The organism is Marinobacter sp. SBS5 (genome assembly GCF_048285575.1).
Classification (GTDB): domain Bacteria; phylum Pseudomonadota; class Gammaproteobacteria; order Pseudomonadales; family Oleiphilaceae; genus Marinobacter.
This window is the reverse complement of the sequence record NZ_JBLWAZ010000009.1, coordinates 56,769-172,111: the sequence shown is the minus strand read 5'-3', so window position 1 is coordinate 172,111 and position 115,343 is coordinate 56,769. Positions and strand designations below refer to the sequence as shown.

Sequence of the window (115,343 nt, the reverse complement as noted above, 5' to 3'; positions counted from 1 at the left end):
TCGACGACAGCTGTCAGCCGGCGCAACGGTGTAAGCATTACAAATAGAAGTATCATTTCCGAAATAAACAGCGCCATCAGCCCAATGGCCACCGTTGACGACAATGTATTGAGCAGTCTTTGATGCTGATCGGTTTCATCACTGATGGTCAATAGTACGGGCGTTTCGCCATATGCCCAGTAATCTTCGAGATCGAGTTTATGGAACAGGAGCTTAGTGGCTGCATAATCTAATGCCTTGCCCTCAGCGACTAGGTCGAGCGGCCCCACCTTTTGAATGTTATGAAGCTGGCTAAGGGAGCTGTGGAAACTGCTCGCGGCCCAGAGACGAAGACTCCAGTTATTTAGTAAGCGCTCTTCTGCGCTCTCGTTAGTGGTCGGTGGCAAAAGAACGGCGAGGTCTTGTCCCGAAATCTGGTGAAACCGAAGAATAATATCGGCGATGTTCTGACCGGTGACCATGAGAGCTTCCTTACCATTGCCCAACACCAATGGTTCAACCACAAACTGAGAGCATCCGGTATGGCAGAACAAAAAGGAATCCGGATTGTTATCTCGGTTGGCTTTCATAGCCATGGCGACCGCGCCTTCTAGAGCCGCCAGATCTTGGAAGAGCGTCTTGTTATAGGTATGCGCAACAAGCGTACCATCAGTGCTGTATAGGCCAATAAAATCGATTCCAGTGTTGATGTTCAGTTGAATCCATTCTTTTTGAAGGAAGCTTCTTAGATGGGATGGATTGCCTCTAAATGTGGTTTGCTGAATTTCTGGCATTTCGGAGATCAATTGAGACAGTTGAGAAAGTCTCAGAAAATTGTCGTCTAAAAGCTGAGTCAACAATTGTTGTTGTTTCTGATAGCTTTCCTCAACCTTGCTATCGTAGGTTTTGAGAGTTTTGTATATGTGTTGGGAAATCCACGCCCCGGTAATCAATACGAAAACAAGGCTCAGGAAAATAACCGCTTTCCATTTGACACTTATAAACATTGGCGCGCATCCTGCGGGTCAGAATTGATAGCTCAACGACAACACATAATAGTTCCAGTATTTCTTCAGTTGTTTGTCCTCGATGCCTTTGAAATTAGGCAGCCAGGCTGTGCCTTCGTTAAAGCTAGCCTGACCAGTGATTGACCAGGCATCGGCAAACATCCAGCGACCGCCTATGGTCCAACCTTTTCCATAGTTCCGGTGTGGGTTGTACGAGATTTCTGTTTTGCTTGTACCCAAATCGAGTTCTTCATAGCGGACTAACCAGGTTGTGTTTGGAGTGGGTAGCCATTCCACCTGAAAATAGTACCCATGGCTCTTTCGCCGGTTGTTGGCAGGCATACCCGCAAATTCACCTTTGAATTCGGAGTCGAGATGCAGATACTCGGAGGTTAGAATCCAGTTTTTGTAGTTGTATTGGGCTGAAAATGTCGTGTAAAGGGCTTCAATTTTTGCGCTAGTCACGTAGAGGTGAGGGTTGATAAGCGCATCCCCTGGTGGGGCCGCCATCAATGCCATTTGCGCCTCGGCAACAGATTGGGTGTCTTCAAACTCGATTTCGGTATCAACCACACTGATGCCCAAGCGAAGGTCATTCAGTGCGGCCGGTACAAAATTTACATTGAGTAGGTAGAGAGGCGCGTCTTTTGCTTCTCCCTTCAGAACAGGGTAGCCGAAAGCGAAGTATTCAAAGTCATCACTATCTACGTCTTTACGACCGGCTGTTAGTTCCCAGCTGAGCTGATTATTGCTCAGCAACGCTGCCCCATATAGATTGATGCCGTCAGTGGATAAGAGGGTGTCCCGGAATGCGTCGAAATAAATGGATTCCGGAACGTTATATCCTGGTCGGGCAGAGGGGATATCTCGAATCGAATTGTAAAAGCCGATCGTATTTTTGACGCGACCCAGTCGTAGGCCGAAAGACGCGTAATGCTCGCTCCAAAAAAGATAGTCAGCGAGCAAAAAGTCCACGCGAACATCGCCATCATCAGACTCATCTCGTTGCCGGCTAAGGATTTGACCGGCTAGCCGAAAATCTGGTGTTAGTTCGGTGTAACCATTCAGTCCGATTTCACGAAATTTCACAGATCCATTATCGGCATCGGATCCAGCGTAGGGATTGTCCGGGCTGTATACCGCCGCTTGGCTAAGAAAGCCGTGGATGTGAGTGAAGTTGTTCAACTCGATGGCTTTCGCTTGTGGAATGAATAGCAGTGTGATCGCAAGCAGCTCTTTTATTTGTATTCTCATGGGTGTTTCTCTCCCAGCACTCTAACGTCTTTGACCGGGTATGCTGCCGACACGTAACCGATTGCACCTGGCGTGTTTAAAATCTTCACATACATATCGTTTTCTGATTCCACCACCGTTGGCGGCTTGCCCGTTCCGGTAAACAGCATTCGATTCCAGATTCGGTCTAGTTGATGGGCTTGGGTTTTCAGCTGATCGACCACGAAATCACGGTGCAGTTTGCTGGAACTAGGGAAAACGAAAACGTGAATGGGGGTGCCGTTCGGCCATTTGCGCACTTGCATGGCGAATATTTGATTGAGATAGGCCGTGTCGAGGTTTTGGGTGTTAATTTCTCTGTTGATCAGCAGTTTAGATTCTCCAAATGCACTCCCGCTTGTGAATAGGCCAAGACATGCAGCTAATACGCAAGCAGAGAGTAATCGGAGCCGTTTAAAGGGTGTTGGCATTATTAATGTGTCACGTTAATTAGCAGTTGTTATGTTTTTAAGGCTTGGCGCACAGCAGAAGGTGTAATCGGAATTTCCCGTATTCTCACACCGACAGCCGAGTGAATGGCGTTGGCGATTGCGGGTCCAGTTACAGTCGTCGCCGGTTCACCCAATCCGACGGGGGCTTCCGTGCTTTCGACAAATTCCAGTTCCAACTCTGGTACATCACCGATGCGCATTGGGGTATAGGCATCTAGGTTTCGGGCAACCGGTTCACCGTTTTCAAATCGCGTGCCTTCATGCAGAGCCATACTGGCACCCCAAAGTGCAGCCCCTTCGACCTGAGCGCGAGCGCCATCGGGATGAACCACGGTACCGGCGTCTGTGACCAGTGTCAGTTTCTCGAGCTTTACGTGGCCGGTTTCCCGGTCTACGTGCACCCTGGCTACACAGGCCGTCCAGGTAGGCATGTTGCGTTCTTGGCCGTAAGATGTAGCAACGCCGAGCCCCGTGTCTTCCGGTAGGTCTTGTTCCCAGTCAGCGAGTTCACGTACGCGCTTGAGTACGTTAGCTTGGCGAGAAGCTCCGCCGACCGAGTTGGGTGCTTCGCCCGCATTCTTGCCTTCCGCTTTTAGCAATTCCAAACGGAAATCAATAGGGTCTTTACCCGCATGACGGGCTGCCTCGTCCATAAAGGACTCCAGCGCAAAGTTGATCCAGCCGGAACCAACAGACCGCAGCCAGCCGGGGCGGAAGGTAGCATTCGCCAGATCATTGGAAATGGCCCGCACGCGGTGTGGACCGACCGAATACCAATGGGCTGCGCCCTGAATGGAAAAGGGATCGTAAGGCTCATCGTTAGCACCTTTGGGCATGAAGAACGGCGCCATAACCTGAGTTGGCCAACCTGCGGTGGCATGGTGCTCCATACCTGCAGGGTTGCCGTTTTCATCAAATGCCATGCGCACCCGCTGGTAAGATGCCGAACGAGGAGAATCAAACCGGATGTCGTCTTCACGGGTAAACACCAGCTTGACCGGTTTGCCCAGCTTCTGTGAGGCGAGGGCGGCAGGCACCGCGTAGTCACCGTTCAGTCGACGGCCAAAGCCACCGCCCAGCATGTACGTGCGCATCACCACTTTATCTTCCTGCACGCCCAACGCTCTGGCGAGTACCGGAATGATCAGCGATTGCCATTGGTTACCCGTGTGAATTTCCCACGCGCCGTCCTTTTCATAAGCCAAGGCATTCACCGGTTCCATTTGAAAATGCAGTACCGTGTGAGTGATGTAGTCCTGCTCAAACACGGCAGCAGCGTTACTAAAGGCATCATCGACCCCGTCGTCCGGAAACATGATGGAGCCCTTATCTGCGGACTCGATCAGCTTCACGCCATGATCCAGAATGGCTTGTTCGCTTACATCTGCGGTATCGCCAGCGGCCCAGTCTATTTGGATTTTAGCGGCCGCCTTGTTGGCAGCGTGGAAAGAGTCGGCAATAACCACTGCCCAGCCCGGCACGGTATCGGTGGGGTCGTCCAATATGATGGTCTGCTGATACCCTTTCACCGACTTCGCTTTGCTGTCATCAATGCTGTTGATCGTCGCGCCGTAACGGGTTGGAGGAATAAGCGGGCGGCCGTAAACCATGCCTTCCACTTTCGCGTCCAAACCATAGCGGCTGGCACCGTCGGTTTTGTCGGGAATATCCAAGGCCCGGGATTCACGGCCAATCAGGCGACGCTGGGTGGCCGGCTTGATAGGCATCTGTTTGAGTTCTTCTGGGGTATAGGTTCGGCTTAGGTCACCGCGGCTGACAATATCCCCGTAACTGATGGACTGATTGCCCGCTACAACTTGGCTATTGCGAGCCTCGCACTGATCAGGGCTGACACCAAGCAAGCGGGCACCTTCCTCGATGAGGGCTTTGCGTCCGGCTGCGCCGGCCTGACTCAACGGTGTGAAATTCTCCCAAACAGACCAGCTGCCACCGGTTACCATCAGGCCCCATTTTGGATCGCTGTCCACATGGTTAATCTCTACCATGGACCAATCGGCTTCCAGTTCGTCAGCGACAATACGGGCGAGAGCCGTGCCCACGTGCTGTCCCATTTCAGCTTCGGCGATGTTAACGACAATGCGACCATCTGGTTGGATGTGGTACCAGATGGTGGGCTCAAAGGTTTGGTCTCGAACTGCGTCTTCGGGTTGTGCAAAGCTAAGGCCGGAACGGAAAAAAGCGAGAGTGAAGCCCGCGCCGGCGGCACCGATCAGAAATCCGCGCCGGCTAAGTTGTAGGCCTTCATCAGCATGTTGGTTGGTGGTTGTCACTGCGCCTTCGGGCTGGTTGAGATAACGGTAGAACTTACTCATTGACTGCCGCTCCAGTTGCCTGTGCCTTGTCGTCGCTGGTGCTCTTCATTTCTTCTGCTGCTAACTTGATCGCCTTTCGGATACGCACGTAGGCCATGCACCGACATAGATTACCGCCCATGGCGTGGTTGATCTGTTCGTCGGTAGGGTCGGGGAAGTCCTTCAGCATGGCGGCCGCCTGCATAATCTGGCCACTTTGACAGTAACCGCATTGCGGGGTCTGGGTTTCGACCCATGCCTTTTGTAACGGATGCTTTCCTTCAGGGTCTAGGCCTTCGATGGTGGTGACGGCACCACCGGACACCGCTTCCACCGGTGTGATGCAGGAACGAATAGCACGGCCGTTGACCAACACCGTGCAGGCCCCACACATGCCAATGCCACACCCGTATTTAGTGCCTGTCAGACCAAGGTCATCACGCAGGGCCCAGAGCAGCGGGGTATCATTGTCAATTTCAACGGTAACGGCCTGACCGTTAAGTTCGAATTTTGTTGCCATCTTGCTTTCTCCGTCTCGTTGTCACTCTGCTGCGGTTCTTATTGGCGCTGGTCGCGGACCTGTTGTTCCAGATTGGCCCAGGCGGGCTGGTCGGTGTGGGTGGCTCGCATAAATGCTAGCAGACTCGCGATTTGCCGATCGCTCAGGGCCTCACTGAACCCCGGCATCATTGCATTAGGCATGCCGTCTTTCAGGGATACGCCATCCAGAGTCACGCGGATCAGGTTAACCGGAGAAGTTGCGCTGATTGCGCTGTTCAGTGCCATGTCTGGGCGCAGGGTGTTAGGGCTTTCCGGGTTGTTGTAATGACATGAGGCGCAGGCATAGGTGAATAGATGCTCGCCTTCATCCATCATCGCTGAGGGGTTTTGTTTGATCTGAGCGGCAAGGATAGCGCCTGCAGCTTTCTTACTGGCTTGGCCGGCATCGTTAGCCTCGGCCAGATCACTGAGCCATACAGCCAGAGCCCGGAGGTCTTGGTCCGGGGCTCGTTTTAGCCCGGCATGAACCACATCGGCCATGGAACCCACGGCCACACCATGAAGTGGGGAACCGCCGTTACGCAGGTACGAATAGGCCTCTTCTTCCGTCCAGGGTACGGGTGTTCGATTGCTGGAATTCAGAGCGGGCGCGTACCAGTTGTTAACGGTCGCTCCTTCCCAAGCCTCGCCGGCATCCTCTGCGCCGAGCTTATTACGCGGTGTATGGCACGCGCTGCAATGGCCGGCTCCTTCCGCTATATAGGCGCCCCGATTCCACTCTTCGCCTTTGCTTTTATCTGGTTGGAAACGCCCTTCATCAAAGAACAGGAGCTTCCACCCAGCTAACAACAGGCGAATGTTAAAGGGAAACTCAAGAGTGTTCTCGGGCGGTTCCGCCTGAATGGCCCGCTGAGACATTAGGTAGGCATAGAGGTCGGAGATGTCCTCATCCGACATTTTGGTGAAGTGGGTGTAAGGGAAGGCCGGGAAAAGTTGCGAGCCCGACCGTGAAATGCCTTCGCGCATGGCCCGAGTAAAGGCTTCCTCGGACCACTGACCAATCCCGGTTTTGGGATCTGGCGTGATATTGGTGGAGTAGAGGGTGCCAAAGGGTGTCGGCATTGCTCGCCCTCCCGCCAGAGGCTGATCGGGATCGGTGGTGTGGCAAGTCTGACAGTTACCCAAACCTGCCAGTACGTCGCCCCGAGCAATCTGTTCCTGACTGAAGGAATCCCGGGATGAAGGTTCAACCGGGTCGATTGAAGGTGCCCAAGCGATAAAAAGAAATATGGCTAAGGCCAGGACGCCAAACGAGATCAAGCCCCCAAGGATTTTTTTAAACACCGCTGTTCTCCTGTCTTGGCCTGAACGCATGCATCAGGCCGGTGGCTGGCGACGGGTTATGAACAACTAGTGTAGTTAAAAATTAGGAGCTTGCATGAGTTTACCGTTCTTAATCCGCTTTACAATTGACGATGCCGCAGCGCTCTTGATCGAACTGCATCTTTTTCAGGTGATCGACAAACCATTTCAAACCTTTTCCAGTGTTGCCTCGCGACCACGCCACGGATATTTCGGAAGGAGGGCGCGGCGCGTCTAGCTCCAAAGTTGCTAGCCGGCCATCAGCCAGTTCTTGGGCAATCCGGTGGCGGGGTAAATAGCCCACGCCTAGCCCTTTACACTGAGCTTCTATTTTATGATCGATGGTTGGAACGATGATTCGGCTGCGTCCATCCAGCAATCCAGATGAACGAACAGGTAAGTGTTGCGAGCTGTCGGCAACGATGACGGTGGGATAGTCCAGGATTGCGCTGGTAGGTATTGGTTGCGGAATCTCGGTTAGGGGATGGCCTCCGGCAACCACAAAATCAAAAGCCACATGCCCCAGCGAGTGGATGCCGTAACCGGTGGTTGGGGGCGCACCCGGTGCACCGATAACCAAATCACACCGGTCGTCGCTCAGTGCATCCCAGCTGCCACCTAGCACCTCTTCGGTTAGTCGTATCTCGGTTTTGGGTTGTATGCGTTGGAACGCTTCAATCAGTTCATAAATGGCGTCACAGGTTAGTACGCTGTCTATTGCAATTCTCAGTTCCACTTCCCAGCCATCTGCTGCCCGTCGGGCCATGGCTGTAAGTTCGTCTGTCGCTTTAAGAATTTGCCTTCCTTGTTCCAGCACCAGGCGGCCAACGGGGGTTAACTCGGCTTTACGCCGGCTGCGGTCAAATAATGCTACGCCGAGATCTTCTTCCAGCTTATTAACTGTGTACGAGATGGCCGACGGTACCCGGAAAAGTTCTTCGGCGGCTGCTGCAAAGCTGTGTCGCCGATCTATGGCATCCAGAGTCAGCAGAGCATCCAGTGTAATCGGGGAAATCATAGTTCAGTTTTCCTGATGATATGTTTCAAATCGTTCCGCTATTATCTTTTGGTGCCAGAAAATATAGTACTTCCATCGAACAACGCAATTGAACTTTAAATGGAGATCACGTCATGACCAACTCACTCATTCAACGCACACTCGAAACCAATGACAGCCTGACCGGTTTGGCACTTCGTATTCCTGCCGGCATTATATTTATTGCTCACGGTGCCCAAAAGTTGTTTGGCGCATTCGGAGGATACGGTTTGGAAGGCACCGGGCAGTGGATGGCTTCCATCGGCCTTGAACCTGGTTATCTGATGGCGCTGGGCGCCGGTAGTGCTGAGTTCTTCGGTGGTATCGCGCTTCTTCTTGGCCTGCTGACTCGTCCTGCGGCATTTGTGCTAGCCATTACGATGCTGGTAGCTATTTTGACGGTTCATGTGTCCAACGGGTTGTTCATGAGCAACAACGGTTATGAGTTTGGCCTTGCCTTGATCAGCATTTCTGTAGCCTTGTTGTTCAGTGGTGGCGGAAAGCTTTCATTGGATCGCAAGCTGCGTAGCATGCTGAGCTAATCGACTGAAGCCGTTCATTGGGCCAGGGGGATACGTTTCCCTGGCCCAGTTATTTAAGCGATAGAGGAGGCGAAAGGTGGGACTGCTTGTAGAGGGGAAGTGGGTTGATCAGTGGTATGACACCAAATCCACTAACGGACGATTTGCCCGCAGTGAATCGCAGTTTCGTAACTGGGTAACCGCCGATGGCAGTGCCGGGCCAACCGGTGAATCGGGGTTCAAAGCCGAAGCAGACCGCTATCATTTATATGTCTCTCTCGCTTGTCCTTGGGCTCACAGAACGTTGATATTTCGCAAGCTGAAAGGTTTGGAATCGATGATTTCTGTGTCAGTTGTTAATCCGTTGATGCGTGAGTATGGCTGGACCTTTGATCCAGACGAAGGGGTGGTTCAAGACCCGATTCATCAAGCTAAATTTATGCATCAGATTTACACTGCGGCCGATCCTGAATACACCGGGCGGGTAACGGTACCTGTTTTGTGGGATAAGAAAGAGAACCATCTGGTCAGCAACGAGTCAGCCGATATTATTCGAATGTTTAACTCTGCATTTGACGGTATCGGAGCAAAGCCAGGGGATTATTACCCAGAAACTCTGCGTGCTGAAATCGATAGCATTAACGCTGAAGTTTATGATCAGGTAAATAACGGCGTTTACAAGGCGGGGTTTGCGACAACCCAAGAAGCCTACGAACAAGCCGTTTATCCTTTATTTGAAGCGCTGGATGCGTTGGAGCAGCGTTTGTCGACTCAGCGTTATCTGGTGGGTGACAAAATCACCGAAGCCGATTGGCGCTTGTTTACCACGTTGATTCGTTTTGATGCGGTGTATCACGGTCACTTCAAGTGCAACTTGAAGCGGATTGAAGACTATCCGAATCTGTCAGATTATGTGCGTGAGCTATACCAGTGGCCAGGTGTGGCAGAGACGGTCGATATGCAGCACATCAAGGACCACTACTACCGGAGTCACGGAACGATCAACCCGGCTGGGGTTGTACCGGCCGGTCCGTTATTGAATTTCGATGGGCCTCATAAGCGAGCGGAGCTTGAATCAGCGTCCCCTCTAATGGATGTGACTGTGGCGCAGTAATAGCGCCCGGTCATTTAGAGGCGGATGTTAACGCCTAGAGTTACGGTTTCGCGGTCGTATTGGTAGCGATCGATATTGCTGTCGTTACTCATTCGGCCTAGCTTGGTCGTTACCGCGAAGGTTCGATCAAATTGGTATTCTGCATTGAGGCTGTACGATAGGCGTCTGTCTGTTCGCTTTTTCGTTTCGCCGTTCTTGAATGTGTGGGAATGCGTGTAATCACTGTGCCTAAAGCTAGCATTGGCCCCTATCTTCAGAGCTCTGGTTATCGCATAGGAAATCTTGCCTCCTAGCGTATGTCCCATCGGGGAAACGCTGTAAAACTCGTCCTCAATCTCCCGATTCTTTCGGTTGTTATAATCAAAGCGATACTGCAACTCACCCGACCAGTCGCCTTGGTGAGCCCGGTAACGGGTATCCAACCGATAATGCTGGCCTTCGTATGCCTGGTATTGGGCCTTGTCTGCAAAAATCTGTTCGGCCTCAAGTTTAATTTGGCAGTTTGCCTTCAACGCTTTTGTGGAGCAGGTGGGGGTAAGCCAATCTGCGGTTAGCCTTGCTCGTTGTTCCCGAGACGTATTTGCCATCCAAAGCTGATCCCCCTCTAGGCCGAGGCTGATTCGGTCCTGACCAAGGTGATAACGCCATGCTGTCCCGAGGCGAAGAAGGTGTGTGTTGAAGTTGTCTTCTTCAAAATAATCCCGAATATAGAACTGTGCTTTCCATTGAATCGCAGTTTTATCATGACGATACGCATAACCGGAAGCGGCACCTACCGATTCGATAAAGCCGTCGTCGAGCGTGCTGGCAGCGGTATCCGGAAACAAGCCGATATTATCCTCATAACCGACGGCTAGAGAGAAAAGTGCCTGCCATTGTTTTGGGGAGGGTGTTTGGCTGCCGAGTCGTTTGAGCTGCGCGAGGGCCAGTTTTGCGAGTTTTTGCTGACTGCCGTCGGCGACAACCGTTCGGAAATGGTGCAGGGCAGTTGAAGAATCGTTTTCAGACAGAGCGACCAATCCTAGATTGTAATGCGCTAAAGACGTCTGCTTGGTGCCGATAAGTTGCGAAAACGTTTGTCGAGACTGTTCATATTCGGCCAGCTTGTAGTACACCACACCAAGGTTGTAAATCAGGGCGAGCGACTGAACTCCTTTCGTTTGGGCGGACTCGAGTAGCTGTTTTGCTTGATTGAGATTGCCTTCTTGAAAGGCCGTCACGCCAGATAGGAAATCTTGCCTGCCGTCATCATGGGTGTCCGCCACAGCGGCAGAACACAGGCTCAAGCTGAGAACGAAAAGGACGGGTTTAGTAAGGCGACAGGACAAAAGTGGATCCCTTAATACTGGCAAGGTGCTAGCGCATTAAGGGATAGCTTATCTTATTAGCGATGAAAAAGAGAAGATGCTTGTGAATTGCGTTTCTGTTGAGTCGTTCGACACGGCAGGATGTTAGGGGGTTGTGTTTTCTGGCAGGTCGACAGGAGCTTCGAGGGGCAAGTCCAAGCCAGGATCCGGAAGGTTGTCCGTAGGCAACTCTGTGCTGGGCAACTCCGGCTCCGTTAGTTCAAGTTCGGGGAGATCCGACGGCTGCTCCTCGGGAAGTTCCAGTTCAAGCGCGTCTCGGGTTTCTCTTGCCTCGGATGCAAGAGTTTCCTGCATTTCACGGGCTTCGTTTGTGAGCTCGTCGATGTCTGGCGCTTCAAAAGATTCACCAAGCGTCAATTCATTAACGGAATCGGGAAGTTCCATTTCTTGCACAAATGAGCCATCTAAAGACTCATCGTCCATCACCATGCGCATGGTCACATCCAGATCAGGCTCAGCGAGAGCTGTTCCAGAGCAAAACGCTAAGCCTAGGGAAAAGGCTGCATAAACAAGCGGGTTTAGCTTAGTCATCATGTCGACGGCTCCTTTGTCTTACCGATGTCCGCACGGAAGGTTTTCCTTTTATTGCCATCATCGAGATGGGCGACCAATGTGCCTGCACCAGGGAAGAGTACATTCAGCGGGAGTGCTAACAAGTTGTCTCCAGGTTTGAGGTCAACCTTCCAGCTAACACGGTGCCGACCGGGGAAGGGGGTCAACTCCATGTTGGGAGGCAGCTCCAGCGTTAGCGTTACGTTTTCCACGGCTTCGTGGGAGTTAAAGGCCAGTTTTACGGTTTGTTGTTTAGGCGTTGCGCTGATTGCTTCTACCGTAGAAACAGACTCTTGCACAACGACCGGTTGGCTTTCCGAAGTGGGGGCGGACAGTTCTCCACCAATAAAGACACCAACCACCAGTGCTGCGGCAATGGCGCCGCTCCACGCGGGAATGTGCCAGTTCCGGTTACCTTTTTTCGGGTCGCCACCGGTGGCGGCCGCAAGGACGCGGCTCTCAAAGTCAACGCTTGGCTCTGGTATCGCCATGCCTCGTAGGCCTCGCTGCAGCTCTTGACATGCGTGTAATGCTTTTGAGCATTCAGGGCACGCGTCTGCATGCTGCTGCATCTCTACCGACAACTTGCAGCTGGCTTCAGAATCGATGTTGGTAATAAAAGTTTCGCAGTTCATTGTGTCCACCTTACTGAAGCTCACGTTGCTCACCTTCAAAAGGTTCCAGTTCTGCTTGTAAAAATTTTCGAAGGGTGGCACGAGTGCGGTGCAGCCGCGATTTAATCGTGCCCACAGCTACCTCCAGCACCTCTGCGATATCGTCTTGTCGCCAATCATCGACATCGTGCAGAAGTATAAGTGTGCGTTGGTCCGGTGTCAGTTGGTTCAGTGCTCGGGTTAACGCGACATGATTGGATGCTTGAGCGAGTCCAGTGATCGGATCAGCCGCGTCGCTCGGAAGCGTTTCCAGGTAAGGGGTGGCCGATTCGATGTCGTCCATCACGCTGGCATTAACTTCTCTTCCTGCGGGGCGTTTGCGAATTGAATCAACAAATTGACGATATAACACCCGGTTCAACCACGGGCGCAATTGTTCAATCGACTCAAGCTCGTCCAATTTCGAATAGAGCTTTACCACTACATCTTGTACGAGGTCTTCCGCATCATGTTGCCTGCCCGTCAAGCGATATGCGAAGGCATACAACGCTTTCAGATGCGGTTGGACAAGACGCTCGAAACGTTTTGATTTGGACTGGCGAAATGGAAGCAGGGCCAATCGGGTACCTCTGTGCTGCGCCGTTGTGAAAAACAACAGGGCGGTGGTTATTTTAGTTCTGGCTCTATGGTAACAGCCTAAGAGCTTTCAGGGTATCCGGATTCAAAAAATAATTTCATGTGGTTTTGTGCAAGTAATCAATGGGTTAATTGCGTTTTTAAGTGGGTTTGGTGCGAAAAACTTGAAAAATCGGGAACCTTTGGCATTAGACCAACGTGGGGGCTACTAAAGGCGCATAAGACGCCGAATTACAAGAAACCCTGAGGTATAAACTATGTTCATCCGCAATGCCTTAATTGCCGCTATCTCTACGGCTTCACTGGGACTTACTGGCTGTTTGGACAGCGGTGGTCAAACCAATAAAAACGCTAACCCGGTTTACAAAGTTAACGGCGGACCCAGCATAGAGCGAGGTACCCACCCTTTATTTGCCCCCCTGGAAACTGAATTTGTTATTCCTAGCGATGCGCTTTTCTATCTGAGCGACGTTGATGATGGGACCATGCTTAACGGGACTGATCCTGCCAACCCGGTAACCGATGGTATCGGCTACCTTGACGGTGCTTCGGTACTCGCGCCTATTGATGTCAAAATCAGCGCAAGCCTGGATGCAGAGCAAACTCTGGATGCTAACGAGTTTGTTTTGACCGAAGATGGTAAAACCATCCCGAATCCGAATCAGAATGTCTTCCTGATTCCAGTCGATTATGCCGGTGGCGATCCATTAAAGACACTTGATGGCGAAGCCCCGGGGCTGACAACGGCCGCACAGTACCGCAAAGCGCTGAGGTTGCAAGAAGAGGGCGATACTGCAGGTGCAGAAGCCATCTTTGCTGAGCTTCGCGATGAAAAGCTTCGTGTTGAGATGCTCGACATCGACGGCGGCGCGAATAACCTGATCCGTATCCTGCCGCTGACCCCGCTCAACGAGAAAACGCAGTATGTGCTGGCACTGAGCGACTCTATTGTAGACGCCGAGGGTAAGCCTCTGGTTGGCTCCGTGACTTATCAGAGTGTTGCTAACCCTGATCGCGAGCTGTCCAACGCGCTGTATCAGCCATTCCGGGATGCAATGTTGCCGGCTCGTAAGCTCGCGGCTGATTACTTCGATTTTAAGCGTGAGCACGAAGGCTCGGCCGGGTTTAAAGCGACCTTTTCGGACATTCCTTACGCCACTATGCTAACCACCACTGCAGTGGATGATGTGCTGTTGGCCAATGCGGCACCGGTCACTTATTACCGTGAAATGCTGACCATCGAGCAGCGTAAGAGTGATCTGCAAAAGCTGTTCGACGGATTTTATAACCTGAGCGGCCAAACATTGGCGGAAGGGAGTGCAGCCGAGCAAAACTTGAATGCACAGCTATATGCAGATCTAACTGACTCAAGCTCCGAAAATTATGATGCCGAGCTGGCCGCAATTCTGGAGGCCGCGAATGCGAACGGTGTTGCTGTCACTTACGGCGATGTCATCGTAAACGCAGATCGCGACCGCCGCTTGGCGCATGCCATTCAGGCAGCTACAGCGCAAGCCAGTGACGATACCATGGATGTCTCTGCCGACGCGCAGAGCATGGCGGATGCGGCTGAGGCAATTCTGGATACGCCTAAGCCGAGAACAGTGAAGGTTTTCAGTCAGCGGACCGGGGGTGATGTAAACCCTGCGCTTGAGCAAAACCCCACGGGTTTTACGCCCATTAACATACGTGTGTACGAAGGTGAGATTTCACTACCGTATTTCCAATCTTTGCCTGCCGACGGCGACGGTTCGGTTCTAAAGACCAAGAGCTGGGCGCCAGCGGACTTTAGCGACGACACGACGCTTGGCCAAGCGCCGTCTGACCGTATCAGTTATCGGTTCCCATTTGCGGCGAAAACAGCTGATACGACTGTTCCAATTGTGGTTGCCGCTCCGTCAACGACATCAACGGCTCCGGCGAATGGTTACCCGGTTATCATCTACCAGCACGCAGCCACCCAGGATCGGTCGGCTATTTTGCCAATGGCAACTGCCGCGGGGCTTACGTGTATCACCTCAGATGATGATTGCTTTGTGACGATCGGTATTGATCAGCCGCTGCACGGCATTTTCAAAGAAGATGGCGGTGCTGTAGGTCTAAGCCCAATTTCGACTCAGGCGGGCGCCTCTGCTGAGGCGACAGAGCGTCATTTTTGGTTTGCAGCTGATGCTGAATTGAACGCAGTGCCTGCCGCAGGGCTTGAAGACCCTGAGTCCGGCAGCCTGTTCCTGAACTTCGCGAACTACGCAAATACCCGCGACAACATGCGCCAGAGTGCGATCGATCTGCTCAATGTGAACGCATCACTGCAAAACATTGAAGATGCGATTGCTGCATGTTCTGAGTGTGATAATGGTCTGAACATTGATCCCAGCCGCGTCTACTTCATGACTCACTCACTGAGTGGCATGGGTGGGGCAGCTGTTCCGCACGTGACCAATCTCGCCATCGACGCAGGTAACCCTCACCTGAATCGCATTCAGGCGTCTACGTTCTTCAACACCGGCGGCAGCTTCACTCGTCTAGTCGAGAACTCGCAGTCAGTAGCACCCCGCGTGTTGCCAGGTCTGGATGACGCTTCTGACGGCCTGCTTGCGCAAGGTCGTACCGAGTTGAATATCTACTTCAACGTGTTCCAGGCGCAATTGGATTCGGTTGATCCAACGGCATTCGCTCCGTTTTATAAAGATCAGCCGGTGTTGCTGACAGAGATCGCTGGTGATCCCGAAGATCCCGAGAAGCCCACGGATAACACCATCCCGAACGCCGCTGATGAGGAAGCTGCTTTGCCACCGCTTGAAACCACAATTTCCGAAACCGGCTTTGTGATCAAAGGCGAAAACATGCCGCTGGCAGGCACTGACCCTCTGGCTGCTGCGATGGGTGCTTCAGCCATAAAGGCTAGCAGCAATACCTTACCGGTAATTACCCGCTACACCGAAGGTGCGCATGGCAACCCCATTTCTGCCGGTACTAAGAGCGCTGAACCGTACTCCTCGAGTGCAGTCTTTACCGAGATGACCGCACAGATGCTGGAGCTGTTTACTGACGGCACCGTCTCTGTTGACAACGGCTGTGTGGTTCAAGGGGTTGCCGGCAGCAACTGCGACGATCCCGAAAACAGTGATCCAGGTGAAGAGCCCGGTGACGGAAATGGAGGAGGAGACGGTGGTGACAATGGCCAGATCCCCATTCCGATTCCAGGGTTTTAATCAAAACACGTGAATAACAGCGCCGCACATATTCGGCGGCGCTCAAAACCTCTCACAACGACAACGATAACCAAGGCGTGTAACCCGCTTGGCGGGGACGCTTGCGCCAAAATAATGTGCGGAGTAACTGCAATGACAACAAAAAAGTCCATTTTAGCGAGGTCTATTCAGCTAGCGCTGACGACCCAGATCGCGTGCCTTGCACCAACCGCAGCCGCTTTCGACTTCAGCTTCTACGAGATTGACGCATCGTTTAGTACTACGCTGACGGCGGGCACCGCCTACCGGCTGGAAGATCAAGATCCCGACCTGATCACTCAGGGCAACTTGGGGCCAGAGTACGCCTACAGCGACACCGGCGCGTCTTCCAACAACTTTGACGACGGTAACCTCAACTTTAAAAAGGGTGACCCGTACTCGACCATCCTACGTGGCCGTAGTGAGTTGTTCCTGGATTATGTTCCGGATAGCGATGTACTGACTCGCGTCGGCTTTTTGGGCCGGGCCAGTTATTACTACGATTTCGAGCTCAAAGATAACGAGCGCGCCGTGGACCCCGTTGGTCAGCAGCGTGAGCTGAACCCCGAAGCGAAAGATAACGCGTCCGGTATCGATCTGCTGGATGCTTATATTTTCACAGACTGGCAGGTAGGGGACGTTCCAGTAGCGGTTCGCTACGGTCGTCAAGTCGTCAACTGGGGAGAAAGCACCTTCATCTTGGGGGGCATCAACGCGATCAACCCCATTGACGTACCTGCGTTTCGTGCGCCCGGTGCAGAGCTTAAAGACGTGCTTCTTCCGGTCGAGATGCTCTATACCTCGGTCGGGCTAACACCGGAAGTAACCGTAGAAGCGTTCGTACAGACTGATTGGGAACCGTTCCGCATCGATGACTGCGGCACCTTCTTCTCAACGGCCGACGTTGCCGCTGATGGATGTGGCCCGGTATTGCTGGCTGGGCAGGTTCCAGACTCACAAGCCTTTGACGAAGGCTTCATCGCCCCTCGTATCGGTGACAAAGAGCCCGGCGATAAGGATCAGTTTGGTGCAGCCGTGCGTTGGTATGTCACCGCACTAGAGGCTGATGTGGGCTTTTACTACACCCGTTACCACAGTCGTCTGCCATACATCAGTGGTGTGGTAAACAATCCGGCTTCGCCTGAAAGCAGCCAGATGCGCGATGACAGTAAGCCGGACTCCCGCTTCCCGAGTTACTTCATTGACTACCCCAAAGGCATCGACCTGTTTGGCGTGAGCTTTAACACCACGCTGCCAACCGGCACCTCTCTGGGTGCGGAGTACAGCTACCGTCCAAACATGCCGATTCAGTGGAACACCTTTGAGTTGATTTACGGCGGCTTGCAGCAGCGCGGCCCAGACGGCCAGGTGATCAGTAAGCTTGAGCAGCGTGAGCAGGCTAATGGAGGCAACTACGCGGGTAAGGCTGTAGATGGTTACGACCGTTATGGCGTGTCGCAAGCCCAAACAACGCTCATTCACTTCATTGATCAGGTGATGGGTGCAGACCGTTTCATCATCGTGGCTGAGATTGGTGCCACCTACGTGCACGACCTGCCTGACTTGTCGGAAGCTCGCTACGGCCGCTCCGGTATGTTCGGTGTAGGCCCGGTTCCTCTGGATGGCCCCAGCTTCTCGGGTGATTTCTGTAGCCAGGGCACTGATAGCGAGAAGCGTCTGAACATTAACGCTACCAACTGTACGAACGACGGCTTTACGACTGATTTCTCTTGGGGCTACCGAACCTTATTTGTGTGGGACTACCCAAGTGCAGTAGCGGGCGTGAACTTGCGTCCCAAGCTCTATTTCTCGCACGACGTGAAAGGCTACGCGCCGGACCCGGGTGGTAACTTCAAAGAAGGGAACAAGTCGGTAGGGCTAGGCTTGGATGCAACCTATCAAAATGCCTATAAGGCCTCGCTCAGCTACACGAACTATTTTGGTGGCGACTTCAACGAAACCAACGACCGCGATTTCGTGGCCGCTTCAATCTCATACGCATTTTAATACCCGGGAACTCAAGGAGACCTGACTTATGAAGATGATACGTACGTTCTTATACAGCGCAGTAGCCAGCGCGATGCTGGCTGGAGGCTCGGCATCTGCCGGGGTGTCTCAGGATGAAGCAGCCAAGCTCGGTGACACTTTGACCCCTATGGGCGCGATCAAGGCCGGCAATGGCAATGAAATCCCGGCTTGGGACGGTGGTTTGGTAACCCCGCCAGCTAACTATAAAGGCGACGGCCGTTATGTTGATCCGTTTCCGAATGACAAAGAGCTGTTCCGAATCGATCAAAGCAACGTTGACGAATATGCCGACCGCCTGACCCCAGGTCAGGTTGCGATGATCAAAACTTACGACAGCTATTTCATTCCGGTTTATGAAACCCGTCGTACTGGTGCCTATCCAGACGTCGTGCAGGCCAAGACCAAAGCCAACGCTACCGATGTCTCGCTTATCGAAAGTGGCAACGGTCTGAGCAATTACCAGACGGCTATTCCGTTCCCGATTCCGAAGAACGGTCTAGAAGCGATCTTTAACCACATCACCCGCTACCGTGGTGGTTCAGTGACCCGTAACGTCGCGCAGGTGACCCCTCAGCCTAACGGTGATTTCAGTGCGGTTAAGTTCACCGAGTCGTTCACTGAGCGAGTCCAGTTGAAGGATTATGATCCGTCTGAAGATGAAAACGTAATGTTCTACTTCAAGCAGACCATCACCGCGCCTTCTCGTTTGGCAGGTAACGTGCTGCTGGTTCACGAAACCATCAACCAGGTTAAAGAGCCACGTCGTGCATGGTTGTACAACTCTGGTCAGCGTCGTGTACGTCGTGCCCCGAGTGTTGCTTATGACGGCCCGGGTACTGCGGCTGATGGCCAGCGTACGTCAGATAACCTTGATCTGTATAACGGTGCGCCGGACAAGTACAACTGGGAGCTTAAGGGCCGTAAAGAGCTTTACATCCCCTACAACTCCTACCGTGTGGCGAGTCAAGACCTGAGCTACAAAGACATCATCAAGCCGGGTCACGTGAACCAGGAACTCGCACGTTACGAGCTGCATCGTGTATGGCACGTAACCGCCACCCTGAAAGACGGCGAACGCCACGTGTACAAGAAACGTGATTTCTATATCGATGAAGACACCTGGCAGATTGCCGTGGTTGATCACTACGACGGCCGCGACAACCTCTGGCGCGTAGCGGAAGCTCATGCGATGCAGGTTTATGATGCTCGCATTCCGGCATACGCCTTTGAAACTCTGTATGACCTCTTGTCTGGTCGCTACCTGGTGATGGGTATGACCAACGAAGAGAGCGATCCGTACTCGTATGGTGTTGAGCGCAGCTCACGGGAATATACCCCGGCAGCTCTGCGCCGCGCAGGTGTTCGCTAATCGGTTGACTGAGTGAAGTAGGCCCCGGCTGGTGTTCGCACCACTCGGGGCCCCTATCGAGGGTGGAGTTCACAAATGTACATACTCGATATACAAGCAAGTGGCACAGGTGACGAAAGTTACCCGGCTGAGATCGCTTGGACCCGTATGGACGGATCTGAGTCTTATTCCACTCTCATTAACCCTGATAGTGTGGATGGCTGGGAAAAATGGAGTCATCAAGCAGTTCATCACGGTCTGACAAGACAAGAATGTTGCGAGCGAGGTGAAACGGCAACCTACGTTGCCCGACGTGTTGCCCATCTAATAAAAGACTATCCGGTATTTTCTGAATCTCCAATCGAAGACCAACAGTGGCTCGATAAACTGTTCATGTCTGCAGGCAAACGCTGCCCTGCAAAGCTCATCCCTATAGAGCACGCAGTGCGTTCCCGAAGACGACTAGAGTTGCATCGCTACCTCTTGGCTCGCCGTGACGAACACAATGCGGCCGCGAATAGCCTGCTTTTAGCTCGCGCTATACGACAAATCAATGCTTCCGCCAAGTCTGACAGGCGTAACCAAAGCGCTCTAAGTTCATCCCTTAAGTGGTTGAAAGATTTCTCGTTTGTAACCTAAGTTTTTGCTTTTTAATCTCCCCATAACGCTCATTCTGCTATTCTTCTTTGCAATGCATATCTTCCTCCCGTCATAACGAGCACTTGTCAGTTCAGGCAGTTGCTTTCTTATCACCATGGCGGCGGACACAAGGACATTGCCATGAATAAGCTCAGCTTGCTTGCACTTGCAATATCACTATCTATCACACCGATGATGGCGTTGGCGAAGATCACCGCGGCGACTCTCTACCCATCACATGCCGAATTAACATGGCAGGAATCTGAACAGGTCAGTGCAGGTATGGGCACAATTGATATCGAAGGCCTACCATTGAGCCTTCAAGACCAGTCATTGCAGGTTCTGCTTGAGGGGATGCCGAGTGCGCAGGTTCATCAGATTCAGGTCAGTCGGGCAGAGCGTGAAGAGTTTGTCTCAGAGGAAACCCGCCGAATCCGAGATGAGTTGTCTGTCGTAACCTTGCGAATTCAAGAACAGGAAGATCGTATCAGTGCATGGAAACAGCAGGTCACGCTGATGAATCATGCTGCCCAATCGCCCCATGAACTAACCGCTTCAGAACTCAGCGAAATGGCAGCGGCCGTTAAAGACACCACCCAGAAAGCACTGGCTGAAATACGCGAAATTCGTGTCAACATGAAGAGCGATGCGGCCTTGAAAGATCGCCTTACGCGTGAGCTCTCGCAAGTGACCCAAAGAGCCAAAGCAACTAAAAACGTGCGGATCCATTATCGGGCTCCCGAAAGTGGCGCTTTGAAAGTGAAGCTTCGGTTTCAGACTTCCGAAGCCAGCTGGCGGAGCGAATACAATGCGCGGTTGAATACCGAGGTTGAGTCTGGCGGAGAACTAACCTTAGAGCATGTAGCAGTTGTGCAGCAGACCACGGGTTACGACTGGGACGATGTGCAATTGCACCTTGCTACCGCTAATGCGCGCAGGGGAACGTCTATGCCGACCGTGAGCTCTTGGGTTGTTAGTCCGGATCAGCCAGAGCGATACCAGTCCAAAATGCTGGCGCCGATGGCGGAGATGCGCGCAGAGTTGGTCATGGCCGATTCTGCTGTAGTAGATAGGGCCAGTACCTTCACGCAAAGCTATCGCCTGACCGGCAAAGTTCAGGTGCCGAGCAGTTCATCCAGCCAGCGTTTTATGGTCGCCGAGCACAGACTACCGGTTGAGGTGGCCACCTGGTCGGCTCCAGTCCTGGATCCTACTGGCTATGTGCATGCGACGGGCAAGTTTCAAGCTGAGGCTCCCATACCTGCAGGGCCTACCACCTTGTATCGGGACGGTCAAAGTGTGGGGCAAACTCATCTAAAAGACCTGACCAACGGGGAAGAACTGGCGTTAGGATTCGGAGTCGATGAAGGCGTTCGAATTTCGGTGATCAATGAGCTTGAGCGAACCGGGGAAGAGGGCATCTGGAAAAGCGAAAACGTCCAGCGCCGCCAGAACCGTTTTGATATTACCAATCATCACAATAAGCCCGTTCAGGTTCGACTATTCGATCGATTGCCTGTGTCCCAGAAGGATGTGTTAACGGTGAAACCATTGGAAATCAGCGAACCTGTCCAACGCAACTTTGAGGATAAGAAGGGCGTTTTGGTTTGGGATAGGGAGGTGGCTTCAGGAAAAGCCATTAGTGTGAAATCAGGGTTCGAGGTGAGGGTGCCAGAAGGCACTACATTGCCACACTTGTGAACGTGGATAGTTCTAAACGTAGGTAGGTAGTGCGCCTTCAAGTCGCCTCATCATCCGTGAACCATGTACATTTGAGCGCTATGCCTCATAATTGTTTAATCACTTCGAACGTTTAGGTTATACGGTCACGTATGCAAACTACTTTTTGGAAAGAACAGGGTTTCGTTAAATCTGCCCTTATAACCGGGTTAGTTTGTGTATTCGTATTTACTTTGGTTGTGTACGGGGCACTGCAATATCAGGCTTCACTTCAAAGCGACGATTTGAAGGTGACAGAGCAAGCCAAAACCAGAATGACGGCTGGGCTACTTGAGCAGGTCTTCGAGTACACAGCCAATGATCTTTTAGCGATTGCCAACTTGCCGGCGGCGGTTCGGTTTAACCGTTACAGGAATGACGCTTGGGAAGAAGCGCTTCAGTTGGTGTTCCGGGCTCAGCTCGGACAAAAATCCACGTATAGTCAACTGCGTTTTCTCGACCACGACGGTCTGGAACTGGTTAGGTTAGAACGGAATGATCAACGCGTTTTCAAAAAACACGAAAATGCACTGCAGTTTAAAGGCGAGCGGTATTACGCCATTGAAACCGCAGCCCTTGCTGAGGGCGATGTCTACGTTTCACCGTTGGATCTTAATGTTGAAAAGGGACAGGTTGAAGTACCGTATGAGCCCATGATTCGTTTTGGCGTGCGGGTTGTCGATGAGGAGACTGGCAATCAAGGGTTAGTGATTCTAAACATGAAGGGGCAGGCTCTTTTGGCCCCCTTTGATACCGGCATGGCCGGATCTTATCCGGCGTTTCTGCTGGACAGCGAGGGCCACGTTCTTGCGGGTCCAGACCCCAATGATGAGTGGGGGTTCATGTTTGGCCTCCCTTCAGCTTTCGCACGTGAGTATCCTGAAGCCCTTGATCAAATTCTAGGTGGCGACCATGGGTGGGTCGAGACCAGCAAAGGGCTTTTCGTCTACGAAACCGTCCACCCGTTAAAGCAATTCAATCGCAACTCACCTGCGGGGCAATACACCTGGAAAACCGTGTCGTTCGTTCCCAGCGAGTCGTTGCCGTCTTCTGCATTAATGAACCACACTTGGGTAATCGGCTTCTATGTCATTGGTGTTTTTCTAACCCTGGTTATTTCTTTCTATACCCACTTTTTGATTCATAAACGCCGTGAGCTTCGCCGTGAAAAGGAGCGGCAATCCAAACGCTTCTGGAAAATATCGAGTGTATTGGGTGATGGCTTGATCGTCATGGATAAGCATGGCCTTTTGACTTACATGAACCCGGAAGCGGAGCGGATTCTGGGCTGGAGCTCTGATGAACTTGTTGCTAAGCAAGGGCACGAGGTGTTTCATGTGCATGATCAAGAAGGTGCAGGGTGCTCGATACTGGATGTAATAAATACGCGCCAGTTGTATCGCAGCAAAGACGAGGAATTCCGCCGTAAAGACAATTCCACCATTCCGGTCACCCTGAATGCAGCCCCGCTTACGAGTGATACGGGTGACGAGGGCATCGTGATCTCATTCCAGGATTTTTCCGAGATTAAAGAGTATCAGGAGGCCATTCATAACCTCGCTTTTCAGGACACCTTGACCGGGCTGCCTAACCGGCGTGTTCTGGAAGACCGCATGCAATTGGCGATCGCATTGTCAGGGAGGCATGCCCGTTACTTGGGGGTGATGTTCTTGGACCTTGACCACTTTAAGCAGGTCAACGACACCTACGGTCATGACGCAGGCGATATCTTATTGAAGGAAATCGCAAGAAGACTTGAGCGCAGCGTTCGGGAAACGGATACGGTGGTGAGAGTAGGGGGTGACGAGTTTGTCGTTTTGTTACCTGAAGTTTCTTCGCCGGATAACGCGACAGTGGTCGCCCAAAAAATTATCAACACCGTTGCGCAACCGGTGGTGTTGCCCCTAGGTGTTGCCAGAGTGGGGGTGAGTATCGGAATTACCATAGCCCGGGGAGCAGGCATTACTATTGCTGGCTTGATGCAAAGCGCCGACCAAGCCATGTATGAGGCAAAGCGTAGAGGCAAAAACCAACTCGTCGTCAATGAATACCATTTGCCCGTCGATGAAAACAACGAATAAGGCTACTCAGGATTAGGAATCGTTCATGAGTGTTGAACCTTTTGAAACTTTGGCATGCCCACTAGACGGCATCCCCCTTTACCGTGAGGGTAAAAGCTGGCGGTGTGAGAACGGCCATAGCTTTGACATTGCTCGACAAGGGTACGTTCATTTGCTGCCAGTTCAGAAAAAGCGTTCAAAGGATCCGGGCGATAGCAAAGCGATGATTGCTGCACGGCAACGGTTTCTTGAGTCCGGATTTTATCAACCGATTGCCGATGCCGTAACCAAGGCAACCTTAGACGGTACAGTGGAACAAAGCCCTATTCGTTGCCTCGATGCTGGCTGCGGCGAGGGCTATTATCTGCGCCAACTGGGTTCGGTTGCCGGGGGCTCTGCCTTGTCCTTGTTGGGACTGGATATTTCCAAATGGGCGGTATTGTCAGGCGCTCGGCAAGACTGTCGGCCCAGCTGGGTGGTGGGCAGTAATGCCAATCTGCCAGTCGTTTCCGGCTCGCTCGACCGAGTGTTGTGCCTCTTCGGTTTTCCTGTTTATCCAGAGTTTGCCCGTGTACTTCGCCCGGGCGGTCGGTTGATTCAAGTGGATGCTGGTCAGGACCATTTACGTGAACTACGAGAGATTATTTATCCGGAAGTCAGAACCGAATCGAAGAAGGTCTCAGAAACACCTGAAGGCTTTCGCCGGGTAGCGACGGAGGACGTGCGGTTTTCCTTACATCTGGCGGGTGCAGAGCCGATTGCCGATCTGCTCGCCATGACACCCCACCTTTACCGGGCTAGCCAAGAGGGTAGGGATAGGGCAGCCGCTCTCGAGTCTTTGTCTCTGACGGTCGATGTTTGCCTGCATAGCTTTGAACGCGAAAGTGAGGCAAGTGATTAACGAAGGCAGGCTTTAGACGGAGGCGATTTCCTCAGCGGTGAGTGATCGGTACTGACCTACGGTTAATTCGTCGTTGAGTTGAATGCTACCCATACGTTCCCGGTGAAGGGAGGTGATGCGATTACCAACGGCATGAAACATTCGTTTCACTTGGTGGTAACGGCCTTCGTAAATCGTAACCCGAGCTTCGCACTCGTTTATCTCTTCGATCTGCGCCGGGGAGGTTGTTAGCTGCTCGTATTCGAACCAGATACCTGCTTCAAATCGTCGATGTGTTTCGGGCGTGATGGGATGCTCTGTGGTTACTCGATACACTTTAGGAATTTTGATTTCCGGCTCTGTTAGCCGACGGGACCAGTTGCCATCGTTGGTAAGAATCAGAAGGCCCGTGCTGGCACGATCCAAGCGGCCGCCGATATGCAGATCATCGTGTAGGGTGGAATCAATTAACTCCAACACTGTCGGATGAAGATCGTCGACGGTTGCGCTTAAGTAGCCTGCGGGTTTATTGAGCATAAGATAACGGGAAGGCCGGGCCTGCTGAATGACGTTCCCATCGACCGATACGGCGCAAAACTCACTGACATCCTGCTGCGCTTCCCGGCAAACTTCGTCATTAACCGAAACGCGACCGGTGGCAATCAAGGCGTTAGCGCGTTTACGACTAACGCCGTTCTGATTACTGACGATTCGCGATAACTTCATCAGAAAAAGCGGTTAAGCGCCTGTACCTTTAGCTTTAAGTCGATAAAACTCTTCAATAACCTGTTCCATCGCGTCGGGACAGTATTCCCGAAGACCGCCCAGCATAATGTGTTTGGATACTTCTCCCACTGGCTTTCCGTCTGACAACAGGTCGTAATCCAGCGTGACGTTGCCTCGTTTTCCGGCCGCTTCCAGCTTGGTGCCACTCAACTTTAGGTCCGGGTTAGATGTATTTAGCTGCTTGAGGGCAAGGCTCATGCTTTGATACATAACCATCGGGCGATCAGGGTTGAACATAACGCCATGGGACTCCATGAGCGGCTTGAGTGTGTGAGGGAAATTTTTACCGGACGTTGAAACGTAGCACCGGATAAACTCTTCAACCGCTGTCGCGTCGAGCGTTCGGTCACCGCTGCGGCTCACTTCGATGTAGACTTTACCAGCTTCGTCGCAAACCTCTATCGTGCCATCTTCGCTTTCACGAAACTCGAGCGGCACCTCGGCGCCCAGTAGGTTCTGGAACTTGAAAGTCATGGTGCTGGACAAGCCAAATCGGGATAACACAATGGCAAACAGGAGGTCGCCAGGCACGCAGAAACGGCGTGCGTCCACATCGTGGATCGGGTTGAAATCTCCGGCTACTTCCTTGGCAAAAAGGCTCGCCTGACGCGCTGTAATAATGATGCGCCCGTTTTCTATGGAGTAAAAGCGGTCTAAAAACATAGTTTTCCTTTAGTCATTACCGGCTTCCGCCTCTTGCAGGCGTTCTTGGCGATCCCGTTCTTCTTCCTTAGCGGCTTCGATGATTTCGATAAGTTCGTCCACATCCGCACTTTTGGTGTTGTGCTCAAAGCAACCGGTAAGTTCGGTATCCGGGTAGAGTTCACCAGCCTCATACAGCGCCCAGATTTCTTTACCATAGTCCGTATTCAATAATTCCGGGGCAAAGCGCCCGAAATAACGGCGCATGTTATCGATATCACGCTCTAGCATTCGTTCCGCGTTGTTGTTTCCCGAGGCGTTAACCGCTTGTGGCAGATCGATAATGACCGGGCCGTCCGGGTCTACAAGTACGTTAAACTCAGACAGATCACCATGGATCAAACCGGCGCACAACATACGGACCACATCGGAAATAACCTGGGTATGGTAAACCTTAGCTTGCTCCGGTGTTAGTACCACATCGTCTAATCTCGGGGCGGCTTTACCGTCTTCATCCGAGATCATTTCCATCAACAAAACACCGTCTACGAATCCGAATGGCTCGGGCACCCGCACGCCTGCTTGCGCTAGGCGATACAGGGCATCAACCTCCGCGTTCAGCCAGGCATCTTCCTGCTCTTTCTGCCCGTATCGAGTTTTCTTGCTCATAGCCCGGGCACGGCGAGTGTTTCGGACTTTGCGACCTTCCTGATACTGTACAGCTTGCTTAAAACTGCGTTTCTGCGCTTCTTTGTATACCTTGGCGCAACGCACGCTGTCGCCGCAACGCACCACGAACACTTGAGCTTCTTTTCCGCTCATCAACTGATACAACACTTCGTCTACCATGCCGTCATCGACAAGGGGCTGTAATCGCTTGGGTATTTTCATAAAACTCTGAGCTGCCTGGTTATGTCTGTTCGGAAAAGCACGTTTGCCAGCATGTCTAAACGTATACTACCTCATAATGAAGCTGGTACTCTGCTGGTTGAGATAATCAGTTCATTATTCGGGCGAGCCTTTGTCAATGGATTCAACGATTCCGCCAGAGAGTTTTATGGATTTGCTGCTGGACGCTCTCTGCATCGTCGACCGCGATGGCTATATCCGATACGTCAGTTCTTCTAGCCATCGAATTTTTGGATACCAACCGGAAGAAATGATTGGTCGAGCTGTTCTGGATTTCGTTCACCCAGATGATCAGCATAGAACAGCCTACGCGGTTGAAGAAATCTTGCAGGGTGAACCCAAGCCAAACTTCGAAAACCGTTACGTTCGAAAAGATGGCTCTACAGCCAATATCCTGTGGTCAGCGCGCTGGTCAGACAGCCAGCAGGTGCGCGTGGCTTTAGCTCGTGATATTACAGAGCGGAAAAAAGCTGAGGCTAGGCAGTCTGCTATCTACGCCATTTCAGAGGCTGTGCATAACGCGGATAACTTGTCTTCGTTGTTCGAGGCTATACACGGCATAGTTGATGGTTTGCTCGCAACACCGATTTTCACCGTGGTGCTAGTAGGCCCTGACAGTAACACCCTGGACGTTCACTATAACGCGAATAACTTAGAGGACGCTGCCTCGGATTCTAAGTCTGTCGCCTGCGAGCTGTGTTCACAGTTAATGCAATCCGAAGCTACCAAGCTTGTACGTCCGGATGCTTTAGGGGTCCAGTTGATCTCGCCCAAAGGTGTGTGTGGGGCGGTACTGTTGCAAAGGCTCTCGGGGAGCACGCTCTTTTCAGAGCATGACCGAGATTTGCTTGATTTCGTGGGTGTGCAAATTTCAGCGGCTGTTGAGCGTAAACGAATGCTCTCCCAACTGGAGTATATGGCTAGTTACGATCAATTAACCGGGTTGCCTAACAGGCACATCGTGTTGGACCGGATGCAGAATGCCCTGGCGCGTGTTACCAGAGATCAGGGCATTTTGGCCATTCTTTGTCTCGACTTGGATAAGTTCAAGAAAGTGAATGATACATACGGGCACGGCGCGGGGGATGAGATTTTGGTTTTGGTGGCTCGTCGTATGGTGGGGTGTGTTCGGGCTTCAGATACGGTTGGCCGCATGGGCGGGGACGAGTTTGTTGTGCTGCTTGATAACCTTAAGCAGCAGTCGGATGCCGTAGCCATTGCCGAAAAAATTCGCTCTACACTGAGCGAGCCTTATGAACTATCGGTGGCAACCCTTAACTTAATCCCAAGTATTGGTATCGCCTTTTACCCGGATCATGGTCGGGATATGGAGTCACTGATTTCGGCTGCCGACAGTGGAATGTACTTGGAGAAAAAGAGCAGGAGCTGAGTCCCATGGGAGTTTAGAAGTAGGGGCAATCAGAAACGCAAAAAGGCAGCCGAAGCTGCCTTTTCTATAACGCTAGTGGGCTGTAAATTACAGACCTACTACGTTTTCCGCCTGAGGACCTTTCTGGCCCTGAGTTACGGTGAACTCAACCTGCTGGCCTTCTGCCAGAGTCTTGAATCCGCCGCCTTGGATGGCGCTGTAGTGAACGAAAACGTCAGGGCCGCCTTCGCGAGTGATAAAACCAAAACCTTTGGATTCGTTGAAAAACTTAACAGTACCGGTAACAGTAGACATATATATAATCCTGAACTCAATCATTTTATTTGCCGTCTAATCGTCTATATGACGTTAGATCAGCGGGTTGTGCGGAAACAAAAAACTTGCGTGATCAAAAACAGGACGATGCACTACTGATGACAACAGGTATACGTCTTATTGATGAATGCTTTGCTAAATCTTTCCAACGACCGCCACTGTACTCCTACTGGATGAGTTTGCAAAGTTATTTTTCATAGGCAATAACCCATAGTGGGCCAAATGCGCATTGGCCCTTTATTTCGGGTACCCGGTGATCTTGCGAATCTTCCGGTACAGAGGCTGTAGGCGGTTATACATTTCCAGGTACACGTCCGAATACAGCTCGTCGTAGAGCGCTGACGCTTCTTTCGATGGCTCGAAAACATCTCCGACACGGGTCATTGCTTTAACCGCGGCTTTAAAATCCGGATGCAGGCCCAAGCCTACAGAGGCGTCAATCGCTGCGCCCAAGCCGGATGTTTCATAGGTGTGTGGCCGCTCAGCGGGAAGCCCGAAGATATCAGCCGTTAGCTGCATCGCGGCATCGCTTTGGGATCCGCCTCCCGCAACCCGCAGACGGCGAATGGTTTGTCCGTTTCGTTTTTCCAGCCGCTCTTTGCCTTCCCTCAGGGCATACGCCAAGCCTTCGAGAATGGCTCTATAAATGTGTGCCCGCGTGTGAACATCGCCAAAGCCGATGATCGATCCTTTGGCTTCCGGGCCGGGCTGCCTAACGCCGGGGCTCCAGTAGGGTTGCAGCATCAGGCCCATGGAGCCTGGTGGTACGGAGTTCACCAATTCGTCGAACAGTGCTTCGGCTTCGATGCCTTTTTGCTCGGCGATTCGCTGTTCTCGCAAACCAAACTCTTGCTTGAACCAGCTAACCATCCAGAAGCCGCGATAGATCATCACTTCTGAAGAGTAGTGCCCCGGCAGCGCCGAGGGGTAGGGCGGCATCAAACGCGTTGGTTCAACGTATTTGTGATTGGTGGTGTTGATTGTGGCGGTTGTGCCATAACTCATACACGCGGTGTCTGGGGACAATCCACCGGAGCCAAGAATCTCGCACGCTTTGTCCGAAGCCGCGGCAATCACGGGTAGCCCATTAGGCAGTCCCATATGTTCAGCCGCTTCGGGTAGCAGCTCTCCCAGTTTTTCGCCGGGTTTGACTAGATCCGGGAGCATACTGCGAGTGATGGGAGTTATTTGCCATTTGAAGTCGTGCCGACTGGCCCAGCGGTGTTTCTTGTAATCAAACGGCAGGTACCCCACCTGACTGCCGGTGGAATCGCGGTATTCACCTGTCAGCCGGTAATTCAAATAACCTGAAAGCAGCAGGTACTTATGGGTTTTTGCCCAGATATCCGGCTGGTTTTGAATGATCCAATTAGCCTGAGCTTTCTCTCGAAAGCGTTTGATGGGCTCTTCGGCCCGGATGAGCTTGAAAATAGCACCCCAAATACCTTTAACAGGACCTTCAACGTTCGCGTGCCGCTGATCCAGCCAGATGATGGCCGGTCGAAGCGGGTTGCCATCTTTATCCAGGTTAATCACCGTGCCGCGCTGAGTAGTGACGGTTACGCCGCGCACTTGTTCCGGCTTGGCACTGGTGCTTTGCCAGAGAGCCTGACAAGCGAGACCCAGGTTCTGCCAGAAGTATTCGGGATGCTGTTCGGCCCAGCCTGGCTGCTCGGAGAAGTAGGGTTCGATTTCCTGTTTGCCTTTGCCAACAAGGTTTCCGTGCTTGTCGAACAACAGTGCACGGATGCTTTGAGTGCCATTATCGATGGCTAATATCAGTGAATCGTCGGCCATCTTAGGCGGCTCCCGTTGTTGGCAAGCTGTAGGATTGGCGATAAAGAGCCCGGTAGCGATCCACTTCTTGCTGCCACTGAGTATCGCTCCAGCCCAGCAACGGCTGACACCGCTGACGAAGTGCTGGCAAGAATTTTTCCGCACCTTTTGGGCACACCAGCCCCAGCCGTGTTCGTCGAAGCAGCAAGTCATCCAGGTGGATAACCTGTTCATGTGTGCAGGCCCACTCGAGTTCGGCCCACAGGGTAGTGGTGCCTTCGACATAGTCATGGGTTGTGCCAGCCAGCATCGACGAGAGTTCGTGCCCGTAGAAGCCCTTGAGTCGGTTCCAGGTAAGCTTGCTGAAGGTCGTGTTCTTTGGAGCCTCGGGCGGGGCAGTGAATACAGGGGCGCGGTCATCTCTTAAAACCGAGCTATCACCCTCAAAGGCTGCGACCAGCGATTCGCGGGCTATTTGGCGGAAGGTGGTCAGCTTTCCGCCAGCGACGCTGACTAAGCCATTATGGCTTCGTAGTGTGTGTTCGCGGTTTTCTTCGGACGGCGATTTGCCTTCACCGCTCGTCACAACGGGGCGCACACCGGCCCAGCTCGACAAGACATCGTGAGCTTTAACTCCGGAACCGGGGAAAAGCTTTGATGAAACCTTCAGGAGATAGTCGACTTCGGCTTGGGTGATGCTCGGCTCAAGGTCCAAATCTTCTTTGTGGTCGAGATCCGTTGTGCCTAAAACGGTTGTGCCACGCCAAGGAAAGGCAAATACCGGGCGGCCATCATCCGGATGCAAAAGCGAGACCGCGCAGGTTACCGGAAGGCGCTGCCATGGGAGTACCAAGTGGCTTCCGCGCAAGGGCCGTATGTGCAGCGGGTTTTCGTGTGGCCCCTGTTTTTGCAGTCGGTCTGCCCACGCACCGGTGGCGTTAATAACGCGCTTGCTAGAAATGTGAATCGAATTCTCGGCAGGTTCGCCTTCCGGTGTTATGTCGATGCCCGTAACTTGGCCATCTGCGTCTCGAGTGATGCCGGATGCTGCAACGTAGTTGAGGCAGGTTGCGCCGTCACGTTTTGCTTCGGCGATCAATCGTTGTACCAATCGCGCATCGTCCGTGAGCGCATCGGTGAACCGGCTGGCTGAAATAAGATCGTTGTTTACTAGCCCTGGTACCCATTGCAGGGTTTCTGCCGGCGTTAACCTTTCTCTCGTTCGAACGCCCGCGAGTTTGTCATAAACCGCCAGTAGGGTTTGAAACACCCGAGGCCCCGGAAATTTACCGCGAAAATGGGGCATCAGAAACGGCATAGGGTCAACTAGGCCTGGAGCTTCTTTCATCAGTCGCTGGCGTTCACGTACAGCTTGCCGTGTTAGCCCAATGTGGCCGCTGCCCAAATAGCGCAGGCCGCCGTGTACCATTTTAGAGGAACGGCTGGAGGTGCCCCAGGCAAAGTCCTTTTGTTCCACCAAAAGGGTGCGTAACCCGCTGCCAGCGGCCTCACGGGCAACACCGGCGCCTGTGATGCCACCTCCAACAACCACGACATCAAATGGGTCGGTATGGTTTCTAAGCTCCGTCAGCGTTTCCTGTCGTGTCTTAGCCATCGGCCCATCAATCCAGTAGTGTGGTTGGGTTCAGGCGGCCTTCCGGGTCAAAACTGGTGGTTAGGGCCCGAATGGCTTGCATGCCCAGTTCGCCTTTCTCCACCGGCATGAACGGTGCGTGGTCTTTACCGACCCCGTGCTGATGGCTGATGGTGCCGCCGTTCTGGACGATGATCTCCGACGTGGTGTTTTTTAGGCGCTTCCACCGCTCAAGGGTTTCGGCGTAGCTGTCGGCAACCCGGAAAACGTAGGTGGTGTAGATTGAGCAACCCTGACCATAAAAATGGGATAGGTGCGTAAAGACATGGGATTTCTCCTGCTTGTCATCAATCCCGGTGCGAAGACTGGTTTCCATCTTCTCCATCAAGCTATCGACATTGTCCCAGTCTGTCGCTGTCTCCAGCGTGTCAACGGCGTAGCCCATCTGCCAGAGAGCTTCACGAAGGTAGGGCATGGTGAAGCGCTTTTCAGCCCACTTGGAGCCCAGCTTGGTGCCGGTGTAAACGCCATCGTAGGCTTTGCAGACCTTTCGGGCTTGTTTTAGGCTCGCTGAGGCCTGGGGTTTTGTGCCGGTCACGCCGAAGGTCATCATGCATTTGCCTTCGGAGGCGCCCCGCACAGTCAAAAACTTCTCTAACAAACTAATCAACCCCGGGTGCCCGGCTAACGCAAGTTGAGTCTCCGTTTCGATGGGGTTGCTGAGCCGAAGCATCGACAGCTGGATTCGGTTCTGTACCAATTCACGGGCGGCTGTTCGTGCTTTGTCCCAGCTCGGGAAAAACACCACATGGAACCGTTCGTGTTCAGGCAGACGGGTAATTCGGGCTTTCACTTCAGTGATCAGACCCAAGCGACCTTCTGAGCCGAGGATCATTTCACGGATGTCGGGCCCGGCACTCGAAGCAGGGATGGTCGGGATTTCTAGCGGGCCCTGAAGGGTTTCGATGCGCCCGCCGGCGAAAAGCTGTTCAATGCGGCCATAACGCAGCGACTGCTGGCCGCTGGAGCGTGATGCGACCCAGCCGCCAATCGTGGACAGCTCGAACGACTGAGGGAAGTGCCCCAGCGTATAGCCATGGGCACGCAACTGAGATTCCACCAGTGGGCCGGGTGTGCCCGCGCCAAAGGTGGCCAGCTGGCTTTCCCGGTCGAGATCGATAAGGCGATTCATGTTGGCAAGGCTGACCGTAAGAACCGGTTTTCCCTGATCAACGGGATTGATGTGTCCAGCGACGCTGGTGCCGCCCCCGTAAGGAATCAGGTGGATGTCATTTTCCTGAACGTACTTGAGGAGTTTTTGAACATCAGAATTGCTGTTAGGCAGGGCGACACCGTCAGGGAAAATGCCAATCTCTCCACTGCGCATTGCCAACCAATCTGGAAGGCTTTGGCCGCGGGCGTGGCGAACCCGGATTTCCGGAGTGATATCGATCAGCTCACTCAAGCCTTCATTGGAAGGTAGACGGGATTCCGGGACCTTGGCGCACACTTCCTCGAGTGTGCTGTCGCTCAATGCGCTGGCTTGCCCGATACGTTCCGCAAGAAAGTCTTGTCCGCCCTTTGGGATATCCAAATTGAATTGATCATCACCCCAACCATTCCAGCGTCGCATGTATGCCTACTCCATTATTTGTAAGTTAGCGACATTCTATAGGTCGGTGGGCAAATGCGGGTGTCGGTGTGCGACAAGAGCGCTGTCATTTTACGACAGGTGTCGTAATAAGCGTGTTCAGGGGACGATGGCGCTGTTTAGCCTCTGGTTTAGATCTTGCCAGCGCTCAAGCTTCTGAGCATCACCGATGCGTGACCGGCTGCCAGCACCTTTGTTGAGCCAAAGGCCGTCACCATTAAAGCTGTAAACAGGTTCTAAATCAGTGCGTTGAGATGCTGGTTTAATCTCATTTATTAAGTTATCGAGTACCAAGGGATCGGAGTTTGGCGTTTCGTACCACGCGAGGACCATATGGGCCTGATTCAACTCTAACGCTTTAACGTAAACGATTTTGAGCTGTTCATCGGGGACGCCCATGGCTCGTAATGTGAGATATTTTGCGATCGAGAAATCTTCGCAGTCGCCTCCGTTTGTGGTGAGAAGCTCGATGGGCGTTGCCCAGTAGTCTTCTTCACCCCAATGGCGAATGTCGCTGACAAAGCGAACGCGATTGAAAAAGGAATTCACGAGCTTGAGTTGACGGTCGATCGGCGCGTTTGAAGCGAGTGCGTGCAAACGCTGCCAGTTTTCAAGACGTTGATGGGCCTCTTGGCCGAAGTCTTTGAGAACATAGTTCATCAGTTTGTCGCTGAGTTCCAGCGCGCTAACCAGCGAGACTGCAAGCAGTAAAGGCAGAAAGAAGGAACGGCGTGGGAGTAGTCTGGCGGCCGTTTCCATGGTGGGCCTCAGTTATTATTCCGTAGCCGCTGGCGCAATTGCTCCAAGCGCTGCCGGATTTCTTCTCGTCGTTGCTGCTGGCCGGTTGATGCCGGATCAGGCGTGCTTATTTGCGTTCGTGCTTGCGGAGCGGGAGTGGTTGTTTGCTGGTTATCGTTGGCCTCAGCCATGAAAACACCGGTACTTTTTTCGGCTTCCGGGAAATACAGGTTTTCCAGTTTACCTTGGCGCTCGATGATCACCCGGTTCGGAAACACCGTTCGAAGGGTGGCGTTCCCCGGGAGTGCTTTCCCCACAAGGTAGGCCTCAGTGTTGCCTTTGTCGTCTTCGATCAATGCACTGCCTGGGAAATCGCCGTCAGCGGCCAAAACACCGCGTAACGCCAGCCTGAGATTCGTTTCTGGCAGATTTTCAGTGTTAATGCTTGGTGATTCCGCTGATGCAGATGACCTGCCAAAGATGGGTAAGCTGGCCAGTTCGACCTGAGGGACGTTGTCGGTCGTGTTGGTGGTAGAGTCGATCGATACATTCGGTTCGGGCAATGATGCCCTTTGCTCGGATTGCCAGAATTGATAACCCTGCCAAGCGGTAATGCCAACCATGGCCAACGCAACAGCGAAAGTAAGGGTGAGTGATATCTGTTTTGGGGTGGCTAACATCTGTAATCCTGAACACGAATGGCGTGAACATGAAAAGTTCACAGGTTATCAGACTCAACGTAATTAGTGGCAGTATAGTGTACAGAGTTGTTTAGTGGTTCCCATTCCTGTGGTAGCCTTTTTGAATGCTTGCAGTATGACAGGTTGGGATAACACTGGCCCTATAACAAAAACCAGTGACTAGACGGATTTAACGAGGGAAAGTTGATCACCGAGACCGATATTCAGCCGCAAGATTCGCCGCTGGGCAGACTTCCGTTCACATTTGCCAAACGTAACGGCGTAATCCTTACCCGAAGCGAACAAGGCGAAGCGGTGATCCTCGTTCGGCCTGGCGCTTCGCATACCGCGCTTGCCGAAGCTAACCGGGTAAGTGGTGGGCGTGCCCGTTTTTCTACCATCGAACCCAGCCAGTTTGATGCAGCTCTTAATGCCGCCTATCAAAACGACTCTGCTGAAGCCATGCAGATGGTGGAAGGTATCGGCGACGATATGGATCTGGCATCGCTGGCAGATTCGGTGCCTGAAACTGAAGATCTTCTGGAGCAAGAAGACGACGCACCAATCATTCGTCTGATTAACGCCATCTTGACTGAAGCCGTTAAAACCAGTGCGTCGGACGTACACATCGAAACTTACGAAAAACAGCTGATCGTCCGCTTTCGAATTGATGGTGTGTTGCGTGAAGTGGTTCAGCCTAAGCGCGCACTGGCGCCTTTACTGGTGTCCCGCATCAAGGTAATGGCAAAACTCGATATTGCTGAAAAGCGAATCCCGCAAGATGGTCGGATTGCCCTTCGGGTTGCCGGCAGAGAAGTGGATATTCGAGTTTCCACGATGCCCTCTTCGAGCGGCGAGCGCGTGGTGCTGCGATTGCTGGACAAGCAGGCCGGCGCTATTCGACTTGAATCTTTGGGCATGGGCGATGCTGATCTGAAAACCCTGCGTAAATTGATTCATCGCCCCTACGGAATTCTGCTTGTTACCGGGCCTACCGGGTCAGGTAAGTCCACGTCGTTGTACGCGGGCCTTCAAGAAATTAACGACCGCAGCCGAAACATTCTCACCGTTGAAGACCCTATCGAGTACAACCTGCCGGGTATAGGCCAGACCCAGGTTAACCAGAAAGTTGATATGACGTTTGCCCGAGGTTTGCGGGCTATTCTTCGTCAAGACCCCGATGTCGTCATGATTGGTGAGATCCGTGACTTGGAAACCGCGGAGATTGCCGTTCAGGCAAGTTTGACGGGTCACCTGGTGCTGTCGACGTTGCACACTAACACCGCGGTCGGCGCGATTACCCGCTTGATGGATATGGGCATCGAGCCGTTCCTGATTTCATCGAGTCTGGTGGGGATTGTCGCTCAGCGATTGGTGCGAGTGTTGTGTGATCAATGCCGCGAACCCTACATTCCGACCGAAGAACACTGCGAGTTCTTGCAGCAGGATTCCGCTAACCCGCCCACCATTTTCCGAGCAAAAGGGTGCGAACACTGTAACCATTTGGGCTACCGGGGCAGGGTTGGTATTTACGAGGTTGTGGAGGTCACAGAGGCAATAGGTGCCCAGATTCATAAACGAGCAGGGGAGCTAGAACTCGAGCACGAAGCGCGGAAGCTCAGCCCCAGCATTCACGCTGACGGTGTCCAGAAAATTCTTGATGGCGTTACCACCGTGGAAGAAGTACTGCGCGTTACCCACCGGAGCAAATAACCCATGCCAGCATATGAGTATAAAGCGCTGGACCCGAGGGGTAAGCAAAAGCACGGTGTTGTAGAAGCGGATGCGCCGCGGGCCGTCAGACAGCAGCTCCGCGAGAAAGGCCTTACACCCTTGTCTGTGGAGGCGGCGGCTGAAAAGCAGGCGCGGAGCAACCCTTTAAGTAGCCGTGGTTCGTTGACGGCTGCCGATTTGGCGTTAATTACCCGTCAACTAGCCACCTTGATTCAATCGGGCATTCCTATCGAGCAAGCTTTGAGTGCCACGGCTCAGCAAACGGCCAAGCCGCGCATACGAGGTATGTTAATCGCCATCCGTTCCAAGGTGATGGAAGGTTACACACTGGCGGACAGCTTTGGTGAATTCCCCAAGGCCTTCCCGCGGCTCTACCGTTCGACCGTTGCGGCCGGTGAGCACGCGGGGCATTTGGATCTGGTGCTGAACCGGCTGGCGGATTACACGGAAAGCCGGCAGGAAGCCCGCCAGAAAATTCAGCTTGCCGCCATTTACCCCATCATTCTGAGTGTCGTTGCTATTTCTATTGTGGTGTTCCTGTTGACCTACGTGGTGCCGGACATCATCGAAGTATTCTTGAAGCAGGGTCAAGAGTTGCCTGGGTTGACGATGGCGATGTTGGCCGTGTCGGATTTTTTGGGCGCTTTCGGTGTCTACCTATTAATACTGCTGGTACTTGGGGTCATCGGGTTCCGAATAGCGCTCACTAAACCGGGCTTCAGGCTGAAGTTCCATAAACAGCTTCTCCATTTACCGTTGTTCTCCGGTATGGTGCGCGGCGTGAATACCGCTCGTTACGCCAGCACGCTCAGTATTCTCACAACGAGTGGTGTGCCCTTGGTTGAAGCCATGCGCATTGCCGGTGAGGTGTTATCTAATGATTTTCTTCGACAAGAATTGCGTGAAGCTGCGCGAAAGGTGAGTGAAGGTGGTTCCCTCCACCGTGCTCTGGACCAGACGGGCTACTTTCCGCCGATGATGCTGCATATGATTGCCAGCGGTGAATCCAGTGGCGAACTGGATAGCATGCTGGAGCGCACCGCGCGCATGCAGGAAAATACCCTGCAATCCAAAATCGCGGCGATCGTGGGGCTGTTTGAACCTATGATGTTATTGATCATGGGAGTGGTCGTATTGATCATTGTTCTGGCGATCATGCTGCCGATTCTGAACATGAGTAACTTGGTGGGCTAACCGCGGCTCGCGCGCCATCCGAAATTTCGAACGTTTTATAATTAAGAACCACGAGTAAATGACGAGTGACATTATGAGCAATAATCTGAATCGAAAATCAGTCAACGCCAAGGGGTTCACCCTGATCGAAATCATGGTCGTGATGGTCATACTGGGGCTACTGGTAGCCATTGTCGCGCCCAACATCATGGGGCGAAGCGATCAAGCCAAAGTGACGGTTGCCGAAACCCAGTTGAGCAATATTGCCAATGCGCTGGACCTTTATCGTCTTGATAACAGCCATTACCCATCCACCCAGCAGGGTTTGGAAGCACTGGTTCGTAAGCCCAGCGGCAGCCCGGAGCCCAAGAACTGGAACCCTGACGGTTACCTCAAATCCGTTCCCGAAGACCCCTGGAATAATGAATACCAGTACGTTAGCCCGGGTACAGAAGGCCCTTACGATCTATATTCCTTCGGCTCTGACGGCCAGGACGGCGGTGAAGGCGATGCCGCAGACATCAGCGTTTGGAATACCGAGCAGTAATTGATTGTGAACCACAGGACAGCCCATTCCGGTTTTACGCTGATCGAAATTCTGGTTGTCCTGATCATTGTCGGGCTGCTGGCGTCGCTTGCTGTCTTCAGTATGGGAGGCAACTCCCAGCAGCGTGAGCTTGAAAGTCATGTCCGGGAGCTTTACCTGCTTATGCAGACCGCGTCTGAACAGGCCGTCCTCAATAACCTGGAACTCGGTTTATTGTTGGAAGAGGATGGCTACCGTTTCGTCGCGTTTCAGGATGAATCCGGTGAATGGAAGCCCTCCGGTGAGCGGCTTTTCAACCAGCGAACGCTGCCTGAATGGATGACCGTCAGTCAGTTCGTTGAGAGTGATGCCCCTCGCTTAGCCTCTGCGGAAGATAAGCTCCGCCCAACAATCGTCTTTTTCTCCAGCGGCGAAAACACGCCCTTCGAAATTGAATTTACCATCGGAAATGACAGTGATCTGATACATACCCTTGCTTCCGACGGGGTGTCTCAGTTGGAGTGGCGGCAGCCCGGTTCCGGAGATGAAGAATGGTAAGGCGGCAGAAGGGCTTCACGCTACTCGAAGTGCTAATTGCACTGCTCGTTTTCAGTCTCATCGCGACTGCGGCTGCCGAGGTGGGTAGCCAGTACATTTCCAGTTTTGAGCGGGTCAGAGACAAAACGCTTGCAGGGTGGATTGCTGAAAACCGTATAAATGAGCTGCGGCTACAGGAAACGCTACCGGGCACGTCGGAAAACTCCCAAGATTCGGAATTTGGCACATACCGTTGGCAAGTGACCACGGTGGTGCAAGGCACTGCAGAACCGTCGATGAGGCGGGTAGAAGTGACGGTCGCAAAATACCCCAGTGAGAAGAACGAGCCTTACCCGGTGCACTCGCTGTCCGCTTTTCTGGGGGCGAAATGAAGCGTTCGAGCGGTTTCGTCAGAGCACAATCGGGCTTCACCCTGATGGAAATGCTCATCGCAGTGACCATCACCGCCGTCATTGGTTTGGGTGTCTGGCAAGTCGTCAGCAGTGTAGTGAACTCAAGAGATCGAGTGAATGCATTGGCTGAGCAGTTTGACGGATTGCAAAAGGCCATGTTGTTACTGGAACGGGACATCACCCAAGTCGTTAATCGGTCGGCGAGAGATGTTTATGGTGACTTCAAACCCTCACTCACGTCCCGAGACGATGCTTTCGAACTTCTACTCACGCGCCAAGGCTGGCGGAATCCTTTGGGATTGCGGAGAAGTGGTTTGCAGCGGGCAGGGTGGGAGTATACCGGCACTGAGCTTCGGCGCCGATACTGGCCGGTTGTGGACCAAGGTCAGGAAGAGGACGGTCGCGACATTGTGTTGCTGGATAACGTCAATAACTTCCAAATCCGCTTCTTAGACGATGAAGGCAAATGGCACGACACTTGGCCAACAGATCAAGCCATGGCCACAATGACCCCAGGCGCAAGGCCGGTCATTGAGTTGCCTATAGGGTTGGAAATCACGCTTGAGCACGAGCGTTTTGGAGAGATTGTACGGCTGTTTACGCTTCCGGATTTCTCCCAAGAACACGCGCAGTCGGTGGTCAACCAGCAGCAAAAAGCCGCATCCGAAGATTCAACAGAAGATACGGGTGAAAATGCTGCCGAGGGTGGATCATGAGTTCGTTGCAGCGCATAACCCGAAAAGGTCAGTCGGGTGTGGCGCTCATCATGGTGCTACTGGCTATGGCCTTGGTGGTGCTGTTGGCTACCGGTATGACCAAACAACAAAGCTTACGGATTTATAAGGCCGGGCACTATTTGGCGCAACAACAAGGGCTCAGCATTGCCCTTGGGGCCGAAGAGTTTGCGAAGCGGATATTGATTCGCGATTACGAAGAAGATAAAGAAGACGGCAACATGGTGGATAGCCTTGATGAGTTTTGGGCCATGCACGCGGCTGTACTGCCCCTTGATGAAAATGGTGTTGTTGAAGTTCAGATTGATGATCTCGGCGGGCGTATCAATCTGAACGACTTGATCGCACCCAATGGTGAAGTAGACCCACTGACCAAAGACCGTCTCTCTCGGTTACTGATTGCTCTAGGAATCAATGGACTGAACGTCGACACCCTGATTGATTGGGTTGATGCCGACGACCAGACCGCCAGCGCCTATGGTGCCGAAGACGGCCAGTATTTGATGGCAGATCCGGGATTCCGGGCTGCAAACCAACCCTTTGTATCGATCAGTGAGCTAAGATTAATTGAGGGCATGAAGGAAGAAATCTATGTAGCTCTTCGGCCACATGTTTCTGCGTTGCCGGTAAGTGGCATCGGTATCAACGTCAACAGTGCCACAGCGCCAGTTCTGATGTCTCTCCATGGTGAGCTGAACGAAGCCCAAGCCGAGGCCATCATTGAGAAAAGGGAAGAAGAGCGGTTCGAGAATCTTCAAGATTTTCTGGCTCTACCTGAATTCTCCGGGCTGGGCTTGAAACGGAATGGCCTAACGCTGCAAACCCGTTTTTTTGAAGTCGTATCACGGATTACCTACGATAATCGTGTCGTAAATATGGTCAGCACGGTGTTTCGTAATCCAGAAGGTGAGGTCCGAACGGTTCACAGGGATACCGGACAAAAGAACAGGATCTCCAAGGAACCTTATACTTTCTCAGAAGGATAACCATGTCTTATCGTCTATATGTGCGACCACTGCCGCCATTTGCCGACCCGGAGCAAAGCCCGGACGCCCAGCTTTATAGTTGGGTGTTGCACGATGCCAGTGGCGACGCTCAAGCGCGGGGCAGTGCGGACCCTAGAGCCGTGATCGAGCAGACTTTGGCGCAAAATGCGTTAGATAAGGTTCTGTTGATTGGCCTGATCCCTGGGGATGAAGCTGCCTTTTGTATGGCGGATATTCCGGCAAAACAAAACCGCTTCGTCCAGCAAGCACTGCCGTACGCGGTAGAAGAGCAAATCGCACAGGATATTGAGACAGTACATCTGGCACTTGGACAGCATTCCGACGAAGGGTATCTGGTTGCAGCGATTGATTTTGCGCAAATGGAGCGGTGGCAGCGTCTGTTTTCGGGCTGGGATCAAGTGCGGCTCGAGGCGATTTATCCTGATGCGTCACTGTTGCCAGCGCCCGACTCCGGTTGGATGATGTGCCTTGATGACGACTTCGTATTGATGCAAAGCCAACGAGGCGAATGGTTAAGAATGCAGGCCGACAATCTGCCATTGTTTGCCATGACCATGGCCGCACCGCCATCGGAAGAGGTTGTTGCAGAAATGCCCGTTCAGCTATGCGGAGGAGAGGCAGAATTAGAACGCCAGCAACCCTTGGTGAATGAGCTATCCGGTTCAACGGGCCGAGTGAACGTTCAGCAGAAACCGCTAGAATTATCAGTGCTTGAATTCCTGGCGTGGTCCCACCATCAGCATTTATGCCAACCCGTCAATTTGTGTCAGGGCCCGTTCTCCATCAAGGTGTCGGGCTCCAGCCCGCTAAAAGCATGGAAACCTCTGATTGCCGTTGCCTCGCTTTGGTTTGTTATACAGCTTGGCCTGGATATCGGGATGGGCATGTACCACAAGCAGCAAGCTGATGAGCTGAAATCGCAAGCGATGGCGATCTACCGGCAAGCTTTTCCCTCGGACCGCCGTACCCATGCCGGAAATGTTCGTCGAGTTATTGAAGGGCAGTTGCGTGTAGCCGGGTCACAGGGAACCGATGTGGATTTCATTACGCTGATGAAGTTCACCGGGGACCAGTACGGTCGCCTGGCAGGCGGTGGGGCGGTGACATTTAATTCCATCAACTATAGCCGGAATCGGGGCGAGTTAGTCGTTGATGTTAGAGCAGACAGTTACGATCGGCTGAGCCGATTGCGCAACGGGTTGGCCAATGAAGGGTTACAAGCTCAGATTGGCTCGGTCGTTAACGAATCTAACGGCGCTCGTGGCCGCTTGACGGTTTCAGGAGGGTAAACGATGTTTCAACGCCTAAAAGACCAGCCCGCCATTGAAAAACTGATTGCGCGATACGATCAACTACCGCAAAGAGACCGGCAGGCTTTGACTGTTCTGCTTGTAGCATTGGTTATTGCGGTGCTGTATTTTGCTATTTGGCGTCCGGTTTCTGATTATCGTAACAACGCCGAGGCCAGCCGTGAGAATGCCGGTGAATTGTTAGCCTGGATGCAGGCTAACCAGACCACCATTCAACGACTTGGGACTGCGGGTGCTGGTGGCTCGTCATCCAGCGCTGCGGATCGGCCCGCAGATGGCCGGGCGCTGATGGCTTTGGTGACTCGGTCTGCCGGAGAAGCAGGCCTTTCTCTCCAACGCTTTGAACCCTCTGGCAACGACGCTATTCGAGTGTGGATGGAAGGCGTCCCGTACGCGGATGTCGCCGCTTGGTTGGAGCGGTTGGACGCCCAGCATGGAATTCTGATTGATCAAGCCGCAATGGATAAAGGTAACGAGCCCGGGAAAATATCCGTCCGGCTCACTCTTGCCATTTAATTTGTTGGCGGGTTACACGAAATACAGGAGACATAGTGTCTAGTTCCCACGATTTTGACCTGATTATTATTGGTGCTGGTTCTGGCGGTGTTCGTTTAGCCAGAATGTCTGCTCAAACGGGTGCCAAGGTAGCCGTTGTAGAGTCCCGGTACCTTGGTGGAACCTGCGTAAACGTAGGCTGTGTACCCAAAAAGCTGTTCGTGTACGGGGCCCATGTCAGGGATGAATTGGAGGATGCACAGGGGTATGGGTGGAACATTCCATCTGAAGATGTGAGCTTCGACTGGCCCACACTGGTTGCCAATAAGAACGCTGAAATAGAACGGCTTAATGGCATCTATGGCCGAATGCTGGAAAATGCCGGTGTCACCATCATTGAAGGCACTGCAAGCATTGTTGATCCGGAAACGATAGCGGTAGGGGACAAGCAATACACCACCAAGCACATCACCGTTGCTACCGGAAGCTGGCCTGTTATACCGGACATTCCAGGTAAGGAATGCTTGCTCACCTCAAACGAAATGTTTTACCTACCGCAACTCCCGCGCCATGCGGTGGTTTGGGGGGGCGGTTACATTGCTGTTGAGTTTGCGGGCATTCTGGCTGGGTTAGGTGTTGAGACCACCTTGCTGTATCGCGGGGATCTGTTCTTGCGTGGATTTGATGAAGATATTCGTCGATTCACCGAGCAAGAAATGCGTAAAAAAGGCGTAGATCTGCGCTTTAACGTGACCATCGATTCGGTAGAACCTGACAACGCGCTCTACAAGGTGAATTTGAGTGATGGCAGCAGCCTTCAGACAGGCTTAGTGATGGCGGCAACAGGCCGCCGTGCGCTCGTCGATGGCTTAGGGCTTGAGCAGGTTGGGGTAGAGCTTAACGATTCCGGGCATATCGTTGTTGATGAGCACTTCCGCACAGGGGTTCCATCTATTTCGGCGCTTGGAGACGTGATTGGTACACCCCAACTTACACCCGTTGCGTTGGCGCAAGCGATGGTATTGACCCGGCGTTTATTCGGCGATGGTCAAGGGGATATGGATTACAGCGCCATTCCGACTGCAGTGTTCTGTCAGCCAAACATCGGAACTGTAGGACTGACCGAAGAGGAAGCGATCAAAGCCGGTCACAGCCTGCGTATTTATCGTTCAGACTTCCGCCCAATGAAGTACACGCTGAGCGGTCGCGATGAACGATGCCTGATGAAACTGGTGGTAGACGACCAAACCGACAAAGTGTTGGGAGCCCATATGGTTGGCCCAGATGCGGGGGAGATTACCCAAGGTCTGGCCGTTGCGATTAAAGCGGGTGCTACCAAAGCCCAGTTTGATTCAACTCTGGGCATCCATCCCACCTCAGCAGAAGAGTTCGTGACAATGCGGACGCCTATTCAGTAACAGGCAGATCAAAGGGTATCTCAAAACGGAATGAGGTACCCTGGCCCATATCCAATTCTATGTGAACATGCCCTCCCATCAGTTCAACCAGTCGTTGAACCATCGATAGATTAAAACCTGCTCCCCCATATCTCGAGTGGGTGTGTGGATTGTGAAGATTGTTGGCATTTTGCGTACTAGAGCTAGAGTCACGTACGGTGCAGGAAATCAGAACATGCTGCGCATCGACTTTCACCCAATTGGTCCTCACCGTAATGAAGCCATTGCTGGTTAGTTCAAGGGAGTTATCTAGCAGCCCGCTTAACACCTGCCTCACTCTTGGCGCGTCGCCTATGACCATCGCTTTGTCCGGCCAATCGCCGAGACAATGAGACTCTAAAGAGAGCTCCTGTTGCTCTGCGGCATGCCGGTACGATGCTATGCAATTGGAAATCAGTTCTCGCAGGTCAAAGGGCTTAGCATCTAACGCCTTAGCGCCGCTGTCCAGGTGGGCATAATCCAACATGTCGGAAATAACCGTTAACAAATCCTGAAGCGATTTCTTGGCGGTATTGAGGTAATCCTCTTGGCGCGCGGTTAGCGGTTCCTGCTCGATGTGCTTGATCATACCGATCACACCGTTCAGGGGAATGTTGAGTTCTTGTCTCATACTCGACAAAAATTCTGATTTAACTCTGCTCGCGTGTTCAGCTTTTTTGCGCTCAGCTTCCGAAACCGCGAGGGTTTCGTCACGAGTGGTTTTAAGATCTTGAAGGCGTTGCGCCAGCTCATTGAGCTGCTGTTGAAAATCGACGATTTCGGCCGCAACGCCTTTTGAATGAATGGGTTCGGCGCGATAGTCGCCGCGTATGAGGTTGCCGACACGACTACCCAAGTTTTGCATTGGGCGAAGTATATTGCCCAGAAATATTTGCACGAAAATGATGGCGAACAACAGCGTTCCGCCGCCCACCAACAGGGACGACCACCAAATACTCCGAAGTTTAAGGTCTAACGTTTCTGTACTCACGCCTACCTGAACGGTGCCAATCCGAAGAATGCCTGCACCTGTGTTCCAGCCTGTTAGAAACCATTCCGCCTCATTTTTTTCGCCAAGCATCAAAGGTTCCTGAAAAATCTCAGACTCGTAAACTTGGTAACGGCGGGCGTTGATATCCACGCTCGGATTATCTTCACTGGAAAATCCGATTTCCTCACCAACTACGTCCATAACTCTGACCCAATCCGCATCGCTATGCTCAAGGGCATTTTCAAGTACCTGTTCTAGCGCAAAGCTGTTGCCTGATACGATGGCGTATTCAAGAACAGGGGCAAGGTTATCGGCCAGTAACTGGCTACTCTGGGCCATAGAGTCACGGGCATCATCCAGCCGGACCCAGGTGAAAAATGCAACAAGAACGCTAAACATCAGGAGCGCAGGTAAAACGCCAAGAAGCAACAAGCGCCGTGAAAGTGAAAGCGATATCGATGACGCTTTCTGTTGGTGATCAGTCATCGGACACCTCCTGAGATGATTTCAGGAGTAGCTTATCTACAATATTTGATAGCTGTTCGGGCTCACTCAAAGGTATGTTGAGTGACCGTGCTACCTGCCTGTTAACATCAACGTTGTAGTCTTCTGGATAGCTTGCCGGGGGAAACCTACCGTTTGCCGAATAGTAGATTAGGTATTCCGCTGTTCTATCGGCCATTGATGAATAAGTTGGATAGCTTGAAGCGAGAGACCCGGCTTTCACGTACGCCTGGCTAGGCCCTATCAGTATTTTGCTCCGCCTGTAAGCGGTAAGAAGAATGTGTTTGATGTTTCTTGGGTGATAAATGTCACCGTCGGGCGTCCCCAAGAGTAGGTCGCCGTAGTTCAGCGCGCGTATGAGCGTAGGGATCAGCTGTTCTTGTTTCGTTACAATGAACACCTGACCTTTAAGGCCAAAGTCTGGCAGACGCTCCAGTAAAGGGTCATACAGTGAGCGGTTATGCGGACTCACCAAAATGGCCACTTTCGTTACGTGGGGCAGTATGGCTTTGCCTGTGAGCGCTTGCCGAATCAGCGGCACGTCGTAAAGAACAGCGCTTATTTTATCGGATACTTCATGAGGGTATTTGTCTAGAAACTGGCGCTCAATCAAGGTACCTAAAACGGCTACATTAGGCTTTTCCCGGCGTAAACGGTCAAATGCTTTCGGACCAATGGTAACCACCGGTTCATTGCCGACCGTCGCAAGCTGGGAGTCGGCTACCAATTTAAGCTCGATATTAGGCCCGGCCCGATCTGCAATAAGACCCACAAAATAGCTATCCAGAGCTCGGTTGCCGGAACCCACGACAGACACCTGTTGGGGGATAATGGTTTCGGATTGAGAATAGGCGCTAAGAGGCCAACTGGCCATGAGACAGCAGACGGCAAGTAAGCTTAGGAGGCCTCTCAAGATCAAAATCTAACGCCCGCTTCCAGAAAAAACTGATTATGATCTTCGATGTTGTTGTCTGAACTCAGCTCTGGCTCCCGGTTCAAGTAATGTTGCATGGTGAGAGCGAGTTCTGCGGTGTAGTCCGTACGAACGAATTGCTTGGCTACCCGGAAATCAATCCGTTCAAACTGATTCCCGGTACGAAGAAATTCGTCGGCCCAATAAAATGCAGATGACGTTTTGACATCAAAAGGAAGGTCCTGAATGATGGCTAAGCTTCCCGAGTGCCGGGTAGACATTCTGGTAAGAAGTCCCGCTTGGTACTCATGCTGTTTGGTATGTACCTCACCCGATTCATCGAGAATAGGGGGGCCGATGTAGCGTGAATCTTGGTCAAGATATGCGTATGTGGCCCGCACGGCGGTGTTTGGATAATCGAGCGTTGCTTCCACTTCAAATCCTTTTTGGTCGACATCCACGTTGTTGCCAAGCGTCCATTTGGCCAACTGAATGACACCACTGATCATATCCCGCATTTCATCTTTGAACCCACGAACCTCTAAAGATAATAGCGCAGATTGTAGGGGAAACTGCCCAAAATAGCTTATCTCCCGAGACGTAATTCGTTCTTCTTCAAGGTCTCTGCCGAGCGTTAGAGCGCTGGGTGTTTGAGCCGCATCGGTTACCGTTATCCGACGCCCTTCGAGGTCAGAATAGTTGGCTGGGGTGACATTGGTCAGGGTAAAGCCCGTGTTCGGGCTTTGTTCGAAAGTGTCCGGGGGGCGCACTGCTTGCGAAAACACGAACCGGATAGCGTGATGACTATTGATAATAAAGTTTGTTGCTACTCGCGGCGAAAAATAGCCCTCGTCTGTGGTACTGGAATGCTCCCAGTTGCCACCAGCGTTCAGGGTCATCCACGGCCAAGGCGTATACTCCAGGTTGCCAAAGTAGCGCGACTGATAGCTGTGTTCGCGACCATCGAAATAAGTTTCCGAACGCAAGGTGTTTTTTCGGAACCCAGCGCCGGACACCAGCTTGAGATCGTTGTTAAAAATCAGCGTATCTTGGATTTCCACTTCGAGCCTTGTGTCTTCATAATCCGCATTGACGCTGGCACGCAAGGGCACCTCACCCTCAACGGGGACTTGGCACGGCTCGTAACGTTTACCCGGATTATTGGGATCTTCTGTTCGGAAATAGAGTGGCGGACCGTTCGGATCTCGCAAGCAATTAATGGCTGACTCGCCTAGCTCAATATCATAGCGATCCCGGCGGTTGAAATTCGAAACGCTGGCAAGAATATGGAAAAAGTGGTTTTCCGATGTGCTGTGGTTTAATTGAGACTGGATGTAGTAATCCCGCACATCAATATCCGGATGCTCAACCGGGTCCACTTCACCGCTTTTCCCCATATCCTGTTGTTTGATGCCATCCGTGACCCCGGCTTTTACTTCAATATTTGTGTTTCGGTTGAATTTGAACCGACTGTCATATCCGAAAGCGTTGATGTTGTGGCCGTCATTAAAGGGAATCTGCTCACCACCGTCCTCTTGGTAATCAAATCCGCCAAATTTGCGTTTCTCATAAAAAAGCCGCCAATCAACCTCCTGCCCCGCACCCCCAACTGAGCCAAATGTTCGTATATGATTCCTCGAACCGCGGGTTACCCGAGCTTCTGCCCCCGCCGTGTCGGCCGGATCACGAGTGATGATGTTGATGGTTCCCAGGAACGCATTAATGCCATATGCGGCAGAGTTCGGGCCTCTGGCCACTTCGATGCGTTCGATCAACTCGAGTGGTACCGGCATGGTCTCCCAATCCATGTCTGAAATCGTTGCTCGATGGGCTGTGCGGCCATCAACCAGAACTTGCATTCGCCTTTGTTCATAATGCACTGTGCCATGATAGGTGGCGACTGGCTGATGGCTACCAACGAAGTTAACAGTCATACCGGGCACCAAGCGAAATACTTCGTAGAGATTCATAATGCCCAGATTGCGAATCTGGTCGCCTTGAATAACGGTGGTAGTGCCCGGTACGCGGGTTTTCGGTTGTCTTAAACGAGTTGTGGTGAGTACCTCGGGGATGTCGTTGTCAAACCCGTGAAGTTCACTAGAGAAGGGCGGTTCTTCGGCTGTCGCAGAGATCGGTATCGCAACCCCTAAACTGCTGATGAATATTGACCAGCCGATATACCTCGCGAATTTCTTGGCTTTTACTGAACAGGACAAGCAATTCGTATCAGGCATAGTAGTCGTTCTATAATTAATTGTTCAGCGGGGTAGTTAGTAGCCTTTATTCTCCAATCCTAGGAGAACCAATACCATTTGTCTCGAGAAAGTTTACAGAGACTACATATTTGGAGTGATTGTTGTATGAGCTGCTGGGAAATTCTGGGTATTGAGCCGACGGGTGACCGCGAAGAGATTCGTCAGGCTTATGAGCGCCAGATGAAATTTGCTTCAGCCGAAGAAGCTCGAAAATTGGACCAAGCCTATCGTGAGGCTGCTGGAGGCGAACCTCGGGCTAACCCGGTTTCTTCGCCGGAACCGAGCTCCGCGGAGGATGAACAGCTGGATGCCAACGAATCCCAAATCGTGCGAGAAGTGGTCATCCAGATTAAAGCACTGATGAATGATTCAGGCCGCCAGCAGGATGCTGGTATCTGGAAAGCGATACTGTGCGAACCACCTGCAGATCAGCTGCCGCTTCGTCGCGAAATCGGCCGACAGCTTGAAGCGTGGATTCGGCCATTGGCTGAAAACGGTTCACTTTCTCAGTCGGTGGCTCGTTTTTTGGGTGAGTGGTTTGAGTGGTTCAGCGTCCAGGAAGTTATTACCGAGCAAGAACAACAATCACGTGATCTCGAAGCACGCGAGCCTAGCGTTGAAGAAGAGCCGCTCTCGCAAACAACAAATTTCTGGCCGGCTGTCATCGGATGGATCATCGGGTTAGTGATTCTGACCATGATCTTTGGTGGTATGGGCGTTGGCGGCTGAAGCCTGCTCAATTTTAACCCGATACTTCTGTGCCAAAATGGCACCAACGATGACCTGGATCTGGTTATAGCACATGATCGGTAATACGATCATCCCGAAGCCAGGGTGCCCGGAGAACAACACCTTGGCCATGGGCAAGCCAGATGCCAAACTCTTCTTCGAGCCGCAGAACACCACTGCGGCTTCGTCCTCCAAACTGAACCCGAATTTCCTGACCATTAAGGTCGCTGCCAACATAAATAAGCCCAGCAGTGCGAAGCACAAAAGAATGGCCAAAACGATGGCTTGAACAGGAAGGTTCTGCCACAGGCCGCTGACTACCGAATGGGAAAATGCAGAATAGACGATGATCCAGATAACGCACTGATCATAGCGCGACATAAGCGACTCATTGCGCCCAAGAAATCCGCCCAGCCAAGGCCTCATGGCATGGCCCGCCGCAAAGGGCAACAAAAGCTGAAGAACAATGTCTTTCAGAGCTTCTGTCACAGAAAAGTCGCCATCCCCGGATGTGGAGACCAGCAAGAGCAGCAAGAAGGGCGTTAGCATCATGCCAAATACGTTGGACGCAGCAGCGCTACAAATTGCTGCGGGCACGTTACCTTTGGCCATCGCGGTATAGGCGATGGAAGAGGATACGGCAGAGGGCAGCACGCCAAGATAAAGAAAACCAAGTCCAAGATCTTTCGGCATCCATTGCGGCACGATATTACTTAGGCCGTTGATGGGCAGAACCGCCAGCGGGAAGAAAACGAAGGTCAGTGATGTGATCAGAATGTGCAGTCGCCAATGAGTCGCGCCGTCTATAATCTGTTGACGGGATAAAGCCGCACCGTGAAGAAAAAACAATAAGGCCACGGCCCAAGTGCCGAGACTGGCAATGGCGTCGGCAGCGGCACCCGTTACCGGGAAGAATGAGGCTAAAACAATCGCACCCAGCAGCAGCCAGGTAAACGTATCAATACGAAATTTCATGAGTAGACCTTAGTCAGTTACCCGGGTCCGGAGTGATAAAGGTGTAATCAGCGGTATCGACTGAACGTGTGGCAAATCGATAACTGAACGTAAAACCGGGCCAAAGCGCCGTGTTTCTTCCGTGGTCATCTAAATACCAAGAGTGGCACCCGGAATCCCAAACCGTGCCATCCAATCCTTTCTGGACCACCGAACAATAACGGGTTTGGCGATCCTCTCGCACGTCCATCGCTGAATTCGGATACTTGACCAAAGCATCCAGTGCGCTGATGACGTACCTGAATTGCGATTCGAGCATATAGAGAATCGAATTGTGGGCCAAGTTGGTGTTCGGGCCATAAAGCATAAACAAGTTCGGGAAACCGTTCACGGCGATGCCTTTAAATGCCTTTGCACCTTCAGACCAGACATCATTCAACGACACCCCGTCACGCCCGGTGATTGTAATGGGCGATAAATATTCGCTCGCACGGAACCCTGTCGCGAAAATGAGGGCGTCAGCAGGTCGATGATGGCCACCAGTGGTGACAATGCCTGTTTCATCAACGTGCGAAATACCCTCTGTAATCAGATCAAGATTTGGCTGATCGATAGCCGGATACCAGTCATTGGAAATAAGAATGCGCTTACAGCCAATTTGATAGTCAGGGATGATGCGCTTGAGCTTGGAAGGGTCCGTTACATGGGCCTCGGCTTCTTTAATCGCCTGACGGGCGACCACATCCAAAAGTTTGCTGAATCGGGTGAAGGCCAACGCACGGGATTCGTTCTTCACGTAAATCAGTGCGCGGTAGAATCGATCCCAGAGAGGCACCTTTTTAAACAAAGTTTGCTCCGATCGTGAAAACAGACGATCGGATTTCGGGACGACCCACGCAGCCGAACGCTGGTACAAATCCAGTTTCTCGACGTCAGGGACGATTGCCGGAACAAACTGTATGGCGCTGGCGCCGGTGCCAATGACGGCCACTCGCTTACCGGACAAGTCGAAATTATGGTCCCAAGTGGCCGAATGAAATGTCCGGCCTTTGAAGCTCTCAACACCGGGAATAGCAGGCACCGCTGGCCGGTTAAGTTGACCGGTGGCTGTGATCAACACCTTAGCGTTATAGGACTCGCCAGATTCGGTAGTGACCGTCCACGAATTATCCGCGTCATCATAGCTTGCGCCTGTGACGGCTTGATTGAAGCGGATATGCGGCTGCAAATCATATTTGGCAATACAGTGTTCAATGTAGCCTTGGATTTCCGGTTGTGGCGCGAATTTTCGGCTCCAGTCATGCTTTGGCTCGAAAGAGTATGAATAAAGATGCGATTGCACGTCACATGCCGCACCGGGGTAGGTATTGTCGCGCCAAGTCCCGCCCGCTTTAGGCGCTTTTTCCAGCAAGGTGAGGTTCGTGTAGCCGGCTTGTTTTAGCTGGATAGCCATACCAATGCCACCAAAGCCGGTTCCAATAATAATGATGGAGAGTTTTTGCTGCACACGCCGTTTCATGGTTACTGCCTGATTATTATTTTGTTGCCAGACTATAGCGCCCAACGCAGATAACAAAAAGCCCCGAGCCTGTTTTCAGGTCACGGGGCTTTTGGGCAAGCAGTGCCTTGCAACCAAGCGATTACATGCTGCTGGCATTAGCCGCGTCTTGGAAGTTCCAGTCTACAGTACGTGGTTGGTGGCTATCCGCTACAAACAAATGCCCAACATTGGGTACGGCATACCAGAGCTCACCGCGAGTGGGGTTTTGCTGCGCGAACTCAGCATGGCTCATACCGGTTTCCCATAGCTCTATGCTTCGCCAACCCTCAGGAGCCAGCTCCAGACGTACTTCGGAACCAATCAGACTGATGGATTGTATGCGCAAGGGGAGGCGAGCATGAGTGTTGGGTGAACGCGACAGCTGAACTTCATGTGGCCGAAGATAGAGCTGGGCTTCTTGATCGCCTTTGGTGCTGGGTAACGACACCCATGCATCACCCTGAACCAGTTTTTGGTTTTTAACGACACCTGACAGCACATTTACGTGACCTAGGAAATCGAACACAAAACGGCTGTCAGGGCGAGCGTACAGCTGGGCAGGGCTATCCACTTGTTCAACTTTACCTTGGCTCATCACGACCACTTGATCGGAGAGCTCGAGAGCTTCTTCCTGATCGTGGGTGACGAAAATGCTGGTGAAGTGATATTCGTCGTGCAGTGCACGCAACCACCGGCGGAGGTCCTTTCGAACCTTGGCATCCAGCGCACCGAACGGCTCGTCCAGCAGTAGAATCCGTGGCTGTGTGGCCAAAGCGCGGGCCAGTGCTACCCGTTGCTTCTGCCCACCCGACAATTGCGACGGATACCGGTCCGCCAGTTGCGGCAACTGGATCATTTCCAAAAGTTTCTCAACGCGCTGGGCGATTTCCTGTTTCGAGGGGCGCTCTTTGCGTGGGAGGGATTCCAAACCAAAGGCAATGTTCTGTGCGACCGTCAAATGGCGGAAGAGCGCATAATGTTGAAACACAAAACCGATATTCCGGTCACGAACGTGCAGATTGCTGACATCTTCGCCGCCAAACAATATTTTGCCCGCATCGGAGGATTCAAGACCCGCGATAATCCGCAATAGCGTGGTTTTGCCGGAGCCTGACGGGCCGAGTAGAGCGGTCAGCTTGCCTTCAGGAATGTCCAGGGAGACATTGTGCAGCGCCTGAAATTTTCCAAAGGTTTTGTTGATGTTCTGGATAGTGATGCTCATGTCAGACACCTCCTGTTTCCGGCGCGGAATGTTCAGATTTAGCCTGCCGCCACTCGACAAAGGCTTTGGCTACCAGTGTAAGAATCGCAATGGCAGCAAGTAACGAGGCACTGGCGAAAGCCCCGACGATGTTGTAATCCTGATACAGCAGCTCAACGTGTAGGGGCAAAGTGTTGGTTTGGCCTCGCACGTTGCCCGACACTACCGACACCGCACCAAATTCCCCAACGGCCCGTGCGTTGGTGAGTATCACCCCGTAGATAAGGGCCCACTTGATATTAGGCAAGGTGATCTTCCGAAAAATACGCCAGCCTGACGCACCCAGAACCACGCCCGCTTCCTCTTCCTCGCTGCCTTGTTGTTGCATCAGTGGTATGAGCTCCCGGGCAACGAACGGGCAGGTCACGAATACGGTCACCATCACAATGCCGGGCCAAGCGAACATGAGCTGAACGTCGTGGGCGCTGAGCCAACCACCAAGCCAACCGTTGCGGCCATAAAGCAGCAAATAGAGCAGACCTGCGACCACGGGTGATACAGCAAACGGAATGTCGATCAAGGTGATCAGCAATTTACGGCCTGGGAACTTAAACCGGGTGACCGACCACGCCAGTGCAACACCAAAAATCAGGTTCAGTGGAACGGTCAATAATGCCACGAACAGCGTCAGCCCAATCGCGTGCAGGGTGTACTCGTCCATGATGTTGCCCGCGAGGGTACTCCACCCCGCGCTCAGCGCCTGAGTAAAGATCACCACAACCGGAATCACCAGCAAGATCACGGTCAAGATCAGTGCCAAGCCGATCAGTGTGCGGCGAACCCAAGGCTGGTCGCCCACGCGGTTTCTATGGAGTGACATCTATCGGCCCTCCAAACGGCGTAAGTAACGGCTTTGCCATAGATTGATCGCAAACAGCAGAATCAATGAAGCCAGCAGCACCATAGAAGCAATCGCACTGGCGGCTGCGTAGTCGTATTCCTGCAAGCGAATAAAGATCATCAGGCTGGTTACTTCGCTGACGTAAGGCGTGTTACCAGCGATAAAGATGATGGCACCGAATTCGCCCAGGCTCCGTGTAAACGACAACGCAACCCCCGTAATCAATGCCGGCCAAAGAGAAGGAAAGATAACCTTGCGGAACACACGGCCGTCGGAAGCGCCCAGACTCACAGCCGCTTCTTCGTCAGCAGGTGAGAGCTCTTCGAGTACTGGTTGAACGGTGCGCACAACAAAAGGAATACTCGTGAAGGCCATGGCCACCACGATACCGATGGGGGTGAATGCCACTTCGACGCCCAGTTTGTCTAGCCACTGCCCATACCAACCGTTTTGCGCAAACAAGGTTGCTAGCGTGATACCGGCTACCGCAGTAGGCAAAGCAAAGGGAAGGTCCACGACCGCATCAATCAAACGCTTGCCGGGGAATTCGTAGCGCACCAAGACCCACGCGAGAAGGAGACCGAACGCGCCGTTGAACAAAGAGGCGGCAAGGGCTGTCCAGGCGGTTACTTTATAGGATTCGATAACCCGTGGGTCCGTGATGGTGAACACGAACTGGTCCCACGTCATGCCAGACGTTTCCACCACCAGCCCGGTTAACGGCAGCAACAGGACAAGGCTGACGAAAAACAGGGAGATACCAAGGCTTAACCCGAACCCGGGTAAAACTCGTTTGCTACGACCGGAAAAACGCCGCACTGCGGCGACGCTTGTTTGAGCGGATGCAGACATTAGAGTCTCTTACCGCCGACGCTGAAGCTGGTCGAGCTTACCGCCGCTGGCAAAGTGAGCTTTCATAGCCTTTTCCCAGCCTCCGGCGATTTCATCGATGGACTTAAGTTTGAGGTCACGGAAGCGGTCCGCGTTCTCTTTCAAGACGGTTTCGTTCTGAACCCGGTAGTTGAAGCTAGCCAGAAGGCGCTGAGAATCTTCAGAGTAGAGGTGGCTTAGATACTCTTTCGCCAGAGCCTCGGTACCATTTTGCTTGGTGTAATCATCGATCCAAGTCACCGGGAATTCAGCCAGGAAACTGACTTTCGGGGTAACCACTTCGTATTCACCTTCCAAGCGATCCGCAATGTTCAGCACTTCGGATTCGAAGGTCAGCAAGGCATCACCAATACCGCGCTCAACGAAGGTGGTGGTTGCACCACGGCCGCCGCTGTCAAAGACGCGGACTTGGCCCAGCAAAGACGCAAGGAAGTCATCAATCTTGTCCTGATCGTCACCGAACTGATCCTGCGCAAAGCCTAATGCCGCCAAATACGTGTAACGGCCATTACCCGATGTTTTGGGGTTAGGCATCACCAAAGAAACGTCTTCGCGAATCAGGTCATCCCAGTTTTGGATGTTCTTAGGGTTACCCTTGCGCACCAAGAACGCCATGGTGGAATAATAAGGAGAGCTGTTGTTGGGCAGGCGTTCTGCCCAGTTCTCAGGGATCAGACGACCCCGGGTGTGAAGGATGTCGATGTCGGTAACTTGGTTAAAGGTAGCAACATCGGCCTTCAGGCCTTGGATGATGGCTTGCGCCTGCTTGGAAGAACCGGCATGAGATTGTTTGATATCAACAGTTTCGCCGGTTTTTTCTTGCCAATGTTTCTGGAACTCGACGTTGTATGCGGCGAACAGCTCGCGAGCAATGTCGTAGGAGGTATTGAGAAGCTCCCGATCAGCAGAAAGAGCTGGCTGAGCAGAGAGTAGGGCAGCGCCAAGCGCGATGACTTTAAAGAACGTTTTCATGTCGAGCTCCTCAGTACCTAATAAGTAAATCTGAGGGGCAATTTAACAAAGCTTGCTAAGAACTAAAAAGACTTTAAGCGACTATTCAAATTACTATTTCGAATATGTTGTTAGTAACGAAGTAATGCAGAACCCCACGTAAAACCGCCTCCGAAAGCCTCTAAGAGCACGACTTCTCCGCGTTTGATACGCCCATCACGCACAGCTTCATCCAGCGCCAGAGGGATCGAGGCGGCAGAAGTGTTGCCATGTCGATTCACTGTGACCACAACCTGGTCCATCGACATATTCAGTTTTTTGGCGGTGGCGGAAATAATACGAAGGTTGGCCTGGTGCGGAACCAGCCAGTCTATGTCGGATTTCTGCATCTGATTCGCTTCAAGGGTTTCATCGACAATCTTGCCGAGCGTGTTCACCGCCATCTTGAACACTTCGTTTCCCTTCATTTCTACAAACGCCTGACCCGCCTTCACGGCGTCGAAGTCATTGGCGACACCACAGGGCACGTGAAGCAAGGTTTCATATCGACCATCAGCGTGCAGGTGGGTAGATAGAATACCCGTTTCCTCGCTGGCCTCGAGTACCACCGCGCCAGCGCCATCACCAAACAGTACGCAGGTGGTACGGTCTTCCCAGTTCAGAATGCGAGAAAACACCTCGGCTCCGATCACCAGTGCTTTTTTACTACTGCCAGAGCGAATGAACTTCTCCGCTGTGGCCAGCGCATAGACAAACCCGCTGCACACAGCTTGTATGTCAAAAGCAGGACAACCTTGGAGACCCAAGCGTGCTTGGAGAATGCAGGCGCAGCTGGGGAAGATTTTATCCGGGGTTGTGGTGGCGAAGATGATCAGGTCGATCTCGGAAACATCGATACCGGAAGCCTCAATCGCTCGCAAGGCCGCCTGTTCTGCCAAATCCACAGTCGTTTGGCCGGGAAGGGCAATGTACCGCTGCTCGATACCGGTACGTTCTCGAATCCACTGGTCAGAAGTATCTACCTTCTTTTCCAGTTCAAGATTGGTGACAACGTTGTCTGGCAAATAAGAACCAGTTCCGGCTATGCGAGCGTAAGTCATGGGTGGCGTCCAAGGTCATATGCGATCATTAATGACCTCATGCTAACCTTGCGCCACGGGAATCGTTATTAGCGGTTCGTCTCAGCCCTCTTTTAATGTTCTCATATCGATGACAAAACGGTACTTAACGTCGCCTTTCTTCATGCGCACGTAGGCGTCATTGATATCTCGGATATCGAGCATCTCCACGTCGCAGCTGATGTCGTGTTCTGCGCAGAAATCCAATACCTCCTGGGTTTCTGGCATGCCGCCAATCAAAGACCCTGCAATCACACGGCGTTTGAGCAGTAACAGTCCTGCATTCACCGGGGGCTCAATGGCAGACAGTAGCCCAACGAGAATGTGGGTGCCATCGTGATTCAGACATTTCAGGTATGGGTTCAGGTCATGGGCGACGGGAATCGTGTCGAGCAAGAAATCGAACGTGTTTGACACGGCCTTCATCTGGTTGCGATCCGTTGAAACCACAACGTGATCCGCGCCTTGTTTCTTGGCTTCCGCAACTTTACTTTCGGACCGCGTGAACAAAGTGACCTCTGCCCCTAGTGCTTTGGCAAACTTCACGCCCATGTGCCCAAGGCCGCCCATGCCAAGAACACCCACTTTATGGCCTTGCCCGACCTTGAAGTGCTTGAGGGGAGAGTAAGTAGTAATGCCAGCACACAGTATGGGAGCCGCACTTGCAGGGTCGAGTTTCTCGGGAACCCGAACGACAAACCGCTCACGGACGACGATGTTATCGGAATAACCGCCCATCGTGATCGATCCGTCTTGCCGATCAACCCCGCCATACGTTGGGGTCATGCCTTCATCACAATACTGCTCAAGCCCGGAATCGCAGGCAGAACATGTGCGGCAACTGTCGACCATGCAGCCAACACCGACGAGATCGCCTGATTTGTATGCCGTCACGCCAGGGCCCACGGCCGTAACGCGACCAATGATTTCGTGCCCGGGAACCACCGGATACTGAGAACCACCCCAGTCATCTTCTACAACATGCAGATCGCTGTGGCACACACCGCAGTAGTCAATCTCGATGGCCACATCGTCGTCACGAAGGGAGCGGCGCTCGAAGGTGTAAGGGGCCAACCCGGATTCTGCCGATTGAGCGGCGTAGGCGCGCGTATGGGACATGGAACACTCCTGGATTATTTGTATGTTTTTATACCGAGCTCACGGTACTCGCACTTGAATATAGATAACGTCACGTGTAACAGAATGTAAAACCAATCTAAACCTTCACCCGGGATTAAATGATGAGAATCCGCTTGTCACACGCTAAAACGAAACTTTCTCTGGTCGTCATGGCCTGTACATTGACGTTTGGCGGCTGCATGCCCGGCACCATCGCCACTACCGTCGGCACAGGATACGTGTATGAGCAGAAACAGGATCAAAAATACAAACACAATGTAGAGCGCGCCGTTGATCAGTATCAGCAGGATCACGCGGGCTCACCCTGTCAGCACGGCGAAGACCGCATTATGGAACCTGCAATCAAGATCATCAAAGAACACCGCCTAACGGGTGTCAATGAGGTTATTGAGCGATTGGATACCATTTATAAGAATGAATCATTGTCTGAAAACGTACGTGCGGGCGCGCTTTACAACATAGCGGTATTGGAGTCACGCCGAAAATATCCTAATAAAGCAAAAGCCCGTGACCGCTTCAAACAGCTCTACGCCGAGTTCCCGAATGAATACCGTTGTATCTTTGAGAAATCGGAGTGGCGGGATGAGATGATTAAAAAGCAATTGCTGCTACCGGGCGAAACTGTGGATTCATTCCTGAAAGATGCAAGGCGCGATGCCGAACGCCGAATGCAGTAAACGCAGGCTGGCATAAACGAAGCGCAAGGGCAGGGCGAAATGTTCCGTGCTACTTTTGAGGGAGAGGGCTGAAATTAACAGCCCTGTAAACTCATCTGTAGCGAGTGCAATCTATGAACCTGATCATTATCGGTGCCGGTATTATGGGAACTACCCTTGCTGTGCTGGCAAAAGAGATGGTTCCCAATCTAGACATCACGATTCTCGAACGGCTCGATGGCCCCGGAGCCGGAAATTCCTGGGCTTTCAACAATGCGGGAACTGGGCACGAGGCTAATTGCGAGCTGAATTATACCCCGGTCGATGAAGAGGTTATCTCTGTTGAGAAAGCGTTAAAAATTCACGCGCAGTTCAACGTGGCTAAACAATTTTGGGCCTATCTCGTTCGCAAAGGCGCCATCGAAGACCCTACCTCATTCATTAACCCCACCAAGCACTGCACCATCGTTTCAGAGCAGTTCATAGACATGTTGAGACTGCGTTTTAACGAGATGTCTGCTCACCATTTCTTCGAGCAGATGAAGTTCTCTGATGACTTCGATGAGATCAAAAGCTGGATCCCTTTTACCATGGAAGGGCGTGCACGCCATGAGAAAATGGCCGCAACAGCCATCGAAACCGGTACCGACGTTAATTTCGGCTCATTGACCGAACAAATGGCGGCCTACGCAGTGCGTGAGTTAGGGGTTCAAATTGAATTTGGCACCCATGTGAAAAGGGTACACAGAAGCCCCACGGGCCAATGGCTGATTGAAGCCCAAAACGATGAGGGCCCTATTCAGCATAAAGCGGATGTGCTTTTTGTGGGTGCAGGCGGAGGCGCCTTTCCGATTCTGAAGAAAAGCTTGATGCCGTTCCGCAGCCGATTCACCGGCTTTCCAGTGGGTGGCCGCTTTTTACAAGCACCGATCAAGCCTGAGCAAGCCGAGCAATACCGGGCAAAAACCTATGGCAAAGCAGAAGTGGGAGCCCCTCCCATGTCGGTGCCTCATTTGGATTTGCGGATGGTGGATGGGCAGCACTATCTACTGTTCGGCCCATTTGCTTCCTTTAAGCCTGTGCTCGAAAAAGGCCGCGGTTTCTTCGACTACCTGACCTCGTTACGGTTACACGATATCCCCGGGCTCTTGAATGTCACGCTGGACCACTTCCCGCTGGTCAAATACCTGGTATCCGAGAGCTTTAAGGGCAAGAAGAGCATGTTCGCCGAGCTGGAAAAGTTTGCGCCCGGGCTGGGTGACAAATTTGACTGGGCACCTATCGAAGCCGGTCAGCGCGTACAAATTATCAAAGACGGCGCTTTGCAGATGGGGACAGAAATCATCGTTTCTACGGACAGAACCTACTCCACACTGCTCGGCGCCTCCCCCGGAGCCTCAGTTTCGCCAGAGGTCATGTTACGTTGTTTAGAGCGTTTATTTCCGGCAGCGGTAGCCGATGATGGTGCCATGCGAAAAAAATCAGAGATGTTCCCGGAGGATGACCTTGAAGTTTTGGCCCATAACCCAGACCGTTACCGGGAAATTCGCGATTCGGTCAACCAGACGCTGGGAATAACCACTCCAGAAACACAAAAGATGTCAGGGGAGAAAGGATGAGTACGCAAAGAAAAGAGGTTTTTGACCAAGAGTGTGAAAAGCCGGACGGGTGTCAGAATATTGATCTGTTGATTGAAACCCGTCAAAAAGATCTCGGCGGCTTTAAAGTGCGCCGTGTTCTGCCAACGATCAAACGCCGCATGGTTGGGCCGTGGATCTTTTTCGATCACATGGGGCCCGCTGAGTTCCCCGCCGGTGAAGGTATTAACGTGCGGCCGCACCCACACATCAATCTGGCAACGGTGACATACTTGTTCGAAGGCGAAATACTGCACAGAGATTCGGTGGGCAGCTACCAGACCATCCGCCCGGGTGATGTGAACCTCATGGTGGCAGGCAAGGGCATTACCCACTCTGAGCGGGAGCGTCCCGAGGTTACTGAAAAGCCGCACCGCCTGCACGGACTGCAGCTCTGGCTCGCACTGCCTGAAGCCGATGAAGAGGTTGAACCCGCTTTTTATCATTATCCCGATGCCGAGATTCCCCGGGTGGATGTCGACGGCGTGCCGGTTCGAGTTATTATGGGCAGCGCTTACGGGAAATCCTCCCCGGTTAAAGTCTATGCGGACACGCTTTATGTCGAAGCACACTTAAAAGCCGGCCAGAGCATCGTGGTTCCAGATGCGGAAGAACGAGCCGTTTACGTTGCTGAAGGAGAGGTTTCGGTTAAAGATGCCAGCATTCACGAGTATTCCATGGCGGTGTTTACCGATGAGAAGGGAATTGAGCTGACGGCAAAGCGTGATTCACGCATCGCGTTTGTCGGTGGTGAGAACCTGGGCCATCGGTATATCGAATGGAATTTTGTGTCGACTCGGCGCGAACGTATTGAGCAAGCGAAAGCTGACTGGAAGGCCCAAAACTTCCCGAAAGTCGTGGGTGATGACGACGAGTTCATTCCGTTGCCGGAGTAACGTTCTGCGACTTCGTTTACATCGTTAGATCAATACTCGAACTTCTAGACCTTGTTGAGCGCGCAATGAAAAGGTGATGATTCCGCCATAGCGTTCGACGATATCGCGCACGATAGCTAGGCCCAGACCGTGGCCTGGTGTCTGCTCGTCCAGTCTAACCCCTCGCTTTCCAAGATGGGCAAGTTCCGTCTCTTGAACGCCGGGGCCGTCATCGGCCACAGCGATCAGTGGGGATCCGGCAACCTCCTCCAAGGTCAGTTCGACGTAATGTGCTGACCATTTACCTGCGTTATCCAGCAAGTTACCCATGATTTCGTTGAGGTCGTGTTCCTCAATAGCCCATCGACAGCCTTCCGGTAAACTACTTGAAAGCTCAAAGGACTTGTCGGGATACAGTCGTCCCAGCATCCAGAGCAGTTCACGGGCTTGTTTGAGAGGGTCGGCGCTCATCCCAACTTGTGGGCCTGCAAACTGGCTGCGGCGCATCTCGGCTTCAAGTTGAGTATCGATACTGTCCAGCCGGTTAGCCATTTGCAGACGAAGATCGTCATTGAGCGGTCGCCCCGTGTCCTCTAGGATCTGGCGAACGGCGGCAATCGGGGTCTTGACGCTGTGGGAGAGATTGGCCAAGGCATCCCGTGATTTCTCAAGCCTCTGGGCAAGAGAATCCAATAGTTGATTAAGCTGTTTAACCAAGGGGTCGAATTCTTCCGGGGCCTGTATATCAATCCGGTTGATTTGGCCACTCTGAAGGCGCGTTAAAGCACTTTTGAGCTTAATGACCGGGCGCATGGCCATATTGATGCCGAGCCATATTACGACGATTAACATTAGAATTAAGACAATGGAAACAACCGCAGTCCAAACGTGCAGCTCCATTTGACTGTGTTTCAGAGCACCGAAATCTTCCGAAACAATCACAACAATTGGTATTCCATTCACCGAGAAGGCTTTTCGGTAGGCCAGCATATCCGAGGTCGCTTCCGGCCCCGTTTGGCCTTGGACGCGAATCGGTCCACTTCCACTATGATCTAGTAACGGGGTTAAGATTGTCCGCCAACTATCTGGTAATACTAGGGTTTTCGATGGTGTCTGTATAGCGAATGCGTGATGAAATACGTCCTGAAAATAATCTCCGGTGTTTAGCTGATTAACATTGCCGTTTGTTTTGCGTATTTGGTGCTCCAGAAAGGCCACCTCATCTTTGAGCCGGTCTTCGACAAATGCCCGGGACATCCTGTCGAGCAAATAACCGTGAATAACCCAAGCAAGCGCCATCAGGCCGATGCCTGCCGGCAGCAAGCACAGGAGCAGAGTGTTCTTTACCGACCATGGTTTCTCAAACAACCTCATTAAACAGATACCCCTGGCCGCGCCGCGTTAGGATGGAGTCGGCTCCCACGAGCTTTCTCAGCCTGCGAATATAAGCTTCGATAACGTTTTCATTAGGCGTGTCATTCAGGCTGTAAAGTTGTTCCATTAACTGGTCTTTGGAAAAGACTTGGCCCGGGCGACTCATCAGACAGCGTAATAAACGGAATTCGGTACCCGTCAGGCTATGCTCGGTGCCGTCGGCCGTTTTTAAAACCTGGCGATTTTCATCAAGCTCGAAAGGGCCGGCTTTGAGCATGGAATCCACGCGACCGTCGCTGCGGCGTATGATGGCGTTGAGCCGGGCTATGAGCTCTTCCAATTGGAAGGGTTTGGCGAGATAGTCGTCTGCACCCGCTTTAAGGCCGCTGACCTTGTCCTGCCAGTCACCTCGAGCTGTAAGTATCAGTACCGGAAAATTAACGTGGTTCCCCCTCCAGATTTTAAGTACGTCCAGCCCATTCCCGTCGGGCAATCCCAGGTCCAGTACCACAGCTCGATAATCCTCTTGCACCCCCAAGCTTGTGGCATCTTTGGCGGTTTTCGCCCAATCGACGCTAAACCCCGCTTTTTCAAGTTGGCTAATAAGTCCGTCGGCTAACAAACGATCATCTTCTACCAACAGTAGGCGCATGGATTGGGTCTTACTCCGTGAGAATGGTTGGCCGAGAGTATGAGGCAGCTACCTGAATCGGGCCTGAATGGTAAAACATTTGCAATTTTCAGCAAGGATTCAGGTTGGTACGGGACAGTAGGAACCTCTTAAGCGCCACGTCCTTCCCAACCCTTGATAGGAGAATAGTTATGACTTTGGCAAAAAGCATAGTTCTGGCAACCGCAGTCACATTGTCGCCGGCAGTTTTTGCAGGCGGAACACACGGTCATGGGCATGGATCCCCAATCGGCGAACCCGGTGTAGCTTCGGAGGCCAGTCGCACGATTACTGTCGAACTGTACGATAACTACTACGAGCCTGAACAGATCGAGGTGAGTGCAGGGGAGACCGTTCGGTTCGTCTTGGAGAACAAGGGTAACTTGGTGCATGAGTTCAATATCGGCACGCCATCCATGCACGAAGCGCATCAAGAAGAAATGATGATGATGGTTGAGCACGGTGTCATTCAGGGTGGAAAGCTCAATCACCACATGATGGAAATGGACATGGGAAATGGCCATTCCATGAAGCACGACGACCCCAACAGCGTGCTGATTGAGCCTGGCAAAAGCGGGGAGATCGTCTGGACGTTCAGCAACGAAAGCAACATCGAGTTTGCCTGCAATGTACCCGGCCACTATCAGGCTGGAATGTATGGTGATGTCACGTTCAAGTAAGTCGCTCTCCTAATTTGCTAACGGATATACGGAGTGGATCTCATGAGAAAGCGCCTTTTGGCGGGGCTTTTCAGCCTTTTTGTTCCGGCGTTGGTGTTCGCTGGGGAATATAACCTGACGGTAGACCGTGTCACGATTGATACCGGTGATTTCATCAAAGAAGGTATTGGATATAACGGAAAATCCCCAGGCCCTGTGCTTCGGTTCAAGGAAGGGGAAGACGTCAAAATCAATGTCACGAACAATTTGGATGAAATGACATCCATCCACTGGCACGGCCTTATTCTGCCGTTCCAGCAGGATGGCGTGCCAGGTATTAGTTTTCCGGGTATTAAAGCGGGCGAGACCTTCACCTACGAATTTCCTGTGGTACAGGCTGGCACCTACTGGTTCCACAGTCACTCTGGCTTTCAGGAACCTGACGGCGCGTTTGGCTCGATCATTATTGAGCCAAAAGGCCGCGAGCCATTTCGCTATGACCGGGAATACGTTATCCAACTAACGGACAAACACCCCCACACTGGGGACCGGATCATGCGCAATCTGAAAATGATGCCGGATTACTACAATCGTGAGCAGCAGACGGTTGGCGAATTCTTCAGTGATGCTAAGAAAAACGGCTTGATAAACACCCTTAAGGACCGGATGGATTGGGGTGACATGCGCATGATGAAGGCGGATGTGGAAGACGTGCAAGGGTTTACCGGCATGATTAATGGCAAGGGACCGAACCAGAACTGGACCGGGCTGTTTGAGCCCGGTGAGCGTATCCGTTTACGCTTCATTAACTCCTCTGCGATGACCTACTTTGACGTTCGTATTCCCGGGCTGAACATGACCGTGGTTCAGGCCGATGGCAACAACGTGCAGCCGGTTAACGTGGACGAATTCCGCATCGGGGTTGCTGAAACCTACGATGTCATCGTTCGGCCGCGCGATGCACAGGCTTATACGATTTTTGCCGAGTCAATGGGGCGCTCTGGTTATGCTCGCGCAACGCTGGCACCCAAAGAAGGTATGGAAGCGGCAGTTCCAACTATGCGGAAGCCAGCCCGACTCACCATGGCCGACATGGGTGGCATGCACGGCATGGATCATGGCGATATGGGCCACGGAGGTATGAATCACGGGTCCATGAACGAGATGGATCATAGCGGCATGTCTGCCATGGACCATGGATCAATGGAGAGTATGGACCACTCCGCCCACAGCAGTATGGGGTCCGACAAGGAGAAACCAAACGATCCGTTTTACGCTAAAGGCAGCGGCATCATGCCCGAAGCTGCCAATGGCGGTAAGTTCCTGTCTTATGCGGACTTAAAGGCACAGAATCCCTTGTATGAAGAGCGGGAGCCTACCCGTGAAATTGAACTTCGACTGACGGGCAACATGGAGCGTTATACCTGGAGCATAAACGGCGTCAAATACGAGGATGCTGACCCCATCCGGCTGCAATACGGCGAGCGTGTCCGGTTTAAGTTCGTCAACGAAACTATGATGACGCACCCAATGCACCTTCATGGTATGTGGTCCATCCTCGACGTTGGTGCAGGTCAATGGAACCCTGTTAAGCATACAGTGAGTGTTCAACCGGGCACGACTGTGTTCATGGAGACTGAAGTGGATGCACCGGGCCAATGGGCATTCCATTGCCATCTTTCGTACCACGCCGCTGCCGGCATGTTCCGTAAAGTCGTGGTTGAAGGTGGGCCGCAGTCCTCTCAGGCTTCCGCAGAGTTGGTGACGAACGAAGGTGGTGGCGCATGAGCTTTTCTCGCTTCTGGCTTACGGCTGGCCTCATCGGCTCGGTACTAATGCCAGGTTTGGCTGCTGCTCAGGGAATGATCGAAGACACCACGGAACGCAAACAGCCGCTCAAGATTTGGGGTATCCAGTTCGAAGAAGTTGAATACCGCTACAGCGATGACGATGAAGAACTCGGTGTCTGGAACGGCGATTTCTTTTACGGAACTGACGCACTGAAAGTCCGGTGGCTTACTAAGGGTGAGTACGCCATAGAAGAACAAGCGTACGAAGGCTTGGAGAACCAACTGGTAGGCCAGATTCCAATCTCAACCTTTTTCGATGCTAAAGCAGGTGTTCGCTTTGATACGCCGGAAGGTCCTGATCGCACTTATGCCGTTTTGGGCGTTTCCGGACTGGCTCCTCAGTGGTTTGAGGTAGACGCAAACCTCTATGTTAGCGACGAAGGTGACACCTCTGCCGAGGTAGACGCCGAATACGAGCTGCTATTGACCAATTACTGGATTCTGGCTGCTACGCTCGATGCCACTATTGCCTTTAGCGAGGACCGGGAGATCGGTATCGGCAAGGGACTGGTTTCCACGGAAACAGGCTTGAGGCTGAGCTATGATCTGGTCGACCGATCTTTCTCTCCCTATTTAGGCGTTGTCCACGAGCGAAAGTATGGCGATTCGGCAGATTTCGCAGAATCTGAAGGAAGTAGCACCGAGGACTGGTTCGTGGTTGTAGGAGCCAGAATCTCTTTCTGACTGATAGTGAGTCACGCCGCCTCCGCTGAACGGACACTCATTCATTGAAGGCGGCGTTTTGAAAGTCGGTGTAGCCTTGGTAGTTCGTTTGAATCTATATTATGGCCCGACGTTGTACCTGTTGAGCCAACACCATGGATAGTAGCCTCCCGAAGTACCAATTACTGGAAGATGAAATAGAGCAAGGTATCGTGGCTGGCCGGTGGAAATGTGGCGAGCGATTGCCCTCCATCAGAACGCTGTGCGACCTGCACGGTTGCGCAAAGATAACCATTCAGCACGCGCTGCAACGGCTGGAAGCCAAAGGATTGATCGAATCCCGTGAGCGGGCCGGTTTCTTTGTTACCTATCAGAATGAAGAATTCGACACGCCCTGCCGGATGGAGCGGATTGAATCACCTAAGCCAGTATCTGTAAGCGAGCTGTTTCGGGACATTATGACGAGAAGTGCGGCGTTTGATCTAACGCCGAATCTGCACTCCGGGGAAATGCCTCAAGGGATCGTGCAGCTAAACCGTTCAATTGGTCGGGCACTACGGCGTCAGAAAGGGGATTTTCAATACTATGATGAACCCGCGGGCGATCCCGGCCTGAGAAATCAGCTTGCCACGCTATTTTCCAAAAGAGGCTGGAAGACGGATGCATCCGAACTTTGCATTACCTCTGGATGCCAACAGTCTCTATTTTTGGCCTTGCTTACGGTTTGTTCCGAAGGAGATATCGTCGCCGTCGAATCGCCGGGGTTCTATGGCGTTCTGCAGTTGTTGGAACAATTGAAATTAAAGGTCATCGAGGTGCCAACCTCTTTGCAGACAGGCATGGATGTCGCTGCGTTTTCAGATATTCTGGAACATTGGGACGTTCGTGTTTGCGTGGTACAACCCGCGTTCGCAACACCAGGAGGTGCGGTTATGCCAAGAGCCGCCCGAAGGCGGTTACTTGAACTAGCCGAGAAGCACGACCTCGCCATTATCGAGGATGATATCTACGCCGAAACGGGCTGGTCGGGTGTGCCAGACACACTTAAATCTCTGGACCAATCGGGCCGGGTTATTCATTGCAGCTCGCTGTCAAAAGTACTTTCTCGCGATCTTAGGCTCGGCTGGGTAAGTGGGGGCAGGTGGCACGCTGACATTCTTCAAATGAAACTGACCTCTCAATTAGCGAGCAGTCGCTTTGTTCAACAAGGTGTTGCAAGCTTTATCCAAGAGGGCGATTACGCTGCGTTCGTGCGCAAGTTTCGTCTTCAATTACGAGAGCAGCGGGACCAGTTACTGGAGTATTTGGCAGCATGGCCATTGGCGGTGCGGACAACGGCGCCTCAAGGCGGTTTAGCCGTTTGGGTCGAATTACCAGAACAGATCAATACAATTGATGTCTATTCTAAAGCGCTGGATGAGGGCATCGTCATTACACCAGGAAGCCTCTTTTCAGTGTCAGAGCGGTTTGGTAATTGTTTAAGAGTCAGCTTTGCTCACCCTTGGGATGACCAGCGGACGCGAGCGCTGAAGCGCATATTGGAACTGGTTCAAGACCCGTAACGGTTGCCTGTACCTATAAAACTTAAAAAAATTGGGCCTGTCTCTATTTCTGGCAGGCCTCCATACTTTCCCGATCAGTTTCATACAACTTTTGGGAAGGTAAACGGTCAATGAATCGACTGATCCCGGTCACACAGGTTTCACCGAACTCCTCGCCAAGTCGGGCGCCCGGCAAGATCTACCCACGAAGCTTTTCAGGCATATACCGTCAAATCCGAATGGGGGGCGGCGCCATTCTGTTCGCTTTGTATTTTGGAACAGTCTGGTTGAACTGGGGCGAGCGACAGGCCGTTCTATGGGATATCGCAGACAAAAAATTTCACATATTTAGCGCGACTTACTGGCCGGAAGATCTTGTTCTGTTGTCAGCCATCCTGATCATCTGTGCGTTCGGACTTTTCTTCATAACCGCTGTCGCAGGCAGGATTTGGTGCGGGTACGCCTGCCCACAAAGTGTTTGGATGTGGGTTTTTCTCTGGGCTGAAAAACTGGCCGAGGGCGACCGTCGACAGCGCATGAAGTTAGATAGCGCAAGAATGAGTCAGAAAAAAATCCTGAGACGAGTGCTGAAACATGGCCTTTGGCTGCTAATCAGTGCCGTGACTGCGGTGACCTTTGTCGGGTATTTCACCCCGATACGAGACCTAGTGCCAGATCTTCTGTCATTTAATCTCTCCGGTTCAGCACTTTTCTGGGTGTTTTTCTTCACCGCAGCGACATACGTAAATGCTGGCTGGTTTCGTGAAAAAGTGTGTTTACACATGTGTCCCTATGGTCGTTTCCAGTCCTCCATGGTTGATAATGAATCATTGGTGGTCGCGTACGATGCTGGCCGGGGCGACCCTCGCGGTAGCCGATCCATTGGGTCAGATCCGTCTGCTCAAGGGCTGGGTGATTGTATAGATTGCGAAATGTGTGTGCAGGTGTGTCCGACTGGCATCGACATTCGTGATGGCCTGCAAATGGAATGTATTGGGTGCGCCGCATGCATCGACGCGTGTGATTCGATCATGGACAAAATGGGCTACGAAAAGGGACTGATTCGTTACGCCAGTTTCAATGAGCTGAATACCGGCACGAGGCATATCCTCAGGCCTCGCCTTGTCGCCTACTTTTTTATACTGGCAACCATGATTGGTTTGTTTTCCTGGGCTTTGATCACTCGACCTTTAATAACGCTGGAGGTTGAACGGGATAGGGGGCTCTTCCGGTATAACGGCTCAGGGCTTGTTGAAAACAGTTATCTACTCAATTTAACCAATAAATCCAATGAAACGCGGCATACCTTCATTCGGGTCTACGGTGCCGAAGGATTCAGCATGCGTGGGCCGGATAGAGTGACGCTTAACGCCGGCGAACTGAGGGAAATTCCTGTTGTTCTGGAAAAAGATGCCTCAAGCATCCCGGGCGCAGTGACCGACGTTTCCTTTGAAGTGACCACTTTCGAAGAGCCCGATCGGCGGATTGTCGCACCTACTACGTTTTTAACGCCCGCTCCCCGGTGAGGGTAATGGGCTTTGCCCTCAGAGAATTCCTTCAAGGTTCATCATTTGGATGATGTCCTGGCAATGCCCTTTCAGAGCATCCCTCAGCAATCGCACTGCTGGCGTGATCGATTGCCGTGTTGGGCAAATCAACCATAACTCTGAGACCGGTGGCGCATACTCAGGCATGACATTGACGACTCTTCCCGCCAGCAGGTCGTCCGAGATATCGAGGCAGGATTTCACGGCCAGGCCGTGTCCCGCCACACACCAGCGCCGAACCAGATCGCCATCGTTGGACGCCCGGTTGCCTTTCATTTTTATTCGAAACTCCTCGTCGCCCCGCTTAAAGGTCCACAAATCGTAGGGAATGTCCTGCAGTTGATAGAAGAGCCCGTTGTGGTTGGCCAGATCGTGTGGGTGCGCGGGGGTTCCATGCTCGCTCAGGTAACTCGGTGTAGCGCAGAGGAGGCGTGGAATGTCACAGATTTTGAAACCATACAGATTGGAGTCATCGGGCGAGCCGTAGCGAAGAGCCATATCGACGGAATCCCGGAAAAAATCGACGTTGCTGTCGGTAATTTGAACGCGCAAGCTCAGGCCCGGGTGAGAGGTCATTAATTGGTCGATCCACGGGACTACCCGGTTCCGGCCAAGATCGGATGAAACCGATAGCCGAATTTCTCCTGCAACGGCTTCTTCGCCGGAGCGAATGTTCTGTCGGGCCTCGTCCAGCAATGCCAGTGCCTGCTCGCATTGAGGCAGATACTTTTCGCCGGCCGCTGAAAGCCGAAGGTGGCGGGTAGAGCGAACAAACAGCTCAACCCCCAATGTCTGTTCAACGCGTTTGACGGCCGCGCTTGCGGTCGCAGGGCGCATATCAAGGCTGGTGGCGGCCGCCGTGATGTTTCGGAATTCGGCCACTTTGAGCACAACAGTCAGATCATCGAAGGTCATTTTCAAAAACTATTTGAATATGTTTATGGGATTAGCCTGTTTTTCGTAGTGTAATTAAGGATCAAACTGAGTGCCACTACCAACTCACTCGGGAGAAACCCATGAAAGCTGTTGGATACACCGACTCTTTACCCATCAACGATCCAAAATCCTTGCAGGACGTTGAGCTGCCACAGCCAGTTGCTACAGGAAGGGATCTGTTGGTCCGGGTTAGGGCGATTGGCGTCAATCCGGTTGATGCCAAGGTGCGCCAGCGTGCCGCAGCAGAGGCGGGTCAGATTAAGGTTTTGGGCTGGGACGCCGTCGGAGAAGTCGTCGCGACGGGCGAGGGCGTCTCATTATTCAAGCCTGGCGATCAGGTGTACTACGCAGGCGATGTTACCCGTCAGGGCAGTAACGCGGAGTACCAGATCGTTGATGAGCGCATCGTCGGCCGAAAGCCCGCGAGCCTGAGCGATTCGGAGGCGGCAGCACTGCCCCTGACTAGCATCACCGCCTGGGAAATGCTCTTCGACCATCTCGGTCTTGTGCAGCAGGACCCAGGGAACATTACCCCGAGTAATGAGGTAATCCTGGTGATTGGCGCCGCCGGAGGGGTTGGTTCCATACTGATCCAGTTGGCCAAGAAACTGACCGGTGCCACCGTGGTGGCGACCGCCTCGCGGCCTGAGTCGCGCCAATGGGTGGAATCATTGGGTGCAGATTTTGTCGTGAATCATCGTGAGCCGCTGCAGCCGCAGATCGAGCAACTGGTGTCGGAGGGATCAATCACCTCGATCTCTCACGTGGCCAGTTTGAACGCCACCGATCAGTACTTCGATGATTATGTGGAGTTGCTCCGGCCGTTCGGGAAAATTGCCTTGATTGACGATCCAGCGGCCCTGGATGTAATGAAGATGAAACCGAAGAGTCTGTCGCTTCACATTGAGTTTATGTTCGCCCGTTCCATGCATAGCGCCGAAGACATGCAGGTTCAGCACGAGCTGCTGGACAAGGTCGCGAGTCTCGTGGAACAGGGCTACATTCGCACCACCGCCGGGAAGAATCTGGGGGCAATTAATGCTGAACATCTGCGTTCAGCACATGCCGAATTGGAAGCAGGAACAGCGGTAGGCAAGATCGTTCTGGAAGGCTTCGAGTAATCAGAACTTCTGGCTATAATGCCTGGCTTTAGCCCGTGACCGCTATCTGTTGATAGCAGCGCGGGCGAACTGTTTCGGAGCAGGTCGCTCTCACGCCGCACCACTGCCTCACTAGACTCCGATTTCAAGCAGCCTGACATCTGCCTGCAATGGGAATCTGTCTATTCAGAGTATCGCCGATGCTGCCTGCTACAGGTGTCCCGGGATGCCGTGCGGGTGTATGCTCACAGGGTGTCCAGAGCAACACAGTCACTCCCGCTGGCCCATAAATTGCTTGTCACTTGAGAGTTAACCACCTGGCTCAGGCCAATATTTGAGAGTGATTCGACTGTGCAGGAACTTACCGGAAGCCAAAAGAAAATCAGTTTGTGGCGCCACAGTTTTGTACGGCGTTACCTGGTCATTGCGTTATTGATAGCGGTGCTTCCACTGGTAGTGGTCACCTGGCTCTATGATCGATTCACCGGCGAATTGCTTGAAGATTTAGGCGAGCAGAAAGTTCAATATTCCATGAACGCCACCCGCGCTGCACTGTCTGGTTTTCTGAAAGCACGGAAGTTCGAGCTAGAAACGATTGCCGATTTGCCCAATATCGAGCGGTTCGTGTCTGAGGATCCCATGTCTTCGGAACTGGAACCGACGCATGCGCTCATCAGCTTTGAAACCGACAGTTTCGATATCTATGGCGTGCTTTTCTTTGACGCCCAATGGCAATTACAAACGGCGTTACCGGGTGTTGCATCGTCGGGGCCTCCTTATTGGGGAGGCATGGAGCTTTCTCTGGATGGGTTGCCCAGACGAAAGTTTGCTGATTTCTGGTTAATCGGGCCCCAAGAACCTCGGCCCGGTCTTTCAGGCTGGTTCCTGTTGGCAGCGCCGCTCCCAATGAACGCGGGCGAAACGGAATCCCCCGGGTTTGTGGCATTGCATATTCGTTTTTCCAGCTTGACCGAGTTGCTAAAAAAACAGTCACAGATCGACGGTTTTACCCCGCTGGTAAGCACCTCCGAAAGCCAACGGTTTACGGTTACTGGTCGAGTTGCTCAAGATCAAACGCCCAGTTGGCTTAGTGAAGAGTTCGCTCCCGGCTGGTCGATTGAAGTGATCAAGCATCATCCGGATGTGGACTTCAGCCAAGAGCTGAGGCGCCCCGCCTTTCTGATGGGGGCGGGCGTATCAGTGCTGCTGGTCATCGGGTTATTCATGATTGTCATTCTGCGGACCAAAAGGCGATTTGGGCCGTTGCTTGAGGGCGCAGAAGCGGTTTCCAGAGGGGATTGGAATATTCATATCCCCTCTAAGGGGCATGATGAATTCACCTTGATGGCCAATGCGTTCAACCGCATGGGCGGCCGCCTGCAAGCGCTGATTGATTCGCGTCTTGAAGTCGAGAAAAAAGCGGTCCTTGGAGAATTTTCGGCCAGCATCGCCCATGAGGTCCGCAACCCATTGGCCACGATCAAGGTCTGCGTGCAAAGCTTCCCTCAGGACGATAACCCTCGCAACGCCGAACTGATCACGCTGGTTCTGGAAGAGATCGATCGCGTTAATGAAGTCGTTGAGAATCTGCTGAGCTTTGCTCGTCCGTACGATCCTGAGCGGGTTTGGGTTACGGCTGGTGATCTACTTCGGCGTTTGGCCGCTCTGATCGATCCGCTCGCGGCCAGAGAGAACATCCATTTGAGTCTCTCAGGAGAACTCGATGCGCCCCTGTGTGTCGATGAAAACCAGATTCAGCAGGTGTTGATGAACCTGGCGCTCAACAGTATTCAGGCTATGCCTGAAGGGGGCGAGCTGAACCTCGATGTTCAGACCCTCAATGATAAAACGGTTATTAACGTCAGCGACACAGGTATCGGGATGGTAGCTGAAGCACTCGACAGGGCTACAGAGCCATTTTACACGACCCGAAGTCAGGGCACCGGCCTGGGCTTGTCTATTTCAAAACGCTTGGTACAGCTTAATGGTGGTGATTTGCGAATAAGCAGCGAATCGGAAGCCGGTACGAGAGTTTCGTTGACTTTCAACGCTTCAAAGGACAGTCATGGATAATGCACTCATTCTGATTATTGATGATGAGCAGCGCCTGGTGCGCTCGTTGCAGTTAGCGCTGGGAGCCGATGGCTACCGGATCGCAACCGCCCACACCGGTAATGATGGAATCGAAACCGCGCTGGATCGTCAGCCTGATCTGGTGTTACTGGATCTGCGTTTGCCGGATCTCAGTGGACTCGAGGTATTGAAGCAATTGCAGTTGCAGTTGCCTGCTTGTCCGGTCGTGATGTTTTCCGCCCATGGGGATATCAAAGTTGCCATTGAGGCTGTCAAAAGTGGCGCCTTGGATTTTATTACCAAACCTTTTGATATTCATGAGCTTAAGCGTTTAATTTCACGCACATTGGAACGTTGCAGATTGGACAAGGAAGTGCGTTTTCTCCGTGAGCGCCAGCTAGGAGAAGCCCGCCTGATCGGCCGCAGTGAGGCGATGCGACGCCTGCAGGAAGACGTCACCCGTATCGCCCGAAGTGGTGCCAAAACGCTGCTGTTGCAGGGTGCTTCGGGCACCGGTAAAACGGCGGTAGCGCGAGAGGTCCACCAACTCTCAAAGGTCGCATCCGGTCCTTTTGTTGAGGTTAATTGCGCCGCTCTACCTGAACAACTGCTCGAAGCCGAACTATTCGGAGCGGAAAAGGGCGCCTATACCGGGGCCCACCAACGACGCTCAGGACTGGTTGAATTGGCGAACGGGGGCACGCTTTTCCTGGACGAGATCGGCGAAATGTCTTTGGCTCTTCAGGCTAAGTTATTGAGCTTCCTTGAAGACCATACCTACCGGCCCATTGGTTCCAATCGCGTTTATCAGGCAGAGGCGCGGATTATTGCGGCCACCAATCGGGAATTGGAGTTGGCGATTGAAGAGGGTAACTTCAGAGCGGACCTTTATTATCGACTAAATGTGATGCCGGTGCGGGTTCCGGAGTTGGCGCAGCGGAGGGAGGATATCCCGCTGCTTATCGAACATTTCAGTTTGAAAATGGCCGCCAGTGAAGGCTGTTCTCCGGTGTTGTTTGAGGCGGATATTATGGCCCACCTCGTTGATTACGACTGGCCAGGAAACATCCGCGAACTGAAAAACCTGCTGGAACGGCTGACGGTGCTTTATCCCGGTGAAGTTGTGACTCTCTCCATGCTGCCTCCGGAAATGCACCCGACCGATCAACCTATCCTCGCTGGTGATGGCTCTATTGAATCGCGTCTGGCAGAAACCGAGCGGGATATCATTCTCAGAACCCTGAATCAGGCGGGTGGGCGCAAGGGCGCCGCAGCAGAAAAACTGGGAATATCCCGCCATGCCCTGAAGCGACGGCTGCAGAAGTTGGGAATTAGCGAATGAAGCCTGAAGGTGTTTGGAATTTAACGCGGCTGTCGGCTGCGGCTTTGGGCATAGCCATGGGATTCTGGCCTTCGCTGGCCTCTGCCGCTGGGCAAGAGCCTTTGACTGGGGCGTCCCCGACCGAAGCTGAGCTTAGGGTTGGCTGCATTTACCCATTGACCGGGCCGATGGGGTTTTTCGGGCGCGACGCGGATGTTGGCATCGGGATGGCTTTAGACCGACTTCAGCAATTGAATCATCAGTTGACGGAGGCTGGCGAGTCTAAGCTCTATCCCCGTCTTGAGGTTCTTCTCGAAGACAGCAAAGGTAAGCGCCATCGTAGCGCAACCCTTGCTCGTCAGTTGGTTGAAGAGCAGGGCGTCAGTGTTCTTTGCGGCGTGGTGTACTCAAGCATTGCACTGGAGATCAGTGCTTATGCGCAACAGCAGGAAATGCTATTCATTGGCGCAGGGCACAGTTCGTCAAGACTGACGCAGGAACCGGTTAATCCGTGGTATTTCAGGGTCAACAATGACAGCCGGCAATCGATGAGGGCCGGTGCGCGCTACTTGAAGGAAATGAAGTCAGAGCAGCCTTGGACCACGCTAGCCTACGTCGGCCCCGATTACGATTATGGCCACCAGGCATTGGAGGACTTGCTGGAAGGACTGGAGGATCTCAATGTGCCCTTCGAGATCAGCGGGGAGTACTATCCAAAGCCCTCGGAGCCGGATTTTTCAGCTTATATTGAAGCACTTTTGATCTCGCCTCCAGATATCGTGATCTCCAATTTTTTCGGCGATGATTTTGCCAACTTTGTACGCCAGGCGCATTTGCAGGGATTGTTAGAAGTCAGCCGTCTGGCCAACTTTGACACTGGCGGTGGTTACGATGTGATTGCCGCCCTTGGAAATGACCTGCCTCCCGGAGTCATTCTTTCAGGGCATCACCATATCAATTGGCCGGACACGGCGAGAAACCGTGAGTTTGTAGCGGAGTTTCACCGACGCAGCGGCCGGTATCCGAGTTTCATGGCCGAAAGTGCTTATGCGGCGATATTTGCGGTTGCCGAGGCCTGGCGGCAGGCAGAGACCACCGACGCTGAAGGGATGCGCCGGACGCTCGAGGGACTGAAACTGCCTTTGCCCGAAGACCCGCCAGGGTTTCAGTCATGGATCGATCCCGTCAGTCATCAAATAATGCAGGTGACTGCCATCGGCGAATCGGAGCCCAATGAAAACTATCCGCCCGCTAAACGCATGTTGGGTAACTGGAAGATCTATCTGCCGGAAATTCAGCCTTGATTGGCTGAGCCGTCAGGCATCGAGATCGGTCACTGCCATCCTAACTGATCATGAGCGCACGCCGCTCATGATCAGATAGGGGATGAGCGAAAACCGCTCATCGGTTCGGCCTAATCCGAGCGGTTTCCGCTCATAACTCCTCTTCTCTCAAACTCATCTCGGTTTTATTCGCCTAAAACAGCGAAATATTCTTTTTTTTAAGGTTGGCATCAGGATTGCTCTATCCCGGCAAAGCCCAAATAAAAAATCGAGGCCAACCATGAAAAAAACCAAACTGCTTCCTTCTGCTGAAAACGCTTACGAGTACCCTCTGCTGATCAAAAGCCTGTTGTTGTCAGGTAAGCGTTATTCTCCGAACCGCGAAATCGTTTACAGCGACATCTTTCGTTACGACTACGCGACTCTGAACGAGCGCATCGCACGTTTGGCGAATGCTTTGGAAAAAGCTGGAATCGGTGCAGGCGATACCGTTGCGGTAATGGATTGGGACAGCCACCGTTATCTGGAAGCCTATTTTGCGGTTCCCATGATCGGCGCTGTGTTGCATCACGTGAATATTCGCCTGAGTCCGGAACAGATCATTTACACCATGAATCACGCGGAAGATGACATTCTGCTGATTCACGATGATTTTCTTCCGATGGTCGAGCAGGTTGCTCCTCAGCTCAACACGGTTCGTGACTTTATCCAGCTGACAGACGGCCCGACTGCCGCTTCGACCACCCTGAATGTGGTCGGCGAGTACGAGTCGATGCTGGCTGAGGCTAGCACTGAATATGATTTCCCGGATTTTGATGAGAACTCGATTGCAACAACCTTCTATACCACTGGCACCACGGGTAACCCTAAAGGGGTTTACTTCAGCCACCGTCAGTTAGTGTTGCACACACTGGTTACAGCTATAACGCTGGGTAGTTCCGATTCAAACGCGCTGTTGCGGAGCGACGACGTCTACATGCCGATGACGCCGATGTTCCATGTGCACGCTTGGGGTGTTCCTTATATCGCCACCATGCTCGGAGTTAAGCAGGTCTATCCGGGCCGTTACGAGCCGAATCGTCTGGTTCAGCTGTTCCGTGATGAAGGCGTTACCTTCTCTCATGGCGTCCCGACCGTTCTGCAGATGGTGCTCAATTGCGAAGAAGCCAAGACGACCGATCTGTCTGGCTGGAATATGCTCACTGGTGGGTCTGCACCCACTCAGGCTTTGTCGGCTCAGATGGCAGAGCGAGGTATTAATTTCGTAACTGCGTACGGCATGTCCGAGACCTGTCCGGTCATCACGATGGTGAACCTGAGCGATGAGGAACGTGCGCTGCCAGTTGCTGAGCAGAGCGCCGCCCGAATTCTCGCCGGTATCGCAACACCTCTGGTTGATATTCGTATCGTTGACGCAGATGGCAACGACGTTCCCCATGACGGTGAGGCTGTCGGCGAAGTGGTTGCGCGGGCACCCTGGCTGACTCAGGGCTACCTGAAAGAACCCGAAAAAAGCGCCGAGCTATGGGAAGGAGGCTGGCTCCATACCGGTGATGTGGGTTCGATTAACAGTAAACACACCCTGCAGATTAAAGATCGAATTAAAGATGTGATCAAGACAGGTGGCGAGTGGATCTCCACCATCGAATTGGAAAACCTGATCAGCAAGCATCCTGGCGTGTCCGAGGTGGCAGTGGTTGGTATTCCTGATGAGCGTTGGGACGAGCGTCCAGTCGCTACCATAGTGCCTCGCGAAGGCGAAGAACTCACCCCGGATACCATCAAGGACCATCTCAGACAGTTTGTCGACAGTGGTGAAATTGCGAAGTGGGCGATTCCAGAGCGAATTGAATTCGCTGTTTCGATTCCAAAAACCAGTGTTGGGAAAATCAATAAAAAGGTAATTCGTAGCGAATTGCTCCCATAAAACTGAATCTTGCTTCATGCCTCTGAGTGCCATTAGCACGCACTCACCAGCCAGTTAGTCATCCCTTCGCCTCACCTTTTGACGGTTGTTGAAAGGTGAGGTGTGGGCGATGTCCAACAACAAATAAGAACAAGGAACACCTATGAACCAGGATCTGATCCTCGAGACGAGAGGCCTCGTCAAAGAGTTCAAGGGTTTTACCGCCGTCGACGACGTTAATCTGAAAATCGAACGGGGTACCATCCATGCCCTGATCGGCCCAAACGGCGCGGGCAAAACGACTGTCTTCAATCTGTTGACCAAATTTCTGACGCCTACCCGGGGCCAGCTGCTGTTTAACGGTCAGGAAATTACCAAGAAAGATTCTGCCTCAATCGCGCACATGGGGATTGTTCGCTCCTTTCAGATCTCGGCCGTATTTCCGCATCTGACGGTACTCGAAAACGTTCGGGTTGCGCTGCAGCAAAAAAGAAAAGACACCTTTGCCTTCTGGCGTTCAGAAAAGATTCTCGACGAACTGAACAGTCGGGCTCTGGAGTTGCTGGATTCGGTGGGCCTTCGGGAGTTCTCCCATGCACAGGCCGTCGACCTTCCATACGGTCGTAAACGCTCGCTGGAGATCGCCACCACCCTCGCGCTTGATCCCGAACTGCTGCTTCTGGATGAACCTACCCAAGGTATGGGTCATGAGGATATCAGTGTGATTGCCGAACTGATCAAAGAGGTCGGCAAGGATCGCACCATCCTGATGGTCGAGCACAATCTGAACGTGGTCGCAGACCTCTCCGACACCATTACCGTGCTTCAACGCGGAGCGATCCTGACCGAGGGCAACTACGAGACCGTATCGGCAGATCCAAGGGTGCGTGAAGCCTATATGGGCGTTGAAGAAGATCAGCTTGAGGGCGAGGGCACCGAACACAATGGCCCGGTCGTGGAGGCATCGGTATGAGCACGGCGACGAAGGTTCAATCCAACCGCGAAAAGCTCCGAATCAGCGATCTGCACGCTTTTTACGGCGAATCCCACATTCTCCATGGCATCGACATGACGGTTAACCAGGGCGAACTGGTGACTCTGCTTGGGCGAAATGGCTCAGGGCGCAGCACCACCCTGAGGGCGATCATGAACATGGTCGGTAAGCGCACCGGATCTATCGTGATCAACGGTCAGGAGACCCTGAATGTACCGGCCCATAAGATTGCTCATCTGGGTGTAGGGTTCTGCCCTGAAGAACGCGGCATCTTCGCCAGCCTCAATGTTGAGGAAAACCTGATGCTGCCCCCCAAGGTTCGTTCAGATGGCATGTCGGTCGAAGAGATCTATGACATGTTTCCGAACCTTGCCGAGCGCCGCAAAAGCCAGGGTACCCGCCTCTCCGGTGGTGAACAGCAGATGCTGGCCATGGCTCGAATCCTGCGTACCGGAGCCAATATCCTGCTGCTGGACGAAATAACCGAAGGTCTGGCTCCAGTGATCGTTCAGAACCTCGCTGGCGTGCTGGCGAAACTCAAAGAACGTGGCTTGACGATTATTCTGGTAGAGCAGAATTTTCGCTTCGCTGCACCGATCGCGGACCGTCACTACTTGATGGAACACGGTCATATGGTGGACGAAATCAAAGCCCACGAACTTGTCGAAAAGACGGATCTGTTGAATACCTACCTCGGCGTCTAAAACCGAGGATGTTTTATCTGAACGAAGCACAACCTGTAACAAAAACAATGAGTTTGGAGATTATTATGAAACTGATGTTCAAAACTGCTGCTGCTACTGCTTTGATTGCCGCTGCCGGCATGGCTCACGGGAATTTGTCAGACGACAAAGTCAAAATTGGTGTCCTCACTGACATGGGCGGTGTCTACTCTGATATCACCGGTCAGGGCAGCGTCGAGGCGGTCCAAATGGCTGTCGATGATTTCGGCGGTGAAGTGCTCGGTAAGCCGATCGAGGTGGTTGGTGCAGACACCCAGCTCAAGCCGGACATCGGGTCCACGATCGCTCGCCAGTGGATTGAAAGCGAGCAGGTTGATGTTATTAATGGTGCTGTTGCCAGCTCGGTAACCGGAGCTGTTACCAAGCTCATGAGCGACGCCGGAAAGATCACTTTGATCGCCGCTCCAGCCAGTCATGCATTCACCACCAAGGGTTGCTCTCCTTATAACGCGCATTGGAGCTACGACGTGGTATCGCTGGCCAACGGAACCGTGAAACCCATGGTTGAGGCTGGCAAGAACCGGTGGTTCTTCATCACAGCGGACTACGGTTTTGGTCATTCACTGGAGTCTGTTGCAACGGGCGTGATCGAGGCGAATGGCGGTGAAGTTGTGGGTGCTGTGCGTGCGCCGCTGGCTACTACCGACTTCTCCTCCTATATCCTGCAGGCTCAGGCTTCCGGCGCAGACGTCATTGCGCTGGCCAACACCGGCAGCGACATGGTTAACGCCCTTAAAACAGCGGCGGAATTTGGTGTCACCGAGATGGCTGAAGTAGCCGGTTTGCTGGTGTTTACCCCGAATGCCCAGGCCCTGGATCCTGCCATCGCAGGTGGCATGAAACTGACCACCGGTTTCTACTGGGATATGGATGATCAGACCCGCGAATGGTCCAAGCGCTATATGGCTCGCATGGACGGCACACTCCCTTCTATGGCACAGGCCGGTGCTTATTCTTCCACTATGCATTACCTGAAAGCGGTAGAGGCAGCCGGCACCGACGAGTCTGATGCTGTTATGGCCAAGATGAAGGAAACGCCAGTCGAAGACTTCTTTTCACGTAACGGCTACCTGCGTATGGACGGCCGAATGGTTCACGACATGCTGCAGGTTCGGATCAAGACCGCTGCCGAGCGTAGCAATCCGAACGATATCTTCGAAATCGAGAAAGTGATCAAGGGTGAAGACGCCTTCTTGAAGCTCGAAGATGGTGGTTGTGAATTCGCACTGAACCATCAGTAACCTGACCGGGGCAGGGTTGCCTGCCCCTTCATCCCTGATTTACGACAAGAAAGGGAATCTTCGGCTTCCTTCTAGCTACTGTTGGGTGTGGTTATGGCAACTTTTTTCGATATCAATCTATTTGCCCTGTTCGGACAACTGCTGATCGGATTGATCAACGGCTCTTTCTACGCGTTGCTTGCTCTGGGCCTTGCGATCATCTTCGGTTTGCTGAAGATCATTAATTTCTCTCAGGGCGCGCTCTACATGCTTGGCGCTTTTGCCGCGTGGATCGGCCTGAATTATCTGGGAATCAGCTATTGGTGGGCGCTGGTACTGGTTCCACTGGCCGTGGGCGCATTCGGAATTTTAATGGAACGCGTGCTGATCCGGCCCATCGCGAACGAAGACCACCTATACAGCCTGCTGCTCACGTTTGGCATTGCCTTGATACTGCAAGGCCTCTTCAGCCACGGCTTTGGTTCTTCCGGTTTGTCCTACCCAATGCCTGAAGAGCTCAGAGGCGGGACGCGTCTTTCGTTTATGTATTTGCCCAACTATCGGGCCTGGATCATCGTCTTCTCATTACTGGTATGCGCGAGCACCTGGTTCATGATCGAGAAAACCAGACTAGGCGCCTATCTGCGTGCTGGTACCGAAAACCCTCAATTGATGAAGGCTTTCGGGATCAACGTACCGCTACTGGTTACCCTGACTTATGGTTTTGGTGTTGGCCTCGCGGGACTGGCTGGTGTGCTAGCCGCGCCAGTTTACACCGTGTCCCCGGACATGGGGGCGAACATCCTGATCGTGGTCTTTGCGATCGTCGTTATCGGCGGCATGGGTTCCATCGGCGGCGCAATTCTCACCGGACTGGCGATGGGTATTGTTGAAGGGCTCACCAAGTACTTTTATCCCGAGGCCTCCAATACCGTGATCTTCCTGGTAATGGTGCTGGTACTGCTGGTTAAGCCTGCCGGCTTGTTTGGCAAGGAAGCGTAGAAATCCCTGCGCTACATTTTCGCCGCTGATTCGTTGTGAGGTAACAAACATGTACAACAAAAAGCTCAACCTGGTATTGCTGGGCCTAGCGCTGGTCGCTCCTTTCGTTTTTTATCCTGTTTTTCTTATGAAGGTGCTTTGCTTTGCTCTGTTCGCCTGCGCCTTCAATCTGCTGCTGGGATTCGCCGGGTTGCTTTCTTTCGGCCACGCGGTTTTTCTTGGAACTGGCGCCTATGTCACCGGCTATGTGATGACCACCTACGGGCTCACGCCGGAACTTGGCATTCTCGCAGGCGTTGTTGTGTCCGCGCTGGTTGGTTTTGTCTACGGCAAACTGGCGGTTAGGCGTGAAGGCATTTATTTTGCCATGGTTACACTGGCGCTAGCCCAGCTGGCGTTCTTCTTTTACCTTCAGACACCGTTCACGGGCGGCGAAGACGGTCTTCAGGGCATCCCGCGTGGCAACTTGTTTGGTCTGATCGACCTGACCGACAACATGACCATGTATTACTTTGTATTGGCCGTCTTCATTATTGGATTTCTGACCATTTACCGAACCATTCACAGCCCCTTTGGTCAGGTCATGAAGGCAATCCGCGAGAACGAGCCACGGGCCATTTCTCTGGGTTACAAGGTAAACCAGTATAAGCTGATGACGTTTGTCATCTCCGCCACACTGGCAGGCCTTGCGGGTTCCACCAAAGCACTGGTATTCCAGCTGGCGTCCCTTACCGACGTTCACTGGTTCATGTCGGGCGAAGTGGTTTTGATGACCCTGCTGGGTGGTATGGGCACGATCTGGGGACCGGTTGTTGGCGCAGCGAGTATCGTTTCCATGCAGAATGTTCTCGCCTCCGGGCCTCTCGCAAACTATATCCATGTCGTCATGGGCATAGTGTTCGTGATCTGCGTGTTGGCTTTCCGAAAGGGGCTGGTCGGTGAATTACAGAAGTTGCTGAGAAAAAATGTCAGCTGAGTAGATTTGACTCATTAAACCCGCCGTTTTCGCCCAGCGAACCGCCGCATCGCCTGATCTGAGTTTACGTAAACGGATTCAGTGAAGGCGGCGCTGGCATGTCCAAGTTCTTCGCTGATATGCCGAATGTCGGCACCGGCCTCAATAGCCTGGCTGGCACCGGTATGGCGGAGATAGTGTGTTTCGGTACGAATGCTTTCGAGTTGTCGCGCTTCCTCGGAACGGCCTTCAGTGTCTAGTCTTTCGACGGCTAGCATGATTGCCTGCTCATATACACGCTGGATCTGGCGCTTACTTAAGGCTCCGCCTTTAGCCGAGGGCAGAATCGGGTGGTTGTCACCCTGTACCGGCATCGCGGTCAAGCAACCAAGGTGTTCTCTCCAGCGCTGTAGATAGGGCAGGTATTCATCTGGCAGGGTGATCGTGCGATCCTTGTCGCCTTTACTGAACACGTAATAGGCCCAGTATTCCTCGCCTTGCACGAATTTGCGTTTGAAGTCGCCAAACACCGGTGTTCTTGTTGATCCGTTTTGCCTCTGCCTTGGCGCTAATTCGCTCACCCGCAAAAATAACGACTTCATGGTCACGACAACGAACAGGTGCCGTTCGTATTTCCGGTTTTCATCGGCCGCCAACAACAGCGACTCCAACAAATAAGCCCACTGCATATCCGAAAGCCGCCGAACATCGGTTTCAGTATCCACATCATTAATGGTCTGAACCTTTTGGTCTCGCTTGCGCATGCCAATCATCGGGTTTTTCTGCACATAGTCCTGTATCAGCAGGTACTTAAAAAAGGTTTGAAGGGCGGTCTTGCTGGCGTTGAGCGAAGCTTGAGTGATTGCGTAGCTTACCGTGTCTTCGGCAGCTCCTTTCGTGGTGCGAATCGCAAAAGGGCGCCATTGTGCGTTCGGCAGACGAAGTCCCTGGCGATCTTGGAAGGCGGAGTAGATGCCTCTGCTGATCCAGCTTTTCGGCGGCATGGTCAGGGTTTTGAAATACGCCGTCATCACGTCGGAGTCGGTTTGCACTAAGGTGCGTTTCGAGGTGACCCAAAGGTAATTGAGGAAGCGCTGAACCTCGGAGCGGAAGCGAACGAAGGTGCCCTGGACATCCGAGTATTTGAGAAGAAACTTGCGGGTGATCGCGTAGTCCGCAAGCAACAATTCTGCGGAGATGCTCAGGCTTTCAAAGAACTCTGGTATTGAGGGGTGCCGGTGAAAATCGCCTTGGTCTTCAAGGTTTTCGGCGGTATCAAAAAGTGGATGTCCTGAAAATGATGGCATTTGAAACCTGTCTGAATTCTTTTCGAACAAACACGGAACTGGCGAAATCCGTGAACATAGCATTGACCTAAATGCCGATCAATTCAATAAGTTTACCATATAAAATTAAAGTAAATTCTAGGACAAGGTGCCGAACCCTGCGTCTTCACAACGTGCACACCTCGGTAGATTGCGATGCTCGAATCAAACGGGAAGGGTAGAATGCTCCTATTTCCGGCATAGTTTATAAAAGGAGCACCAATGACCATGCGACGCCACGGTGAAACACCAGAACTGGCTGCAACCCTCGTTGATCTCGCACCGTTGGCGGACTATTCATTCATGGACACGCTTAACTGCGATCCAGAAGGCAAGGCTAACGGAGCCGACCACGAACCACGGCAGGTGTTCTCGGGCCACTATGTTCCGGTCAAACCCACACCCATTGAACACCCTGAGTACGTCGCGCACAGCAAAGACCTGTTCCGTGAACTGGGTTTCGACGACAGCTTGGCGCAATCAGACGACTTCGTTCGCATGTTCTCCGGAGACCTGTCGGAGCTTCCGGAGCCTCTGCGCAAGGTTGGATGGGCGAGTGGTTATGCGCTTTCAATCTACGGCAATGAATTTTACCGGAATTGCCCGTTTCAGACCGGCAATGGGTATGGCGACGGTCGCGCCATTTCCGTGTTAGAGGCAGTCACCAACGGTCAGCGCTGGGAAATACAACTAAAAGGGGGAGGGCGCACGCCCTACTGCCGCGGCGGGGACGGCCGGGCCGTTCTGCGGTCAAGTGTGAGGGAATTCCTGGCTCAAGAACACATGCACGCACTGGGTGTACCCACCTCAAGATCTTTAAGCCTGTACGTATCGAAAACCGAGACAGTCCGGCGCCCATGGTATTCGGAGGGCACTCGCTCAATCGATCCCGATATTCTGGTATCCGAGCCCGTGGCCATCTCTACGCGTGTGGCCCCATCGTTCATTCGGGTGGGGCAGCTCGAACTCTTTGGTCGTCGCGCTCGTAAGCAGGAACACCCGCAGGCGATGAAAGAACTCGAAAAGCTCGTGATGCACCTGATCGATCGAGAGTACGGTAAAGAGATCGATCAGTCGCTGCCCACTCCCGACAAAGTCGTGCGGCTTGCAGGTGAGTTCCGTAGTCGGCTGACATTACTTGTTGCCAACTGGATTCGTGTTGGTTACTGCCAAGGCAACTTCAATAGTGACAACTGTGCAGCAGGTGGTTTCACGCTCGACTATGGCCCCTTTGGCTTCTGCAATGAGTTTGATCCGCATTACCAGCCCTGGACGGGCGGCGGACAACACTTCGCATTCCTGAATCAACCCGCAGCGGCCGAGCGGAATTTTTACTCGTTTTGCGTGGCGATGCGGCCTTTGTTGGAGAACAATCCAGAAAGTTTGCGACAGCTCGAAGAGATTCAAAGTGAATTCCCGAAATTCATGCAAGCACAAATGCAGCTCATGTGGGCTGCAAAACTGGGGCTGGATCGTTTTGACGCGGATCTATTCTCTGAGTTGACAAGACTGATGGCGGAAACACCTGTCGATTACACCCTGTTTTTCCGGGAGCTTTCGTTGTTGCCTGGCAACATTGAGCCACTTAAGAAGAGCTTCTACCCAAGCCAGGCCTATCGTGCACATTCTGAGAAGCTGAACGAGCGCTGGTCCACGTGGCTCGCGAAATGGCATTCGCTCATTCCGGTCGATAATCGTGAGCAGCTTTCCAGCCAGATGAAGCAGGTCAATCCGAAGTACAGTCTGAAAGATTGGTACGTGGTGCCTGCGTATCAGCAGGCAGCAGCGGGTGACTACACACTGCTACGAGAGCTGCAGAGCGTGATGACTCAGCCATACGCTGAGCAATCGGAAGACATTGAGCAGAAATATTACCGACTAAAGCCGTTAGAACTTTTTGATGTAGGCGGATGGTCGCACTATAGCTGTTCGTCGTGATTGGTTGGACCACCACTAGAGAGTACTAAACCTTCATCAGGCTAAATTTCGGCTAACGAAACAACCAGCTTGCAACCAGACGAACCACGCGAGGCATGTGGTAACCGATGATGTTTTCAAGCGGCTACTGGTGGGCTGGGCGTTGTAAAGATGCCCCTTATCGTGGGAGGGAAGGATCTCCTTGAAGGCAATCTTGTGGATGTCATACCGGATTGGCGTCCTCGCACCGGAATTTTTCATGCCGTGTTTCCGTCACGCCGAGGGCTATTGCCAGCGATTCGCACGTTTCTGGATTTTCTGGAAGAGTCTGTGGATGAGGTGGATTGATGACAGGTAAGCCGCTGATTAGCTCAAAATGTCCAATATACCTAAATATTGGACATTCTGAGATGGCCCGTCTGAAGGCCCCTGAGCTTCATTTATAGCTCGGCTTTTAATGCCGTTCCGGCCCCCAGTTTATGTTCGTGTGTGCAACGGCCATTAATCGACAGCAATGCCACGCTCTACAAGTTGGTTCCGCAGCAATTCAACCCTACGCCGGTTCACGCCCATATCGTAGAAACCAAGAAGCGATTGTGACCGAACATTCAAGCGCTGCTTGTCTGCATCAATCAGGACTTCTAGATAATCCGGAAAACCAAACGTATCGCTGTAGCAGGTAATATCCGCATAACCATAGCGGGCAGCGTTAAGAGAAGCGCCTGGTAGTTCGAGAGCTTCCGCTTTGATGATTGCCCAGGTTGATTCGCTCAAAGGCTCCACCAAACGAATAGGTTCGATGGCGTAATAACTCACCGTGGAAGACGTTGAGACGCAGTTTAGAAACGGCGTACAGCCATCCAGCGTAAACTGTGTTCCCGTGGGCGGAACGTTACTGGTCGAAGCGCAGCCTGAAAGAAGCAGTATCGCGAGAGCCGTAATGTAGCGCATGTTGTGAAAAGCTCCTTTTAACTGCGTTAATGGAAAATTAGAGATTGGGCAATGCAAAGGATTGGTAGACGACCACAAAAAGTGCTAAACCCGTGAAGCCAAGAATCAGAGGGTTAGCGCTTTAATTTCACACAAAGTGCTAAAAAAACTTCAAGTTAATTCTAGAATATCGATCTGATTTCTTTTTCCACACAAAGTACTAAATTCGTCGTACGCTCGGATTGCAACCTTCTTCCACCTCTGGGGCGCCTAATACGAAGTCAAGATCAACTGATAAAGGTAGGTAGAGCAGGTCAGACCATGAGGCGGTTCAGGTCTCCAGCGTCATAATGGCTTCCAGGAAACTTTTTGAGGGTTCTAGGTGGAAGTCCGTGGACGTCTACTGGTTGAACGACCATAGAAATTGCTATATCTCGGAAGCAACGAATCAGCAGTTTACACTACAGTTTTCACACAAAGTGCTAAATTCGCCGTTCGAGTTGGGGTGATTTTTAACAGCCTTTTGGTTTGAATAGTAGGAAACAGGGGAGTCGGTTAACTGGTTCAGAATTGGTGTAATCTGGTAATTAATACGGAGCACGCATCGATATGAATACAAAGCGTCCAACCGAAAAAGAACTCTTGGACGGCCTAATCGCCCACACGGCCCATGCGGATCAACTCGCGGAGCCGCTCCAACCCGCTGCAACTGAAAGGGAGGCTAAAGAAGTTGAGGCTCTAATCGGGCGGATACAGCGTGGCATTCCATTGTGACAGCTCCATCTAAAGATCCTCAGGATTAACCCATGGCATGCGCCAATCAATCAAAATTGGCCGTTTCAAATTTTCACAACAATCGGCGAGTTCCTCGGCTCATACCGTGCGGTGCAGGTACTGGCGTTAACCACCTTGGTTTGCCCCCGCTGGTATTCCCCGTAGCCTTCATGGATATGGCCGAAAATGTGCGCTTTGAGTGAGAGTTTTTGAATTCGGTCAAGCAAATCAATGCAGCCAACATTCTGGCATTTGAATCCAAGGTTTGCCTCATCACCAATGCTTTTAGGTGGTCCGTGGGTGATCAGCACATCGGTATTGTCCGGAATGAGCTGCCATTTCTGGTGTAACTGTTGGCCACGCTCCAGCATAAACGCCCAATCCATAAAGGTGGGTGTCCAGGGTGAACCCCAGAATCGAACACCCTCAATCTCGACGCCGCTGTCTTCCAGGTAAATGGCGTTCGTCAGTGCCTGCCGTGCTAATTCCGGAGTTTCCTGGAAAGCCCAGTCGTGGTTGCCGGCAATTACAATTTTGTGTCGGTGCGGCAGCGTTCCGAGCCACTCGTTGAGGTCTTCGATATTTTCCAACGTGCCCTGGCCCAGACTGTCACCGGCATGGATCAGCACGTCGCCATCGGGAATATCCGGAATTCGACGGTGTAGGCTATGGGTATCTGAAATACAGATTAATTTCATACCGTCCTCTCCGGTGATGTCAGTAACTCGGACTCTAATGACCATTTCATAAACGGCAGCAACCGGACAATGTTCCGAGCATCATCCACGCCCCGGTGGTGCCTGCCCTCAAAGGCGAGATTATGAAAAGCCAAAGCGCTGGCAAGACCGTTCTTTTTCTTCTGGCCGGTGGTGCATCGCCAAATCCGTTTCAGGTTCAGGTGAGGGCGAGCCAGAATAGCTGGCTGCGCCTCGTCCAGCATGCTTTGGGCTTCCAGGTGCAAGCGGTCATAGTTACCCCAGCTGCACCAGATGAAGTCGTTTGATAAATCACCTAGCCAACTGTTCATGGCTTTAACCGCCTTGGGCAGTGTGGGCGAAGCATCAGCCATCGACTGGGTGATTCCGGTCAACTCTGTGCAAAAGCTGCTTAGTGCAGAATTCCGGATTGGCCTGACCATAAACGATCTGGTATCCAACAGCTCCCCTTGTCGAGTCGCAAGAGCACAACCAAGTTCGATGATCTCCATGTTGTGGATACCTTGTCCCTCGCCATCAGGGGTTCTCTGGTCTTCCCAGCAGGTAGCCTCTAGGTCGACGATCAGGAGGGGAGAGCCATCTCTACGTTCAAACCAATGTCCCATATTTTGGGTCGCCCTAAAACCAAAGTTCCGTTTTTGTGAATTCCCATGGAGCCAATATGCCAATTACGAAGGCCCGTTGCACCCAGAACACGAAACGGATGAAGAGCTAACTCCTTATTTGCGTCGCGGTTTGGTTTGTCCGTTGAGTTTTCTAGTTTGTCTATTGTTACCTTCAATAAACGGTAAAAAAATAAACGACCTCAGCACCGTCATCGACAACGACAAGATCACCATTGCGGGCATCCCAAACGAAGCTTGGGATTACGTTGTGAACGGTAAGGCTACTCTGAATTGGGTTATGGAGCGTCAGGCCGTGACGACCCATAAGGCCAGCGGCATCGTCAATGACGCAAACGACTGGGCCCTTGAGACCATGGGGAATCCAAAGTATCCACTGGAGCTGTTTCAGCGGGTGGTTACGGTGAGCCTAAAAACTCAAGAAATCGTTCGTGGCCTGCCAAAGCTCGAGATTCTCTGAATGTAAGTAGTGACAGACAGGCTCCAACATAGCCGTTATAAGATCCGGGGTAAGCGTCCTGCTGCCCCGGAGTATCGATTTACCTCACAGCCTATTCGCCGAAAGGATTTTCACCAATAAATAAGCAGCGGATCATGTGAGTCACGATCAGGCGAAGAATCCAGCCAATCGAGTCAGTTATCCACTCCCACCAAAAACGCGTGCGACGATAGCTTTTTGCCATGCGCTTGCCTCCGTATGGAAACGAGAGCAGCTCTGACCCATCTCATCTGGCGGTTTGCCAAATCGGCTGGAACACCCTAGAATCATTATCGCTAAATGATGCTTCAACGGTTAGCCACTCTCGAAAGTAATCGTTCCGAAGCTTTGGGAAGAGGCGGCACACCTCTTCCCAGCACTTCCCCTCAGCTCGCATACTCTCGAGCCTTAGCATTAATTATATTCTAAAAGCCATTGCCGGCCAAACTTTTGGGAATAAGCGATAATGCATGTAGCTATATCCTTTAAATACAATGCGTTAGCGATCTATGGACAGCCGATGCAGGTCATTTTCACCACTGCGCATAATCTGAAGTTATGGCAAACCTACTCCCTCCGACGTGTCGGTTCGCCTGCTCGGATACAAGTTCCACATTAGTAAATCGATGATAGGAGATAGTTCAGCGCAGGCACACAGCTGAGCTTCACCTGATCAATCCGCCGGCCAACTGCGCTATTGCCTGAACGCTTGGTGCCCACTCCGTACTCGATGACTTACAAATTATTCTTGGCACAGGGTCGGCAGCGCCTCACGAAGGCCGGGGTCAACAGTAACCCGTGCGTACAGCGCTTTTCCATAAACCTGATGTTCTGACCGCCGGACCACTTCACCGAATTCGTGCACCAAAGAAACCTCCTAAATCTTTAGGAACCATTGGTAGTTAGAAAGGCATTCAATGTTGGCATGCCTCCTTAAACCTCGCAGTAAAAACGTTAGTTCTTTTGGCTACTTCGCAGGACCTCAAAATCGTGTGGAAACCATACCTTATCGAAATATCCTTTGGCGGCTTGCGCGATCCAGGGCGCAAAAACACGTGAGGACGGAAGATGCACCGAATGAAAGAGCTCTGTCGTTTGATCTTGATGGACCTTGTGGTAATCCGGTTCAACTGACCTTCTAAAGTCCCAATCAGTCTGGTCAACCCCTTGGCATTGTCGAATCCGGTTTTGCGCATCATCGGTTAGTTGAATGCCGAGCAGGGGAGACTCTGGCCAATAACGCGCAATCAGTCGTCCTTCCTCCAGCCGAGTTTCGAGAATTTGTGATGGATGGAGAGGATACTGAAAGATGTGATCAAGACCATGATAGCCTGTAGCCTTGTATTTTACGGTTCTATCGGCGGTTTTCACAAAAATCCAGCTTGCCAGACTGACAAACTCTGCGAATGCATTTTCGGAGGCGCGCAGAAAAAGCCAACGTTCAAAGTTTATGGTAGGCCGCCACGTAGTGCGTTGGCGATCCTCAATGAAAACCCCAGTCGCAATATTTGGCACCTGGCGGTAGTTCGCAAACCGGAGTAATTCATGAGAACCCGCGTTATCCAAGTCCGCCCAACACCGATAGGTGAACTTAAGGCTAATGAGTGAACACCAGAGACTGAAAGCCATGCAAAGATCGCACGGTGCCTTGCCCTCTCGAACGTCTTCAGGCCGAACATGTCTAAAGTCCGACCAGACAAGCCGGTGCTCAAACCCCAAACACGCTTTTTGCCAGCGGAGAATTCGCCGAAGAGCTACCGTGATCAGTAGGAGCATGTGAGCCTCATGAGCATCCAAATGCTGGTCACTCTCAGGAGTATGGCCTATTCGTCTGGGAGACTGCCCCCAGTCTAATTTCGGCCAGTGTTGAAGTTTGGAAATTCGGGATCGCAGGGCTCGATTGTGAGTAATGACGCTCATGCGATTCAATCGGTCGTGATTGATTCCGGCGGATCGCTGACATTCAAAGGCCAAGTAGTATGGGTTACCGATGTTCGGTTCAAAAAAACTGGGGTGTTCTTGATCAAAATGTGTGCCGACCCGACCTTGTACGTCCATTAAGCTCACATAGGCGTAGTTGTTCTTGTGCGCCTCACAGCGTTCTATCCATCGGGCGAGCCAACTCAGTTTGCGCATTTCCCGACGTTTTAGACATGCCTTTCCCCAAGCTGCCTTTGGCAGTGCACCACACTTGTTACAAAAGGGTTTTCGGGATTGGAATGGTCGCGTCCAGCTGCGTTGGCATGCGGGACATTCTGAAAGCAGTTCGCAATGATGAATTGGACAAAGCCTTAGACATGCCAGGCCGTAAAGCCAAGAGTGAAACAAATAGTCTGCGCACTTGGGGCATTGGTAAATGCGAGCTGGTAACGGCGGGAGAAACGGTTTGAGACGGGAGAGACTCAGTCCCGGATTGGCAACGAACAAACGCCGTGCCTGGGAGTAGGAACTCTCCTGAGGGTTTGCCCAAAGCAAACCTTCATTTAACCGGTAGGTCATAATCATCTCCGCCAACGGAACTCATCCTGGACTCCCAACCAGAGATACCAAGCTGGGCGCAATCCCTGCACCTTCCAGACTCTTGATCACACAGGCTTCCAACAGGGCACGGTCAGCTCTATCAGCGCAGCCCGGCAAGTAATCCATGAAGAGAAGATTGGTTGCCCGCGTAAACTGGGCCATTCCCCAGGAGGTCAACCCTAAAGGGATACCGTAGCGCTCTCGATAGTGACGCCAATAGAGTGGCGCGATGTCGGCCAGTCGCCAGCCTTGGCGATACAACGCCGGGCAGAAATATTCGGTGGCGCAGATTGGTGGCAACTCGGACACGACCAGGTTGTCATATTCATGAAGGCAATCTTTCAGTTCCTCTTCGGACCGAATGCCGTAGAAATAATCGAAATTGTTGAAGAAACGTTCCCGTAAGTAGCGATTCTCAGGGCGAAGCAGCGCTTTACCCAGGGAATGGAACTGATCCTGGTTGGCGATAAAGAACACAGAACAGTTAATATGCAAATTCACTAAATCGTTGTAGATCTCGGCAAAGGCATTGAGTTGATCAAGGGTTAAAAGCTGCGCCTCGTCGACAACCAGCACCACCTGCCGCGTATCGTTGGCCAAAGCCGCATCGGCGAGCCGAATCACAATGTTTTCTAGCAAGATATCTGCGGTTTTTCGTTGCAGATCAAAATCTAGTGCTCGGGCAATCTTGGCAAACACCGCTCGAATTGTCTCAACGTCTCGCAGCCCATAATGGGTATAAAGTACATGGATAGGTTGCCCACTGCGATTTTGTAGTCGATGCTGCAACGCTTTTACTGCCCTCGTTTTGCCTAGGCGTGCCTCACCAATAATGAGTCCGCCGGTATGGCCACAGCGCACCCAGGCTTCTATCCGCCTCTCAAGCGCGCTCGCCATTGGTGTGGGTATCCAAAAAGCGCTGGCATCCTCTAGTATCGATGCTGCTGACATTGTGAACGCTACCTCCGGTTTTTTGCCATATCGGGGTTCCAATCCGGTAGGCGTTCGAGCGCCTGCTGAAGTGCGGAATCATTCTCTGGGTTCGGCGTTGTGTCTTCCGCCTCTTTCGCGGGCAGTGTGCCTTCTTCCGGCATCAGTTTTGCCAGTTTTAACAGCGAAAGCGCCTCTTTCGGCAGATGGCGGTGCGCCAGCATGTAATCAAAGAACCCGCCCAAGGGGTCTCTTTTCGAGAGCACGTTTTGCCTAACCAGTTGATTGATTCGCTTACGCAGAGACACTGAGTGCGCAAAGCGCATCCAGGTAAGGGGCGCCTGAACGACACCAAGGGGACGGCCATCCAACGTCATCACGTGAAGCAACCGAATATCCCGAATGTCGATCAATACCGTAACCTTCTGGTTAAGTAGATCAGCGGAATTCAGTGCTGCGCCAGTATACTGACAGCCTTCAAAGTTGATCCGAGGGGCCTCCGCCTTAAAGCCCTTCCGCACGGTTACCGTTTGACTTCGTTCGTACGGACCGAGCCCCGGACCGAGATTGCTGGCACGGAGTGGCAGCAAGTGGTTGGCCATTTGGTACTGCATCTGCTCCAGAGGCGTGATCCCACCTTGATTGGCTAAGGGGCTCAGGTTGTACTCGGTCAACAACACACTGATCGCTTCCTCGAGCGCCCGCAGGGACACAAATGGTGGGCTTTTCTGTAGTTTAGAAGGTTCACGGAGCGGGTCGTTCGGATGACTCCCGGTCGTTGAGGGAAACCGGTGAATGTCCAAATTCAGTCGGCGGAACGCCTGCTCAATAAGTGCGCGCGCCTTAGGATTTTTAGGCAGCCCGAAATTAACGGTCGCACCAAGGTTTTCACAGACCATGCGACGGATTTGGTGCGACAGATGAGCCAGAGCATTATCCAATCGAACGATACCGAAGGTGGGCCGGCAAAACGACTCGTCTAGGGCGGATGGAAAACCGGCTTCCGCGGAATATGACAGCCCTGGCGCAGTGAGCGTGAGTGGCTCCCACGGTTGTACGAGCTGCTCCAGCAGTGCCAACACATCGGCGGAGTTGGGGTGGGCGGACAGTGCTATGGTCGCGGCTAGGTAGCAGCCTGTACCGACATCTCTCGCAAGAAGTAAGGAAATCCGCCCCAGGCGAAGTGGCTTCATTTGATCATGAAGAACCACCGCTGCGGCGCCCTTACAGTCGATATGAGCCTCGTCGATGTGAATCTCTTGAAAAGCACAAACCGGCACGGTCTTGGGACCGATCACGCGGTGATGCTCCTTTGGCATCTGCAGTTCTATCAGGGAGCGTTTCAGAAAACGGCGACACGACTCATAACCTAGAGAAGATGACGTAAATGGGTAGGTATCTTTGGGCCAACCTTGATCGTTCAGGTAAGCGATGAAACTGGCGTGGAATCGTCGAGGTGTCAAATTTTGGCTGCTTTTGTTCCGACGGACTTTCGCTCGGATCTGAGTCATGAGGTAGTCCGCCAGCCCCGGGACTGTCGCCAACACGTATTGAAACCCACAGCGGTCACCGGCTGGCTTTGCCAGCGTCCCAAGGGCGGCCCTTCGGCTGGATGTTTCCAATCGTTGGTGCGGAATAAGACCTGTTGTCAGAGCCGGAGGTGCATCCTCTTCGCCTGCAAGGCACCGGCCCATCAATTGGCTGACCCTGCCTGGCGTTACGTTGAAACTCTCGGCGACGGATTTGACGGGATGCCCTTCCAAAATGGCGGCGACGATCCGGGCGTTGGTGAGGTAGCGCCGACGCTTCTCTGCTGGAAAAGCTTGGCTATCCAAAAACGGCCACCGCTTGAATTCGTTCCATTCCGGCTCGTGAAACAAACGCTCTCGCCACGTCAGAACCATGCCGTCACCTCGGTCTCGTAATTGAGCGGGTTTTTCGACAGATCACAATGCAGGTGGTGACGGTGGAGTAATCGGTATAAGGCCAATTCAGCGGTATAACGTTCTATTCTCGGCGCCCCCCCAAGAAGGTCGCCGATGGTCATGGCGGTTTCCTGTCTAGCGGCATCAAACATCCGCTGCTCTTGGTCAACCGTATCGAAACCGTGAGCATGGGCATCGGCCAGCACTTGAACGATGGGCAACCAATGAAGCGCTAATCGCTCCTGGTTAAGCACCGCTTCGTTGGCCAGAACAGCGAAATGCATGCCGTGTTGCTCGAAGAACGCCCGTAACGGGATCTCTTTATCCGCGTCAAACTCCGCTCGAGGTTTCAGTTCGAGGATATCGATTTGCCCGTTCCGGACCACGTACACATCTGGTATGTAGGGTTTCCGGTTGACCAGCATCTGGTAAGGCTGCGGAACAAAACTGGTGACCTCAGGATCCGCCTCGAGAAGCAGGGCGTGTATGAACTCAGTGTAGCAATGGAAGCTGGCCCGTCCTGCGTATTTGACACAGCGTTGCTCGTAATAGTCCGCTTGCTTGGTCAGTTTCAAGCGGGTTGGTTGCTGCACCGGGACCAACTGATTCTGGCTGAACCGAACAGAGTGGTCGCTCAGAGGCGGAGGCTGGCTAATGAGGCGAGACGGAGCCATGTGGTGGTCCCCGAGCGATTAACGGACTAATAAGTATGGTCGACACTTGTCGATTGATCAAACTTTGATCAGTTTGACAGTTTGCGGTAGTTCGTCAAACGTCCCCTGTTTCTTGCGGTTTTCCCGTTGGTTGCCATACTTAGGAGACCGGAAGAGGGCGCTTGGCCGCGCCTGAAATTCCACCCCGAAATTGACAGAACCCCGGAGGGGAAATGTCAAAATCCATCACCAGCGCGCGGTCATTTCCGCGCCCGTCTCCAAACACCCGCTCGCTCGGCTTTCAGGAGCGCCCGCTGGTCTCGTTCCCGATCACCGAGGTGACCATCGATTGGGACCGGCTCATCGACAAGCGTCCGTTGTTGCTGGAGACCCTTGACACCATGCCGAAGTACCTGCTCAAACCCGAGGTGCTGACGCTGCTGGAGGCCGAGACCCACCCCATGCACCGGCTGATCCTGGATCTGATGTGGTGCACCGGCGCCCGGATCTCCGAGGTGCTGGCAATCACGCCGGCGAGTTTTCACGACGACGGCTACGACTTCGGGGTGGTCCTCAAGACGCTCAAGCAAGGGGCAGGGCGGCCGAGCAAACGCAGTCTGCAACGCTCGCCCAAGCGCTTCATCCCGATCCTCGACCGGGACTTCCAGACCCGGATCCAGAGCTATCTGTGGATGGGGAAGTTTCGGAAAGACGAGCGGATCTTTCCGATCACGCGCCAGGCGGTCAGTGCGAACATCGATCGGCTGTTCGAGCAGGTGGAGGGAAAGCCGCCGTTCAAGATTGGCTGCCACACCTTTCGGCACAGCTTTGCGGTACACCTCCTGCTGCATGGGCGGCCATTGAAGTTTGTGAGCCAACTCCTCGGTCACCGAAGTGTCGAATCGACGGAGGTGTACACGAATGTGCTCACGTTCGACGGAGCGCATTTTCTGGAAGGCGTGGAGTTCCACTAATCAACGCGACTCAAAATAACGCTATATATGGTGCCCGATGGCTATAAAAATACCCACATATTGACAGATGTAAAATTATGCGGTTAATATGCAACCAAACGTAACGACCCTAGGTGGCGATATGTCTGGTAAGAATCAGCACGTAGTAAGGCGAGAAAACGGATGGGCTGTGAGAGGAGAGGGCAATAGTCGTGACACTTCTCACCATTCCACTCAAGCTGAGGCTGCTGAGGCGGCGAGAGAGATAGCCCGGCGACAGAATAGCGAAGCTCTGATACACGGCAGAGACGGTCGGATACGGGAACGAGATTCCTACGGGAATGACCCTTTTCCACCGAAAGGCTGATACATGTGGCATCAACCCGCTGTCCGCAGCCAACTGCCCGGGTACCCATAGGTCAAGTGATAAGTAGATCGGTTTTTTAGAATGGGCGCTGATCACTGTCATGGATAGTTGAGGCAGAAATCTGGGAGATTCATCGCGAGGCTGAAACGGGTCTCCAAGAGGCCTCTTTTCCCTCCGGTGGCCACCCGCCGGCGACCGAAACCGATAGTCACTGGCTACCATATCGAAGCCATATCTGGAATGAAGCTTGATATGCCAGTAATCGCCCACAGGGCACGTAGGTGGTTGTTACAAAGAGGGCACAGGGGTGGAGAAAGATCTAAAGAAACAGAACAATACTACGATTGCCGCGCTATTAAGTGCTGCCGTCCTCGTGTGTTTGGGGTTTCAGTATGGTTTCAACTCCTTGCCAACATTAAAAGAGGGGCTTCTAACAGGCGTCGCTGGGGTGATTACCCTAGCTGTTCTGGTCTTTATCACCCATCTGCTCCCACACGATATAAAGCACAAGCTCGTCTTCACCCGTTTCGTGAATGAAATGCCCGGAGGACGGGTCCATCATCTCTGCAAGCGGGATTCGAGAGTGGTGTATGAAGACGTTGCATCACATTGGCCGCATGTCTTTGATGAGGCGATCGCCGCGGGTGATCGGAACTCCCTCTGGTATCGAGACATATACAAGCCTGTTCGAGATACCCATGAGGTCCGTCAATCGCACAGAAGCTTTCTCCTTTACCGCGACACCTTTTCGGGTTTGTTTGCTCTCCTGATTTTTACAATTCTGTGGGACTCCCTGGTAGACCCTCAACTTATTGGTGACATTGTTCCTGCTGTCTATGTCGTGCTTGTCATTTCATCCCTCCTGGCTCTTCTTGCCGCTCGCAATGCAGGTAACAGGCTCGTTGTAAACGCCGTTGCCGTCGCTCAATAGACGAAAGGAACTGTGCTTCATGAACTCAAAGGTTACATTTTTCCCTGTTGATAATGGTGACATGACCCTGTTGCAGCTTGCGGACGATCGCCAGACCTGCCTTCTGATTGACTGTCGGATCAGGCGTTCTGCCGATGATCCGGGAGACACGACGCCTGACGTTGCTTCTGAACTTCGCAAGCGAATTAAGACTGATCACCAGGGGCGGCCGTTTGTCGATGCGATGCTTCTCTCACACCCGGATGAGGACCATTGCCTTGGTCTCAGGGAGCATTTCTGGCTTGATTCAGTTGATGACTATCCCGACGACGATAAAGACCAGTCCAAGAAAAGAATCATCATTCGGGAGCTTTGGTCGTCCCCGATGATTTTCCGACGTGCTTCGAAAAAAATGCCCCTGTGCGACGATGCCAAGGCTTTCGCGAAGGAAGCCCGCCGTCGCGTCCAGGCAAACCGGGACAGCGGATTCATCGTTCCTGATGGCGATAAAATCCTTATCCTTGGGCAGGACAAGAACGGCAAGACAGATGGCCTCGAGCGCATCCTCGTCAGGCAGGGGGAGGTCATTCGAGGCATAAACGGCATTAGCTCAAACTTGCTGGAATCACGCTTACTCGCGCCGTTCCGAGAGCAAAAAGAGGATGTGGAGGAAGAGCTGTCGAAAAACGACTCCAGTGTTGTTATCAATTTCAGCATTAAGGAGTCCAGTTCCGGCTTGTATTCCAGCCGATTCCTGATTGGTGGTGACTCTGGTGTCTGCATTTGGGAGCGACTCTGGCGAGAGTACTCGAAAGACGACCTGCAATATGACCTGCTACTTGCCCCTCACCACTGCTCATGGCGCTCCCTTTCGCATGACAGCTGGTCTGAAAACGGCAATGATGCTGAGGTTTCCGAAGATGCCCGCTCTGCCTTAGCGCAGGCAAACGCGAATGCCTTCATCGTTTCCAGCAGCAAGCCTGTTGTCAATGATGACAACGATCCCCCCTGCATTCGGGCCAAGCGTGAGTACAAGAGCATTTTAGGGTCAGATGGTATCTTCAAGTGCACCGGGGAGGAGCCGACTCGAAATAAGCCGCAGCCTCTTGAGTTTAAAGTGTCCAGGTCTGGCTTTAGCAAGGTCGTTGTCGCTGCCGCAACAGTGTCAGTCGCATCATCTGCTCCACCCAGGGCTGGCAATGACGATTGAATATATTGACTACGGAGAGTCACTCGGAGCGTCGGTCACCTTGAATCTTCCGGAGCCATTGCGTGATCTGGCCGACGCTTGCAGCGACCATTCAGATTTCGACATTGTTGAATTTCGGCGGATTTCGAAGGATTCTTATGCGCTTGTGGTCGATGCCGGCGATGGAACCTTTGACGCTGATAACCCTGTTGGCATACGTCGCATCGAACGCCTGGCGATTGTCTTAAACCCCAATCTTGGTTTCCCATGGGAGGTCAGGGCGCTTCGATCTGATTTCCCGGTGACCATGCATCAAAACCATGTGGAGCCAAATTCTCCACGCTCCCTGTGTCTCTATGTTGAGCCCTGGTCATCTGTGGAGCGGACATGGAGTCCACAGTCATTTCTGGCTCGGGCCCTATGGTGGCTTAGGGAAACCGCCTGCGAAAATCTGCATCAAGCAAACCAACCTCTTGAGCAGCTGTTTTTCGAACCTGCGGATCAGTTTGTATTGCCCGAGAATTATTTCGAGAGACTCACTGACACCGGCTATAGTATCGTTTTCGACCAGCCACCATTCGCTTGTCGCGGAAGATTCTTGTACCAAGCCCGGGTTGTCGATCGTAAATCGCATCCGAGTTACCGGGGCAAACAATGGATACCGATTACGATCATCTTGCCTCCCATTACTCACGGCCGTATCGAGGAACATCCGAGGCACCTTGGGGATCTGCTTCAAAAACTCGAGTCTCGGGGCGCCAGTATTTCCGGATCGCTCCGTGAGGCGATTCAGGATCTTGTTCCTGAGGGGCAAAGCTTTGACTGGCCGGCCGATCAGACCAATAAGATACTTCTAGTGCTGGGTATCTCCCTCGAACGTGACGGCAAGACCGAGCGAACAGACGTTTACGGCTTCGCTATTGATAAACATCTTGGCCGTCTCGGTGAAGACCTTGACGCCCTGATGCGCAGTCCCGGCGAAAATAAGTGGTTTCGTAACACTGTGATTATGGAAAAATCCGGGCCCCTGAATGTGGATCGATTGGAAAGTTACCCTCTGACACCCGTTGGTATCAGGCTAATGCCGTCGAAGCAGGAGGTGAGGGAATACTCGGGCATCGCTGAATCACCATGCGATTTTAGCGGGGTTATTTCTGGACTTGGATCTTTGGGAAGCGCTGTTGCTTCAATATGGGTGAGGGAAAGTTGGGGCGACTGGGAATACGTCGATCATGATGCGATCGAACCCCATAACCTGTCTCGTCATATTGCCCTCGGACCATGTGTGGGTATGGCTAAATCTGAAATGATGAGCATGCAGGCCGCTTCAATGTTCTCCTTGGGTGGTTCTGAGATCAGCATGAAGAATGCCCATGTCAGAAAGCTTACAGATGACCTCCAGTGGCTGCATGGCTTTCTTGAAGACAAGGACCTCATGATTGATGCCTCCACGACCGTAGAGGTCCCTCGGGACTTGTCTGGTATGGACAGGTCTGCTCGCGTAGCAACAATCTTCATCACCCCCTCAGGTAGTTCTTCGGTTTTGCTCATGGAGGACCAGTCAGGGTACATCCGGAGTTTGTCACTCGAGGCCCAATATTATCGGGCCATTCTGACCAATGATCCCTGGGGCGCCCATCATTTGGAAGGGAACAAGGGGTACCTATGGGTGGGGGCTGGATGCCGGGACATTACTATGTCGATGTCTAACGAACTGATATCGCTCCATGCATCGATATTGGCTCGCCAGGTTAGGCTGCATTCCGAAAAGGAGGAGGCCCAGATCAAGATCTGGGATCACGATGGGATGTCTGGTTCTGTCAGAGCTCATGACATTCAGGCCTGCAAGCCCACGCATGCGGAAGTTGGGGGTTGGACTGTATGGTGGGATGTCTCGATTGAAGGGTATATGTCCAGACTCAGGGAGAATGAGTTGCCCAATGAAACCGGTGGTGTTTTGGTTGGCTTTATAGATCAGAAGATAAGAACAATATCGGTGGTTCTGGCCAGGCCCGCACCAGAGGACAGCGTTTCCACACCAAAGGAGTTTTTGCGCGGAACTGCCGGTGTAGAAGAAAATATCGATGAATGTCGTCGTCGAACTGGCGGGATCGTCTCATACCTGGGCGAATGGCATTCTCATCCAAGAGGCTGTCCATCAAATCCAAGCACTCATGATCGAAAACAGCTGGATTACCTGCAAGGCGTCATGGCTCGCGATGGAAGACCCGCAATCTCAATGATTGTCTCGGACTCAACGATCAGCGTATCTTTGGGCCAACAAACAACGACGGTTGAGTTGTCATTTTTCACTCCTGAAGAAGGCAAACTTAACCTTTGACTATTTCACTGCTGAGCGATTAAGACGCTTATAAACAAAAGCGGACATTCGCATTGCCAGTGGACGTGGGGTGTCGACCGAGAAAACTGCACCAGGGCTCAGGGGGGGGATATGTGATTGTAAACGGAACAGCTAAATACCGCTCTGAAATAGCAGAAATACCGTATTCGTTGTCAGCCTCACCATGTCCAATGCCCTGCCTGAGCTAGCTCTAGCCGAACGGTTTTTTGTCGACTACCATGATAGAGGTAGCAGGCTTGCCCAGGCTCGGCTCATTCCCTTTGTTTCGCGATTGCTCACACACCACCACTTAGCCCTCCAGACAATCTAAGTTGGTTGCTTCTTGATCCCAAAGCAATGCTCCTCTGCGGGAAATTCGCCGGCTCTGACCTCTCTCATACAGCGCAAACACATCCTTGATTGGAGCGCTCAGATCGACGTACTTCTGGGCGAATTTTGGCGTGTAGTCAGAGAACAGGCCCAGAATATCCTCCGTCACCAGCACTTGGCCATCACACTCGGGATCCTTTATCAGTTAAAGCACAACGAAATTGAGAAACCGCACCGCACCAAACACCACAACGCCCGAGACAACCGGCCACCCTAGGGACTTTGTTTTCCACCAGACCAGCAGAGTTGCGCTTCCCCCTACCGCCGTTGCAACCCAGGCATTTAGGGTGCCGGCTGTGGGGACCAGCGAAGCCCCCAGCATGGCCGCAATCATCACCGGGCCGAGCACCCCGAGCCACCTGGGCATGGCCGCTGTACCGCCCTGACTGTTTTCCCGAGCCAGACGCCTCTGCATCCACACCAGTGGTAACAAACGCATTAACAATGTACCCGCGGCGGCAACCATCACCGCAACCCACAGCTCACCAGCCATGCGTTAAACCTCCGCCCGTGTATTGGATTGCATCACAAAGAACACCGCCGCGCCCAGAAGCGCCGCAACCGGTATCGCCATATTGGGCAGGCCATTAGCCGCGAACAACAACGCCACGACAATGGCACACCCGAGCGCTGCAGCCCATAACCAGGAAGTGAATCTCGGGGCCAATAGAACCACAAACAGGGCCGGTAGCGCGAAGGGCATAACGTCATTCAGTAATGGCCAGCGCCCGGTCAGCTCCTGCCCCACAAAAGCTCCTAGGGCCGTGCCCCCTACCCAACTGAACCAGGCCAGCAACATGGCGCCAGTGAACCACCCCAGGCGTTCCGAGGGTGGCAACGCCGGCAGGCGGGTGTGCGCCAGAGCGAAGACCTGATCCGTCAGCCCGTGCATCAACCAGAACCACCACCGGTTCCCGGTGAGCCAGGGGGCCAGGTTCGGGGCATACACCAGATGTCGGGCATTAATCAGCAGCGTCATCACCACCACAAGCCACAACGGGGCTCCCGAGGCCACCATGCTAACAAACAGAAACTGGGAGGCCCCGGCATAGATGACCAAAGAGATGAAGATGGTCTCCCAACTGCTGAAACCGGCCTGATTGGCGATCAGGCCAAATGAAATCGCCACCGGAATGTAGCCACCGAGCAGCGGAATCGCATCCCGTACCCCACTCACCCAGGCGCGCCCGCCCGCGCTAATTACCTGATCGCTCATGATTCCTCACCTTCTTTCTGATACACGATGGTGACCAATAACGTGGCCCAGGCTTCCCGGGTGCGATAAACGTGAGGCTGCTCAGCATCAAAGGTGTGGCTCTCGCCGGCCCGCAAATGCCGGCTTTGGCCGGTGACACCAACTTCCAACTGACCACTGATAACGGTAACGGACTCCACCGCTCCCGGCGTATGGCCCTCCGCCATGCGCGTGGTGTTGGGAGCACAGGACATCCAGTAAGCGTCTACCCGGGGATTGTCTCCCCCCTGATCCACAAGCCGGACCTGAACTCCTTCTTCACCAACCGGCACACGGATCGGGGCAACCAGGCTGCCGAAGGGGATATTAAGCTGAACCGCCAGTCGCCAGATGGTATCCAGGGTCGGATTCCCATTTCCCTGTTCCAGGCGGGAAAGATTCGACTTGGCAACACCTGCAGCGGCGGCAAGCCCCGAGAGCGACCATCCGCGAGCTACCCGAAGGGACTGAAGGTGTCGCCCCAGGGTTTCGAGAGAATGCTGATCCATGTAAACCACCTCCAATGTTCTATTTATAGAACGTTCTACAAAAGGAACAAGGAAATGTCAATGATGAGGTGCTAATCGCACCAGCATTCCAGTGCCGCCGATTTTCCGGCTGCTGAAGTATCGGTATGGTTGATCGGTTTTCCTACCAGTTGGAGCATGGAGGGCGGTGAGATGTTGCCCGAACCGGGTGACAAGGATGCCTGGTTGAATAGCTACTCTTGACGACGGTCTCTTTCAATCTGAACGTTCGCTTTGCGACCAGGCTGGCCAGCAGGGAACAATTTTCTGAACCATACTTAAAGACCCTTACCCTCCGAAGAGGGCCACGTCATGACGTTTCCTACCAGCAAAGTTCCCTGGAACAAAGGGAAGCTCGTCGGCCAGAAGCTGCCGCTCAAACTCGAACAAATATGGGCTATCCGTATTCGGTTAGAGATAGCAAAGAACATCCGCGAACTGGCGATGTTCAACATGGCAATTGACTGCAAACTCCGATCCTGCGATCTGGTAAAGCTATTGGTTCGAGATATTTCCAGAAACGGTGAGGTTCTGGACCGGGCGCAAGTCATCCAGCAGAAGACCAGTCAGCCTGTTCAGTTTGAGATAACCAAAAAGACGCGCGAATCGGTCGAAGCATGGATCGAGCTGCGAGGACTCGCAGGTATGGATTATTTGTGGCCGAGCCGGATGCGAAAGTTCGACCATATCACTACTCACCAATACGCCCGTCTTGTCAAAAAGTGGATTACCAGCATTGGACTTGATCCTTCAGTCTACGCAACCCATTCAATGAGACGGAGCAAAGCGACATTGATCTACAAGAAGACCAAGAATCTTCGAGCCGTCCAGTTGCTGTTGGGACACACGAATATGTCGAGCACCGTGCGGTACCTTGGTGTCGAGGTCGAGGATGCTCTGGAGATAGCTGAGAGTATTGAAATTTAGGTGCGTAGCTTCTGTATTTGGTCCCTTTGGATGCCGCAAACGCTGCCAGCCCCGGTCGATGATCACCCTCGGGCTTCGATCAGACTCCTCCCGTCGCTAAACAAAAGCGAACATTCATGGCGCCTGTAATCCTCGGGTCTGTCTGCCTAGTTGAGCGCTTGGTCATTCTTCAAGAACCTAGCAAACGGTCAAATGGACTAACTGTTCCAGCTCGTCGATCGCCAATAACGTGGGTGTAGATTTCAGTCGTGCGAATATCGCTGTGGCCGCGGATCTCCTGAACCGTTCGGATATCACTTCGGGATCTCAGTACCAAAAGCGTGGCGAAAAGTATGCGCCGTCACCCGATTGGTAATTCCGCTCGTTTGCACAGCCTGCCTTAATTGCCTCGCGTGTGTAGAGTGATGAGAGTGATGTCAGCAAATATAGGCAGCGATGAGGTGAACGCATCTTGTTGGGGGCGGGAATAGATAATGCCTGACCTGCCCCCAGTCTTTAATCCAACTGCTTCCTAGTAATGTCCGTTACTGCTGAATCAGTTTTGCCAAGTCGGAGAGCGGAGGCAAACTCCAGGGGTGTCTGATACACTAGGGATGAATGCGGACGCTGCTCACTGTAGTCCAAGCGCCAATTGCTGATCTTCTCCCGGGCGTGTGCGAGATCTCGGAACCAGTGTTCATTCAGACACTCATCCCGGAATTTTCCGTTAAAGCTCTCGACGTAACCATTCTGCATCGGCTTTCCGGGCTGAATCAGCTTCAGTTCAACGCCATGACGATAGGTCCATTGATCGAGTGCTTTGCCAGTGAATTTCGGCCCTTGGTCGGTTCTAACGGCTTTCGGGTAGCCTCGGAAGGCCGCAATGCCATCCAGGGTACGGGCTACCTGTTCACCCGAGATGCCCATGGCCACGGGAATGTCGAGGCATTCCTTGGTGAAGTCATCCACGATAGTCAGGCATTTGATCCTGCGCCCGTTGGCCAAGGAATCCATCACGAAGTCCATGGACCACGTATGATTCGGTGCATCGGGCAACACCAGGGGCTGTCGTTCCACCATCACACCTTTACGGCGCTTGCGTTTGCGGACGGCCAGGCCTGCCTTCCGGTAAAGCCGATAAACCTTCTTGTGATTCACCTCAGCAGCAACGCCAATCAGGGCGGAATTCATGGGAGATCGATCGGGACTGATCACCAACAGAGCGCAGATGGCCAGAATTGCGCAATTAAAGAAGATGGAGTAGCCCACACCAAGAAAGTACATCAGCACCGAAGACGTCAGCAGGCAGCCAACAACATTGCCGATTGTGCTCAAGGCTGTAGCACTACCGGCGGCTTCGCTTTTTCTCGTATTCTGGTCTGCCGCGTTAAGTAGCAATGGCACGGTCTGGCCAAGAAAGAATATTAGCCGTGCCATGATAGTCGGACAGAAGGCTAGCAGGTGGGTTAGAGCATTGCTGAGTACCGGGATTACCGCAGTGAGGTCCGTCACCGTCAGAACATACCAGCTGAAGAACGGGTAGGAGAGACCAATACCGAATAATCCTGTGGCGAAAACGAGGTTGATCAGCAGGGCACTGGAAAATTTCTCGGATGATCTCTTCCCAGCCTGATAATAGCCAAGTCCAGGGCCGCCAAAAAGCAAGTTATGAAAATTGAGGTGTAAGACACTGATCTGCCGATAAACGCGATGGTTTGACGGTTAGTGACCATCTGAATACCTGCACTGGCCAAGCCAGGGACCGCCCCTTCCGGTCGTTTCATATGTTCCAGAAACGCCTACCAAAAAATGACGCTATCTAGCAATTGGGATTGTCAAAGCTGATAAGGCCTGGAATTCCCGCGCCCTCTGCTAGTTTTGTCTTGCCGTAGCAGAGTTACTGCACCCCCGGATGTCCTGGGAACGCCCACGAGCTGGCTAATCGACCGTTGTTGATAACAGGCCTCTTAGAAAACTAAGTATCTAGAAAATTGATCATTGGCCCTACCCCCGCTTTTGAGGGGGGTGAAGCCAAAACGATTGAGATACGGTTAGAAATATCCAACAAACCCGAGCTGCCAACGATAGCTCTCCCTTAGTTAGAAAGGCGATTTTATGACCATGCAGATGACAGAAGAACAAAGAATGGCCACGGACGGCTTGAGGAAGGTTCTCGACGCTGAGATTGAGCCAAAATTGAGAGCCCACGGTGAAAAGTTTATTCCCAAAGAGATGATGAAGGGCTTCATCAAAACGTTGACAGAATATGGTCTGATCAGAGCGCCGTTCCCAGAACAGTGGGGGGGCTTAGAGATGGATTGGGTCACACATTTGCGCTTGTGGGAGGAGGTTGGTGTCAGTGCAATCGATCTGGCGCTACCAATCCTTATCAATGTTTCCGGCGCAGACATGTTAATCAGAAATGCTTCTGATTCCGTGAAGGAAAAATATGTCCCTGGACTGCTCTCTGGTGAAGTTTTCATAAGCATGGGGATATCTGAGCCTGACGTCGGTTCGGACGTTGCTGCTGCAAAGACGCGTGCAGTCCGTGATGGGGATTATTGGGTCATTAATGGAGAGAAAACGTGGATTTCCAATGGAGAGCATATGGATATCTTCGTATGCACCTGTAAGACCGGCGAAGGCGAATTGACACACATCCTTATCGAGGCAGATACACCGGGCCTCGAAGTGCGTGGCATTCCTAAAATGGCGTTGAACGGACAATCAACCTCTCAAATTTTCCTCGCGGATGTACGCGTACCCGTCGAGAACACTGTCGGGGAGATCGGGCAGGGATTAAAGAACACGCTAGTAACCTTTGAGCGTGCCCGGTGTCACATGGCCGCGTGGGGCTATTCGATTGCAAGACGGGCGATGGAAGAGTCAATTAAATACAGTCAAACCCGATCTCAACATGGGAAATTGATTGCAGGTCATCAGCTGATTGCAGAGAAAATTGCCAACATGGCTACGCAGATTGATGCCGCTCGATTACTTACGCTCAGGGCAGCAGAAATGATTGATCAAGGTTTGCGGTGTGACAAAGAGTGTGCGATGGCAAAGTGGTTTAGCACAGAAATCGCGGTAAAAGCCTGTCGAGATGCGGTTCAGATCCACGGCGGTAATGGTGTTACTAAAGAGTTCATCGTAGAGCGACTAGCGAGGGAGGCAATAATTGGCCCTATTCCAGATGGAACGACTGAAATCCAAAAGCTGTTAATCGCCCGATCACTAACTGGTGTACCGGCCTTCAGTTAAAAAGCCACCAAAACAAGATGACTTGGCGAGGTAATCAAATGACGAACAGTGCCTTACTTTATGAGCAATCTGGACCCGTTGGGTGGATTAATCTAAACCGCCCGAATGAAATGAATGCGATCAATCTGCAGATGCTGGATGAGTTTGAAGAGATTTTGCCCAGGATCGCTAATGATGATGCCGTAAAAGTCATTGTTTTGACTGGAAAGGGGAGAGCCTTTTGCGCCGGAGCAGATCTGAAAGAGATCCTTAATTCTGCTCGCTTACAACCCGGAGAAGCGGATTTTATCGATCGATTGACTGGGCGCGTTTTGAATGTACTTCGTGACTTCCCTAAGCCGGTAATCGCGGCCTTGAACGGCATCACGATGGCTGGAGGCCTTGAAACCGCCATGTGTGCGGACATCGTGGTTGCGGCTGATAGCGCAAGAATCGGAGACGCGCACGCCAACTACGGCGTATACCCTGGAGCTGGCGGCGCAGCAGTTTTACCAAGAATCATTCCTCTTAACGTAGCGAAATTTCTGCTTTTCACCGGTAGCACGCTTTCTGCAGAAGAAATGAAAATTTACGGATTTGTGAATCAAGTGGTGGATCTTAATTCCCTGCGAGCTGAAACACAAAGGATTGCAGAGTTAATCGCAGAGAAAAGCCCAATTGCGCTTCAACGTATGAAAACTGTGGCGAATGAAACAGGCAGCAAGGCTCTTCACGATGCCTTGGAGCATGAACAGGTACTCTTCCGACGCCACATGCGTTCATATGACGCTATGGAAGGCCTTAATGCATTTAGTGAAAAGCGAAGGCCTCAATTCAAAGGTTACTAAGTCACATTTAGGTCTCAAATATTCAAACAGGAGTAGATCATGAATTTGGAAAATAAAGTAGTTGTGATTAGCGGAGGTGCATCGGGTCTAGGGCTAGCAACTGCGCGCTATCTTGTGAAAAAGAAAAAGGCAAAGGTCGCTTTACTAGATATGAACCGAGAAGCCGGACTGAGTGCTGTAGAAGAGCTCGGTGATGAAAACGCGATTTTTATAGCCACTGATGTCACCGAAGAGAACGATGTGGATGCCGCGATTAGCGCAACGATCCAAAAATTTGGCGCAATCCATGTGGACATAAATGCGGCGGGGATTGTAGCCCCAAAAAAGATTCTCGATAAAAATGGAATTGCGGGCTCGATCAATAATTTTAGAAATGTAATAAACGTCAATCTAGTGGGCCTATATACAGTAATGGCTAAGTGTGCAGAAAAGATGGCACTGAATGAACCGGATCAAAATGGTGAACGGGGCGTCATTATTAACGTTTCATCGGGCGCTGCTTGGGAGGGACAGCTTGGACAGTGCGCTTATGGCGCTTCCAAGTCCGGGGTTAACGGAATCAATATTCCAGCAGCACGTGAACTAGGTTCAATCGGTATTCGCGTCAATTCAATTGCCCCAGGGTTATTCGCAACTCCGATGGTAGATGCGCTGGATTCAAAGGTGAAAAATGCCTTGATCGAAATGTGCGAAGCACCCAAACGGATGGGTAATGTTGATGAGTTTGCTTCAGCATGCGTATTTCTAGTTGAAAACGGATATATGAATGGTCGCTATATCCGTCTTGATGCTGCAACAGTTATGCAGGCGAAATAGCGGTAAAAGGATGTGTCCCTTTAGCCCTCCAAAATGGGGGGCTCTTTTTAAATTAATTAAATAAAATTTAACAGTTCGTTGAGGGATAAATTGTGCATACCACCAATAGAAGCGTTGCTCAGGGAAACATAATAAATATAGCTCCTCCTAAATTTGGAGAGCTGGTTTCTATCAGTGCTGGTCTGCTCTGGACGAGGCTTACAATTCCCTCAAAGCTTGACCATATAAATATCTATCTGATTAAAGATAAAGGCGGTTGGTTTGCCATTGATAGTGGCCCAAGTTCGGATGCTAATCGGGAAATTTGGGAAGAAATAGTACAAAAACTACCTGAGCCAAAAAAGCTCACTGGATTGTTGGTTACACACTGTCATCCTGACCATATTGGCCTCTCCGGCTGGATTCAGCAACATTTCCAAGTACCAGTCTATGCCTCCGAGAATGAAATTTCCAAAGCCAGGCGTGACGAGTTTAGCAGGTTATCCAGTGACCATGAAAAGGATGACTTTTTCTATAGAACTTTGGGGGTTTCGAATACAGAAATACCTGAGTTAATGAAATACGCAAGAGTAATGGATAACCTTTATGGTCTTCTCCCAGAGAAAGTAAAAATAATTGAAAAAGGCGAATCTATAATTATAGGCGAAAATGATTGGGATATTTGGTCCGGATCTGGTCATTCCGTTGAGCATATATGTCTTAAAAACGACAAGCTAGGAATATTTATCTCTGGGGACCAAGTGCTTCCAGGCATAACGCCTCATGTAGGTACGGATATAATAAGCTTAAATGACAATCCTATCAAAAATTGGCTCGAAAGCTTAACTGATCTAAAGTCATGGGTTAACCCAGATTATTTAGTTTTACCAGCGCATGAAAGGATATTTTTCAATGCAATAGCTAGGGTTGACGAGATTTTAGAGCATCATCACAACCTGTTAAGAACGTTAATTCGAAAGCTTGATCAATGGTTAACTACAGATGAATTGTTATCTTTTGTAGGTTGGGGCGCGGTGAAAGGCTTCGGTCGCTGCCTCGCACTTGAGGAAACATTTGCGCACTTAGTTTTTCTGGTCAATTCGGGAGAAGTAAAGATTCAGAAAAACGAGTCTTCTGACGCTATAGAGTTTCGCTCAATTTTAGTTGAAAAATAGTTATTTTACTGTTTCGATTAAATAATGACCTGAGACCATAGCTTATATAAAAATAAGTCCTAACAAGCGAGGAATTTATGAAAATTAATTTCAGTAATCACATGGAAAATTTGGCAAATCGATATGGTGAATGTGAAGCTATTGTAAATATTGAGCGTAATAGGCGCTACAGCTTCGCAGAGTTTCATGCACTGACTAACAGAATTGTAAACATGATGACGTCTTTAGGGCTCGGTGCTGGTGATAGGTTTGTTAATATTTTGGATAACGACAATCTTTCGTTACTTCATGCTCCTACTATTTTTAAAGGTTGTGTGACCGGAGCTTTTACAAACTTTAGAGATTCCTTGGAAGAACATACTTGGCAAGTTGAAGCTTCTGGTGCCAAAGTGGCATTTATTGAAAATGAGCTCCTCGACTCTCATTACAAGATGCTACGGGATAGAGACGTTACTGTGATTGTAATGGATGAGCCTAAAGAAAGTCTTGATGGTGTTTTCTATTTCTGGGATTTGGTCAACAAGGCGTCGGATCATAATCCAGATATAGTCGTTGATGACAGAGAACATTGCGCAATAATTCGGTTTACAGGAGGTACAACAGGTAAGGGTAAACCAGCAATGTACAGCATTGATAACTGGCTTAGCTGCCGTGACACGGCATTTGCCTTGCAAGATAAGGATGCATGGATCAGAAATCCCAGATGCATTCATATTGCACCAATAAGTCACGGGAGTGGTATGTTATTTTTGCCAACGTTGTATTCTGGTGGTTGCACCATTACACAAAATGAAGCTGACTTGAATCTATACTGCAAAAACATTGAAAAAGAAAAAGCGACGCTCACGTTTCTTGTTCCCACGATACTTTATCGTATGCTTGAGATCGATTCAGATTTGAGTTCTCTGAGGTTCGTGATCTATGGCGCTGCGCCTATGAGTCCCGGAAAGCTTAAACAGTTGCAAGAAAAACTTGGGAATATTTTTGTTCAGTGTTATGGCTCTACCGAACATTTTGGTTTTGCGTCGAACATGGGGACGAGTCAGCATTTGATTAATAGAGAAGAAGATGAGGTTAGGCTTAGTTCAGCTGGGCAGCCGACCCCTGGCGTTGAATGCATAATCGTGAACGAAAAAGGTGAGAAGGTCCAGAAGGGAGAAACCGGTGAGATTTGGGTACGTTCCCGAAGTATATGTCTCGGATATTTAAATGCTCCTGAGCAAACTGGGGCTGAGTTTAAGGACGGATTTTGGAAGTCGGGCGACCTTGGTTATATGGATGATGAAGGATTTATTTACTTGGTTGACCGGAAAAAAGATATGATTATTTCAGGTGGCTTTAACGTTTATGCTAATGAAGTCGAAGCGGCACTTAATAGCCACCCTTCAATTTTAATGTCGGCAGTTGTTGGTATCCCGCATGAAGAGTGGGGCGAGGCGGTTCATGCTGAGGTTACTTTACGCGAAGGTTGTGATGTAGGCGAAGATGAATTAGTTGCGCATGTTAAAGGTCTGATCGGTGGATACAAAGCGCCAAAATCTCTAATGATTGTCGATCAGCTTCCTACTAGTGTGGTTGGTAAGGTTTTACGCAGGAAAGTGCGTGAAAAATACTGGAAAGGTGAACGGAAAATTTCGTAATAGCAAGGTAAAAAAGTCATAAATCATAGTGACAATAAATGTCAAATTTGTGATTTAAAAGTTCTAATCTCGGAGAAATATAATGGAAGATATTTTTGTCGCCGGCGTTGGTATGACAAAATTTGGTCGTCATTTTGATCATAGTTATAAGGAACTGGCGAGAGAGGCTATCGAGCAGGCGCTTACTGATGCTGGAGCTAGCAAGGCTGATGTAAAGCAAGCATTTTTCGCCTCTTGCGTTATCGGTTTAATGCATGATCAACATATGATTCCTGGTCACGTTGCTTTGCGGTCGATGGGATTTGAGGGCATTCCTATCTTTAACCTTGAGGGGGCTTGCGCATCTGCTAGCACAGCCCTTCATTTGGCAGAGAACGCTATTAGGAGCGGGTCTTGTGACATCGCAATTGCTGTGGGCGTAGAGAAAATGAACAGCCCTGATAAGGCAAAAATGTTTTCGGCGTTTGACTCTGCTTGGGATGTTGAAACCGTGAGTGATAACCGGGACATCCTCTTAAAGATGGGGGAGGGAGTCGAATGCCCGGAGGGCTCTCAGTCCCCTAGACCATATTCCATGTTTATGGATGTGTATGCAGCGTTCTCCCGGTTCCATATGAAAACATTCGGAACGACCCAAAGACAAATCGCTGCCGTATCCGCAAAAAACCATCGACACTCTGTTCATAATCCTCTCTCGCAGTATCAGGTTGCGTATACTATCGAGGAGGTTTTGGCCGCACCGCCTATTACTTACCCACTTACATTGCCGATGTGCGCTCCTATTTCGGATGGCGCGGCGGCTGCGGTTTTGTGTAGCGCTGCGGGGCTAAAGAGGCTTAAGGGAGACAGCTCAAGAGCCATTAGGCTGCTTGCCAGTGTTGTGCGATCGAGCTCAGATCGAAGTTTCGATGATTTTGAAAATCACCTAACTGCTTTAGCTGCTAAAGATGCTTATGAAAAGTCTGGCGTTGCTCCAACCGATATTGACGTAGCCGAGGTTCACGATGCGACTGCGATGGGGGAAATAATACAGGCAGAGAATCTCCAGCTAGCGCCATATGGTGGGGCTGGGTGGGCTGCTGAAGCTGGCGAGTTCACTGTAGGAGGCCGAATTCCCATCAATCCATCGGGCGGTCTGGAATCCAAAGGGCACCCGATTGGCGCAACCGGAATAGGGCAAGTTTATGAGCTAGTGACTCAATTGAGAGGCGAAGCTGGAAAAAGGCAAGTCGAAAATGCTCAAATCGCCATTCAAGAAAATGGCGGCGGCATTTACGGAGTTGAGGAAGCTACAGCTGTAGTAAATATTTTTTCTAAATAGTACAAGGTTAGCATGGGCCATGTCGGGGCGCATATAGAGTGTCCCGCCATGGCAACTCAAGCTTTTCGACCTGTTGACTCAATGGATCAATTGGATTATTTGAGACTGAAAATTTTGTATTGTCGTTCCTCAACCCTAAAGGGTGATTTAGTGCGCCGTCTGATTAATATCATCTATGATTGAAGTTTTTCTGTCAGTAAGAGAAGTATTCAATTGTGCCCATGCCGATAGCTCCATTTAATCTGACCCTAAACGATCAATTGAAACTCCATGGCAGGTGCCGAGCCAGCACTTTGATCAAACGCCTAGTTCATCGTGTCAGTCTTCATTTCATAGGGAATGCATGCGAGACGGTCCCAGGGATATCCAGCTTGCTTCAGGTTAACACTCAAATGGTATTCAAGTGGCGCAAGCGCTACCGTGTGCGAGATTTTAAAGGGTTTTATGATTCACCGCGCCTGAGCCAGCACCGAAAACTGAACCGTGGAGACGTCAAAATTTATGAGCACACGGTTCATCAGGGTCCGATACAAGCCTTGCACTGGAGTATCAGCCTCATACGAACATGCCGGGGGCGCGTGTTGGCAAGTACATTAGCTGAAGAATGCGTTAAATTTGAAGCCGCAACGGCTCACTACGTTAAAATCACGAATAATCCGTATTTTCTCGAGAAAGTTTGCGACATTGTCGGCCTTTATCTGAATCCGACGGACAATGCGCTGGTCCTCATTGTTGATGAAAAGACCCAAATTCAGACGTTCGATCGAACACACCCAAATCTACAGCTCAAGCCAGGCCAAGTTGAGCGTCATCCGTACGATTACAAGCAACATAGCACGACAAGCCTTTACGCGGACTTCAACATTTTGACGGGCGAAGTTATTGGCCGTGTCGCCCAGAGTCATCACGCCTTGGAATTTATAGATGTTTTAAGACAGATTGATTGGGAAGCTCCGCAGGATCTGCAGCTGTGTATCATCTTAGATAGCAACTCTTCTCACAACACCTTGGAGGTCAAAGCCTGGCTCGCCAAGAATCCTCGGTTCAAGGTGCATTTCACCCCAACCAGCGCGTCGTGGTTGAATGAGGTTGAGAAGTGGTTTGGTCAACTGGAACGGCGCGCACTTTATCGAGGAAATTCAATT

105 protein-coding genes and 2 pseudogenes (2 of these 107 cut by a window edge) are annotated in these 115,343 nt (G+C 52.1%); 57 read left to right on the top strand and 50 right to left on the bottom strand.

Annotated features, from left to right (window positions below):
• From ACNQ6O_RS15410 to ACNQ6O_RS15380, 7 genes are all read right to left on the bottom strand, one after another.
• Positions 1-986: the start of an EAL domain-containing protein gene (locus tag ACNQ6O_RS15410; RefSeq protein ID WP_418054067.1), read on the bottom strand. The gene continues 1,867 nt to the left of window position 1, outside the view; only the first 986 of its 2,853 coding nucleotides appear in the window; it begins with the start codon at positions 984-986; its stop codon lies off the left edge, out of view.
• Positions 987-1,004: 18 nt separating this feature from the next.
• Positions 1,005-2,240: a hypothetical protein gene (locus ACNQ6O_RS15405; RefSeq protein ID WP_418054066.1), complete on the bottom strand. Its 1,236-nt coding sequence runs from the start codon at positions 2,238-2,240 to the stop codon at positions 1,005-1,007.
• On the bottom strand, positions 2,237-2,689 hold the full coding sequence (locus ACNQ6O_RS15400; RefSeq protein WP_418054065.1) for a substrate-binding domain-containing protein: 453 nt from the start codon (positions 2,687-2,689) through the stop codon (positions 2,237-2,239). Before ACNQ6O_RS15400 ends, ACNQ6O_RS15405 begins: the two co-directional genes overlap by 4 nt.
• A 29-nt stretch (positions 2,690-2,718) precedes the next feature.
• A complete protein-coding gene (locus ACNQ6O_RS15395) occupies positions 2,719-5,043 on the bottom strand; it encodes a molybdopterin cofactor-binding domain-containing protein (RefSeq protein WP_418054064.1) in 2,325 nt (774 codons plus the stop codon).
• Positions 5,036-5,542 carry a (2Fe-2S)-binding protein gene (locus ACNQ6O_RS15390; protein ID WP_418054063.1) on the bottom strand — a complete coding sequence of 169 codons (507 nt, stop codon included), beginning with the start codon at positions 5,540-5,542 and terminating at the stop codon, positions 5,036-5,038. Before ACNQ6O_RS15390 ends, ACNQ6O_RS15395 begins: the two co-directional genes overlap by 8 nt.
• 38 nt (positions 5,543-5,580) lie before the next feature.
• Complete coding sequence (locus ACNQ6O_RS15385) at positions 5,581-6,867, bottom strand: cytochrome c (protein ID WP_418054062.1); 1,287 nt, start codon at positions 6,865-6,867, stop codon at positions 5,581-5,583.
• 109 nt (positions 6,868-6,976) lie between these two features.
• A complete protein-coding gene (locus ACNQ6O_RS15380; protein ID WP_418054061.1) occupies positions 6,977-7,903 on the bottom strand; it encodes a LysR family transcriptional regulator in 927 nt (308 codons plus the stop codon).
• A gap of 113 nt (positions 7,904-8,016) precedes the next feature.
• On the opposite strand from ACNQ6O_RS15380, the gene ACNQ6O_RS15375 reads away from it, so the two are divergent.
• Positions 8,017-8,463 carry a DoxX family protein gene (locus tag ACNQ6O_RS15375; RefSeq protein ID WP_418054060.1) on the top strand — a complete coding sequence of 149 codons (447 nt, stop codon included), beginning with the start codon at positions 8,017-8,019 and terminating at the stop codon, positions 8,461-8,463.
• Positions 8,464-8,539: 76 nt separating this feature from the next.
• Positions 8,540-9,556: a glutathione S-transferase family protein gene (locus ACNQ6O_RS15370; RefSeq protein ID WP_418054059.1), complete on the top strand. Its 1,017-nt coding sequence runs from the start codon at positions 8,540-8,542 to the stop codon at positions 9,554-9,556.
• Between the two features lie 14 nt (positions 9,557-9,570).
• On the opposite strand, the gene ACNQ6O_RS15365 is transcribed toward ACNQ6O_RS15370, so the two are convergent.
• The 4 genes from ACNQ6O_RS15365 to ACNQ6O_RS15350 form a co-directional block, all read right to left on the bottom strand.
• Positions 9,571-10,908: a tetratricopeptide repeat protein gene (locus tag ACNQ6O_RS15365; RefSeq protein WP_418054058.1), complete on the bottom strand. Its 1,338-nt coding sequence runs from the start codon at positions 10,906-10,908 to the stop codon at positions 9,571-9,573.
• Positions 10,909-11,007: 99 nt separating this feature from the next.
• Positions 11,008-11,457 (bottom strand): hypothetical protein, encoded by a 450-nt coding sequence (locus ACNQ6O_RS15360; RefSeq protein ID WP_418054057.1) that lies wholly within the window; start codon positions 11,455-11,457, stop codon positions 11,008-11,010.
• Positions 11,454-12,110 (bottom strand): anti-sigma factor family protein, encoded by a 657-nt coding sequence (locus tag ACNQ6O_RS15355; protein WP_418054056.1) that lies wholly within the window; start codon positions 12,108-12,110, stop codon positions 11,454-11,456. The genes ACNQ6O_RS15360 and ACNQ6O_RS15355 overlap by 4 nt, the downstream gene beginning before the upstream one ends.
• Before the next feature lie 10 nt (positions 12,111-12,120).
• Positions 12,121-12,708: an RNA polymerase sigma factor gene (locus tag ACNQ6O_RS15350; protein ID WP_418054055.1), complete on the bottom strand. Its 588-nt coding sequence runs from the start codon at positions 12,706-12,708 to the stop codon at positions 12,121-12,123.
• Between the two features lie 274 nt (positions 12,709-12,982).
• Between ACNQ6O_RS15350 and ACNQ6O_RS15345 the strand changes: the two genes are divergently transcribed.
• The 7 genes from ACNQ6O_RS15345 (at position 12,983) to ACNQ6O_RS15315 (ending at position 24,653) form a co-directional block, all read left to right on the top strand.
• Positions 12,983-15,940, top strand: coding sequence for a hypothetical protein (locus tag ACNQ6O_RS15345; RefSeq protein ID WP_418054054.1), 2,958 nt, complete (start codon positions 12,983-12,985; stop codon positions 15,938-15,940).
• Between the two features lie 132 nt (positions 15,941-16,072).
• Positions 16,073-17,965 (top strand): DUF1302 domain-containing protein, encoded by a 1,893-nt coding sequence (locus ACNQ6O_RS15340; protein WP_418054053.1) that lies wholly within the window; start codon positions 16,073-16,075, stop codon positions 17,963-17,965.
• A gap of 28 nt (positions 17,966-17,993) precedes the next feature.
• The gene (locus tag ACNQ6O_RS15335) at positions 17,994-19,355 is read left to right on the top strand and encodes a DUF1329 domain-containing protein (RefSeq protein WP_418054052.1); all 1,362 of its coding nucleotides are present in this window, start codon (positions 17,994-17,996) and stop codon (positions 19,353-19,355) included.
• Between the two features lie 75 nt (positions 19,356-19,430).
• Entirely contained in the window at positions 19,431-19,973 is a 543-nt protein-coding gene (locus ACNQ6O_RS15330; RefSeq protein ID WP_418054051.1) for a hypothetical protein, read from the top strand.
• A 141-nt stretch (positions 19,974-20,114) separates the two neighbouring features.
• Positions 20,115-21,674 (top strand): DUF4139 domain-containing protein, encoded by a 1,560-nt coding sequence (locus ACNQ6O_RS15325; RefSeq protein ID WP_418054050.1) that lies wholly within the window; start codon positions 20,115-20,117, stop codon positions 21,672-21,674.
• A 269-nt stretch (positions 21,675-21,943) separates the two neighbouring features.
• Entirely contained in the window at positions 21,944-23,773 is a 1,830-nt protein-coding gene (locus ACNQ6O_RS15320; protein ID WP_418054049.1) for a diguanylate cyclase domain-containing protein, read from the top strand.
• Positions 23,774-23,798: 25 nt separating this feature from the next.
• Positions 23,799-24,653 (top strand): putative RNA methyltransferase, encoded by an 855-nt coding sequence (locus ACNQ6O_RS15315; protein ID WP_418054048.1) that lies wholly within the window; start codon positions 23,799-23,801, stop codon positions 24,651-24,653.
• A 12-nt stretch (positions 24,654-24,665) separates the two neighbouring features.
• Here ACNQ6O_RS15315 and ACNQ6O_RS15310 read toward each other — a convergent pair whose 3' ends face one another.
• Genes ACNQ6O_RS15310 through ACNQ6O_RS15300 form a run of 3 tightly spaced genes read right to left on the bottom strand, consistent with a single transcriptional unit; the run spans position 24,666 to position 26,951 of the window.
• Positions 24,666-25,358, bottom strand: a complete 693-nt coding sequence (locus tag ACNQ6O_RS15310; RefSeq protein WP_418054047.1) for a pseudouridine synthase — start codon at positions 25,356-25,358, stop codon at positions 24,666-24,668.
• Positions 25,359-25,370: 12 nt separating this feature from the next.
• Positions 25,371-26,081, bottom strand: coding sequence for a DUF3581 family protein (locus ACNQ6O_RS15305; protein ID WP_418054046.1), 711 nt, complete (start codon positions 26,079-26,081; stop codon positions 25,371-25,373).
• 9 nt (positions 26,082-26,090) lie between these two features.
• Positions 26,091-26,951: a PA4780 family RIO1-like protein kinase gene (locus ACNQ6O_RS15300; protein ID WP_418054045.1), complete on the bottom strand. Its 861-nt coding sequence runs from the start codon at positions 26,949-26,951 to the stop codon at positions 26,091-26,093.
• 136 nt (positions 26,952-27,087) lie between these two features.
• On the opposite strand from ACNQ6O_RS15300, the gene ACNQ6O_RS15295 reads away from it, so the two are divergent.
• A complete protein-coding gene (locus ACNQ6O_RS15295) occupies positions 27,088-28,359 on the top strand; it encodes a diguanylate cyclase domain-containing protein (RefSeq protein WP_418054044.1) in 1,272 nt (423 codons plus the stop codon).
• Positions 28,360-28,446: 87 nt separating this feature from the next.
• On the opposite strand, the gene ACNQ6O_RS15290 is transcribed toward ACNQ6O_RS15295, so the two are convergent.
• The 6 genes from ACNQ6O_RS15290 to ACNQ6O_RS15265 form a co-directional block, all read right to left on the bottom strand.
• Positions 28,447-28,653: a cold-shock protein gene (locus ACNQ6O_RS15290; protein ID WP_011784828.1), complete on the bottom strand. Its 207-nt coding sequence runs from the start codon at positions 28,651-28,653 to the stop codon at positions 28,447-28,449.
• Positions 28,654-28,911: 258 nt separating this feature from the next.
• Positions 28,912-30,471, bottom strand: a complete 1,560-nt coding sequence (locus ACNQ6O_RS15285) for an FGGY-family carbohydrate kinase (RefSeq protein ID WP_418054043.1) — start codon at positions 30,469-30,471, stop codon at positions 28,912-28,914.
• A gap of 1 nt (position 30,472) precedes the next feature.
• Positions 30,473-32,065, bottom strand: a complete 1,593-nt coding sequence (locus ACNQ6O_RS15280; protein WP_418054042.1) for a glycerol-3-phosphate dehydrogenase/oxidase — start codon at positions 32,063-32,065, stop codon at positions 30,473-30,475.
• 7 nt (positions 32,066-32,072) lie between these two features.
• The gene (locus ACNQ6O_RS15275) at positions 32,073-33,677 is read right to left on the bottom strand and encodes an FAD-binding oxidoreductase (protein WP_418054041.1); all 1,605 of its coding nucleotides are present in this window, start codon (positions 33,675-33,677) and stop codon (positions 32,073-32,075) included.
• Between the two features lie 117 nt (positions 33,678-33,794).
• A complete protein-coding gene (locus tag ACNQ6O_RS15270; RefSeq protein WP_418054040.1) occupies positions 33,795-34,454 on the bottom strand; it encodes a transglutaminase-like cysteine peptidase in 660 nt (219 codons plus the stop codon).
• Between the two features lie 8 nt (positions 34,455-34,462).
• Positions 34,463-35,113: a type II secretion system protein N gene (locus tag ACNQ6O_RS15265; RefSeq protein ID WP_418054039.1), complete on the bottom strand. Its 651-nt coding sequence runs from the start codon at positions 35,111-35,113 to the stop codon at positions 34,463-34,465.
• 204 nt (positions 35,114-35,317) lie between these two features.
• On the opposite strand from ACNQ6O_RS15265, the gene gspE reads away from it, so the two are divergent.
• From gspE to gorA, 10 genes are all read left to right on the top strand, one after another.
• A complete protein-coding gene (gene gspE, locus ACNQ6O_RS15260) occupies positions 35,318-36,826 on the top strand; it encodes a type II secretion system ATPase GspE (RefSeq protein ID WP_418054038.1) in 1,509 nt (502 codons plus the stop codon).
• Positions 36,827-36,829: 3 nt separating this feature from the next.
• Entirely contained in the window at positions 36,830-38,041 is a 1,212-nt protein-coding gene (gene gspF / locus ACNQ6O_RS15255) for a type II secretion system inner membrane protein GspF (RefSeq protein WP_418054037.1), read from the top strand.
• Positions 38,042-38,114: 73 nt separating this feature from the next.
• Entirely contained in the window at positions 38,115-38,567 is a 453-nt protein-coding gene (gene gspG / locus ACNQ6O_RS15250) for a type II secretion system major pseudopilin GspG (RefSeq protein ID WP_418054036.1), read from the top strand.
• Between the two features lie 6 nt (positions 38,568-38,573).
• Entirely contained in the window at positions 38,574-39,104 is a 531-nt protein-coding gene (gene gspH, locus ACNQ6O_RS15245; RefSeq protein ID WP_418054035.1) for a type II secretion system minor pseudopilin GspH, read from the top strand.
• Complete coding sequence (gspI, locus tag ACNQ6O_RS15240; RefSeq protein ID WP_418054034.1) at positions 39,098-39,475, top strand: type II secretion system minor pseudopilin GspI; 378 nt, start codon at positions 39,098-39,100, stop codon at positions 39,473-39,475. Before gspH ends, gspI begins: the two co-directional genes overlap by 7 nt.
• Entirely contained in the window at positions 39,472-40,212 is a 741-nt protein-coding gene (gspJ, locus tag ACNQ6O_RS15235; protein ID WP_418054033.1) for a type II secretion system minor pseudopilin GspJ, read from the top strand. Before gspI ends, gspJ begins: the two co-directional genes overlap by 4 nt.
• Positions 40,209-41,216, top strand: coding sequence for a type II secretion system minor pseudopilin GspK (gene gspK, locus ACNQ6O_RS15230; RefSeq protein WP_418054032.1), 1,008 nt, complete (start codon positions 40,209-40,211; stop codon positions 41,214-41,216). The genes gspJ and gspK overlap by 4 nt, the downstream gene beginning before the upstream one ends.
• Positions 41,217-41,218: 2 nt before the next feature.
• Positions 41,219-42,526 carry a type II secretion system protein GspL gene (gspL, locus tag ACNQ6O_RS15225; RefSeq protein WP_418054031.1) on the top strand — a complete coding sequence of 436 codons (1,308 nt, stop codon included), beginning with the start codon at positions 41,219-41,221 and terminating at the stop codon, positions 42,524-42,526.
• A 3-nt stretch (positions 42,527-42,529) separates the two neighbouring features.
• Entirely contained in the window at positions 42,530-43,063 is a 534-nt protein-coding gene (gene gspM / locus ACNQ6O_RS15220; protein WP_418054030.1) for a type II secretion system protein GspM, read from the top strand.
• A 35-nt stretch (positions 43,064-43,098) separates the two neighbouring features.
• Complete coding sequence (gene gorA, locus ACNQ6O_RS15215) at positions 43,099-44,460, top strand: glutathione-disulfide reductase (RefSeq protein WP_418054029.1); 1,362 nt, start codon at positions 43,099-43,101, stop codon at positions 44,458-44,460.
• On the opposite strand, the gene ACNQ6O_RS15210 is transcribed toward gorA, so the two are convergent.
• From ACNQ6O_RS15210 to ACNQ6O_RS15200, 3 genes are read right to left on the bottom strand one after another with little or no spacing between them, the layout of a single operon-like run.
• The gene (locus ACNQ6O_RS15210; RefSeq protein ID WP_418054028.1) at positions 44,450-45,955 is read right to left on the bottom strand and encodes a sensor histidine kinase; all 1,506 of its coding nucleotides are present in this window, start codon (positions 45,953-45,955) and stop codon (positions 44,450-44,452) included. The genes gorA and ACNQ6O_RS15210 overlap by 11 nt on opposite strands.
• The gene (locus ACNQ6O_RS15205) at positions 45,948-46,847 is read right to left on the bottom strand and encodes an ABC transporter substrate-binding protein (protein WP_418054027.1); all 900 of its coding nucleotides are present in this window, start codon (positions 46,845-46,847) and stop codon (positions 45,948-45,950) included. The genes ACNQ6O_RS15210 and ACNQ6O_RS15205 overlap by 8 nt, the downstream gene beginning before the upstream one ends.
• A gap of 41 nt (positions 46,848-46,888) precedes the next feature.
• Positions 46,889-49,120 carry a TonB-dependent receptor plug domain-containing protein gene (locus ACNQ6O_RS15200; protein ID WP_418054026.1) on the bottom strand — a complete coding sequence of 744 codons (2,232 nt, stop codon included), beginning with the start codon at positions 49,118-49,120 and terminating at the stop codon, positions 46,889-46,891.
• A 126-nt stretch (positions 49,121-49,246) separates the two neighbouring features.
• On the opposite strand from ACNQ6O_RS15200, the gene ACNQ6O_RS15195 reads away from it, so the two are divergent.
• On the top strand, positions 49,247-49,870 hold the full coding sequence (locus ACNQ6O_RS15195) for a J domain-containing protein (RefSeq protein ID WP_418054025.1): 624 nt from the start codon (positions 49,247-49,249) through the stop codon (positions 49,868-49,870).
• Here ACNQ6O_RS15195 and ACNQ6O_RS15190 read toward each other — a convergent pair.
• From ACNQ6O_RS15190 to ACNQ6O_RS15155, 8 genes are all read right to left on the bottom strand, one after another.
• On the bottom strand, positions 49,823-50,845 hold the full coding sequence (locus ACNQ6O_RS15190; protein ID WP_418054024.1) for a bile acid:sodium symporter family protein: 1,023 nt from the start codon (positions 50,843-50,845) through the stop codon (positions 49,823-49,825). The genes ACNQ6O_RS15195 and ACNQ6O_RS15190 overlap by 48 nt on opposite strands.
• Before the next feature lie 13 nt (positions 50,846-50,858).
• Positions 50,859-52,343, bottom strand: a complete 1,485-nt coding sequence (locus tag ACNQ6O_RS15185) for a flavin-containing monooxygenase (RefSeq protein WP_418054023.1) — start codon at positions 52,341-52,343, stop codon at positions 50,859-50,861.
• 121 nt (positions 52,344-52,464) lie between these two features.
• Positions 52,465-53,586: a sulfate/molybdate ABC transporter ATP-binding protein gene (locus ACNQ6O_RS15180; RefSeq protein WP_418054022.1), complete on the bottom strand. Its 1,122-nt coding sequence runs from the start codon at positions 53,584-53,586 to the stop codon at positions 52,465-52,467.
• Position 53,587: 1 nt separating this feature from the next.
• Positions 53,588-54,445: a sulfate ABC transporter permease subunit CysW gene (cysW, locus tag ACNQ6O_RS15175; protein WP_418054021.1), complete on the bottom strand. Its 858-nt coding sequence runs from the start codon at positions 54,443-54,445 to the stop codon at positions 53,588-53,590.
• Positions 54,446-55,318 (bottom strand): sulfate/thiosulfate ABC transporter permease CysT, encoded by an 873-nt coding sequence (cysT, locus tag ACNQ6O_RS15170; RefSeq protein WP_418054020.1) that lies wholly within the window; start codon positions 55,316-55,318, stop codon positions 54,446-54,448.
• A gap of 9 nt (positions 55,319-55,327) precedes the next feature.
• On the bottom strand, positions 55,328-56,329 hold the full coding sequence (cysP, locus tag ACNQ6O_RS15165) for a thiosulfate ABC transporter substrate-binding protein CysP (RefSeq protein WP_418054019.1): 1,002 nt from the start codon (positions 56,327-56,329) through the stop codon (positions 55,328-55,330).
• A gap of 110 nt (positions 56,330-56,439) precedes the next feature.
• Positions 56,440-57,408, bottom strand: a complete 969-nt coding sequence (locus tag ACNQ6O_RS15160) for a beta-ketoacyl-ACP synthase III (RefSeq protein WP_418054018.1) — start codon at positions 57,406-57,408, stop codon at positions 56,440-56,442.
• A gap of 81 nt (positions 57,409-57,489) precedes the next feature.
• Complete coding sequence (locus ACNQ6O_RS15155) at positions 57,490-58,545, bottom strand: NAD(P)-dependent alcohol dehydrogenase (RefSeq protein ID WP_418054017.1); 1,056 nt, start codon at positions 58,543-58,545, stop codon at positions 57,490-57,492.
• Between the two features lie 134 nt (positions 58,546-58,679).
• Between ACNQ6O_RS15155 and ACNQ6O_RS15150 the strand changes: the two genes are divergently transcribed.
• From ACNQ6O_RS15150 to ACNQ6O_RS15140, 3 genes are all read left to right on the top strand, one after another.
• On the top strand, positions 58,680-59,243 hold the full coding sequence (locus tag ACNQ6O_RS15150; protein ID WP_418054016.1) for a hypothetical protein: 564 nt from the start codon (positions 58,680-58,682) through the stop codon (positions 59,241-59,243).
• 113 nt (positions 59,244-59,356) lie between these two features.
• On the top strand, positions 59,357-60,841 hold the full coding sequence (locus tag ACNQ6O_RS15145) for a malate:quinone oxidoreductase (protein WP_418054015.1): 1,485 nt from the start codon (positions 59,357-59,359) through the stop codon (positions 60,839-60,841).
• Positions 60,838-61,755, top strand: coding sequence for a pirin family protein (locus ACNQ6O_RS15140; protein WP_418054014.1), 918 nt, complete (start codon positions 60,838-60,840; stop codon positions 61,753-61,755). Before ACNQ6O_RS15145 ends, ACNQ6O_RS15140 begins: the two co-directional genes overlap by 4 nt.
• Before the next feature lie 24 nt (positions 61,756-61,779).
• Here the strand turns inward: ACNQ6O_RS15140 and ACNQ6O_RS15135 are convergent, their stop codons facing one another.
• Together ACNQ6O_RS15135 and ACNQ6O_RS15130 are read right to left on the bottom strand one after the other, a co-directional pair.
• Complete coding sequence (locus ACNQ6O_RS15135; RefSeq protein ID WP_418054013.1) at positions 61,780-63,108, bottom strand: ATP-binding protein; 1,329 nt, start codon at positions 63,106-63,108, stop codon at positions 61,780-61,782.
• Positions 63,095-63,760 carry a response regulator transcription factor gene (locus ACNQ6O_RS15130; protein ID WP_418054012.1) on the bottom strand — a complete coding sequence of 222 codons (666 nt, stop codon included), beginning with the start codon at positions 63,758-63,760 and terminating at the stop codon, positions 63,095-63,097. Before ACNQ6O_RS15130 ends, ACNQ6O_RS15135 begins: the two co-directional genes overlap by 14 nt.
• Before the next feature lie 170 nt (positions 63,761-63,930).
• Here ACNQ6O_RS15130 and ACNQ6O_RS15125 point away from each other — a divergent pair, with 170 nt between their 5' ends.
• From ACNQ6O_RS15125 to ccoG, 5 genes are all read left to right on the top strand, one after another.
• On the top strand, positions 63,931-64,458 hold the full coding sequence (locus tag ACNQ6O_RS15125; protein WP_418054011.1) for a cupredoxin domain-containing protein: 528 nt from the start codon (positions 63,931-63,933) through the stop codon (positions 64,456-64,458).
• A gap of 42 nt (positions 64,459-64,500) precedes the next feature.
• Positions 64,501-66,225 (top strand): copper resistance system multicopper oxidase, encoded by a 1,725-nt coding sequence (locus tag ACNQ6O_RS15120; RefSeq protein WP_418054010.1) that lies wholly within the window; start codon positions 64,501-64,503, stop codon positions 66,223-66,225.
• A gap of 47 nt (positions 66,226-66,272) precedes the next feature.
• Positions 66,273-66,971: a copper resistance protein B gene (locus ACNQ6O_RS15115; protein ID WP_418054071.1), complete on the top strand. Its 699-nt coding sequence runs from the start codon at positions 66,273-66,275 to the stop codon at positions 66,969-66,971.
• A gap of 134 nt (positions 66,972-67,105) precedes the next feature.
• Positions 67,106-68,512: a PLP-dependent aminotransferase family protein gene (locus tag ACNQ6O_RS15110; protein WP_418054009.1), complete on the top strand. Its 1,407-nt coding sequence runs from the start codon at positions 67,106-67,108 to the stop codon at positions 68,510-68,512.
• Between the two features lie 110 nt (positions 68,513-68,622).
• Entirely contained in the window at positions 68,623-70,017 is a 1,395-nt protein-coding gene (gene ccoG / locus ACNQ6O_RS15105; RefSeq protein WP_418054008.1) for a cytochrome c oxidase accessory protein CcoG, read from the top strand.
• A gap of 18 nt (positions 70,018-70,035) precedes the next feature.
• Here ccoG and ACNQ6O_RS15100 read toward each other — a convergent pair whose 3' ends face one another.
• Positions 70,036-70,953, bottom strand: coding sequence for a LysR family transcriptional regulator (locus ACNQ6O_RS15100; RefSeq protein WP_418054007.1), 918 nt, complete (start codon positions 70,951-70,953; stop codon positions 70,036-70,038).
• 101 nt (positions 70,954-71,054) lie between these two features.
• Here ACNQ6O_RS15100 and ACNQ6O_RS15095 point away from each other — a divergent pair, with 101 nt between their 5' ends.
• The 10 genes from ACNQ6O_RS15095 (at position 71,055) to ACNQ6O_RS15050 (ending at position 83,592) form a co-directional block, all read left to right on the top strand.
• Positions 71,055-72,095: a zinc-binding alcohol dehydrogenase family protein gene (locus tag ACNQ6O_RS15095; protein ID WP_418054006.1), complete on the top strand. Its 1,041-nt coding sequence runs from the start codon at positions 71,055-71,057 to the stop codon at positions 72,093-72,095.
• Between the two features lie 330 nt (positions 72,096-72,425).
• Entirely contained in the window at positions 72,426-74,147 is a 1,722-nt protein-coding gene (locus tag ACNQ6O_RS15090; protein WP_418054005.1) for a sensor histidine kinase, read from the top strand.
• Positions 74,140-75,489, top strand: coding sequence for a sigma-54 dependent transcriptional regulator (locus tag ACNQ6O_RS15085; protein ID WP_323751011.1), 1,350 nt, complete (start codon positions 74,140-74,142; stop codon positions 75,487-75,489). Before ACNQ6O_RS15090 ends, ACNQ6O_RS15085 begins: the two co-directional genes overlap by 8 nt.
• On the top strand, positions 75,486-76,772 hold the full coding sequence (locus tag ACNQ6O_RS15080) for an ABC transporter substrate-binding protein (RefSeq protein WP_418054004.1): 1,287 nt from the start codon (positions 75,486-75,488) through the stop codon (positions 76,770-76,772). Before ACNQ6O_RS15085 ends, ACNQ6O_RS15080 begins: the two co-directional genes overlap by 4 nt.
• Positions 76,773-77,031: 259 nt before the next feature.
• A complete protein-coding gene (locus ACNQ6O_RS15075; RefSeq protein ID WP_323751009.1) occupies positions 77,032-78,678 on the top strand; it encodes a fatty acid--CoA ligase in 1,647 nt (548 codons plus the stop codon).
• A 142-nt stretch (positions 78,679-78,820) separates the two neighbouring features.
• Complete coding sequence (locus ACNQ6O_RS15070; protein WP_418054003.1) at positions 78,821-79,630, top strand: ABC transporter ATP-binding protein; 810 nt, start codon at positions 78,821-78,823, stop codon at positions 79,628-79,630.
• Positions 79,627-80,355 (top strand): ABC transporter ATP-binding protein, encoded by a 729-nt coding sequence (locus tag ACNQ6O_RS15065; protein WP_323751007.1) that lies wholly within the window; start codon positions 79,627-79,629, stop codon positions 80,353-80,355. The genes ACNQ6O_RS15070 and ACNQ6O_RS15065 overlap by 4 nt, the downstream gene beginning before the upstream one ends.
• A gap of 65 nt (positions 80,356-80,420) precedes the next feature.
• Positions 80,421-81,635, top strand: a complete 1,215-nt coding sequence (locus ACNQ6O_RS15060; protein WP_418054002.1) for an ABC transporter substrate-binding protein — start codon at positions 80,421-80,423, stop codon at positions 81,633-81,635.
• A 93-nt stretch (positions 81,636-81,728) separates the two neighbouring features.
• Positions 81,729-82,616: a branched-chain amino acid ABC transporter permease gene (locus tag ACNQ6O_RS15055; RefSeq protein WP_223133352.1), complete on the top strand. Its 888-nt coding sequence runs from the start codon at positions 81,729-81,731 to the stop codon at positions 82,614-82,616.
• A 49-nt stretch (positions 82,617-82,665) separates the two neighbouring features.
• Positions 82,666-83,592 (top strand): branched-chain amino acid ABC transporter permease, encoded by a 927-nt coding sequence (locus tag ACNQ6O_RS15050; protein ID WP_418054001.1) that lies wholly within the window; start codon positions 82,666-82,668, stop codon positions 83,590-83,592.
• Between the two features lie 14 nt (positions 83,593-83,606).
• Here the strand turns inward: ACNQ6O_RS15050 and ACNQ6O_RS15045 are convergent, their stop codons facing one another.
• Positions 83,607-84,878, bottom strand: a complete 1,272-nt coding sequence (locus ACNQ6O_RS15045; RefSeq protein WP_418054000.1) for a tyrosine-type recombinase/integrase — start codon at positions 84,876-84,878, stop codon at positions 83,607-83,609.
• 240 nt (positions 84,879-85,118) lie between these two features.
• On the opposite strand from ACNQ6O_RS15045, the gene ACNQ6O_RS15040 reads away from it, so the two are divergent.
• On the top strand, positions 85,119-86,834 hold the full coding sequence (locus ACNQ6O_RS15040) for a protein adenylyltransferase SelO (RefSeq protein WP_418053999.1): 1,716 nt from the start codon (positions 85,119-85,121) through the stop codon (positions 86,832-86,834).
• A gap of 150 nt (positions 86,835-86,984) precedes the next feature.
• Positions 86,985-87,161: a hypothetical protein gene (locus ACNQ6O_RS15035; RefSeq protein ID WP_418053998.1), complete on the top strand. Its 177-nt coding sequence runs from the start codon at positions 86,985-86,987 to the stop codon at positions 87,159-87,161.
• Between the two features lie 153 nt (positions 87,162-87,314).
• On the opposite strand, the gene ACNQ6O_RS15030 is transcribed toward ACNQ6O_RS15035, so the two are convergent.
• Positions 87,315-87,764: a DUF1499 domain-containing protein gene (locus tag ACNQ6O_RS15030; RefSeq protein ID WP_418053997.1), complete on the bottom strand. Its 450-nt coding sequence runs from the start codon at positions 87,762-87,764 to the stop codon at positions 87,315-87,317.
• Between the two features lie 588 nt (positions 87,765-88,352).
• Between ACNQ6O_RS15030 and ACNQ6O_RS15025 the strand changes: the two genes are divergently transcribed.
• Positions 88,353-88,517 carry a hypothetical protein gene (locus tag ACNQ6O_RS15025; protein WP_418053996.1) on the top strand — a complete coding sequence of 55 codons (165 nt, stop codon included), beginning with the start codon at positions 88,353-88,355 and terminating at the stop codon, positions 88,515-88,517.
• Between the two features lie 65 nt (positions 88,518-88,582).
• Here ACNQ6O_RS15025 and ACNQ6O_RS15020 read toward each other — a convergent pair whose 3' ends face one another.
• Together ACNQ6O_RS15020 and ACNQ6O_RS15015 are read right to left on the bottom strand one after the other, a co-directional pair.
• Positions 88,583-89,215, bottom strand: coding sequence for a metallophosphatase domain-containing protein (locus ACNQ6O_RS15020; RefSeq protein ID WP_418053995.1), 633 nt, complete (start codon positions 89,213-89,215; stop codon positions 88,583-88,585).
• Entirely contained in the window at positions 89,212-89,838 is a 627-nt protein-coding gene (locus tag ACNQ6O_RS15015) for an exonuclease domain-containing protein (protein ID WP_418053994.1), read from the bottom strand. The genes ACNQ6O_RS15020 and ACNQ6O_RS15015 overlap by 4 nt, the downstream gene beginning before the upstream one ends.
• 187 nt (positions 89,839-90,025) lie before the next feature.
• Between ACNQ6O_RS15015 and ACNQ6O_RS15010 the strand changes: the two are divergent.
• Positions 90,026-90,316 (top strand): annotated as a pseudogene (locus ACNQ6O_RS15010) (type ISP restriction/modification enzyme); the annotation flags it as partial.
• 91 nt (positions 90,317-90,407) lie between these two features.
• Here ACNQ6O_RS15010 and ACNQ6O_RS15005 read toward each other — a convergent pair.
• The 3 genes from ACNQ6O_RS15005 to ACNQ6O_RS14995 form a co-directional block, all read right to left on the bottom strand.
• Positions 90,408-90,539 carry a hypothetical protein gene (locus ACNQ6O_RS15005; RefSeq protein WP_418053993.1) on the bottom strand — a complete coding sequence of 44 codons (132 nt, stop codon included), beginning with the start codon at positions 90,537-90,539 and terminating at the stop codon, positions 90,408-90,410.
• 537 nt (positions 90,540-91,076) lie between these two features.
• Positions 91,077-91,202: a hypothetical protein gene (locus tag ACNQ6O_RS15000; protein WP_418053992.1), complete on the bottom strand. Its 126-nt coding sequence runs from the start codon at positions 91,200-91,202 to the stop codon at positions 91,077-91,079.
• Positions 91,203-91,288: 86 nt separating this feature from the next.
• On the bottom strand, positions 91,289-91,900 hold the full coding sequence (locus ACNQ6O_RS14995) for a hypothetical protein (protein ID WP_418053991.1): 612 nt from the start codon (positions 91,898-91,900) through the stop codon (positions 91,289-91,291).
• 653 nt (positions 91,901-92,553) lie between these two features.
• On the opposite strand from ACNQ6O_RS14995, the gene ACNQ6O_RS14990 reads away from it, so the two are divergent.
• Positions 92,554-92,724, top strand: a complete 171-nt coding sequence (locus ACNQ6O_RS14990) for a hypothetical protein (protein WP_418053990.1) — start codon at positions 92,554-92,556, stop codon at positions 92,722-92,724.
• 130 nt (positions 92,725-92,854) lie between these two features.
• Here ACNQ6O_RS14990 and ACNQ6O_RS14985 read toward each other — a convergent pair whose 3' ends face one another.
• Genes ACNQ6O_RS14985 through ACNQ6O_RS14975 form a run of 3 tightly spaced genes read right to left on the bottom strand, consistent with a single transcriptional unit; the run spans position 92,855 to position 96,383 of the window.
• Positions 92,855-93,805 carry an ATP-binding protein gene (locus ACNQ6O_RS14985; RefSeq protein ID WP_418053989.1) on the bottom strand — a complete coding sequence of 317 codons (951 nt, stop codon included), beginning with the start codon at positions 93,803-93,805 and terminating at the stop codon, positions 92,855-92,857.
• A gap of 8 nt (positions 93,806-93,813) precedes the next feature.
• The gene (locus ACNQ6O_RS14980; RefSeq protein ID WP_418053988.1) at positions 93,814-95,688 is read right to left on the bottom strand and encodes a hypothetical protein; all 1,875 of its coding nucleotides are present in this window, start codon (positions 95,686-95,688) and stop codon (positions 93,814-93,816) included.
• Complete coding sequence (locus ACNQ6O_RS14975; protein ID WP_418053987.1) at positions 95,679-96,383, bottom strand: hypothetical protein; 705 nt, start codon at positions 96,381-96,383, stop codon at positions 95,679-95,681. The genes ACNQ6O_RS14980 and ACNQ6O_RS14975 overlap by 10 nt, the downstream gene beginning before the upstream one ends.
• A gap of 212 nt (positions 96,384-96,595) precedes the next feature.
• Here ACNQ6O_RS14975 and ACNQ6O_RS14970 point away from each other — a divergent pair, with 212 nt between their 5' ends.
• From ACNQ6O_RS14970 to ACNQ6O_RS14950, 5 genes are all read left to right on the top strand, one after another.
• Entirely contained in the window at positions 96,596-97,336 is a 741-nt protein-coding gene (locus ACNQ6O_RS14970; protein ID WP_418053986.1) for a tyrosine-type recombinase/integrase, read from the top strand.
• A 121-nt stretch (positions 97,337-97,457) separates the two neighbouring features.
• Positions 97,458-97,682, top strand: coding sequence for a DUF2188 domain-containing protein (locus tag ACNQ6O_RS14965; protein ID WP_418053985.1), 225 nt, complete (start codon positions 97,458-97,460; stop codon positions 97,680-97,682).
• Positions 97,683-97,989: 307 nt separating this feature from the next.
• Positions 97,990-98,613 carry a hypothetical protein gene (locus ACNQ6O_RS14960; RefSeq protein WP_418053984.1) on the top strand — a complete coding sequence of 208 codons (624 nt, stop codon included), beginning with the start codon at positions 97,990-97,992 and terminating at the stop codon, positions 98,611-98,613.
• A gap of 19 nt (positions 98,614-98,632) precedes the next feature.
• The gene (locus ACNQ6O_RS14955; protein WP_418053983.1) at positions 98,633-99,802 is read left to right on the top strand and encodes a metallohydrolase; all 1,170 of its coding nucleotides are present in this window, start codon (positions 98,633-98,635) and stop codon (positions 99,800-99,802) included.
• Positions 99,792-102,122: a Mov34/MPN/PAD-1 family protein gene (locus ACNQ6O_RS14950; RefSeq protein ID WP_418053982.1), complete on the top strand. Its 2,331-nt coding sequence runs from the start codon at positions 99,792-99,794 to the stop codon at positions 102,120-102,122. The genes ACNQ6O_RS14955 and ACNQ6O_RS14950 overlap by 11 nt, the downstream gene beginning before the upstream one ends.
• A gap of 310 nt (positions 102,123-102,432) precedes the next feature.
• On the opposite strand, the gene ACNQ6O_RS14945 is transcribed toward ACNQ6O_RS14950, so the two are convergent.
• From ACNQ6O_RS14945 to ACNQ6O_RS14930, 4 genes are read right to left on the bottom strand one after another with little or no spacing between them, the layout of a single operon-like run.
• Positions 102,433-102,654, bottom strand: coding sequence for a 3-methyl-2-oxobutanoate hydroxymethyltransferase (locus ACNQ6O_RS14945; RefSeq protein ID WP_418054070.1), 222 nt, complete (start codon positions 102,652-102,654; stop codon positions 102,433-102,435).
• 3 nt (positions 102,655-102,657) lie between these two features.
• Positions 102,658-103,005, bottom strand: a complete 348-nt coding sequence (locus tag ACNQ6O_RS14940; RefSeq protein WP_418053981.1) for an AzlD domain-containing protein — start codon at positions 103,003-103,005, stop codon at positions 102,658-102,660.
• Positions 103,006-103,008: 3 nt separating this feature from the next.
• Positions 103,009-103,728, bottom strand: coding sequence for an AzlC family ABC transporter permease (locus ACNQ6O_RS14935; RefSeq protein ID WP_418053980.1), 720 nt, complete (start codon positions 103,726-103,728; stop codon positions 103,009-103,011).
• Complete coding sequence (locus tag ACNQ6O_RS14930) at positions 103,725-104,255, bottom strand: helix-turn-helix domain-containing protein (RefSeq protein ID WP_418053979.1); 531 nt, start codon at positions 104,253-104,255, stop codon at positions 103,725-103,727. The genes ACNQ6O_RS14935 and ACNQ6O_RS14930 overlap by 4 nt, the downstream gene beginning before the upstream one ends.
• A gap of 330 nt (positions 104,256-104,585) precedes the next feature.
• Here ACNQ6O_RS14930 and ACNQ6O_RS14925 point away from each other — a divergent pair, with 330 nt between their 5' ends.
• Positions 104,586-105,200, top strand: a complete 615-nt coding sequence (locus ACNQ6O_RS14925) for a tyrosine-type recombinase/integrase (protein ID WP_092032349.1) — start codon at positions 104,586-104,588, stop codon at positions 105,198-105,200.
• Positions 105,201-105,369: 169 nt separating this feature from the next.
• Here the strand turns inward: ACNQ6O_RS14925 and ACNQ6O_RS14920 are convergent, their stop codons facing one another.
• Both ACNQ6O_RS14920 and ACNQ6O_RS14915 read right to left on the bottom strand, forming a co-directional pair.
• Positions 105,370-105,516: a tyrosine-type recombinase/integrase gene (locus ACNQ6O_RS14920; RefSeq protein ID WP_227507720.1), complete on the bottom strand. Its 147-nt coding sequence runs from the start codon at positions 105,514-105,516 to the stop codon at positions 105,370-105,372.
• Between the two features lie 179 nt (positions 105,517-105,695).
• Positions 105,696-106,337: pseudogene (locus ACNQ6O_RS14915) on the bottom strand (IS3 family transposase); the annotation flags it as partial.
• Positions 106,338-107,294: 957 nt separating this feature from the next.
• On the opposite strand from ACNQ6O_RS14915, the gene ACNQ6O_RS14910 reads away from it, so the two are divergent.
• The 7 genes from ACNQ6O_RS14910 to ACNQ6O_RS14880 all read left to right on the top strand — a co-directional run.
• Complete coding sequence (locus tag ACNQ6O_RS14910) at positions 107,295-108,440, top strand: acyl-CoA dehydrogenase family protein (RefSeq protein ID WP_053114414.1); 1,146 nt, start codon at positions 107,295-107,297, stop codon at positions 108,438-108,440.
• 38 nt (positions 108,441-108,478) lie between these two features.
• Positions 108,479-109,267 carry an enoyl-CoA hydratase/isomerase family protein gene (locus tag ACNQ6O_RS14905; RefSeq protein ID WP_053114415.1) on the top strand — a complete coding sequence of 263 codons (789 nt, stop codon included), beginning with the start codon at positions 108,479-108,481 and terminating at the stop codon, positions 109,265-109,267.
• Positions 109,268-109,306: 39 nt separating this feature from the next.
• Positions 109,307-110,083 carry an SDR family NAD(P)-dependent oxidoreductase gene (locus ACNQ6O_RS14900; RefSeq protein WP_418053978.1) on the top strand — a complete coding sequence of 259 codons (777 nt, stop codon included), beginning with the start codon at positions 109,307-109,309 and terminating at the stop codon, positions 110,081-110,083.
• Between the two features lie 92 nt (positions 110,084-110,175).
• Positions 110,176-111,237 (top strand): MBL fold metallo-hydrolase, encoded by a 1,062-nt coding sequence (locus tag ACNQ6O_RS14895; protein ID WP_348423395.1) that lies wholly within the window; start codon positions 110,176-110,178, stop codon positions 111,235-111,237.
• Between the two features lie 77 nt (positions 111,238-111,314).
• A complete protein-coding gene (locus ACNQ6O_RS14890) occupies positions 111,315-112,877 on the top strand; it encodes a class I adenylate-forming enzyme family protein (RefSeq protein WP_323753292.1) in 1,563 nt (520 codons plus the stop codon).
• A gap of 82 nt (positions 112,878-112,959) precedes the next feature.
• Complete coding sequence (locus ACNQ6O_RS14885; protein ID WP_053114423.1) at positions 112,960-114,198, top strand: thiolase family protein; 1,239 nt, start codon at positions 112,960-112,962, stop codon at positions 114,196-114,198.
• A 221-nt stretch (positions 114,199-114,419) separates the two neighbouring features.
• Positions 114,420-115,343 carry the 5' portion of an IS630 family transposase gene (locus ACNQ6O_RS14880; protein ID WP_323753461.1) on the top strand. Its footprint extends 183 nt past the window's final position, so the window shows 924 of its 1,107 coding nt (coding positions 1-924); it begins with the start codon at positions 114,420-114,422; its stop codon lies off the right edge, out of view.

What these genes read in the sequence shown, in the direction of transcription:
- ACNQ6O_RS15405 (WP_418054066.1), bottom strand. Translation starts at nt 2,240, where the DNA reads ATGAGAATACAAATAAAAGAGCTGCTTGCGATCACACTGCTATTCATT.
- ACNQ6O_RS15400 (WP_418054065.1), bottom strand. Translation starts at nt 2,689, where the DNA reads ATGCCAACACCCTTTAAACGGCTCCGATTACTCTCTGCTTGCGTATTA.
- ACNQ6O_RS15395 (WP_418054064.1), bottom strand. Translation starts at nt 5,043, where the DNA reads ATGAGTAAGTTCTACCGTTATCTCAACCAGCCCGAAGGCGCAGTGACA.
- ACNQ6O_RS15390 (WP_418054063.1), bottom strand. Translation starts at nt 5,542, where the DNA reads ATGGCAACAAAATTCGAACTTAACGGTCAGGCCGTTACCGTTGAAATT.
- ACNQ6O_RS15380 (WP_418054061.1), bottom strand. Translation starts at nt 7,903, where the DNA reads ATGATTTCCCCGATTACACTGGATGCTCTGCTGACTCTGGATGCCATA.
- ACNQ6O_RS15375 (WP_418054060.1), top strand. Translation starts at nt 8,017, where the DNA reads ATGACCAACTCACTCATTCAACGCACACTCGAAACCAATGACAGCCTG.
- ACNQ6O_RS15360 (WP_418054057.1), bottom strand. Translation starts at nt 11,457, where the DNA reads ATGATGACTAAGCTAAACCCGCTTGTTTATGCAGCCTTTTCCCTAGGC.
- ACNQ6O_RS15355 (WP_418054056.1), bottom strand. Translation starts at nt 12,110, where the DNA reads ATGAACTGCGAAACTTTTATTACCAACATCGATTCTGAAGCCAGCTGC.
- ACNQ6O_RS15345 (WP_418054054.1), top strand. Translation starts at nt 12,983, where the DNA reads ATGTTCATCCGCAATGCCTTAATTGCCGCTATCTCTACGGCTTCACTG.
- ACNQ6O_RS15340 (WP_418054053.1), top strand. Translation starts at nt 16,073, where the DNA reads ATGACAACAAAAAAGTCCATTTTAGCGAGGTCTATTCAGCTAGCGCTG.
- ACNQ6O_RS15335 (WP_418054052.1), top strand. Translation starts at nt 17,994, where the DNA reads ATGAAGATGATACGTACGTTCTTATACAGCGCAGTAGCCAGCGCGATG.
- ACNQ6O_RS15330 (WP_418054051.1), top strand. Translation starts at nt 19,431, where the DNA reads ATGTACATACTCGATATACAAGCAAGTGGCACAGGTGACGAAAGTTAC.
- ACNQ6O_RS15325 (WP_418054050.1), top strand. Translation starts at nt 20,115, where the DNA reads ATGAATAAGCTCAGCTTGCTTGCACTTGCAATATCACTATCTATCACA.
- ACNQ6O_RS15315 (WP_418054048.1), top strand. Translation starts at nt 23,799, where the DNA reads ATGAGTGTTGAACCTTTTGAAACTTTGGCATGCCCACTAGACGGCATC.
- ACNQ6O_RS15310 (WP_418054047.1), bottom strand. Translation starts at nt 25,358, where the DNA reads ATGAAGTTATCGCGAATCGTCAGTAATCAGAACGGCGTTAGTCGTAAA.
- ACNQ6O_RS15305 (WP_418054046.1), bottom strand. Translation starts at nt 26,081, where the DNA reads ATGTTTTTAGACCGCTTTTACTCCATAGAAAACGGGCGCATCATTATT.
- ACNQ6O_RS15300 (WP_418054045.1), bottom strand. Translation starts at nt 26,951, where the DNA reads ATGAAAATACCCAAGCGATTACAGCCCCTTGTCGATGACGGCATGGTA.
- ACNQ6O_RS15295 (WP_418054044.1), top strand. Translation starts at nt 27,088, where the DNA reads ATGGATTCAACGATTCCGCCAGAGAGTTTTATGGATTTGCTGCTGGAC.
- ACNQ6O_RS15290 (WP_011784828.1), bottom strand. Translation starts at nt 28,653, where the DNA reads ATGTCTACTGTTACCGGTACTGTTAAGTTTTTCAACGAATCCAAAGGT.
- ACNQ6O_RS15285 (WP_418054043.1), bottom strand. Translation starts at nt 30,471, where the DNA reads ATGGCCGACGATTCACTGATATTAGCCATCGATAATGGCACTCAAAGC.
- ACNQ6O_RS15280 (WP_418054042.1), bottom strand. Translation starts at nt 32,065, where the DNA reads ATGGCTAAGACACGACAGGAAACGCTGACGGAGCTTAGAAACCATACC.
- ACNQ6O_RS15275 (WP_418054041.1), bottom strand. Translation starts at nt 33,677, where the DNA reads ATGCGACGCTGGAATGGTTGGGGTGATGATCAATTCAATTTGGATATC.
- ACNQ6O_RS15270 (WP_418054040.1), bottom strand. Translation starts at nt 34,454, where the DNA reads ATGGAAACGGCCGCCAGACTACTCCCACGCCGTTCCTTCTTTCTGCCT.
- ACNQ6O_RS15265 (WP_418054039.1), bottom strand. Translation starts at nt 35,113, where the DNA reads ATGTTAGCCACCCCAAAACAGATATCACTCACCCTTACTTTCGCTGTT.
- gspF (WP_418054037.1), top strand. Translation starts at nt 36,830, where the DNA reads ATGCCAGCATATGAGTATAAAGCGCTGGACCCGAGGGGTAAGCAAAAG.
- gspG (WP_418054036.1), top strand. Translation starts at nt 38,115, where the DNA reads ATGAGCAATAATCTGAATCGAAAATCAGTCAACGCCAAGGGGTTCACC.
- gspI (WP_418054034.1), top strand. Translation starts at nt 39,098, where the DNA reads ATGGTAAGGCGGCAGAAGGGCTTCACGCTACTCGAAGTGCTAATTGCA.
- gspJ (WP_418054033.1), top strand. Translation starts at nt 39,472, where the DNA reads ATGAAGCGTTCGAGCGGTTTCGTCAGAGCACAATCGGGCTTCACCCTG.
- gspK (WP_418054032.1), top strand. Translation starts at nt 40,209, where the DNA reads ATGAGTTCGTTGCAGCGCATAACCCGAAAAGGTCAGTCGGGTGTGGCG.
- gspL (WP_418054031.1), top strand. Translation starts at nt 41,219, where the DNA reads ATGTCTTATCGTCTATATGTGCGACCACTGCCGCCATTTGCCGACCCG.
- gspM (WP_418054030.1), top strand. Translation starts at nt 42,530, where the DNA reads ATGTTTCAACGCCTAAAAGACCAGCCCGCCATTGAAAAACTGATTGCG.
- ACNQ6O_RS15210 (WP_418054028.1), bottom strand. Translation starts at nt 45,955, where the DNA reads ATGACTGATCACCAACAGAAAGCGTCATCGATATCGCTTTCACTTTCA.
- ACNQ6O_RS15205 (WP_418054027.1), bottom strand. Translation starts at nt 46,847, where the DNA reads ATGGCCAGTTGGCCTCTTAGCGCCTATTCTCAATCCGAAACCATTATC.
- ACNQ6O_RS15200 (WP_418054026.1), bottom strand. Translation starts at nt 49,120, where the DNA reads ATGCCTGATACGAATTGCTTGTCCTGTTCAGTAAAAGCCAAGAAATTC.
- ACNQ6O_RS15195 (WP_418054025.1), top strand. Translation starts at nt 49,247, where the DNA reads ATGAGCTGCTGGGAAATTCTGGGTATTGAGCCGACGGGTGACCGCGAA.
- ACNQ6O_RS15190 (WP_418054024.1), bottom strand. Translation starts at nt 50,845, where the DNA reads ATGAAATTTCGTATTGATACGTTTACCTGGCTGCTGCTGGGTGCGATT.
- ACNQ6O_RS15185 (WP_418054023.1), bottom strand. Translation starts at nt 52,343, where the DNA reads ATGAAACGGCGTGTGCAGCAAAAACTCTCCATCATTATTATTGGAACC.
- ACNQ6O_RS15180 (WP_418054022.1), bottom strand. Translation starts at nt 53,586, where the DNA reads ATGAGCATCACTATCCAGAACATCAACAAAACCTTTGGAAAATTTCAG.
- cysW (WP_418054021.1), bottom strand. Translation starts at nt 54,445, where the DNA reads ATGTCACTCCATAGAAACCGCGTGGGCGACCAGCCTTGGGTTCGCCGC.
- cysT (WP_418054020.1), bottom strand. Translation starts at nt 55,318, where the DNA reads ATGTCTGCATCCGCTCAAACAAGCGTCGCCGCAGTGCGGCGTTTTTCC.
- cysP (WP_418054019.1), bottom strand. Translation starts at nt 56,329, where the DNA reads ATGAAAACGTTCTTTAAAGTCATCGCGCTTGGCGCTGCCCTACTCTCT.
- ACNQ6O_RS15160 (WP_418054018.1), bottom strand. Translation starts at nt 57,408, where the DNA reads ATGACTTACGCTCGCATAGCCGGAACTGGTTCTTATTTGCCAGACAAC.
- ACNQ6O_RS15155 (WP_418054017.1), bottom strand. Translation starts at nt 58,545, where the DNA reads ATGTCCCATACGCGCGCCTACGCCGCTCAATCGGCAGAATCCGGGTTG.
- ACNQ6O_RS15145 (WP_418054015.1), top strand. Translation starts at nt 59,357, where the DNA reads ATGAACCTGATCATTATCGGTGCCGGTATTATGGGAACTACCCTTGCT.
- ACNQ6O_RS15140 (WP_418054014.1), top strand. Translation starts at nt 60,838, where the DNA reads ATGAGTACGCAAAGAAAAGAGGTTTTTGACCAAGAGTGTGAAAAGCCG.
- ACNQ6O_RS15135 (WP_418054013.1), bottom strand. Translation starts at nt 63,108, where the DNA reads ATGAGGTTGTTTGAGAAACCATGGTCGGTAAAGAACACTCTGCTCCTG.
- ACNQ6O_RS15130 (WP_418054012.1), bottom strand. Translation starts at nt 63,760, where the DNA reads ATGCGCCTACTGTTGGTAGAAGATGATCGTTTGTTAGCCGACGGACTT.
- ACNQ6O_RS15125 (WP_418054011.1), top strand. Translation starts at nt 63,931, where the DNA reads ATGACTTTGGCAAAAAGCATAGTTCTGGCAACCGCAGTCACATTGTCG.
- ACNQ6O_RS15120 (WP_418054010.1), top strand. Translation starts at nt 64,501, where the DNA reads ATGAGAAAGCGCCTTTTGGCGGGGCTTTTCAGCCTTTTTGTTCCGGCG.
- ACNQ6O_RS15115 (WP_418054071.1), top strand. Translation starts at nt 66,273, where the DNA reads ATGCCAGGTTTGGCTGCTGCTCAGGGAATGATCGAAGACACCACGGAA.
- ACNQ6O_RS15110 (WP_418054009.1), top strand. Translation starts at nt 67,106, where the DNA reads ATGGATAGTAGCCTCCCGAAGTACCAATTACTGGAAGATGAAATAGAG.
- ccoG (WP_418054008.1), top strand. Translation starts at nt 68,623, where the DNA reads ATGAATCGACTGATCCCGGTCACACAGGTTTCACCGAACTCCTCGCCA.
- ACNQ6O_RS15100 (WP_418054007.1), bottom strand. Translation starts at nt 70,953, where the DNA reads ATGACCTTCGATGATCTGACTGTTGTGCTCAAAGTGGCCGAATTCCGA.
- ACNQ6O_RS15095 (WP_418054006.1), top strand. Translation starts at nt 71,055, where the DNA reads ATGAAAGCTGTTGGATACACCGACTCTTTACCCATCAACGATCCAAAA.
- ACNQ6O_RS15085 (WP_323751011.1), top strand. Translation starts at nt 74,140, where the DNA reads ATGGATAATGCACTCATTCTGATTATTGATGATGAGCAGCGCCTGGTG.
- ACNQ6O_RS15080 (WP_418054004.1), top strand. Translation starts at nt 75,486, where the DNA reads ATGAAGCCTGAAGGTGTTTGGAATTTAACGCGGCTGTCGGCTGCGGCT.
- ACNQ6O_RS15075 (WP_323751009.1), top strand. Translation starts at nt 77,032, where the DNA reads ATGAAAAAAACCAAACTGCTTCCTTCTGCTGAAAACGCTTACGAGTAC.
- ACNQ6O_RS15070 (WP_418054003.1), top strand. Translation starts at nt 78,821, where the DNA reads ATGAACCAGGATCTGATCCTCGAGACGAGAGGCCTCGTCAAAGAGTTC.
- ACNQ6O_RS15065 (WP_323751007.1), top strand. Translation starts at nt 79,627, where the DNA reads ATGAGCACGGCGACGAAGGTTCAATCCAACCGCGAAAAGCTCCGAATC.
- ACNQ6O_RS15060 (WP_418054002.1), top strand. Translation starts at nt 80,421, where the DNA reads ATGAAACTGATGTTCAAAACTGCTGCTGCTACTGCTTTGATTGCCGCT.
- ACNQ6O_RS15055 (WP_223133352.1), top strand. Translation starts at nt 81,729, where the DNA reads ATGGCAACTTTTTTCGATATCAATCTATTTGCCCTGTTCGGACAACTG.
- ACNQ6O_RS15050 (WP_418054001.1), top strand. Translation starts at nt 82,666, where the DNA reads ATGTACAACAAAAAGCTCAACCTGGTATTGCTGGGCCTAGCGCTGGTC.
- ACNQ6O_RS15045 (WP_418054000.1), bottom strand. Translation starts at nt 84,878, where the DNA reads ATGCCATCATTTTCAGGACATCCACTTTTTGATACCGCCGAAAACCTT.
- ACNQ6O_RS15040 (WP_418053999.1), top strand. Translation starts at nt 85,119, where the DNA reads ATGACCATGCGACGCCACGGTGAAACACCAGAACTGGCTGCAACCCTC.
- ACNQ6O_RS15035 (WP_418053998.1), top strand. Translation starts at nt 86,985, where the DNA reads ATGCCCCTTATCGTGGGAGGGAAGGATCTCCTTGAAGGCAATCTTGTG.
- ACNQ6O_RS15030 (WP_418053997.1), bottom strand. Translation starts at nt 87,764, where the DNA reads ATGCGCTACATTACGGCTCTCGCGATACTGCTTCTTTCAGGCTGCGCT.
- ACNQ6O_RS15025 (WP_418053996.1), top strand. Translation starts at nt 88,353, where the DNA reads ATGAATACAAAGCGTCCAACCGAAAAAGAACTCTTGGACGGCCTAATC.
- ACNQ6O_RS15020 (WP_418053995.1), bottom strand. Translation starts at nt 89,215, where the DNA reads ATGAAATTAATCTGTATTTCAGATACCCATAGCCTACACCGTCGAATT.
- ACNQ6O_RS15015 (WP_418053994.1), bottom strand. Translation starts at nt 89,838, where the DNA reads ATGGGACATTGGTTTGAACGTAGAGATGGCTCTCCCCTCCTGATCGTC.
- ACNQ6O_RS15005 (WP_418053993.1), bottom strand. Translation starts at nt 90,539, where the DNA reads ATGGCAAAAAGCTATCGTCGCACGCGTTTTTGGTGGGAGTGGATAACT.
- ACNQ6O_RS14990 (WP_418053990.1), top strand. Translation starts at nt 92,554, where the DNA reads ATGGTCGCGTCCAGCTGCGTTGGCATGCGGGACATTCTGAAAGCAGTT.
- ACNQ6O_RS14985 (WP_418053989.1), bottom strand. Translation starts at nt 93,805, where the DNA reads ATGTCAGCAGCATCGATACTAGAGGATGCCAGCGCTTTTTGGATACCC.
- ACNQ6O_RS14980 (WP_418053988.1), bottom strand. Translation starts at nt 95,688, where the DNA reads ATGGTTCTGACGTGGCGAGAGCGTTTGTTTCACGAGCCGGAATGGAAC.
- ACNQ6O_RS14975 (WP_418053987.1), bottom strand. Translation starts at nt 96,383, where the DNA reads ATGGCTCCGTCTCGCCTCATTAGCCAGCCTCCGCCTCTGAGCGACCAC.
- ACNQ6O_RS14970 (WP_418053986.1), top strand. Translation starts at nt 96,596, where the DNA reads ATGTCAAAATCCATCACCAGCGCGCGGTCATTTCCGCGCCCGTCTCCA.
- ACNQ6O_RS14965 (WP_418053985.1), top strand. Translation starts at nt 97,458, where the DNA reads ATGTCTGGTAAGAATCAGCACGTAGTAAGGCGAGAAAACGGATGGGCT.
- ACNQ6O_RS14955 (WP_418053983.1), top strand. Translation starts at nt 98,633, where the DNA reads ATGAACTCAAAGGTTACATTTTTCCCTGTTGATAATGGTGACATGACC.
- ACNQ6O_RS14950 (WP_418053982.1), top strand. Translation starts at nt 99,792, where the DNA reads ATGACGATTGAATATATTGACTACGGAGAGTCACTCGGAGCGTCGGTC.
- ACNQ6O_RS14940 (WP_418053981.1), bottom strand. Translation starts at nt 103,005, where the DNA reads ATGGCTGGTGAGCTGTGGGTTGCGGTGATGGTTGCCGCCGCGGGTACA.
- ACNQ6O_RS14935 (WP_418053980.1), bottom strand. Translation starts at nt 103,728, where the DNA reads ATGAGCGATCAGGTAATTAGCGCGGGCGGGCGCGCCTGGGTGAGTGGG.
- ACNQ6O_RS14930 (WP_418053979.1), bottom strand. Translation starts at nt 104,255, where the DNA reads ATGGATCAGCATTCTCTCGAAACCCTGGGGCGACACCTTCAGTCCCTT.
- ACNQ6O_RS14925 (WP_092032349.1), top strand. Translation starts at nt 104,586, where the DNA reads ATGACGTTTCCTACCAGCAAAGTTCCCTGGAACAAAGGGAAGCTCGTC.
- ACNQ6O_RS14910 (WP_053114414.1), top strand. Translation starts at nt 107,295, where the DNA reads ATGACCATGCAGATGACAGAAGAACAAAGAATGGCCACGGACGGCTTG.
- ACNQ6O_RS14905 (WP_053114415.1), top strand. Translation starts at nt 108,479, where the DNA reads ATGACGAACAGTGCCTTACTTTATGAGCAATCTGGACCCGTTGGGTGG.
- ACNQ6O_RS14900 (WP_418053978.1), top strand. Translation starts at nt 109,307, where the DNA reads ATGAATTTGGAAAATAAAGTAGTTGTGATTAGCGGAGGTGCATCGGGT.
- ACNQ6O_RS14890 (WP_323753292.1), top strand. Translation starts at nt 111,315, where the DNA reads ATGAAAATTAATTTCAGTAATCACATGGAAAATTTGGCAAATCGATAT.
- ACNQ6O_RS14885 (WP_053114423.1), top strand. Translation starts at nt 112,960, where the DNA reads ATGGAAGATATTTTTGTCGCCGGCGTTGGTATGACAAAATTTGGTCGT.